122 protein-coding genes, 2 tRNA genes, 2 pseudogenes, 1 riboswitch and 1 other annotated feature (1 of these 128 only partly in view) are annotated in these 114,711 nt (G+C 41.1%); of the genes and pseudogenes, 72 read left to right on the plus strand and 54 right to left on the minus strand.

Translation table 11 applies throughout. The annotated features are described in order from the left end of the window. The first annotated feature begins 24 nt into the window (after nt 1-24). The 5 genes and pseudogenes from BKL49_RS04910 (at nt 25) to BKL49_RS04930 (ending at nt 8,391) form a co-directional block, all read left to right on the plus strand. A pseudogene (locus BKL49_RS04910) lies at nt 25-1,760 on the plus strand (class I SAM-dependent DNA methyltransferase). After that, complete coding sequence (locus BKL49_RS04915) at nt 1,750-3,150, plus strand: restriction endonuclease subunit S (protein ID WP_077423505.1); 1,401 nt, start codon at nt 1,750-1,752, stop codon at nt 3,148-3,150. Before BKL49_RS04910 ends, BKL49_RS04915 begins: the two are co-directional and overlap by 11 nt. Before the next feature lies 1 nt (nt 3,151). After that, a complete protein-coding gene (locus BKL49_RS04920) occupies nt 3,152-3,808 on the plus strand; it encodes a hypothetical protein (RefSeq protein ID WP_077423506.1) in 657 nt (218 codons plus the stop codon). Between the two features lie 295 nt (nt 3,809-4,103). Next, nucleotides 4,104-5,231, plus strand: coding sequence for a Fic family protein (locus tag BKL49_RS04925; protein WP_077423719.1), 1,128 nt, complete (start codon nt 4,104-4,106; stop codon nt 5,229-5,231). Further along, nucleotides 5,224-8,391: a type I restriction endonuclease subunit R gene (locus BKL49_RS04930; RefSeq protein WP_077423720.1), complete on the plus strand. Its 3,168-nt coding sequence runs from the start codon at nt 5,224-5,226 to the stop codon at nt 8,389-8,391. Before BKL49_RS04925 ends, BKL49_RS04930 begins: the two co-directional genes overlap by 8 nt. Before the next feature lie 79 nt (nt 8,392-8,470). Here the strand turns inward: BKL49_RS04930 and BKL49_RS04935 are convergent, their stop codons facing one another. From BKL49_RS04935 to BKL49_RS04950, 4 genes are all read right to left on the minus strand, one after another. Beyond that, the gene (locus BKL49_RS04935; protein ID WP_077423507.1) at nt 8,471-9,535 is read right to left on the minus strand and encodes an acyl-CoA dehydrogenase family protein; all 1,065 of its coding nucleotides are present in this window, start codon (nt 9,533-9,535) and stop codon (nt 8,471-8,473) included. A gap of 241 nt (nt 9,536-9,776) precedes the next feature. Continuing rightward, the gene (gene pepN, locus BKL49_RS04940; RefSeq protein WP_077423508.1) at nt 9,777-12,386 is read right to left on the minus strand and encodes an aminopeptidase N; all 2,610 of its coding nucleotides are present in this window, start codon (nt 12,384-12,386) and stop codon (nt 9,777-9,779) included. Nucleotides 12,387-12,516: 130 nt separating this feature from the next. After that, nucleotides 12,517-12,861: a type II toxin-antitoxin system HicB family antitoxin gene (locus BKL49_RS04945; protein WP_077423509.1), complete on the minus strand. Its 345-nt coding sequence runs from the start codon at nt 12,859-12,861 to the stop codon at nt 12,517-12,519. Next, nucleotides 12,858-13,112 (minus strand): type II toxin-antitoxin system HicA family toxin, encoded by a 255-nt coding sequence (locus BKL49_RS04950; RefSeq protein ID WP_244151957.1) that lies wholly within the window; start codon nt 13,110-13,112, stop codon nt 12,858-12,860. The genes BKL49_RS04945 and BKL49_RS04950 overlap by 4 nt, the downstream gene beginning before the upstream one ends. Before the next feature lie 159 nt (nt 13,113-13,271). On the opposite strand from BKL49_RS04950, the gene purE reads away from it, so the two are divergent. The 11 genes from purE to BKL49_RS05005 all read left to right on the plus strand — a co-directional run bounded on the left by purE (nt 13,272) and on the right by BKL49_RS05005 (nt 23,016). Continuing rightward, nucleotides 13,272-13,769, plus strand: coding sequence for a 5-(carboxyamino)imidazole ribonucleotide mutase (purE, locus tag BKL49_RS04955; protein WP_077423511.1), 498 nt, complete (start codon nt 13,272-13,274; stop codon nt 13,767-13,769). A gap of 68 nt (nt 13,770-13,837) precedes the next feature. Continuing rightward, nucleotides 13,838-14,926 carry a 5-(carboxyamino)imidazole ribonucleotide synthase gene (gene purK, locus BKL49_RS04960; protein ID WP_077423512.1) on the plus strand — a complete coding sequence of 363 codons (1,089 nt, stop codon included), beginning with the start codon at nt 13,838-13,840 and terminating at the stop codon, nt 14,924-14,926. A 138-nt stretch (nt 14,927-15,064) separates the two neighbouring features. After that, on the plus strand, nt 15,065-16,255 hold the full coding sequence (locus tag BKL49_RS04965) for an amino acid aminotransferase (protein ID WP_077423513.1): 1,191 nt from the start codon (nt 15,065-15,067) through the stop codon (nt 16,253-16,255). Between the two features lie 202 nt (nt 16,256-16,457). Next, entirely contained in the window at nt 16,458-17,360 is a 903-nt protein-coding gene (locus BKL49_RS04970) for an urea transporter (RefSeq protein WP_077423514.1), read from the plus strand. Nucleotides 17,361-17,386: 26 nt separating this feature from the next. Beyond that, on the plus strand, nt 17,387-17,689 hold the full coding sequence (gene ureA, locus BKL49_RS04975; protein WP_077423515.1) for an urease subunit gamma: 303 nt from the start codon (nt 17,387-17,389) through the stop codon (nt 17,687-17,689). A 150-nt stretch (nt 17,690-17,839) separates the two neighbouring features. Beyond that, nucleotides 17,840-18,145, plus strand: a complete 306-nt coding sequence (gene ureB, locus BKL49_RS04980; RefSeq protein ID WP_077423516.1) for an urease subunit beta — start codon at nt 17,840-17,842, stop codon at nt 18,143-18,145. A 9-nt stretch (nt 18,146-18,154) separates the two neighbouring features. Further along, nucleotides 18,155-19,873 (plus strand): urease subunit alpha, encoded by a 1,719-nt coding sequence (ureC, locus tag BKL49_RS04985; protein ID WP_077423517.1) that lies wholly within the window; start codon nt 18,155-18,157, stop codon nt 19,871-19,873. A 103-nt stretch (nt 19,874-19,976) separates the two neighbouring features. Further along, entirely contained in the window at nt 19,977-20,540 is a 564-nt protein-coding gene (gene ureE / locus BKL49_RS04990) for an urease accessory protein UreE (RefSeq protein ID WP_077423518.1), read from the plus strand. Continuing rightward, nucleotides 20,525-21,232 carry an urease accessory protein UreF gene (locus BKL49_RS04995; protein WP_077423519.1) on the plus strand — a complete coding sequence of 236 codons (708 nt, stop codon included), beginning with the start codon at nt 20,525-20,527 and terminating at the stop codon, nt 21,230-21,232. Before ureE ends, BKL49_RS04995 begins: the two co-directional genes overlap by 16 nt. 40 nt (nt 21,233-21,272) lie before the next feature. After that, complete coding sequence (gene ureG / locus BKL49_RS05000; RefSeq protein WP_077423520.1) at nt 21,273-21,908, plus strand: urease accessory protein UreG; 636 nt, start codon at nt 21,273-21,275, stop codon at nt 21,906-21,908. A 286-nt stretch (nt 21,909-22,194) separates the two neighbouring features. Next, nucleotides 22,195-23,016 carry an urease accessory protein UreD gene (locus tag BKL49_RS05005; protein WP_077423521.1) on the plus strand — a complete coding sequence of 274 codons (822 nt, stop codon included), beginning with the start codon at nt 22,195-22,197 and terminating at the stop codon, nt 23,014-23,016. A gap of 33 nt (nt 23,017-23,049) precedes the next feature. Here the strand turns inward: BKL49_RS05005 and cdd are convergent, their stop codons facing one another. After that, on the minus strand, nt 23,050-23,928 hold the full coding sequence (gene cdd / locus BKL49_RS05010; RefSeq protein WP_077423522.1) for a cytidine deaminase: 879 nt from the start codon (nt 23,926-23,928) through the stop codon (nt 23,050-23,052). A gap of 272 nt (nt 23,929-24,200) precedes the next feature. Between cdd and BKL49_RS05015 the strand changes: the two genes are divergently transcribed. Continuing rightward, nucleotides 24,201-24,683 (plus strand): Dps family protein, encoded by a 483-nt coding sequence (locus BKL49_RS05015; protein WP_077423523.1) that lies wholly within the window; start codon nt 24,201-24,203, stop codon nt 24,681-24,683. 46 nt (nt 24,684-24,729) lie between these two features. Here BKL49_RS05015 and grxB read toward each other — a convergent pair whose 3' ends face one another. The 3 genes from grxB to recB are packed head-to-tail and all read right to left on the minus strand — an operon-like array spanning nt 24,730 to nt 30,951. Continuing rightward, nucleotides 24,730-25,377: a glutaredoxin 2 gene (gene grxB / locus BKL49_RS05020; RefSeq protein ID WP_077423524.1), complete on the minus strand. Its 648-nt coding sequence runs from the start codon at nt 25,375-25,377 to the stop codon at nt 24,730-24,732. A 1-nt stretch (nt 25,378) separates the two neighbouring features. Further along, complete coding sequence (gene recD / locus BKL49_RS05025) at nt 25,379-27,319, minus strand: exodeoxyribonuclease V subunit alpha (RefSeq protein ID WP_077423525.1); 1,941 nt, start codon at nt 27,317-27,319, stop codon at nt 25,379-25,381. Beyond that, nucleotides 27,319-30,951 carry an exodeoxyribonuclease V subunit beta gene (gene recB / locus BKL49_RS05030; protein WP_077423526.1) on the minus strand — a complete coding sequence of 1,211 codons (3,633 nt, stop codon included), beginning with the start codon at nt 30,949-30,951 and terminating at the stop codon, nt 27,319-27,321. Before recB ends, recD begins: the two co-directional genes overlap by 1 nt. A 52-nt stretch (nt 30,952-31,003) precedes the next feature. Here recB and BKL49_RS05035 point away from each other — a divergent pair, with 52 nt between their 5' ends. Next, nucleotides 31,004-31,270 carry a hypothetical protein gene (locus tag BKL49_RS05035; protein ID WP_158074784.1) on the plus strand — a complete coding sequence of 89 codons (267 nt, stop codon included), beginning with the start codon at nt 31,004-31,006 and terminating at the stop codon, nt 31,268-31,270. A gap of 238 nt (nt 31,271-31,508) precedes the next feature. Here BKL49_RS05035 and BKL49_RS05040 read toward each other — a convergent pair whose 3' ends face one another. The 4 genes from BKL49_RS05040 to BKL49_RS05055 are packed head-to-tail and all read right to left on the minus strand — an operon-like array spanning nt 31,509 to nt 34,273. Beyond that, a complete protein-coding gene (locus tag BKL49_RS05040; protein WP_077423528.1) occupies nt 31,509-32,528 on the minus strand; it encodes a site-specific integrase in 1,020 nt (339 codons plus the stop codon). Continuing rightward, nucleotides 32,515-33,195 (minus strand): hypothetical protein, encoded by a 681-nt coding sequence (locus BKL49_RS05045; RefSeq protein ID WP_143530813.1) that lies wholly within the window; start codon nt 33,193-33,195, stop codon nt 32,515-32,517. The genes BKL49_RS05040 and BKL49_RS05045 overlap by 14 nt, the downstream gene beginning before the upstream one ends. A gap of 11 nt (nt 33,196-33,206) precedes the next feature. Continuing rightward, on the minus strand, nt 33,207-33,683 hold the full coding sequence (locus BKL49_RS05050; RefSeq protein WP_077423530.1) for a hypothetical protein: 477 nt from the start codon (nt 33,681-33,683) through the stop codon (nt 33,207-33,209). Next, nucleotides 33,683-34,273, minus strand: coding sequence for a phage repressor protein CI (locus tag BKL49_RS05055; RefSeq protein ID WP_077423531.1), 591 nt, complete (start codon nt 34,271-34,273; stop codon nt 33,683-33,685). Before BKL49_RS05055 ends, BKL49_RS05050 begins: the two co-directional genes overlap by 1 nt. A gap of 103 nt (nt 34,274-34,376) precedes the next feature. Here BKL49_RS05055 and BKL49_RS05060 point away from each other — a divergent pair, with 103 nt between their 5' ends. Beyond that, on the plus strand, nt 34,377-34,616 hold the full coding sequence (locus tag BKL49_RS05060) for a MerR family transcriptional regulator (RefSeq protein WP_077423532.1): 240 nt from the start codon (nt 34,377-34,379) through the stop codon (nt 34,614-34,616). 160 nt (nt 34,617-34,776) lie between these two features. On the opposite strand, the gene BKL49_RS05065 is transcribed toward BKL49_RS05060, so the two are convergent. After that, the gene (locus BKL49_RS05065) at nt 34,777-35,019 is read right to left on the minus strand and encodes a hypothetical protein (RefSeq protein ID WP_077423533.1); all 243 of its coding nucleotides are present in this window, start codon (nt 35,017-35,019) and stop codon (nt 34,777-34,779) included. Nucleotides 35,020-35,108: 89 nt separating this feature from the next. Here BKL49_RS05065 and BKL49_RS05070 point away from each other — a divergent pair, with 89 nt between their 5' ends. From BKL49_RS05070 to BKL49_RS05110, 9 genes are all read left to right on the plus strand, one after another. Further along, nucleotides 35,109-35,480 (plus strand): hypothetical protein, encoded by a 372-nt coding sequence (locus BKL49_RS05070; RefSeq protein ID WP_077423534.1) that lies wholly within the window; start codon nt 35,109-35,111, stop codon nt 35,478-35,480. Continuing rightward, nucleotides 35,477-35,674, plus strand: a complete 198-nt coding sequence (locus BKL49_RS05075) for a hypothetical protein (protein WP_077423535.1) — start codon at nt 35,477-35,479, stop codon at nt 35,672-35,674. The genes BKL49_RS05070 and BKL49_RS05075 overlap by 4 nt, the downstream gene beginning before the upstream one ends. 10 nt (nt 35,675-35,684) lie before the next feature. Further along, nucleotides 35,685-35,963 (plus strand): hypothetical protein, encoded by a 279-nt coding sequence (locus tag BKL49_RS05080; RefSeq protein ID WP_077423536.1) that lies wholly within the window; start codon nt 35,685-35,687, stop codon nt 35,961-35,963. Nucleotides 35,964-36,056: 93 nt separating this feature from the next. Then, a complete protein-coding gene (locus BKL49_RS05085; RefSeq protein ID WP_244151958.1) occupies nt 36,057-36,275 on the plus strand; it encodes a hypothetical protein in 219 nt (72 codons plus the stop codon). Nucleotides 36,276-36,278: 3 nt separating this feature from the next. Continuing rightward, nucleotides 36,279-38,603, plus strand: a complete 2,325-nt coding sequence (locus tag BKL49_RS05090; RefSeq protein WP_077423538.1) for a replication endonuclease — start codon at nt 36,279-36,281, stop codon at nt 38,601-38,603. 10 nt (nt 38,604-38,613) lie between these two features. Further along, nucleotides 38,614-38,937 (plus strand): hypothetical protein, encoded by a 324-nt coding sequence (locus tag BKL49_RS05095; protein WP_077423539.1) that lies wholly within the window; start codon nt 38,614-38,616, stop codon nt 38,935-38,937. 8 nt (nt 38,938-38,945) lie between these two features. Then, a complete protein-coding gene (locus BKL49_RS05100) occupies nt 38,946-39,464 on the plus strand; it encodes a phage N-6-adenine-methyltransferase (protein ID WP_077423540.1) in 519 nt (172 codons plus the stop codon). A gap of 108 nt (nt 39,465-39,572) precedes the next feature. After that, nucleotides 39,573-39,749 (plus strand): type II toxin-antitoxin system HicA family toxin, encoded by a 177-nt coding sequence (locus BKL49_RS05105; protein ID WP_077423541.1) that lies wholly within the window; start codon nt 39,573-39,575, stop codon nt 39,747-39,749. Between the two features lie 26 nt (nt 39,750-39,775). Beyond that, nucleotides 39,776-40,177: a type II toxin-antitoxin system HicB family antitoxin gene (locus tag BKL49_RS05110; protein ID WP_077423542.1), complete on the plus strand. Its 402-nt coding sequence runs from the start codon at nt 39,776-39,778 to the stop codon at nt 40,175-40,177. Nucleotides 40,178-40,193: 16 nt separating this feature from the next. Here BKL49_RS05110 and BKL49_RS05115 read toward each other — a convergent pair whose 3' ends face one another. The 3 genes from BKL49_RS05115 to BKL49_RS05125 all read right to left on the minus strand — a co-directional run bounded on the left by BKL49_RS05115 (nt 40,194) and on the right by BKL49_RS05125 (nt 43,396). Beyond that, nucleotides 40,194-40,466: an ogr/Delta-like zinc finger family protein gene (locus BKL49_RS05115; protein ID WP_077423543.1), complete on the minus strand. Its 273-nt coding sequence runs from the start codon at nt 40,464-40,466 to the stop codon at nt 40,194-40,196. Between the two features lie 79 nt (nt 40,467-40,545). Beyond that, on the minus strand, nt 40,546-41,547 hold the full coding sequence (locus BKL49_RS05120) for a phage portal protein (protein WP_425271872.1): 1,002 nt from the start codon (nt 41,545-41,547) through the stop codon (nt 40,546-40,548). A gap of 25 nt (nt 41,548-41,572) precedes the next feature. Beyond that, nucleotides 41,573-43,396: a terminase ATPase subunit family protein gene (locus BKL49_RS05125; protein ID WP_077423545.1), complete on the minus strand. Its 1,824-nt coding sequence runs from the start codon at nt 43,394-43,396 to the stop codon at nt 41,573-41,575. A gap of 227 nt (nt 43,397-43,623) precedes the next feature. Between BKL49_RS05125 and BKL49_RS05130 the strand changes: the two genes are divergently transcribed. The 25 genes from BKL49_RS05130 (at nt 43,624) to BKL49_RS05245 (ending at nt 62,271) form a co-directional block, all read left to right on the plus strand. After that, nucleotides 43,624-44,490, plus strand: coding sequence for a GPO family capsid scaffolding protein (locus BKL49_RS05130; protein ID WP_077423721.1), 867 nt, complete (start codon nt 43,624-43,626; stop codon nt 44,488-44,490). A gap of 3 nt (nt 44,491-44,493) precedes the next feature. Further along, on the plus strand, nt 44,494-45,510 hold the full coding sequence (locus BKL49_RS05135; RefSeq protein WP_077423546.1) for a phage major capsid protein, P2 family: 1,017 nt from the start codon (nt 44,494-44,496) through the stop codon (nt 45,508-45,510). Between the two features lie 12 nt (nt 45,511-45,522). Continuing rightward, a complete protein-coding gene (locus tag BKL49_RS05140) occupies nt 45,523-46,374 on the plus strand; it encodes a phage terminase small subunit (protein WP_077423547.1) in 852 nt (283 codons plus the stop codon). Further along, the gene (locus BKL49_RS05145; protein WP_077423548.1) at nt 46,367-46,819 is read left to right on the plus strand and encodes a head completion/stabilization protein; all 453 of its coding nucleotides are present in this window, start codon (nt 46,367-46,369) and stop codon (nt 46,817-46,819) included. Before BKL49_RS05140 ends, BKL49_RS05145 begins: the two co-directional genes overlap by 8 nt. Then, nucleotides 46,807-47,310, plus strand: coding sequence for a phage tail protein (locus BKL49_RS05150; protein ID WP_077423549.1), 504 nt, complete (start codon nt 46,807-46,809; stop codon nt 47,308-47,310). The genes BKL49_RS05145 and BKL49_RS05150 overlap by 13 nt, the downstream gene beginning before the upstream one ends. Continuing rightward, on the plus strand, nt 47,285-47,968 hold the full coding sequence (locus BKL49_RS05155) for a hypothetical protein (protein WP_167367117.1): 684 nt from the start codon (nt 47,285-47,287) through the stop codon (nt 47,966-47,968). Before BKL49_RS05150 ends, BKL49_RS05155 begins: the two co-directional genes overlap by 26 nt. A gap of 14 nt (nt 47,969-47,982) precedes the next feature. After that, nucleotides 47,983-49,113, plus strand: a complete 1,131-nt coding sequence (locus tag BKL49_RS05160; RefSeq protein WP_077423550.1) for a DUF2586 domain-containing protein — start codon at nt 47,983-47,985, stop codon at nt 49,111-49,113. Nucleotides 49,114-49,116: 3 nt separating this feature from the next. After that, on the plus strand, nt 49,117-49,569 hold the full coding sequence (locus tag BKL49_RS05165) for a phage protein (RefSeq protein WP_077423551.1): 453 nt from the start codon (nt 49,117-49,119) through the stop codon (nt 49,567-49,569). 89 nt (nt 49,570-49,658) lie between these two features. Beyond that, the gene (locus tag BKL49_RS05170; protein ID WP_077423552.1) at nt 49,659-49,895 is read left to right on the plus strand and encodes an HP1 family phage holin; all 237 of its coding nucleotides are present in this window, start codon (nt 49,659-49,661) and stop codon (nt 49,893-49,895) included. Further along, entirely contained in the window at nt 49,888-50,448 is a 561-nt protein-coding gene (locus tag BKL49_RS05175; RefSeq protein ID WP_077423553.1) for a lysozyme, read from the plus strand. Before BKL49_RS05170 ends, BKL49_RS05175 begins: the two co-directional genes overlap by 8 nt. Next, complete coding sequence (locus tag BKL49_RS05180; protein WP_077423554.1) at nt 50,449-50,781, plus strand: hypothetical protein; 333 nt, start codon at nt 50,449-50,451, stop codon at nt 50,779-50,781. It begins immediately after the preceding gene. Then, nucleotides 50,741-50,971, plus strand: a complete 231-nt coding sequence (gene lysC / locus BKL49_RS12885) for an Rz1-like lysis system protein LysC (RefSeq protein WP_077423555.1) — start codon at nt 50,741-50,743, stop codon at nt 50,969-50,971. Before BKL49_RS05180 ends, lysC begins: the two co-directional genes overlap by 41 nt. Before the next feature lies 1 nt (nt 50,972). Then, complete coding sequence (locus tag BKL49_RS05190; RefSeq protein ID WP_077423556.1) at nt 50,973-51,281, plus strand: putative phage tail assembly chaperone; 309 nt, start codon at nt 50,973-50,975, stop codon at nt 51,279-51,281. Nucleotides 51,282-51,289: 8 nt separating this feature from the next. Next, nucleotides 51,290-51,460: a DUF6890 family protein gene (locus BKL49_RS12310; RefSeq protein ID WP_158074785.1), complete on the plus strand. Its 171-nt coding sequence runs from the start codon at nt 51,290-51,292 to the stop codon at nt 51,458-51,460. A 10-nt stretch (nt 51,461-51,470) separates the two neighbouring features. After that, nucleotides 51,471-53,606 (plus strand): phage tail tape measure protein, encoded by a 2,136-nt coding sequence (locus tag BKL49_RS05195; RefSeq protein ID WP_077423557.1) that lies wholly within the window; start codon nt 51,471-51,473, stop codon nt 53,604-53,606. Nucleotides 53,607-53,609: 3 nt separating this feature from the next. Further along, nucleotides 53,610-53,945 carry a DUF2590 family protein gene (locus BKL49_RS05200; RefSeq protein WP_077423558.1) on the plus strand — a complete coding sequence of 112 codons (336 nt, stop codon included), beginning with the start codon at nt 53,610-53,612 and terminating at the stop codon, nt 53,943-53,945. Further along, the gene (locus BKL49_RS05205; protein ID WP_077423559.1) at nt 53,938-55,107 is read left to right on the plus strand and encodes a baseplate J/gp47 family protein; all 1,170 of its coding nucleotides are present in this window, start codon (nt 53,938-53,940) and stop codon (nt 55,105-55,107) included. The genes BKL49_RS05200 and BKL49_RS05205 overlap by 8 nt, the downstream gene beginning before the upstream one ends. Before the next feature lie 9 nt (nt 55,108-55,116). Further along, entirely contained in the window at nt 55,117-55,641 is a 525-nt protein-coding gene (locus BKL49_RS05210) for a phage tail protein (protein WP_077423560.1), read from the plus strand. Between the two features lie 28 nt (nt 55,642-55,669). After that, complete coding sequence (locus tag BKL49_RS12660; protein ID WP_244151959.1) at nt 55,670-58,012, plus strand: phage tail-collar fiber domain-containing protein; 2,343 nt, start codon at nt 55,670-55,672, stop codon at nt 58,010-58,012. Between the two features lie 12 nt (nt 58,013-58,024). Then, complete coding sequence (locus tag BKL49_RS05220) at nt 58,025-58,657, plus strand: DUF4376 domain-containing protein (RefSeq protein WP_077423561.1); 633 nt, start codon at nt 58,025-58,027, stop codon at nt 58,655-58,657. Continuing rightward, nucleotides 58,650-58,925, plus strand: a complete 276-nt coding sequence (locus BKL49_RS05225; RefSeq protein WP_077423562.1) for a DNA helicase UvrD — start codon at nt 58,650-58,652, stop codon at nt 58,923-58,925. Before BKL49_RS05220 ends, BKL49_RS05225 begins: the two co-directional genes overlap by 8 nt. 14 nt (nt 58,926-58,939) lie before the next feature. Beyond that, nucleotides 58,940-59,701 carry a hypothetical protein gene (locus BKL49_RS05230; RefSeq protein ID WP_077423563.1) on the plus strand — a complete coding sequence of 254 codons (762 nt, stop codon included), beginning with the start codon at nt 58,940-58,942 and terminating at the stop codon, nt 59,699-59,701. Then, nucleotides 59,694-60,323 (plus strand): baseplate complex protein, encoded by a 630-nt coding sequence (locus BKL49_RS05235; RefSeq protein ID WP_077423564.1) that lies wholly within the window; start codon nt 59,694-59,696, stop codon nt 60,321-60,323. The genes BKL49_RS05230 and BKL49_RS05235 overlap by 8 nt, the downstream gene beginning before the upstream one ends. Further along, on the plus strand, nt 60,323-61,921 hold the full coding sequence (locus BKL49_RS05240) for a hypothetical protein (protein ID WP_077423565.1): 1,599 nt from the start codon (nt 60,323-60,325) through the stop codon (nt 61,919-61,921). Before BKL49_RS05235 ends, BKL49_RS05240 begins: the two co-directional genes overlap by 1 nt. Nucleotides 61,922-62,010: 89 nt before the next feature. Next, the gene (locus tag BKL49_RS05245) at nt 62,011-62,271 is read left to right on the plus strand and encodes a DinI-like family protein (protein WP_077423566.1); all 261 of its coding nucleotides are present in this window, start codon (nt 62,011-62,013) and stop codon (nt 62,269-62,271) included. Between the two features lie 614 nt (nt 62,272-62,885). On the opposite strand, the gene BKL49_RS05250 is transcribed toward BKL49_RS05245, so the two are convergent. After that, nucleotides 62,886-62,961 (minus strand) — tRNA-Lys (locus tag BKL49_RS05250). Between the two features lie 118 nt (nt 62,962-63,079). Between BKL49_RS05250 and BKL49_RS12890 the strand changes: the two are divergent. Then, nucleotides 63,080-65,622 (plus strand): annotated as a pseudogene (locus BKL49_RS12890) (YdbH family protein); the annotation flags it as partial. Beyond that, entirely contained in the window at nt 65,606-65,803 is a 198-nt protein-coding gene (locus BKL49_RS05260) for a YnbE family lipoprotein (RefSeq protein ID WP_077423567.1), read from the plus strand. The pseudogene BKL49_RS12890 and the gene BKL49_RS05260, both read left to right, overlap by 17 nt. 120 nt (nt 65,804-65,923) lie before the next feature. On the opposite strand, the gene BKL49_RS05265 is transcribed toward BKL49_RS05260, so the two are convergent. From BKL49_RS05265 to BKL49_RS05295, 8 genes are all read right to left on the minus strand, one after another. Continuing rightward, a complete protein-coding gene (locus tag BKL49_RS05265; protein ID WP_077423568.1) occupies nt 65,924-66,793 on the minus strand; it encodes a hypothetical protein in 870 nt (289 codons plus the stop codon). After that, a complete protein-coding gene (locus BKL49_RS05270) occupies nt 66,793-67,032 on the minus strand; it encodes a hypothetical protein (RefSeq protein WP_077423569.1) in 240 nt (79 codons plus the stop codon). The genes BKL49_RS05265 and BKL49_RS05270 overlap by 1 nt, the downstream gene beginning before the upstream one ends. A gap of 84 nt (nt 67,033-67,116) precedes the next feature. Continuing rightward, nucleotides 67,117-67,986 (minus strand): hypothetical protein, encoded by an 870-nt coding sequence (locus BKL49_RS05275; protein WP_077423570.1) that lies wholly within the window; start codon nt 67,984-67,986, stop codon nt 67,117-67,119. Beyond that, nucleotides 67,986-70,871 carry a toxin VasX gene (locus tag BKL49_RS05280; protein WP_244151960.1) on the minus strand — a complete coding sequence of 962 codons (2,886 nt, stop codon included), beginning with the start codon at nt 70,869-70,871 and terminating at the stop codon, nt 67,986-67,988. The genes BKL49_RS05275 and BKL49_RS05280 overlap by 1 nt, the downstream gene beginning before the upstream one ends. A gap of 358 nt (nt 70,872-71,229) precedes the next feature. Next, complete coding sequence (locus BKL49_RS12810) at nt 71,230-71,364, minus strand: hypothetical protein (RefSeq protein ID WP_279625913.1); 135 nt, start codon at nt 71,362-71,364, stop codon at nt 71,230-71,232. 194 nt (nt 71,365-71,558) lie between these two features. Next, complete coding sequence (locus tag BKL49_RS05285; RefSeq protein WP_077423571.1) at nt 71,559-71,915, minus strand: DsrE/DsrF/TusD sulfur relay family protein; 357 nt, start codon at nt 71,913-71,915, stop codon at nt 71,559-71,561. A 58-nt stretch (nt 71,916-71,973) separates the two neighbouring features. Then, nucleotides 71,974-73,269: an NCS2 family permease gene (locus tag BKL49_RS05290; protein WP_077423572.1), complete on the minus strand. Its 1,296-nt coding sequence runs from the start codon at nt 73,267-73,269 to the stop codon at nt 71,974-71,976. Nucleotides 73,270-73,283: 14 nt separating this feature from the next. Next, nucleotides 73,284-74,237: an oxidoreductase gene (locus tag BKL49_RS05295; protein ID WP_077423573.1), complete on the minus strand. Its 954-nt coding sequence runs from the start codon at nt 74,235-74,237 to the stop codon at nt 73,284-73,286. A 58-nt stretch (nt 74,238-74,295) separates the two neighbouring features. Here BKL49_RS05295 and ybaK point away from each other — a divergent pair, with 58 nt between their 5' ends. Beyond that, nucleotides 74,296-74,775: a Cys-tRNA(Pro) deacylase gene (gene ybaK, locus BKL49_RS05300; protein ID WP_077423574.1), complete on the plus strand. Its 480-nt coding sequence runs from the start codon at nt 74,296-74,298 to the stop codon at nt 74,773-74,775. A 67-nt stretch (nt 74,776-74,842) separates the two neighbouring features. Here the strand turns inward: ybaK and rplY are convergent, their stop codons facing one another. Next, the gene (gene rplY / locus BKL49_RS05305) at nt 74,843-75,130 is read right to left on the minus strand and encodes a 50S ribosomal protein L25 (protein WP_077423575.1); all 288 of its coding nucleotides are present in this window, start codon (nt 75,128-75,130) and stop codon (nt 74,843-74,845) included. A gap of 210 nt (nt 75,131-75,340) precedes the next feature. Here rplY and BKL49_RS05310 point away from each other — a divergent pair, with 210 nt between their 5' ends. Next, the gene (locus BKL49_RS05310) at nt 75,341-75,943 is read left to right on the plus strand and encodes a DedA family protein (RefSeq protein WP_077423576.1); all 603 of its coding nucleotides are present in this window, start codon (nt 75,341-75,343) and stop codon (nt 75,941-75,943) included. Nucleotides 75,944-76,186: 243 nt separating this feature from the next. Here BKL49_RS05310 and fabA read toward each other — a convergent pair whose 3' ends face one another. Beyond that, nucleotides 76,187-76,720: a 3-hydroxyacyl-[acyl-carrier-protein] dehydratase FabA gene (gene fabA, locus BKL49_RS05315; RefSeq protein WP_077423577.1), complete on the minus strand. Its 534-nt coding sequence runs from the start codon at nt 76,718-76,720 to the stop codon at nt 76,187-76,189. Nucleotides 76,721-76,882: 162 nt separating this feature from the next. Beyond that, nucleotides 76,883-78,646, minus strand: a complete 1,764-nt coding sequence (locus BKL49_RS05320) for an AAA family ATPase (RefSeq protein WP_077423578.1) — start codon at nt 78,644-78,646, stop codon at nt 76,883-76,885. A 127-nt stretch (nt 78,647-78,773) separates the two neighbouring features. On the opposite strand from BKL49_RS05320, the gene matP reads away from it, so the two are divergent. Next, on the plus strand, nt 78,774-79,220 hold the full coding sequence (matP, locus tag BKL49_RS05325) for a macrodomain Ter protein MatP (RefSeq protein WP_077423579.1): 447 nt from the start codon (nt 78,774-78,776) through the stop codon (nt 79,218-79,220). Between the two features lie 74 nt (nt 79,221-79,294). On the opposite strand, the gene cspD is transcribed toward matP, so the two are convergent. The 5 genes from cspD to BKL49_RS05350 all read right to left on the minus strand — a co-directional run bounded on the left by cspD (nt 79,295) and on the right by BKL49_RS05350 (nt 81,172). Beyond that, the gene (gene cspD, locus BKL49_RS05330; RefSeq protein WP_077423580.1) at nt 79,295-79,504 is read right to left on the minus strand and encodes a cold shock domain-containing protein CspD; all 210 of its coding nucleotides are present in this window, start codon (nt 79,502-79,504) and stop codon (nt 79,295-79,297) included. Nucleotides 79,505-79,648: 144 nt separating this feature from the next. Further along, complete coding sequence (locus BKL49_RS05335) at nt 79,649-79,807, minus strand: YoaH family protein (RefSeq protein WP_077423725.1); 159 nt, start codon at nt 79,805-79,807, stop codon at nt 79,649-79,651. Between the two features lie 4 nt (nt 79,808-79,811). After that, nucleotides 79,812-80,522, minus strand: coding sequence for a tRNA pseudouridine(65) synthase TruC (gene truC / locus BKL49_RS05340; protein ID WP_208607803.1), 711 nt, complete (start codon nt 80,520-80,522; stop codon nt 79,812-79,814). After that, nucleotides 80,522-80,836 (minus strand): YqcC family protein, encoded by a 315-nt coding sequence (locus BKL49_RS05345; protein WP_077423582.1) that lies wholly within the window; start codon nt 80,834-80,836, stop codon nt 80,522-80,524. Before BKL49_RS05345 ends, truC begins: the two co-directional genes overlap by 1 nt. 66 nt (nt 80,837-80,902) lie before the next feature. Next, nucleotides 80,903-81,172 (minus strand): acylphosphatase, encoded by a 270-nt coding sequence (locus BKL49_RS05350; protein WP_077423583.1) that lies wholly within the window; start codon nt 81,170-81,172, stop codon nt 80,903-80,905. Nucleotides 81,173-81,333: 161 nt separating this feature from the next. Here BKL49_RS05350 and BKL49_RS05355 point away from each other — a divergent pair, with 161 nt between their 5' ends. Further along, on the plus strand, nt 81,334-82,008 hold the full coding sequence (locus BKL49_RS05355) for a curli polymerization inhibitor CsgI-related protein (RefSeq protein ID WP_077423584.1): 675 nt from the start codon (nt 81,334-81,336) through the stop codon (nt 82,006-82,008). A gap of 77 nt (nt 82,009-82,085) precedes the next feature. Then, nucleotides 82,086-84,227, plus strand: coding sequence for a YccS family putative transporter (gene yccS / locus BKL49_RS05360; protein WP_077423585.1), 2,142 nt, complete (start codon nt 82,086-82,088; stop codon nt 84,225-84,227). Between the two features lie 20 nt (nt 84,228-84,247). On the opposite strand, the gene BKL49_RS05365 is transcribed toward yccS, so the two are convergent. From BKL49_RS05365 to hisG, 12 genes are all read right to left on the minus strand, one after another. Beyond that, entirely contained in the window at nt 84,248-84,391 is a 144-nt protein-coding gene (locus tag BKL49_RS05365) for a hypothetical protein (RefSeq protein WP_077423586.1), read from the minus strand. 64 nt (nt 84,392-84,455) lie between these two features. Beyond that, entirely contained in the window at nt 84,456-85,097 is a 642-nt protein-coding gene (gene hisIE / locus BKL49_RS05370; protein WP_077423587.1) for a bifunctional phosphoribosyl-AMP cyclohydrolase/phosphoribosyl-ATP diphosphatase HisIE, read from the minus strand. After that, nucleotides 85,081-86,103 carry an FRG domain-containing protein gene (locus BKL49_RS05375; RefSeq protein WP_077423588.1) on the minus strand — a complete coding sequence of 341 codons (1,023 nt, stop codon included), beginning with the start codon at nt 86,101-86,103 and terminating at the stop codon, nt 85,081-85,083. Before BKL49_RS05375 ends, hisIE begins: the two co-directional genes overlap by 17 nt. Further along, nucleotides 86,100-86,879: an imidazole glycerol phosphate synthase subunit HisF gene (gene hisF / locus BKL49_RS05380; protein WP_077423589.1), complete on the minus strand. Its 780-nt coding sequence runs from the start codon at nt 86,877-86,879 to the stop codon at nt 86,100-86,102. Before hisF ends, BKL49_RS05375 begins: the two co-directional genes overlap by 4 nt. Continuing rightward, complete coding sequence (hisA, locus tag BKL49_RS05385; RefSeq protein ID WP_077423590.1) at nt 86,861-87,610, minus strand: 1-(5-phosphoribosyl)-5-[(5-phosphoribosylamino)methylideneamino]imidazole-4-carboxamide isomerase; 750 nt, start codon at nt 87,608-87,610, stop codon at nt 86,861-86,863. Before hisA ends, hisF begins: the two co-directional genes overlap by 19 nt. Nucleotides 87,611-87,643: 33 nt before the next feature. Beyond that, the gene (locus BKL49_RS05390) at nt 87,644-88,552 is read right to left on the minus strand and encodes a restriction endonuclease (protein ID WP_077423591.1); all 909 of its coding nucleotides are present in this window, start codon (nt 88,550-88,552) and stop codon (nt 87,644-87,646) included. A gap of 82 nt (nt 88,553-88,634) precedes the next feature. Next, nucleotides 88,635-89,219 (minus strand): imidazole glycerol phosphate synthase subunit HisH, encoded by a 585-nt coding sequence (gene hisH / locus BKL49_RS05395; protein ID WP_077423592.1) that lies wholly within the window; start codon nt 89,217-89,219, stop codon nt 88,635-88,637. Between the two features lie 541 nt (nt 89,220-89,760). Further along, nucleotides 89,761-90,846, minus strand: a complete 1,086-nt coding sequence (hisB, locus tag BKL49_RS05400) for a bifunctional histidinol-phosphatase/imidazoleglycerol-phosphate dehydratase HisB (protein ID WP_077423593.1) — start codon at nt 90,844-90,846, stop codon at nt 89,761-89,763. A gap of 54 nt (nt 90,847-90,900) precedes the next feature. Further along, the gene (gene hisC, locus BKL49_RS05405; protein ID WP_077423594.1) at nt 90,901-91,956 is read right to left on the minus strand and encodes a histidinol-phosphate transaminase; all 1,056 of its coding nucleotides are present in this window, start codon (nt 91,954-91,956) and stop codon (nt 90,901-90,903) included. 47 nt (nt 91,957-92,003) lie between these two features. Then, nucleotides 92,004-92,975 carry a virulence RhuM family protein/type II toxin-antitoxin system death-on-curing family toxin gene (locus BKL49_RS05410; protein ID WP_077423595.1) on the minus strand — a complete coding sequence of 324 codons (972 nt, stop codon included), beginning with the start codon at nt 92,973-92,975 and terminating at the stop codon, nt 92,004-92,006. Between the two features lie 28 nt (nt 92,976-93,003). Continuing rightward, nucleotides 93,004-94,287, minus strand: a complete 1,284-nt coding sequence (gene hisD, locus BKL49_RS05415; RefSeq protein ID WP_077423596.1) for a histidinol dehydrogenase — start codon at nt 94,285-94,287, stop codon at nt 93,004-93,006. A gap of 65 nt (nt 94,288-94,352) precedes the next feature. After that, complete coding sequence (hisG, locus tag BKL49_RS05420; RefSeq protein ID WP_077423597.1) at nt 94,353-95,273, minus strand: ATP phosphoribosyltransferase; 921 nt, start codon at nt 95,271-95,273, stop codon at nt 94,353-94,355. 25 nt (nt 95,274-95,298) lie between these two features. Beyond that, nucleotides 95,299-95,430: a sequence feature (His leader region), on the minus strand. A gap of 168 nt (nt 95,431-95,598) precedes the next feature. Then, a riboswitch (PreQ1 riboswitch) is annotated at nt 95,599-95,643 on the plus strand. 3 nt (nt 95,644-95,646) lie between these two features. On the opposite strand from hisG, the gene queC reads away from it, so the two are divergent. The 6 genes from queC (at nt 95,647) to rnb (ending at nt 101,204) form a co-directional block, all read left to right on the plus strand. Beyond that, nucleotides 95,647-96,330, plus strand: a complete 684-nt coding sequence (gene queC / locus BKL49_RS05425; protein ID WP_077423598.1) for a 7-cyano-7-deazaguanine synthase QueC — start codon at nt 95,647-95,649, stop codon at nt 96,328-96,330. Further along, nucleotides 96,323-96,748 (plus strand): 6-carboxytetrahydropterin synthase QueD, encoded by a 426-nt coding sequence (gene queD / locus BKL49_RS05430; protein WP_077423599.1) that lies wholly within the window; start codon nt 96,323-96,325, stop codon nt 96,746-96,748. Before queC ends, queD begins: the two co-directional genes overlap by 8 nt. Nucleotides 96,749-96,753: 5 nt before the next feature. Beyond that, nucleotides 96,754-97,383 (plus strand): 7-carboxy-7-deazaguanine synthase QueE, encoded by a 630-nt coding sequence (locus BKL49_RS05435; RefSeq protein ID WP_077423726.1) that lies wholly within the window; start codon nt 96,754-96,756, stop codon nt 97,381-97,383. 90 nt (nt 97,384-97,473) lie between these two features. Next, nucleotides 97,474-98,229, plus strand: coding sequence for a Nif3-like dinuclear metal center hexameric protein (locus BKL49_RS05440; RefSeq protein WP_077423600.1), 756 nt, complete (start codon nt 97,474-97,476; stop codon nt 98,227-98,229). 100 nt (nt 98,230-98,329) lie between these two features. Further along, the gene (locus tag BKL49_RS05445; protein ID WP_077423601.1) at nt 98,330-99,118 is read left to right on the plus strand and encodes an enoyl-ACP reductase FabI; all 789 of its coding nucleotides are present in this window, start codon (nt 98,330-98,332) and stop codon (nt 99,116-99,118) included. Nucleotides 99,119-99,224: 106 nt separating this feature from the next. Continuing rightward, entirely contained in the window at nt 99,225-101,204 is a 1,980-nt protein-coding gene (gene rnb, locus BKL49_RS05450) for an exoribonuclease II (protein WP_077423602.1), read from the plus strand. Between the two features lie 160 nt (nt 101,205-101,364). Here rnb and BKL49_RS05455 read toward each other — a convergent pair whose 3' ends face one another. Genes BKL49_RS05455 through BKL49_RS05475 form a run of 5 tightly spaced genes read right to left on the minus strand, consistent with a single transcriptional unit; the run spans nt 101,365 to nt 104,422 of the window. Further along, a complete protein-coding gene (locus BKL49_RS05455; RefSeq protein ID WP_077423603.1) occupies nt 101,365-101,991 on the minus strand; it encodes an energy-coupling factor ABC transporter ATP-binding protein in 627 nt (208 codons plus the stop codon). After that, nucleotides 101,978-102,625 carry an energy-coupling factor transporter transmembrane component T family protein gene (locus BKL49_RS05460; RefSeq protein ID WP_077423604.1) on the minus strand — a complete coding sequence of 216 codons (648 nt, stop codon included), beginning with the start codon at nt 102,623-102,625 and terminating at the stop codon, nt 101,978-101,980. Before BKL49_RS05460 ends, BKL49_RS05455 begins: the two co-directional genes overlap by 14 nt. Beyond that, nucleotides 102,622-103,242 carry a cobalt transporter CbiM gene (gene cbiM / locus BKL49_RS05465; RefSeq protein ID WP_077423605.1) on the minus strand — a complete coding sequence of 207 codons (621 nt, stop codon included), beginning with the start codon at nt 103,240-103,242 and terminating at the stop codon, nt 102,622-102,624. The genes BKL49_RS05460 and cbiM overlap by 4 nt, the downstream gene beginning before the upstream one ends. Beyond that, a complete protein-coding gene (locus tag BKL49_RS05470; RefSeq protein WP_077423606.1) occupies nt 103,242-103,727 on the minus strand; it encodes a hypothetical protein in 486 nt (161 codons plus the stop codon). Before BKL49_RS05470 ends, cbiM begins: the two co-directional genes overlap by 1 nt. A gap of 11 nt (nt 103,728-103,738) precedes the next feature. Beyond that, entirely contained in the window at nt 103,739-104,422 is a 684-nt protein-coding gene (locus BKL49_RS05475) for a DUF4198 domain-containing protein (protein ID WP_077423607.1), read from the minus strand. A 79-nt stretch (nt 104,423-104,501) separates the two neighbouring features. On the opposite strand from BKL49_RS05475, the gene BKL49_RS05480 reads away from it, so the two are divergent. Next, on the plus strand, nt 104,502-104,912 hold the full coding sequence (locus BKL49_RS05480; RefSeq protein WP_077423608.1) for a Cd(II)/Pb(II)-responsive transcriptional regulator: 411 nt from the start codon (nt 104,502-104,504) through the stop codon (nt 104,910-104,912). A 55-nt stretch (nt 104,913-104,967) separates the two neighbouring features. Here the strand turns inward: BKL49_RS05480 and pntB are convergent, their stop codons facing one another. The 3 genes from pntB to pyk all read right to left on the minus strand — a co-directional run bounded on the left by pntB (nt 104,968) and on the right by pyk (nt 109,679). Next, nucleotides 104,968-106,392, minus strand: a complete 1,425-nt coding sequence (gene pntB / locus BKL49_RS05485; protein ID WP_077423609.1) for a Re/Si-specific NAD(P)(+) transhydrogenase subunit beta — start codon at nt 106,390-106,392, stop codon at nt 104,968-104,970. Between the two features lie 10 nt (nt 106,393-106,402). Continuing rightward, complete coding sequence (pntA, locus tag BKL49_RS05490) at nt 106,403-107,944, minus strand: Re/Si-specific NAD(P)(+) transhydrogenase subunit alpha (RefSeq protein ID WP_077423610.1); 1,542 nt, start codon at nt 107,942-107,944, stop codon at nt 106,403-106,405. A gap of 301 nt (nt 107,945-108,245) precedes the next feature. Next, a complete protein-coding gene (pyk, locus tag BKL49_RS05495) occupies nt 108,246-109,679 on the minus strand; it encodes a pyruvate kinase (RefSeq protein WP_077423611.1) in 1,434 nt (477 codons plus the stop codon). A 223-nt stretch (nt 109,680-109,902) separates the two neighbouring features. On the opposite strand from pyk, the gene BKL49_RS05500 reads away from it, so the two are divergent. The 5 genes from BKL49_RS05500 to BKL49_RS05520 all read left to right on the plus strand — a co-directional run bounded on the left by BKL49_RS05500 (nt 109,903) and on the right by BKL49_RS05520 (nt 113,276). Next, nucleotides 109,903-109,979: transfer RNA gene (locus tag BKL49_RS05500), tRNA-Val, on the plus strand. 364 nt (nt 109,980-110,343) lie between these two features. Continuing rightward, complete coding sequence (locus BKL49_RS05505; RefSeq protein WP_077423612.1) at nt 110,344-111,003, plus strand: amino acid ABC transporter permease; 660 nt, start codon at nt 110,344-110,346, stop codon at nt 111,001-111,003. Next, on the plus strand, nt 110,993-111,661 hold the full coding sequence (locus BKL49_RS05510; protein ID WP_077423613.1) for an amino acid ABC transporter permease: 669 nt from the start codon (nt 110,993-110,995) through the stop codon (nt 111,659-111,661). Before BKL49_RS05505 ends, BKL49_RS05510 begins: the two co-directional genes overlap by 11 nt. A gap of 9 nt (nt 111,662-111,670) precedes the next feature. Further along, nucleotides 111,671-112,435 (plus strand): amino acid ABC transporter ATP-binding protein, encoded by a 765-nt coding sequence (locus BKL49_RS05515; RefSeq protein ID WP_077423614.1) that lies wholly within the window; start codon nt 111,671-111,673, stop codon nt 112,433-112,435. Next, a complete protein-coding gene (locus tag BKL49_RS05520; RefSeq protein ID WP_077423615.1) occupies nt 112,419-113,276 on the plus strand; it encodes a cysteine ABC transporter substrate-binding protein in 858 nt (285 codons plus the stop codon). Before BKL49_RS05515 ends, BKL49_RS05520 begins: the two co-directional genes overlap by 17 nt. A gap of 92 nt (nt 113,277-113,368) precedes the next feature. On the opposite strand, the gene uvrB is transcribed toward BKL49_RS05520, so the two are convergent. Beyond that, on the minus strand, nt 113,369-114,711 hold the 3' portion of the coding sequence (gene uvrB, locus BKL49_RS05525; protein ID WP_077423616.1) for an excinuclease ABC subunit UvrB. The gene runs 694 nt beyond the window's last position; only the last 1,343 of its 2,037 coding nucleotides appear in the window; its start codon lies beyond the right edge, outside the window — the gene reads right to left on this strand; its stop codon occupies nt 113,369-113,371.

Genomic DNA, 114,711 nt, shown 5'->3' on the forward strand with positions numbered 1-114,711 from the left:
CGCACTTTTTTCAAAAAAACGCTTATTTTTCACTTTACAAAGGATAAAATTTATGCAGAAGTCAGAAGTCAGAAGTCAGAAGTCAGGAGTCAGAAGTCAGAAGTCACCAAGATTGTCCCGATAATGCGTTAGCACAGCAAGCATTTCTTAAAGATTTAGATGAAAAACTTTGGTCCTCCGCCGATCTTCTCCGTCAACAACTTGATGCCGCCAATTACAAACACATCGTTCTCGGTTTAATCTTCTTAAAATACGTTTCCGATAGCTTTAGCACACAACAGGAAAAAATCCGCACCGCGCTTACCGATCCGGAAAATCCCCTTTATCTTGACCGCACTTTTTATGATTCCGATAAAGAATATCAAGAAGCCCTTAATGCCGAATTAGAAAACCGCGATTACTACACCGCCGATAATATCTTTTGGGTGCCGCCTTCTGCCCGTTGGCAGGCATTGCAAGCCGTTTCCACCTTAAACACCGGTACAGAACTGCCTTGGGGCGGTAAATTTGCCGGCGTGGCACGCTTAATTGATGACGCCTTTGAGGCAATCGAAAAAGACAATGCGAAATTAAAAGGCGTGCTACAACGCATTAGTGGCTACGCCGTGAATGAAGACACTTTACGCGAACTAATCAACCTCTTTTCCGATACCAACTTCACACAGCCCACTTACAACGGCGAGCCAATACACCTCGGCGCAAAAGATATTCTCGGACATACTTATGAATACTTCCTCGGCAAATTTGCACAAGCGGAAGGCAAACGTGCCGGACAATATTTCACGCCAAAATCCATTGTTTCCCTCATTGTCGCAATGATCGAACCCTACTCCGGACGTGTTTACGACCCGGCAATGGGCAGTGGCGGCTTTTTTGTACAAACAGAACGCTTTATCACCGCCCACCAAGGCAACATCAACCAAGTTTCCATTTACGGGCAAGAATCCAACCCCACCACCTGGAAATTGGCGGCAATGAATATGGCAATTCGAGGCATTGATTACGACTTTGGTAAACACAATGCGAACAGTTTCACTCAGCCAATGCACCTTGACAAAAAAATGGATTTTATAATGGCAAATCCTCCTTTTAATGCCGATGATTGGTGGAACGAAAGCCTTGCAGACGATCCCCGTTGGGAATATGGTACGCCCCCGAAAGGCAACGCCAATTTTGCGTGGCTGCAACATATGATCTACCACCTCTCCCCTAAAGGCAAAATAGCAATGGTACTCGCCAACGGATCAATGTCCAGCCAAACCAACAACGAAGGCGAAATCCGCAAAAATATCCTTAATGCCGACCTTGTAGAAGCAATGATCGCCTTACCGGGACAACTCTTTACCAATGTAACAATCCCTGCCTGTATTTGGATTCTCAACAAAGCCAAAACCCGCAAAAATGAAGTGCTATTTATAGACGCACGCCAAATCGGCTATATGAAAGACCGCACTTTACGCGACTTCACCGCCGAGGACATCGCCCATATCGCCGACACCTACCACCGCTGGCAACGCTCAGACGGCTACCAAGACCAAGCCGCCTACTGCAAATCTGTTAGCCTAGAAGAAATCGCCAAAAACGACTACGTCCTCACACCGGGACGTTATGTCGGCACGCCGGAACAAGAAGATGACGGCATTCCTTTTGCCGAAAAAATGGCAGAACTCACCGCTTGCTTAAATGCACAGTTTAAACAAAGTGCGGAATTGGAAGCGAAGATTAAAGCGAATTTAGGAGGGTTGGGGTATGGAATTTAATATTTCAGCTATAAATAAAAATTGGCAAAAATATTCTTTAGAAGAGATCTGTTTAAAAATAACTTCAGGAGGGACACCTAGCCGACAAAATTCTAAATTATATGAAGATGGAAATATAAATTGGGTTAAAACCAAAGAATTGAATAATTGGTATATTTTTGATACAGAAGAAAAAATAACAGAAGAAGCCATCAAAAACTCTTCAGCAAAACTGTTACCTGTAAATACAATTCTTCTTGCAATGTATGGTGCAACAGTCGGGGAGTTAGGGATACTAGGAAAAGAAATGGCTTGTAATCAAGCTTGCTGTGCCTTAATTATTGATCCTAAAAAAGCAGATTATAGATTTATTTTTTATTTACTTCGTTTGTATAAAAAAGAAATTCAAAATCTTGCTACAGGAGCTGCACAGCAAAATCTTAGTGCAAAAATAATTAAAGAATTTTTCTTTTATATTCCACATTTAGAAAAGCAAAAAGAAATTGCAAATATATTATCTGAATTGGATAAAAAAATCCAACTCAACACCCAAATCAACCAAACCCTAGAGCAAATCGCCCAAACGCTATTTAAAAGCTGGTTTATTGATTTTGACCCTGTACGAGCCAAAGCCACCGCCCTTGCCTACGGACAAACCGAACAGCAAGCCAACCTTGCGGCAATGGCGATAATTTCAGGCAAAAATCCCGACCAACTCCACCGCTTGCAACAACAAAACCCCGACCAATACCAACAGCTTTATGACCTCGCCCAAGCCTTCCCGAGTGCGTTTGAAGAAGTGGAAGGATTTGGCGAAGTGCCGAGGGGGTGGGAGTATCAAAAATCAGAAAAATTATTTGATGTAGGAATAGGAAAAACCCCACCACGAAAAGAAAGCAAATGGTTTTCTCAAATGAATAGCGATTTTCAGTGGGTTTCTATTAAAGATATGGGAAATTCAGGGGTTTTTATTCATAAGAGTAGTGAATATTTAACTAATGAAGCAATTAATAAATTTAATATCAAAAAAATCCCAGAAAATACCGTATTGCTGAGTTTTAAATTAACTATTGGACGTGTTGTAATTACAAGCTGTGAAACTTCAACAAATGAAGCTATTGCTCATTTCAAGTTAAATAAAAAATCAAAATTATCATCTGAATTTTTATATCTCTATTTAAAAAATTTTGATTTTGATAGCTTAGGTAATACGTCTTCTATTGCTACTGCGGTTAATTCAAAAACAATCAAAAACCTAGAAATATTAAAACCTGATGATAAGGTATTACTATTATTTAAAAATAAAATTCAAAATTTATTTGAACAGATTAGATATAAAGAGAATGAAAATATTTTATTAGAAGAAATTAGAAATAATTTATTACCGAAGTTATTGAGTGGAGGAATTTAAAATGGAAATATATGAATTACAAGATAGAATTAGAACATTTTGTCGTTCTAAAGAAAAATATGACGATGAGTTTAAAACAATATGTGCTGCATTAGATTTAATTTCAGATTGTAATGATGCTATACATAGCTATATTGAGCTGCCATCTAATTCAGGCAGGGGAATAAATTATGTATATATATACGGCATTATACATATACTAAATATACAGACTGATGCTGTAAAAGTAATTTATCAACACTTTTTAGGAAAGCAACTAAAGTTAAATGATAAATCCAATTTACAAGCAATTAACCTTTTAAGAAACAAGGTATTTTCTCATCAAATAAAAATATCTGATGGTAAGTTTGAAGGGTATGGAATAGCTGGAGATAAACTAAGTTCTCATTCTTTTATGCCATATAGTTTATTAGGAGATTTTTCTGATGATAAAAAAGAAATCATTGAAATGATAAATGATCTGGCGAAAAATCAAATAAATAATAATTTTTTATTTATTGAAATGAATGGCTTAATTGAAGTTCATCAAAATGAACTAAGTATTATTATGGAAGAAATATGTAAATCACTAGGAATTACAGAGTTGGATGAAGATATTCCATATATTAAATTCCCCCCTCACCTAGAGAAATTAATAAAAGAGATTGAGGTGGATTAGATATTGTGAACGGATACGATATGAGGGTTATGCAAGGATCAATGAATTGATTGATGAATCATATCAAATAGTTTGTAGGGTGGGCAAACTCGCCCACCGTTTTCCGTGATTTTATTTGAACGATAAAGTGCGGTCTTTTTTGGAGATATATTGTGGCGTCCGAAAGAAAGTCCCCACTAAATGCTGGACTTACATTGATTAACCACACAGTTAAACAAACAATCGACAAATCCGGCAAATAACCCTATTATTTGCCTTATATTTTAAGGCGAATAATAAAGGGAATTGCCGTATGATGACAGAACGATACATTTGGCAGCAGGAAAATTGGACGAATTGGGATTATGACATCGTGCGATTGCTTCCCTTGCTTAATCAAGCCCATTATCAACAAGGGCTATTATTGGGGCGGTTGTTGGATATTGGTTTTGAGGAATTAGAACAAATCAGCCTGCAATCGCTTACCCATAGCATTGTGAAAAGCAGTGAAATTGAGGGGGAATTGTTAAATCCGCAATCAGTGCGTTCCTCTTTGGCTCGCCGATTAGGGGTAGAAATTGGCGGTTTGTTGCCCGTAGATCGAGCCGTGGAAGGCGTGGTGGAAATGACCTTAGATGCTACTAATCATTTTAATCAGCCCTTAACCCTTGAGCGTTTATTTGCTTGGCACGCGGCATTGTTTCCCATCGGTTATAACGGAATGAGCAAAATTAATGTTGCCACATTACGCAATGATAAAGAAGGGGCAATGCAGGTGGTTTCAGGAAGAATTGGGAAACAAAAAATTCATTTTGAAGCCCCTCCTGCAGAAAAATTAAAGGCAGAAATCACTCAATTTTTGGATTGGCTGAATACGAATGAACAGGGCGATCCTTTTATTAAAGCGGCACTCGCCCATTTGTGGTTTTTAACCTTGCACCCTTTTGAAGATGGCAATGGGCGTATTGCTCGTGCGATTGCCGATTATTTACTGGCAAAAAGCGAAAACAATGCCCTGCGGTTTTATAGCCTTTCCGCCCAAATTCAAAAAGTGCGGTCAGATTATTATGAGATTTTGGAAAACACCCAAAAAGGGATTAATGATGTAACCACGTGGATTGCGTGGTTTGTTGAAAATATCGTCAAAGCAATGACAACGGCACAGGAAACCTTGGATTTCGTGTTAGAAAAAAATCGTTATTGGCAACGTTGGCGACAATTTGATCTTAATGAACGACAACGCAAAGTATTAAATCTTTTGCTGGGTGATTTTGAAGGCAATCTAACCAATAAAAAATATGCAGCATTAACCAAAGTTTCACGAGATACCGCCCTGCGTGATTTAACCGACCTAGTAGAAAAAAATATTCTACAAGCCAAGGGCGGTGGGCGAAGCGTGAGTTATAAGATAAATAACATAATTGGTAAAAATAATGATGATTAATGAAGAAGCAATTGAAAACCTCACCCTAACCCGTTTGGAAAAACTGGGGTGGGAACATTACTACGGAAAGGATTTGCTTGTCTCTGAGGGGGAATTTGCCCGTGGTGATTTGGGTGGTGTGTTGTTTGTGGAACAACTACGCCACGCAGTGCGAAAACTCAATCCTCAACTGCCGGAAAGTGCGGTCGATTCGGTGGTGGTTTTGGCAACAAAAAGCGAAATTGGCGATTTGGTGGGGCGAAATCAGGCGTTCTATAAAATGCTGCGTGACGGTGTGAAGGTGGAATATCAACAAGACAGCGAGCAGAAATTTGATGTGGCACGCCTTGTGGATTTTGAAGACTGGCAGAATAACCGTTTTGTAATGGTGAACCAGTTAGAAATCCGCAGTCGCAAAGGTGGCAAGCGGATTCCCGATATTATCGGCTTTGTAAATGGTTTGCCGTTGGTGATATTTGAGCTGAAAAATCCATTGCGTGAATCGGCGGATTTGTTGCAGGCGTTTAATCAGTTGCAGACTTATAAAGACGAGATTAGCGATTTATTTGTTTATAACCAAACGCTGATTATTAGTGATGGTTTGAATGCCCGTTTAGGTTCGCTTTCGGCAACCTTTCAACGTTTTACGCCGTGGAAAGTGGTGGATGAAAAGGCGAAAAGCCAACGTTTGGATTTTGGTGATGAATTGCAAAATTTGCTGAATGGTTTACTGATTCCGCCAAAATTATTGGATTATATTCGCTATTTTGTTCTGTTTGAACGTGCCTCTAACGGCGCATTAATTAAGAAAATTGCGGCATATCACCAATATTACGGCGTAAATGAAGCGGTGGAATCTACCCTCTTTGCCACGAGTGAGCGGGGCGATAAACGCATTGGCGTAATGTGGCATACGCAGGGTTCGGGGAAATCCATTTCAATGCTATTTTACGCAGGAAAATTGCTTTCGCAGCCTGAACTACGCAATCCAACCATTTTGGTTGTGACCGATCGGAATGATTTGGACGGACAACTTTTCCAAACTTTTAGTAGCGGTAAGGATTTGATTAAACAAACGCCGCAACAGGTGGAAGATCGTGAGGCACTTCGCCAACGATTGAGCGAACGGGAATCCGGCGGTGTATTTTTCACCACCATTCAAAAATTCGGTTTGGATGAGGAAGAAAACCAATTTCCTGTCTTAAATCCACGTTCTAACATTATCGTGATCAGTGATGAAGCACACCGCAGCCAATATGGTTTTACGCAAAAACTGCACAAGGGGAAATTTCAAGCCGGCTATGCCCGCCATTTGCGTGATGCGCTGCCGAATGCTTCTTTTATTGGGTTCACCGGCACGCCAATCAGCCTTGAGGACAAAGACACGCAAGAAGTGTTTGGGCATTATGTGTCGATTTATGATTTGCAAGATGCGGTGGAAGACGGTGCAACCGTGCCGATTATGTATGAAGCCCGTCAAATTCAACTTGCCGAAAAAGACGATCATCAAGCCTTATTTGCGGAAATTGATGCCCTTTTAGAGGCGGAAGATAATCCGAAATTGCGTTTGCGTGAGAAATTGCTTGGCTCGGAAGCCCGTCTACGTGATTTAGCCACCGATTTTGTTCACCACTTCGACAAACGTAACGAACAGCAGGACGGCAAGGCGATGATTGTGGTGTCCAGCCGTCAAATTTGTGTGGATTTGTATAATCAAATTCTTCAGCTTCGTCCTGAATGGCATTCGGATAACATTAATGAAGGCGTGATTAAAATTATGATGACAGGGACGGCGAGCGATTCGCCCGAAATGCAAAAACATATTTATAGCAAACCGGAAAAACAAACCTTGGAACGCCGTTTTAAAGATCCAACAGATCCGCTTAAAGTTGTGATTGTACGGGATATGTGGCTGACCGGTTTTGATGTGCCTTGTTGTAATACGATGTATCTCGACAAGCCAATGAAAGGGCATAATTTAATGCAGGCGATTGCCCGGGTAAACCGTGTTTTTGCCAATAAAAGCCGTGAAAATGGTGGGCTGATTGTGGATTATGTCGGGCTGGCAGAAGAATTGAAAGAAGCCACTTTGCAATACACCAATTCTTCCTGCAAAGGCAAACCGGCGGAAAATGTGCAGGAGGTGTTCTTCAAAATGAAAGAACAGCTTGAATTTGTTCGCACATTATTTGCCACCAAAATTGAAGGCAAGCCTTTTGATGTGCAAATGGCAATTCAAGAAACCGAACCTGTCGCCCTTTTAAAAGCCATTGCAAAAGCAGCAAACCATATTGCCACCCTTGATCAACTTCCTGATGATGGCAAGGCATATAATTATTACTGGAAAAATTCGGACGATCCCGAACCTCGCAAAAAAGCCTTTTTGAAAACTGTTGGCAGCCTGAAGAAAGGCTATGCCTTGTGTGGTGCATTAAAAGAAGCGGAGCAATACAACCAAGAAATTGCCTTTTATGATGCGGTGCGTGCTGTGCTTTCTAAGCGTGAACAAAACGGCACAGGGGCAAAAGAGCGGTTAATTCAACTGAAAGCCTTAATTAATCAAAGCATTGTTTCCGAAGGCACGATTGATCTATTTGATTTACTTGGCAAAGAACAAACGCAGATTAATTTGCTGTCGGATGAATTTTTGCAGGCAATTCAAAATTCAGAAACCAAAAGCCTTTGGGTGTTGGCGATGGAACGCTATTTGAAGCAGGAAATCAAAGCCAAAGCAGGGCGAAATTTGACCGCACAAAAGGATTTTGAACAACGTTTGCAAGAAGCATTAAATCAATATCATAACCATAATTTAAGTGTGGCGGAAATTCTGGACGCCCTTGTGCAAATGGGACGTGATTTTTCCGAACGCTTGAGGCGTGGTGAAAAATTGGGATTAAATAGTGCGGAACTCGCCTTTTACGATGCCCTCGCACAAAACGACAGCGCGCGGGAATTAATGCAAGATGAAACGCTTTCTGCCTTGGCAAAAGAAATCACCGGCATTTTGCGTAAATCCGTCAGTATTGATTGGCAACGCAAAGAGTCTGTGCGGGCAAGAATCCGCCTCCTCGTCCGCCGTGCATTAACAAAATACAAATACCCACCGGACAAAGCCGAAGAAGCAATGGATTTTGTGTTAAAACAAGCGGAAGAAATTGCCGATGAGCTATCGGCAGAATAATAAAACGGGGCGTATAATTCGCCCCGAAATTTTTGTGGAAATGACCGTACTTTTGTGCAATTTAATACAGCCCCTCATTCTAATTTTCTGCTAAAACTAAGCGTAATTGCACCGCACTTGGGGTCACAATAGGTAGAAATGCTCCTTCCCGCCAACGGCGGATAAAACTGAATCCCGTGTTATTAAGGTAAGCCCTGCCACCACCGGCTTGCAGTTCCAGCAATAAACTTTGAGCAACTAAATCCACTACATCAATGCGAATTTGAAACAATGTTTTAGGATTTTGTCGGAAAAAATCGCTTTTCATTAAACCATTAAATAAGCGTTGTTGTAGATCAGAAAGTGCTACTTTTTGCGTTTCCCATTCTGTTTTTAACACGGCACGATTTGACCCTAATGTTTTTTCCACTTCATCCAGACTACGTTTTGCCAAGCCGAATGCCATTGCACATTGTAGCCCTAAAAACGCAGGGCGAATTTGGGCAAGATAAGCACCCGCATCATCGGCAAGTATCCAATCCGGATCGAGTTCTACCTGTTCAAAACGCAACGCTGCCGTATTACTGCCCTGCAATGCCGACAAAGATAAATTTTCCGTACGCGTTAAACCTAAAGCATCAGATGGCACAGCGATTATCGCCGGTTTTTTATCGCTGTCGGCATATTCGGCAGCAAATACAACCACAAAACGATCGGGGCGTAAATTGGTTAGCCAAGGCAAATAGCCGTTTAAATAAGATTTCCCGTCTTTTTCAGTAATAGATACTTGTAATTGTTCCACGCCTGATAAAAACTTGGTGGCGTTAGACAATCCTGTACTGCCTGCAATCTTGCCTAAAATTAAATCTGACAGCCATTTTTTCTTCACAATGTTATTTTTGCTTGCCAGCAAATTTTCAATAAATGTGCGGTGTCCCCAAGCAACAAAAGCCGCTGTTAAGGAATATTCCGCCACAGCTTGAATCGCTCGAATAGCCTGCTCAATTGGTGCACCATCACCACCAAACGCTGTTGGCACACCTATCTTAAAAAGATTATCCTGTGCCAATTTATATAGCAACTCGTCCGCAAATTGTTCTGATTGATCAAGGCTGTCTGCGTGATCGTTCAGCCATTGTTTGAGAGTGAGAGAAAGTAAAGACATTGTGTTGCTCCTATTAGTGAGATGTAATGTTTATCGGTTTACTTTCTTCATCATAGTCATACTTCCCTATGATTCAAAAGATAAAAATATACTTTAATATGCTCATCAGTTATAAGAAAGCTATACAAATTAAAACTCACTTGTTGCACCTACATTCCTCAAAAACAAAAACGGGGCGTATAATTCGCCCCAAAATTTTTGTGAAAATGACCGCACTTTTGTGCAATTTTATATTGTTTCTCTACCGCAACGCCTTATCAATCTTCTCAAATAAATCTTTGGAAAGATTTTCCACTGTGCTTAAACGTTCTAACGCACGTTTCATTAGGGTTTGGCGTTGTTCGTCATAGCGGGCGAAGCGGATAAGCGGTTCGATTAAACGTGCGGCAACCTGTGGGTTGCTGTCGTTTAGGCGGATTAAAATATCCGTTAAGAAGCGATAGCCTGATCCATCAATATTGTGGAATGCTTTGAGATTTTGATTCGCAAAACTTCCCACCAATGCCCGTAAGCGGTTTGGATTGTTAAAGTTGAAACTTGGGTGATCCATTAATTGCGTAACAATGTCTAATACATTTTCATCCGGGCGTGTGGCTTGTAAGGCAAACCATTTATCCATAACCAAACCATCCTGTTGCCATTTTTGTTCAAAATCGGCGAGCAAGGTATCACGGCACGGCAAAGCAGCTTTTGTGGCGGCAGTTAATGCGGCGAGCGTATCGGTCATATTATCCGCAGCATTGTAGTGTTTTTGCACCAAGTTATTGCCAAAGGCGGTGTAAGCCAAATAGCTCAAGCAAAGGTTTCGCATTGCCCGCAATGCAATATCCTGTTGTGTAACCAGATAGCCTTCCAAATGAATTTGGTTGTAGGTTTTGAGTAAGGTTTCTTTAAGATATTCTGCAATACTACGCAACATAAAATCACGGGCGGCGACAATGCCATCGGGGTCAATGGTTTTGAAATTTTCGGCAAATTCAATATCACGCGGTAAAGTGAGGATTAAGGTTGCAAGTTCAATATCGCTTTCATAATTTTCCAACACCTGTGAAAGTGCGGTCAAAATTTGCGGTGAAATTTCAAACCCTTCGCCTTGTTGAAAATGGGTTACGTTACGGCGTAATTCGTGCGTAAACAACATTTGTGCCGCATCCCAACGGACAAAGGCATTTTCCGCAAATTTGAGCAAGGTGAGAAGTTGTTCTGTGGTGTAATCATAATCCAATTTCACCGGCGCGGAAAAATCGATTAATAATGCCGGCACCGGGCGGCCATAAATACCGTGAAATTCAAACGTTTGATCTTTTTCCGTGATATTCAATACACCGTTTAACGCTTCCCCATTACGTTGTAACATTTGCTTTGTGCCGTCTTGGGCATACAACGCCATTTTTAACGGAATGTGCAAATTCACTTTTTCCATTTGATCGGCTGTCGGCGGAGTTGATTGCGATACGGTGAGACGATAAGTGTGAGTTTGTTCATCATAAGCATCGCTAATCAGTAATTCCGGCGTGCCGGATTGGCTGTACCAACGGCGGAATTGGGTTAAATCAAGTTCATTTGCCCGTTCCATCGCTGAAACAAAATCTTCGCAGGTCGCGGCTTTGCCGTCATTTTCTGCAATATACAATGCCATTCCTTTTTGGAAACCTTGTTCGCCTAATAAGGTATGCAGCATACGAATCACTTCTGCCCCTTTTTCGTACACGGTGACAGTGTAGAAATTATTCATTTCAATCACTTTTTCCGGACGAATCGGGTGTGCCATTGGGCCGGCATCTTCGGCAAATTGTGTGGTACGCAAGAATTTCACATTATTAATACGGTTTACCGCACGAGAACCGGTATCGGAGGAAAATTCTTGATCACGGAATACGGTTAAACCTTCTTTTAAACTTAATTGAAACCAATCACGGCAAGTAACACGGTTGCCCGTCCAGTTGTGAAAATATTCGTGGGCGATCACGCTTTCAATGGCAAGGTAATCATCATCCGTTGCTGTTTGAGGATTCGCCAGTACAAATTTAGAATTGAAAATATTCAATCCTTTATTTTCCATTGCCCCCATATTGAAGAAATCTACCGCAACGATCATATAAATGTCTAAATCGTATTCAAGATTAAAGCGATCTTCATCCCACTTCATCGCCTTTTTCAGGCTTTCCATCGCCCAACCGGCACGATCTAAATTGCCACGATCCACATAAAGTTCCAGCGCAACTTCCCGCCCGCTTTTGGTGATGAATTTATCTTGCAGAAGGTCAAAATCCCCTGCCACTAAAGCGAATAGATAGCTTGGTTTCGGGAAAGGATCGTGCCATTCCACCCAATGACGGCCGTCTTCCAATTCCCCTTCAGCAATGCGATTACCATTAGAAAGCAAATAGGGATATTTTGCTTTATCGGCAGTGATTTTGGTGGTGTAACGCGCCAATACATCGGGGCGATCCAACATATAGGTAATTTGGCGAAAGCCTTCCGCTTCGCATTGCGTGCAAATGCCTTCGCCCGACTGATACAACCCTTGCAAAGAAGTGTTTTCCGCCGGCACAAGAATCGTCACTATTTCAAGCTCAAATTCGACCGCACTTTTGCCGTTTAAATCTAAGGTTAAACCTTCACTGTCTTGCTGATAAGCCGTAAAAGCCCCACCGTTAAATTTAATGGAAGAAAATTGGAAACTATGACCGTCTAAACGTAACTGTGTGGCTTCATCATTTAAACGTTTGAATTTTGTGGTTGCCGTTACAACGGTGTGGTGGGGATCTAGTTGAACGTCCAGATAAATATCCGTAACGGTAAAATCGGGTTGTTTGTAATCTTTTCTATATTTTGCCTTGGCTAACATAATCTGTCCTTTTTCTAAGGAAAAAACCGTGCGTAGGATATGATTTTATGGGGGAAGTTGCAATGGGATTATAAATTTGCAGAAATAAAAAACCGCCTATATTTTAATAAGCGGTTATACAATCTTTGAGCTATCTTAAATTTGGTCTTTCCCGAAGAATTTTTTCTTGAATGGCTTCCGTAACAAAAGCATTTAATGAACGCTTCCCCGCCATAATTACCGCTTCTCGATGTAATTCTTCCCCGATTCGTACATTAAATACACCTTTAAAGGGTTTATTTGGTTCTTTGCCAAGTTCGGCACAATCTTGCAAATACAAATCCACCGATTGGCGAAATTCTTTTTCAAGTTCAGGCAATGTTTCCGCTTCATAAGTAACCAAATCACGAATATGAGCCAGTTTTCCGAATAATATATTATTTTCTAGATCCGGCTCAATCGTCCCCACATAGCCTTTATAATTTAATAATGTCATAAAATACCTACCTGTTTTAAAGCTTCTTTTACCGATTTTAATGCCCCACCCTTAATATAATTTTCAGGATGAGGTTTATGTAACAAAATTGTATGATCAAGTTCACTATGATAAAAACGGACACGCGAGCCTGCCATTTCCCGTTTTTCATAACCTTGTTGAGCCAATAAAGAAACAAGTTCCGTCCAACTAAAGGTCGCTTTTGATTGTGCCAATTTATCCAATAATTTTTCCGCTCTACCCATCTTCATCATCATTCAATTTATTTGGTACTGAGTATAGTTACCCAAAACAAAAAATCAATCCCAATATTGCTAATGCCTTATTGCACAACAAAAGCAAACGTTTGCTTAATTTTATTGAATTATGCTATTCTACGCAGCGTTTTTTTAGTTTTATATGAGAGCAAAATGTCTATGACACAAGCACAAATAGCCATTGTTATGGGGTCAAAAAGCGATTGGGCGACAATGCAGGAAGCCACGCAAATTTTAGATGAACTCAGTGTGCCTTATCACGTTGAAATTGTTTCGGCACACCGCACACCGGATAAACTTTTTGACTTTGCCGAAAATGCACAAAAAAATGGTTATAAAGTCATTATTGCCGGTGCGGGGGGCGCGGCACATTTGCCGGGTATGATTGCGGCAAAAACCCTTGTTCCGGTATTGGGTGTACCGGTGAAAAGCGCAATGTTAAGCGGTGTCGATAGCCTTTATTCGATTGTGCAAATGCCAAAAGGGATTCCGGTCGGCACACTTGCGATTGGTTCTGCCGGTGCGGCAAATGCCGCTTTGCTTGCGGCTCAAATGCTTGCCGCTTGGGATGATAAACTGCTTTCACGCCTGCAAGCCTTCCGTGAAAAACAAACCAATATGGTATTAGATAATCCCGATCCACGCGTATAAAATGCTTTCAAAACTGACCGCACTTTTAAAAGTGCGGTTGTTTTTTTCAATAATTTATGAGAACCACTATGCAAAAATCCTCCCTCTATCCTACTGTTTATGTCCTCGGTAATGGTCAATTAGGCAGAATGCTTCGCTATGCCGGTGCGCCATTAGATATTCAGGTTGAACCTTTAGCCTTCAACGCTCCCGTATTTGATTTACCCGAAAATGCCGTGATTACGGCAGAAATCGAACGCTGGGAAACCACACCTTTAACGGCATTGCTCGGCAATCATAAAAACTTTGTCAATCAGCCTATTTTTGGTTTATTGGCAGATCGCTTTACACAAAAATCTTTATTGGATGAACTCGAGCTTTCCACTTCACCTTGGTGTTTGTTAGAAAATAAAAGCCAATGGCAACAGATATTCCAAAATGTGGGCGAAAAGGTGGTTGTAAAACGCCGTACCGGTGGTTATGACGGTCGGGGGCAGTGGATTATCACAAATGAAAACAAGACGGATATTACCGATGATTTATTCGGTGATGTGATCGCCGAAAAATTTATCCCTTTTGACGGTGAAGTCTCAATCGTTGGCGCACGTTTTCGCAATGGTGAAAAACGTTTTTATCCCGTTACCCATAATCTTCAACAAAACGGCATTTTGCGTTACAGCGTGGTCGATACCGCCTTTCCACAGCAAGCAGCACAACAAAAACAAGCGGAAATGATGTTGGGAAAAATTATGGATAGGCTCGGTTATGTGGGGGTGATGACGATGGAATGTTTTGTGGTCGGCGATCAACTACTCATTAATGAACTTGCGCCACGCGTGCATAACAGTGGGCATTGGACACAACTTGGCTGTGCGATAAGTCAATTTGAATTACATTTACGTGCATTACTTGACTTGCCGGCACCGGAATTGGAGATTTTTGCACCCTGTGTGATGGTAAATTTAATCGGCACAAATCATAACGAACAATGGCTGAATACCGCTTTCGCCCAACTTCATTGGTATGGCAAAGAGGTTCGAGCCGGGCGTAAAGTCGGGCATATTAATCTTTCCCATCCGGATAAAGCCGTGTTAATTCGGCAATTAGAAAAACTTCAAAACGAATTACCGGAAGATTACCAATCGGGGCTACACTGGGCGATAGACAAATTAAAATAAATTCATTTTTGACCGCACTTTTTGATGTAATTTCTAACACACCAAAGTGCGGTTGATTTTTATCGTGTTTTTGCTTGCTAAACCCAAAGGCTTGCAGTATAAATTAGCCCACTTACACACATCACAAAAGGAAACCTTATGTTTGAAAATATCAAAGCCGCCCCTGCCGATCCTATTCTTGGTTTAGGCGAAGCATTCAAATCTGAAACCCGTGCAAATAAAATCAACCTCGGTATTGGGGTTTATAAAGATGCACAAGGCGCAACCCCTATTATGCGTGCGGTAAAAGAAGCGGAAAAACGCTTGCTTGATAAAGAAAACACCAAAAATTATCTCACTATTGACGGTATCGCGGAATACAATAGTTTAACCCAAGAATTGTTGTTTGGCGCAGACAGTGAAATTGTTAAAAACCACCGTGCCAGAACCGTGCAAAGTCTTGGTGGAACAGGTGCATTGCGTATTGCCGCCGAATTTGTAAAACGCCAAACCAAAGCACAAAATGTATGGATTAGCACGCCGACTTGGCCAAACCATAATGCGATTTTTAACGCGGTAGGAATGACGATTCGTGAATATCGTTATTATGATGCAGAAAACAAAGCACTCGACTGGAACAATCTAATTGCCGATTTAAGCAATGCCGGCGAAGGCGATGTGGTGCTACTCCACGGCTGCTGCCATAACCCAACAGGGATTGATCCAACGCCGGAACAATGGAAACAACTTGCCGATCTTTCGGCGAAAAATGGTTGGTTGCCGTTATTTGACTTTGCTTACCAAGGTTTGGCGAACGGTTTAAATGAAGACGCAATCGGCTTACGCACTTTTGCAGCAAATCACAAAGAATTATTGGTAGCCAGTTCCTTCTCGAAAAACTTTGGTTTATATAACGAACGTGTAGGGGCGTTTACCTTAGTGGCGGCTGATTCCGACATTGCCTCAACCGCATTAACCCAAGTAAAATCCATCATTCGTACCCTCTACTCTAACCCGGCTTCACACGGTGCGGCAACGGTGGTACAAGTATTGAGCGATCCGCAACTTCGTCAATCTTGGGAAGATGAACTAACCGAAATGCGTGAACGCATCAAAAAAATGCGTCATTTATTCGTACAACTGCTTAAAGAATACGGCGCACAACAAGATTTTAGCTTTATCATTGAACAAAACGGTATGTTCTCTTTCAGTGGATTAACCGGCGATCAGGTTGATCGCTTAAAAGAAGAATTTGCTATCTATGCGGTGCGTTCCGGTCGGATTAATGTTGCCGGTATTACGGAAGATAATATTCGTTATCTCTGCGAAAGTATTGTTAAAGTTCTTTAATTCTATTTTAAAAATGAGAGCGCATCCTGTATGCGCTTTTTTGCGATCACCGATAAAAATTAGACATTATCTAATTAATCAGTATATATTTAGAAAAAATTTAACAAAAACCATTAAATATTAGAAACTCACCTTTTTATAGTTGGCATTATTTTTAAACATACCTAGACTAGAAAAGCATTATCTTTAGGGGGTATTTTTTATGCAATTTATAAAAACCGTCCTCGTTGGCATTGGGCAAATTTTTTTGCAAGAAAATGGTTTATCGGGGCTTATCATTTGTATCGCGATGTTTTTTAGCCACTGGACATTAGGCATTGGTTGTTTACTTGGTGCCGGCATTGGCACGCTTATTGCGATGATACTTCGCTATCCTCAAAATGAAATCAAACAAGGACTATACGGTTTCAACGCCAGCCTTGCCTTTATGTGTACGATGTTTACATTCGGATTAAAAGAAACCTCCCTGCTTATTTTCTGCCTTGGCGTTGTGAGTGCTGTGGTTGCCACAATCATTATGCGGGAATTTAGCAAAAGAAATTGGGTTGCCTACACTTTTCCTTTTGTGATCACCTGTTGGATTTTTTGTTGGGGCGTAGCACAGATTGGCGTATTCGGCTTATCGCAAACCACACCAAACTTGGTCGATCACACCGCAACATTAGATTCCATTAACCAACCTTTCTATGCTTGGGCAGAAGTCAACTTCGGTGCAAGTTTAATCACGGGTTTACTTTTATTTATTGCCATTGCGATCAGCTCGCCCATTGCCGCCCTTTGGGGAATGACAGCAACAATCATTAGCCCTTTTATCGCCGCCTGCCTGTTTAAGATTGAACCAAATCAACTTGCAAACGGTATTTATAGCTTTTCAGCAATTTTAGTGGCTTGTGCCTTTGCCGGTCATCGACTGCGTGATTTTGTGTATGTGATCTGCGGCATTATTCTCGCCATTTTGATTCAATTTGTTATAGCGCAAACCGGCTTAGCCCCTTATACTATCGGCTTTATAATTTCGGCTTGGCTTGTTTTGGGCATTAAAAACAAAGTTGATCACAGCAAGTTGAGTTCTAAAAAATTCACTACTCTCTTTAATCCTAAATAATTTTGATGAAATAAAAGAAGGTCAATATGCATTTAACATCCAGAGAACAAGAAAAGTTAATGCTTTTCCTCGCCGGTGAATTGGCGGCAAAACGCAAAGCCCGTGGCGTAAAATTAAATTATCCGGAAGCCATTGCCTATATCGCCAGCCACTTGCAAGAGGCGGCACGTGATGGAATGACGGTAGCAGAAGTAATGCAATACGGTGCAACGCTTTTAACCGTTGATGATGTAATGGAAGGTATTCCGGAAATGGTACACGAAGTCCAAATCGAAGCCACCTTTCCGGACGGCACAAAACTTGTTACCGTGCATAATCCCATTAGATAATTTTTAACAACAGCGGAAAGGAATACCCTTCCATTTATGAAGAAATTAAAGCAGAAAACGGTTACAACGCAGTGATAAAACTTAGCGAAAAATGACCGCACTTTCCGCTCTCTCTCAGCAAATAAAAAAATATAACAAGGAACAAAAACGATGATTCCGGGTGAATACAAATTAGCAAACGGTGATATTCACGCCAATGTAGGGCGTAAAACCGTAAAAATTGATGTCGTCAATAAGGGGGATCGCCCAATTCAAGTCGGCTCACACTACCATTTTTTTGAAACCAATAATGCCCTCGAATTTGACCGCACTTTAGCCCGCGGTATGCGTTTAAATGTGCCTTCGGGTAATGCGGTACGCTTTGAACCCGGTGAAGCCAAAACGGTGGAGCTGGTGGCATTTGGCGGAAACCAAGTAATTTACGGTTTTCATAACGAAATTGATGGCAAATTATAGGGGGCAAAAATGGCATTAATCATTCCAAGATCCCAATATGTGGCAACTTACGGCCCAACGGTGGGCGATAGCGTGCGTTTGGGCGATACCGATTTATGGGCGACTATTGAACAAGATTTACTCACCAAAGGGGATGAATGTAAATTCGGTGGCGGCAAAAGTGTGCGTGACGGTATGGCACAATCAGGCACGGCAACCCGTGATAATCCGAATGTGTTGGATTTTGTCATCACCAACGTGATGATTATTGATGCCAAACTCGGCATCATCAAAGCCGACATCGGCATTCGTGACGGGCGTATTGTGGGAATCGGTCAAGCCGGCAATCCGGATACGATGGATGGCGTGACTCCAAATATGATTATCGGGGCAAGTACCGAAGTGCATAACGGCACAAATTTAATTGCCACCGCCGGCGGAATTGACACCCACATTCATTTTATTTGCCCTCAACAAGCACAACACGCCATTGAAAACGGCACAACTACGCTGATTGGTGGCGGTACAGGCCCGGCAGACGGCACTCACGCTACCACCTGCACGCCCGGTGCGTGGAATTTACAACGTATGTTCCAAGCGGCAGAAGCCTTGCCTGTCAACGTGGGCTTCTTCGGTAAAGGCAACTGCTCTACTCTTGAACCTTTAAGAGAACAAATCCGTGCCGGTGCATTAGGTTTAAAAATTCACGAAGACTGGGGAGCAACGCCTGCCGTTATTGATGCTGCATTAAAAGTGGCGGATGAAATGGATGTGCAAGTCGCCATTCATACCGACACCCTCAATGAGGGTGGTTTCTTGGAAGACACAATGAAAGCCATTGACGGACGTGTCATCCACACCTTTCACACCGAAGGTGCTGGCGGTGGACACGCACCGGACATCATTAAAGCGGCAATGTATCCGAATGTTCTCCCTGCTTCGACCAACCCAACCCGTCCGTTCACCGTAAATACCATTGACGAACATTTAGATATGCTGATGGTTTGTCACCATTTAGATAAACGCGTACCGGAAGATGTGGCATTTGCCGATAGCCGCATTCGCCCGGAAACCATTGCAGCGGAAGATATTCTGCACGACATCGGCGTGTTTTCCATTATGAGTTCCGACTCGCAAGCAATGGGACGCGTGGGCGAAGTGGTTACCCGTACTTGGCAAACGGCGGACAAAATGAAAGCACAACGAGGTGAATTGGGAAATGAAGGCAACGACAATTTCCGTATTAAACGCTACATTGCCAAATACACCATTAATCCTGCGATTGCCCACGGTATCGCCGATCACGTTGGCTCGCTCGAAGTAGGCAAAATTGCTGACATTGTTTTGTGGAAACCAATGTTCTTTGGCGTAAAACCCGAAACCGTGATTAAAAAAGGCTTTATCAGCTACGCGAAAATGGGCGATCCAAATGCCTCCATCCCAACACCACAACCGGTGTTCTACCGCCCAATGTATGGCAATCAAGGGGCGGCAACCGCACAAACAGCCGTGGTATTCGTCTCCGAAGCCGGCAAACAAGCCGATATTCAAACCCAATACGGCTTACAAAAAGAACTCATTGCTGTCAAAGGCTGCCGTCATATCGGTAAAAAAGATCTCGTACACAACAACGCCACACCGGAAATCACAGTCGATCCGGAACGCTATGAAGTGCGTGTAAACGGTGAACTTATCACCTGCGAACCGGCAGAAAAAGTCCCACTGGCACAGCGGTATTTTATGTTCTAATTTGTTGGTATGAATTCGTTCTTAAAGAACAATTCTCTTTTGCCGCTAAATTATTTGATCCCAAAGATAACGCAATGTCTTTGGGATCATTACGGAAGACAATATGAAAATCCTTAACCCAATCCTTCCCATTATGGACACCATCTTGGGCAATTTAACCGATCTTCAAAATGAAGGAAAAATCACTACACAAACCATTGAACGTGTGGCGTTGCAGTGGTATGAAAGTAAACGCAATATTCTACGTAAAACCACCGATAAAGGGCGTGAGGTGGCGTTCCGTTTGCTCAAAGAAGGGCAACGATTAAAACACGATGATGTGGTCTTTATTAGTGATGTTCTGGTGATTGCCATTGAAATTTTGCCAAGCGAAGTCATTGTACTCTCGCCCAAAACCTTGCCGGAAATGGCGCGGGCTTGTTATGAAATCGGCAATAAACATTCGCCCCTCTTTTTAGACGGTGATGAAGTTACACTGCCTTACGACAAGCCGATGTTTGAATGGTTGCAAGCGGCAGGATTTAATCCGCAAAAAGCAGAACGCCGTTTAAGCCAAGCATTGCGGGCAAACTCCGCCCAAGGTCACGGACATTCCCATAGCCACGATCATACACATTCGCACGGTGGCTACCATCACCACGGAGACGGAAATTGGCATCAACATTAAATCGCAGTCTGGCGGATCTCGGTGCGTTATTGCATTTGGTTGATCCCACTCTGCCAATCGGTGGCTTTAATCATTCCAACGGTTTGGAAACCTTCGTTCAGCAGCGAATTGTAGAAAGCAAAGCCACGCTTGAAGAATACGTGCAAACCCAGTTATTACAAAACTGGATTTATAATGACGGTGCCTATCTTTCCCTTGCCTTTGAGGCAATGGAAAATCAAGATTTTGACCGTTTATGTGAATTAGATTGGTTGCTTTCTGCCACCAAAGTTGCCCGAGAAAGTCGAGAAGGCAGTTTTAAATTAGGCGTGCGATTGCTCAAAATTTTCATTCGTTATGAAAATCATCCTTTGCTTGCAGCCTACCAACAAGCCATTACGGAAAAACAGGTGCAAGGCTACTTCCCTATCGTCTTCGCAATGATTGCACAAGCAATGGGCTTAACCAAACCCGATACCCTCTACGCTTTTTACTACAATGCGGCAGTTGGTGCGATTACCAATGGCGTAAAACTAATCCCTTTAAGCCAAATGGACGGACAGGATATTTTGTTTGATCTACGTCAGGCATTACAACAGGCGGTAGAATTAAGTTTAAATCCCGATCCTGATTGGCTGGGGGCTGCAACCCTTGCCTGCGATATTCGCGCAATGCAACACGAACAGCTTTATACAAGGCTTTATATGTCCTAAGTGCGGTCATTTTTAAAAACATTTTTATAAAGGAAAAATAATGCGTAACTACATTAAAATTGGCGTAGCCGGCCCTGTGGGGGCAGGCAAAACCGCATTAATCGAAAAATTAACCCGTGAAATTGCAAATAGATATAGTGTCGCGGTGATCACCAATGACATTTACACGCAAGAAGATGCGGAATTTTTAACGAAAAACAGTTTACTTCCACCGGAGCGAATTATGGGGGTGGAAACCGGCGGTTGCCCGCATACGGCAATTCGTGAAGATGCCTCAATGAATTTGGAAGCCGTGGATGAAATGGTGGCACGTTTTCCTGATGTGGAAATTGTGTTTATTGAATCGGGCGGTGACAATTTATCGGCAACCTTCAGCCCTGATTTAGCCGATGTTACCATTTTCGTTATTGATGTGGCACAGGGTGAAAAAATTCCACGTAAAGGCGGCCCGGGCATTACCCGTTCCGATTTGCTTGTGATTAATAAAACCGATCTTGCCCCCTTTGTCGGGGCGGATTTAAGCGTAATGGAACGGGATGCACGCCGTATGCGTAATGGTCAACCATTTATTTTCACCAATTTAATGAAAAAAGAAAATTTAGAGGGTGTGATTGGTTGGATTGAAAAATATGCCCTATTGAAAAATGTGGAAGAACCAAAGGCTTTAGTAAGATAAAGAACGACTTCCCCACAAAAAGAAAGCAGGAAATTTGACATTAAAATAGGTTGTCAAAGGATATTTTTACAAAGCCTATAAAATCTATTTGTAGGGACGCGATGCTCGCGTCCATATCAAAATCAATGGGGTAATACGAAGGACGCCAGCGTGGCGTCCCTACGATCACGTTATTTGATTTTTGTCCGGTTATACAAAATACAGCAAAATTTCTTTTCTCTTAATATCGTCATCAAATTTCCCTGTTCTTCTTTCTAAATCGTGGTGTTTTTTACGGATTAAAACGATGAACAGCAAACTCAAACTTTCCACCAAACTTTCTTCCAATGGCACAACCCAACTTGCCGAATATTTTGCAACGCCACCATTCAAAGTGATGACGTTGCCGAATTATTCCGGTAGTTGGTTGAAGGGATTAAACGCAATGCAAATGTCTTCCTCACCGGGCGTATTGGCAGGGGATCGGTTGGATATTCAAATTTCTTTGGCAAAATCTACCGCACTTTCACTGAATACGCAGGCGTTTACCCGCGTGCAGGCAATGAATGAAGGCGACAGTGCCGAGCAAATCACCCATATTCAACTTGCGGCACAAAGTCGTTTGTTCTATTTGCCACATCCTTTGGTGTTGCATAAAGATTCGGCGTTCAAGCAAAAAACCTTAATTGAAATGCAAGAAAACAGTGAGCTGATTTACGGTGAAATTGTGGCAATTGGGCGGGTGTTGAATGAGGAACGTTTTGCCTTTCGCCATTTTTCCTCACACCTAAAAATTGATGTGTTGCAAAATGGAAAGGGGAAACGCCCCCTTGTATCCGATTGCATTCAATGGCTGCCTTCGCAAATGAATCTGACGGCGTTAAGCCAAATGGAAAATTATTCTCACCAAGGTTCGCTTACGTATTTGAATCTAAGCAAAAGTGCGGTGGAATTAAAAGGTATTTTGCAAACCATTCACGCACAGATTGCGGAAGAAAAAAGTATGTTGGTTGGCGCATCGCTTTTAAACGAATCGGGCATTATGGTGCGTGTGTTAGGACACCGTGCCGAACAAATCCAAGATCTTTTTCAAGATCTCGCAAAACATTTCCAATCAGCGGATGAATAAAATCAAAAGGGGCAGATAACACTGCCCTTTTCCTTATACTTCTATGTATTCCAACGGTGGCAATTTCATTGCCGATAAAAGCTGTTCCGCCATAGCTTTATGGCTCAAGGTTGTTGGGCGTTCAGCCATCACTACACGCAAAATATTTTCTGTTTTTTGGTTATTCAAATAAGCGAAATTTAACGCGGTTTGCAATGCCGGTAAACTCGGATTGAAAGCGGCATTTTCGGCATATCGTCCGCTAATGATTTTCCCATTGTTAAATAAAATCGCCACACCCTGTGGGCTTTTGGAATAAGGGCAATGGGATTGATTCGCCGCTAAAATGGCTTGATAAGTTAGTTCATCCGAATTTTTCATTTCTAAATGATGATCTTCTTTCGCCAATAAAGGGATCGTAATGCCTAAATCATTCGGGCCGAAAGCATCGGGCAAATAGTGATGCAAAGCATTATTCAAGCGGTGCGGAAGGTGAATTTTTAACTGTGCCGCACCGTGCAATTCATTCATAAATTGGCGGCAATGTCCGCAAGGTGTATAGTTCACCACCACATCCGATATGCGTTTTTCACCACGTAACCACGCGTGACTAATCGCACTTTGCTCGGCGTGAATGGTTTGGTGAATGGCTGTTTCGGCAAATTCTTGGTTTGCCCCAAAATAAAAATCCCCCATCTCCCCTATGGCAATCGCCCCCACGTTAAAATGAGAGATCGCCGTATGGCTATAACAGGCGGCAACCGGCAATAAATGTAACGCCAATTTTATGGGCGTTAATTCAAAATCCCGACAAAGCTCCATTACTTGTCGATGATTCAAAAAACCGGCATATTGTCCGCTTTCAAGTTCTTCCGTAATAGCCTGATTTAATGGGATATCCTGTGGCAATGCGTGTTTAATCAATTCTTGCATATCCTCTCCTTAAAAAACGATGGAAAATTTAACCGCACTTATTGTAGCTCAAAATATCGCTAAAAATGATGATTTCTTCCCCGAGGTAAAAATGAATAAAGATTGTTAATTAATTGTTAAAATCTTACTTGACGGCTATTTTGATATTTATTGCCTATCAATATTATCCGATAAAGTTGCTTTATCCCCCATTTTTATTGTGTATAATACGCCACATCTAGCATAACAAGGTTAGAGAGAAAATTGATTCACAATATAAAGAGGAAAATATTATGTCAAAAACAGCTATTGGACTAGATAAAGCACAATCTGCAGAATTAGCAGGCAAATTAAACGACTTACTCGCTACCTATCAAGTTTTCTACACCAACGTGCGTGGTTATCACTGGAACATTAAAGGTGTAAACTTCTTTGAATTGCACGCAAAATTTGAAGAAATCTATAACGATTTGATCACTAAAGTCGATGAAGTGGCAGAACGTATCCTCACTTTAGGTTACACGCCGAACAACGGTTACAGCCAATATTTAAAAGTTTCCCGTGTTCAAGAAGATATTGCCGTAAGCAATGCGCAAGATTGTTTATCCGGTATCTTATCAGGCTTAAAAACGTTACTTGAACAACAACGTGAAATTCTTGAGCTTGCCGGAGAAGCAGGCGATGAAGGTACAAGCTCACAAATGAGCGATTACATCAAAGAGCAAGAAAAATTGGTATGGATGTTCCAAGCCGCTTGCCAAACCTGCCACGCTTAATTTGAAATAAATAAAACAAAACCTGCCAATTGGCAGGTTTTTTTGTTTAGATCGCTTTATCAAAATATAGTGCCACGCCACTTTGTGCCGACATTTTTTCCAAATAAGCCATCACTTTCGGCGGAAATTGAACATCTCGCACGCAGGTTAAATTGCGTAGCATTGGGAAGATCAAAATATCTTCCAATGAAAGTGTGCCGTTTAAAGCATTATCGGATTGAATGAGTAATGCTAAACCTTCAAGATCCGGTTGCAAGCGAGCCACATATTGCGCTGTTTCCGCTAAATTTTGTTGGAAATCCCCCACAAATTCCGTTTTCTTTTTCGTGAAATAATCTACCGCACTTTGGGTTTCAAATTCAGGTAGCCCCAATTTTACAAAGCGTGGGGTTAACAAATGATTGTAATAACTCCCCACCTTTTTCATCCATGCTTCAATTTCAGGACGAACCTGATCGGAAAGGATTTTTTCACCAAAATGTTGATCTACATAATGCACAATATCCAAACTTTCCGGCATTGCCGTGCCATCCTCTTTAATCAAAATAGGCACTACTTTTTTCCCCACTAAACCAATCGGTGTGGCTTCGTCATCGTTCGCTAAAACAGACAATTCAAAAGGCAGATTTTTTAACCCAAAAATCATTCTGGCACGCACACAAAATGGGCAATGATCGTAAATGTATAATTTCATATTAATCTCCTGTTTGTAGTAAATTTTCTAATAATTTTCCTAATCCGCTTTGTCGTTTTACCGTTTGGCGTACCGCCATTTTCCAAATTTTTTCATTGGCAAAGAGGGTTAATTCTTTTTTGGCACGGGTTACGCCGGTAAACACCAATTCGCGGGAAAGTACCGGATTTGACTCTGTGGGTAACACCATTAAGGTGTGATCAAATTCCGATCCCTGCGATTTATGAATAGTCATAATAAAAGCCGGTTCGTGAGCCGGAATACGCGCCGTCAGCACTTCCCGATTGCCAAACCACACTTTACCATTTGCCAAGCATAAGCCAATATCACCATTATACAAGCGGACATTATGGTCGTTTTCGGTAATCATTATTGGCTTGCCAATATACCAATCCTGCTCGTGGCGAAACCAAAGTAAATTTTCCCGGCGTAACGCCAGTGCAATTTCCCGATTTAAATTTTCCACACCTAACGGGCTGTTACGAAGTCCGGTCAAAAATCCTGTTGCATTAAAAATTGCCTGAATACTTTCCGCATAGGTTTTGCCTTGCCCGTTCAAGGCATTGAAATCAATATGCCGTTTCCGCAATGCTTGCAATTCCGTTAAATAAACACGGTAATTTTCCACCGCACTTTTCACCACCTGTTGCACAAATTCATCTTCGCCTTGTGTCGAATCAAAAGCATTAAAATGCAATGCTTGCGGATATTCGGCAAATAGTCTAAGACTCTCTTCCCCTCTCCCCCACTGAATTTGTTCCGCCAATTTGCCAATGCCGGAATCTTTATCAAAACGGCGGCTAAACGTGAGATGGCATAAACAATCACGCATTGGATTAAAGGAAGGTGAACTCGGTACATCATAGCCTGTGGTTCGGCGTAAATAATCGGCTTGTTCATCACTATAAGGCAGCGTTGCCCATTGTGCCAATTCGCCCAGCACCGCACCGGCTTCTACAGAGGCAAGTTGTGCCTGATCGCCCAATAAAATCAAGCGGGTTTCCGGTTTTAGGGCATTCATTAATTTCGCCATCAGCGGTAAATCGATCATTGAGGTTTCGTCCACCACAAGCACATCCAACTGCAACGGATTTCGGGCATTATGACGTGTACGATCATTAAAAGCATTCACCCCAAGCAGGCTATGCAAGGTTTCGGCTTTTTGTGGAATGGATTGAATTAAGTCCGCCGCCAACCCCATAGACTGTTGCAATGATTTTAAGGCATATTGAATTGACTCCTCCAAACGTGAAGCGGCTTTTCCTGTCGGCGCAACTAATTTGATGTGTAATTTGTGTTCGTACAATTCTTGCAATACCAATAATAAGCGTGTCACCGTGGTGGTTTTGCCTGTCCCCGGTCCACCGGTAATCACGGTAAAAGGACTTTTGATTGCCGTGGCAACGGCGACTTTCTGCCAATCAATTTCCTTTGTGTTTTGTGGGAAATATGCCGTTAATTTTTGCCGAATAACCTCATCGGAAAACGCCAAAGTGCGGTTATTTTTCAAGGTGTTTTTAATGTAGTGTGCGACACGATATTCATCCTGCCAAATGCGATAAAAATACAAGGCATTAAATTGAAAAACCAAAGGGGCAGTTTGTGCAATGGGATCTTGCGTAAAAGCGATATGTCCACATAACGCCTTTTGCCATTGCGGTGGTGGTAGAAAACCTATTTTTTGCTGAATTTCTGCCGAATAATCCTTTTCGGTGGAACGATAGCCCAAGCCGAAAGGATGTTTGACGGCGCAATCATCAAGATCAACACAGGTATTTCCCTGTCCATATTGCCAACTGCAAAGGGCAGCAAGGAAAACGGCGAGATTTTTCACGCTTTCGGGCAAATCCGCCGGCTGTTTATCCGCAATTAATTTTGCAAAATAATAATCTCCGTGGCTGATAATGCCCTGTTCGTTCAATGCTTGTAGCAGGTTTAACATTAAAATGCCCCCTCTAATTCATTAATCAGTTGCACCTTCGGGCGATCAAAAAACACACCGGATTGTGCTTCACCATTCATTCCACGCAAGAAAAGGTAAAACACGCCGCCAAAATCCCGTTCGTAATCATAATTGCTATCCACACTTTTCAAATAACGGTGTAATGCCAAGGTATAAAGCAAATATTGCCAATCATAATGATGATGTAACATTGCCTTTTCTAAGGCTTTTGGGTGGTAATCCGCCAAGGTTTCACCAAGAAAATTCGATTTATAATCCAGCAAATAATATTTACCTTGGTGACGAAACACCAAATCAATTGTGCCACGTACCATTCCTCGAATCTCTTCAAATTGCAACATTTCAGCGGGGAAATGATGATGTGTCTGCAAGGCGTGGTTAAAGACATTCACATCAAAATACTCCCGAATGGATAAATAAAAGGGCATTTCTTTAATGCAATCCACTTTTGCCAGTTCGGCAAGTTTTATCGGTATTGTTGCGGATAATGGGGTTTGTGAAATTTGCTCGAACCATTGTTTTAACGGCTCAATAAAGGTTTCATCAAGCTGTAATTCTTGGCTGAGTTTTGTGATTGCCGTGTTGTTATTTAAGGCATTAAAATCGTTTTTTTCTAAATAACGGTGAAGCACCGTTCCCACTTGCGTACCACGTGGAAGGTCTAAAATCTCGGTATTTTTTTCCGTAGAAAGTGCGGTCAAGATTTCGGGCATATTTTCTTGCGTATCATAATCTTTTGCCTCATCAAAAATAACGGATTTTTTCACCGCACTTTCCTGCACATAATGCGCCCAACGATGAGCCTGTTCAATGGCTGTAAAACTGGTTACCCGCCAATTTTGTTCGATCTCACCATAAAATTTGGCGGCAGCAAGATCATCTTCTTTCGTAGCAAAAGATAAAGGCGGTAACGCATTTAATGTGTCTGCCGACTCAATCCGCACACTTCCCATTTTAGCCTGAAATTTTGCAAGTAATGGCTTGCTGTCATAGTCTTTCGATAATGCGAGGTTGTTGCCAATTTCACCTTGCGTGAGTACATAAAGCAACGGATTCCATTTATTCTCAAATTGGGTCGGCAATGCAAATGCCATCTGATATTTCGCACGGGTTAAGGCAACATACAGTAAGCGTAATTCTTCCGCCAACGTTTCTTGATTCAGCTCGTTTAAATGGCGATTTTGCATATCCCATAAAATCGCATCTTGTTCTTTGGAATAATAAAGATTAATGTCTTTTGCCGTTTTGCCTGCTTTACTTGGATCACGGCTCGGCACGCCTAAAAACGGCAACCAAACCAAATCATATTCCAGCCCCTTAGATTTATGAATGGTGACGATTTTCACCAACTGCCGTTCACTTTCTAAGCGAATTTGAGCCTCTTGTCTGCCCTCGCCTTGGATTTGTTTTTCAAACCAACTTAGTAATGCCGCCTCACTCTCATTCAAGGTTGCTGCTTGTTGAAGAATCTCTGCAAGGTGTAAAAAATCCGTTAAATCACGTTCACCACTCGGCTGGTTCAATAAACGCGCTGCAATGCCTTGTTCTAACAAAATTTGATGTAACATTGGCAACACGCCTTGCCGTTGCCACATTTGTTGGTATTCTGCAAAACTATCCGCCCAGCGTTGCCAATCCGGATCACTGTGATGAATCTGATGAATTTCTGCGGCATTTAAGCCAAAAAGTGCGGTCGCAATTGCATTTAAAATCGGGCGTTCTGCCACATTCAAGCAGGCTTTTAACACAAGCACCAATTCTTTCGCCACCGGACTGTCAAATACGCTGTTTTGATCGGAAAGATAAACGGCGGCAATGCCTAATTGTTGCAGTTCATTTTTCACTAATGCCGCTTCGTTTTTATCCCGCACTAACACGGCAATATTGGCGGCTTGTAATGGTTTGCTTTCCTGTTCCCCTTTAAAAATCGCCTGATTTTCAACCGCACTTTTCAACCAATGCTGAATGGAAACGGCACAAGTGCGTGCTAAGGCGGTTTTATCTAAATTTTTACCGTCATTTTCTGTTAAATAAAAACGATACGCCGGCTCACATTCATCGTTCAAATAAAATTGAGGATGATCGTCTCGCGCACCTACCGCTGAAAATTCGATATTGTCATAAATAAAGGGTGCGTTATCAAAATCAAATAAAGTATTCACCCCTTCCACGACCCGTTTTTCCGAACGGTAGTTTTTGATTAAGTTAAACCGTTCATCCGCCTGCGCCGCCGCTTTCAAATAGGTAAAAATATCCGCGCCACGGAAGCGATAAATCGCCTGTTTCGGATCGCCAATCATAATAAAGCCAATATTTTCCGCCTGTGGTTCCCGATAAACTTTTGAGAAAATTTGGTATTGTTGTGCATCCGTATCCTGAAACTCATCAATCATTGCAAAGGGATATTGAAAGCGGATCATTTCCGCCAGTTGATCGCCCTGCCCGTGTTGCAAGGCTTCACAAAGCAACCGCAATAAATCATCAAAGGATTTTTCTTGATGATTTTGTTTATATTCAAGCAATTTTTGTTGAATACCTTGGCGATAATGATAAAGCGTGATCTTCTTGAGTAATTCGGGATCAACCAAAGTCTTCACCCGTTCTTCCAATTCGGCAAAAATAGGAAATTCAAAAGGCGTTGCCCCTTCTTCCCCCTTTTGCGTCAATATTGATTGAAAAAAGTACTTTTCTAAGGTTTGATGAACAAGATAATCCCGAGGGGAATTCGCCCATTCGGTGATTTGCTCAAGCCAATTTTCTAAACGGGTGGTGTTATATGTTTTGCGGCTTAAGGATTTCGGCGTACCTTTTGCATATTTTTTCGTGATTTCATTGGTAATCAGTTCACGAATTTTTTCGACATTTTCCAACCAAAGGGTTTTCAATTCCTTTATCGTCTGAAAATAGCCCTCTATATTTTTCTGTAAAAATTCATCAACGGACAAAGATAAGGCTTGAGGATTCTCTATTTCTACCTGTACATTTTTGTCTAAATCCGCTTTTAAAATGCCTAACACAGCATCTGGCGAACCCAATTCCCTAGCGATAAAATTTGCGGTTTCAAAGGAAACGGGATAAAAATGCTCACGCCAAAATTCATTGGCAAATCGTTTTAATAAATCCGATTGATCTTTCAACAATTCCAAATTGAAATGAACGCCGGAATTAAAGGCATATTGCATTAACATTCGGCGGCAAAAACCGTGAATGGTGAAAATAGCGGCAAGATCCATATTTTGCTCGGCGAGTTTTAAACGCTGAATGGCAAGGGGAAGATTATCGAGGGTATTGCAAAGTGCGGTCAGAAATTCATCCTTTTTAAAGGCAGCAATGTCTTTTGTTTCGGCATAATTCGACAATTTTTGAATGGCATCGGTAATACGTTCGCGGATTTTTTGTTTTAATTCTTCCGTTGCCATTTCCGTAAATGTCACCACTAAAATTTCTTCCACATTCAAAGGGCGGAAAAAATTGTTCCCACCGGCTTGTAACAAAAGTCGAAGATATAAAGAACCGATGGTGTAAGTTTTTCCCGTACCGGCTGAAGCCTCAATAAGACTAACTTGATTTAAAGGCAATGTGACAGGGTTAAGCGGCGTTGTTTTTTTCATAATATGACCGAGGCTGAATTGAATGGCGGTATTTTAGGGATTAATCATCCCTTTGGCTATGCATAAAATTGATTTTTTCAATGCCAAGATTTCGCTACAATATGCCGCCGAAAATTCAAGAGCGTTGTTGAGGGAATATGCGAAAAGGTCGATGTTTTGCCTTGGTTGGTTTTTTGCTGGTAGGGGGATTTTTACCCTGCCTTGGTGGCTTACGCCCAAATGGGCGGAACGACTGGCAAATACTTTTTTAATGCCGGAATATTCACTACAACTCTCTCAAACTTGGACAATCAACCACAAGGGATGGCAAATACCATAACTAAACTAATAGAAACAATAACTTACCAATATTTCAAACACCTACAAAAGCAAATAATCGCAAATAAAAGTAAATATCAGACAGAACCGCCAGCCAATCGCCACTAAAAATAAGAAAAAAGCACAAGGGATTTTGCGAAAAACAATCCCTTTTTGTCCTAGCACATTTTTAGAAAGCTGTTTTCATTTTTAGAAAAAATCGGTTGTTTTTAGAAAAACTTTCTCCGTTTTGGGAAAAACTACTGCGCAGGATTAGAAAGTGGATTGAATTTGACCGCACTTTCTAAATGTGAAGGAGCAAAATGCGCATAACGCATTGTCATTTCAATCGTTGAATGTCCAAGTATTTCTTTCAAAACTAAAATATTCCCCCCGTTCATCATAAAATGGCTTGCGAATGTATGGCGTAAAACGTGGGTTAATTGCCCTTTGGGTAACTCAATTTCAGCCCGAAGTACCGCATTTTCAAAGGATTCATAGGCATCTTTAAACAACCGCCCACGTTTTCTAGGCAACATATCAAATAATTCTTTACTGATTGGCACGGTGCGATTTTTCTTTGATTTCGTATTAATAAACGTAATTTTATAAGGCATCACCTGTGATTGTGTCAGCGTTTCCGCCTCACGCCAACGCGCACCGGTCGCCAAACAAATGCGAACAATCAACCCCAAATCAGGGTTGCGGGAATTGTCGCACTCCACAAGTAAACGATAAATATCACGTTCATATAAAAACGCCAATTCCGTGTCCCGCTCTTTAAACAAGCGAACGCCTTCAAGTGGATTATCCCCCTTCCACTTCCGCAACGATTTCAACTCATTAAACACCGCCCGCAAATAGGCGTGTTCACGGTTTACTGTTGCCTCTTTGGGCGGGCGATTTTTATTGGTGGAAAACTCCCCATTAAGGCGGCGTTTGCGATAATCCGCAAATACTTCCGCATTAAATTCATTGGCAGGCGGATCGCCCAAGTGCGTACAAAGATTTTTCAGTTTCGCAAGACGTGCCTCACCGTCTGAAAGCGTTTTGCCGTGCACATCAAACCATTCTTGCACATAAAAACTTAGTGCCGGCAAATCATCGGATTCAGCGACAAAAACACCGACAGAATCAACCGCACTTTCTGTCGGTGCTTTCGCTTGATTATAAAAACGAAGAGCATCGCCTTTGGTTAAAAACCACTTGCGCGTGCGCTTGCCATTTACATAAACTTCTGCAAGCCATTTACCGCTTTTTGTATCTTTACGAACAGCCATTTAATTCTTGATATTTTTCACTAATTTTATTTGAAAGTTCTTCTGTTAATTTTAGGTATATATCAATTTCTTTATTTAACTCACATAGATGTATGGATTTAATCGAAAATCTGCTTAAAGGATTAATCTTTATATGAAACTCTTTCATAAAATGAATAGATTTAATTACTTCATTAAAATCTTTAAATTCAATAATATTAATTAAGAATAATTTATACCGATAAATACTAATATCTAGATCTTTGTTTAAAATGTTATCAAAAGTCCACAACATAGTGTCGTTATAAGTCTTAAACCGGGCGATATGATTTATTGCATCATTGCACATTGACTTTAGGCTATTTAAAAGAGGTTTAATGCTGTCCATTTCTCTTATCAATTCACCTTGCACATCATCAATTTTACTTATAATTGCATTTTTATTTTGTTCTTGAGCTTGATATGCAGCCTTTTTAGCATAACTTGCAGCTTTCCAAGTACCAATCAAAATCCCAACCGTACATCCTGCCATAACCCAATCAGTAAATTTTATCCCTTGAAAAATAGAAAACTGAAAGATATTGATTACACACGCCACCGCAAATGCGATCACAAACGGATACACAATTAACCACAATAAAAAATCTATTACAGGTGATTTTGATTCATCATTAAGAAATTTTTTCAAAGTATTTAGCACTATCGTTTTTTACACCCATCACGAATTTCACGCATTTCTTTTGCATTAAGCACAACATTTTGTGGAAGCACTTTATAAAGACTATTTGATGATGTGTCATAGAGTTGTCCATCAAAAATAAAAATAAATGTTTTATCCTTGATAAAAAACTCAAGATTTATGTAATCATCAAATTTTGACTCACTAATCATATATTGATTAGTTAATGTGTTATGATATTCAAGAGAAATATCAGGAATACGTTTACCTTTTGTTGATGTTTTATGGCTCTTTTTATCAAAAATTGAGCATTGCGCAGTAAATAAAAAGAAATCATTTTTAGATTTTCCAAAAGAAAAAGTAAACGCAGGTTTATCATTCATTGAGTAATCATCAGCAATGATATCGAACGGTTGATAATTGCCGGATTCAATCGAGCCAACAGCCAAAATAGATGAGGAAAATAAAAGACAAGTCAATCCGATTAATCTTTTCATCACACCTTCTCCATCTTCAAAATCACCTTCCCCACTACATCAATATCCGAAAGCTCACATTCAAAGCTGAATTTGCCACCGTCAACACGGATTTTTCCTGCCGGTAGCACAGTGATGTAACGGATAAGGTGGGAATTTTCCACAATGACGAAATAATCGCCATCAACCAAGTTGCCGTAATCACTTGTGGCAAAATATGTTTTGTTGTCTTCCTCAACACTAAACACTTTGTCGTAGCTTTCACGGCTATCTAAATTCGGTAAATATGGCAAAAGAAAGGGTTTATTCCCCATTATGAAAGATTTTCCATTTTCTAACTTAATAGAATGAAAATATTTCAAGTCCATAGAATTATCAAAAATTGGCTCTTCCCCAAAGGCGACATAGTCCAATCTTGCACCGGTTTCTTTCACGCAACGGATAACTAATTCAGCGGGGAAAAAACCACGAGAAGCCCAAGTGCCAAAGGTACTATGAGGCATTCCTAAATGTTCAGCAAGAAGTCTCCTATTAGCAAATCCATACGCTTTAACTATTCGGTTTATCACTTCTTTTCCACCGATCAAATCAAAATTTAACTCATTTGACACAAAATCACCTATTGACAACTCAATGAACACAGATATATTATTTGTGTGTCAAATGACACAAATATAATATATACGATTATTTACAAGACTAGGAGTGTAGTCAATGAACAATCAAAATGCAATTTGTATAAATATACAGATGGAACAGCCTTATATGACAAGAGAAGAGTTTGCTAAGAAATTAGATATCAGCCCAAGTATGGTCGATGAATTAAGAAAAGAAGGCGTGTTGAAATACTACAAAAGGAAAAATGCTCAAGGAAAAGAAACCAAAAACGGTTTAGTGCTGATTGATTTGGTTGCGATTGCCGTTCGTAACGCCAAAAACGCATTTGAACCCTAAACCGCACCAAAGTGCGATCAATTCCAAACAAGATTTTAGTTATATAAGGGGAAGAAAATGACTAAAACATCAACATTCAAATTCTTTATGCAAGAGATAATCGAAAACGACGATTTTTCACTTGAGCAAATAAAAAATATCACAGCAACAATTAGACAACCTATTCACGTTTCGTCAAACGTTCAATATACGGCAGAACCACATCAAGTAATTCGGGATTTGTTTGCTTCATTGCGTCAGCAAGCGCGTGAAACTCATTCTCCACATCATCAATCACATCAGGATGACGGGCAAGCCCACGCAACAAACAACCAAGCACGCGTTCTTGAATTCCCTGTTGTAACTGAAGTTGATAAAGCTGTGTTTGAATCTGTTCAAGCGTATTTAAGTTCTGATCGCTCATTGAATGCACTCCGTCATTTAAGTAACCGTTTATTTGTGTTGGCAAAAGCATACAACAAAAGCGGCAAATAACAAAGCGAGGCGCGGGCAATGTACGTTTCAGAAAGCAAAAGTGCGGTTGAACAATGGTATGAACAACACAAAATGCCATTATCCAACGCTAAAAATAGCGAAGAGGTCTTGCACGAAATGGCGTTAAGCAAATATGGTGTAGAACGTGCCTTTAATGGCTTAACCTACAAACAGCGCGAAACCCTCAAAGCCATTTCCGATATTGAACCGCTTGAAGACTACATCAACCCCGATTTATCCGGCGACAAACTTTGTCACTACAACAAAACAGGCATTACTAAATTGGCAGAAGGGCTAAAAACCATTGCTGCTATTCGTGCTGCGTTTCCAAAAGCCTTACGCCTTGCCGATTTCTTTTTAATCGACCCACACACAAGGGGGCAAAAATGAACAAACTCAATCCCGCAGGTTGTTTAAAGTCGGCCGGCAAATGGCGGGATAAATATCACCGCTACCGCACAAAATGGGAATATTTCAAACGCCAAAATAACGAAACCGCCGCCAATGCTATTTATCACAAAATGGTGATGGCATTAGATAACGTGAGCTATCTCACGAAAAAAGCCGAAGAACTCGCACATTAAGGAAAACACAATGCAAGAACACATTATTGAACTCTCAAATCGCTACGCCTTAAAACTAAGAAATGGGCTATATGTGCTTTATCAAATCACATTCAATGAAAACGGCACTTATGAACGCACCGGTGGGAAAGTCTGTAAAAACCTTCTTTCCGTGATTGATACCCTGATTTATTGCGAACTGGAAAAAGAAGAAGCCGCTACCCTAACGGAAATTGCCAAACAATTAGGCGCAATACAGGCGGAAGTGCAACGCATTGCCGAAATCCAACAGGAATATGCCCACGCTTAGGCAATTTTTTTAGGCAAAATCATTAATTCAATTCATATAAGAAAAGTATTTATAAAAACATTTAATTTAGAACAAGCATTACAAGGCGCACCGGTGCGCCTTAACAATGGCTTTAAAGCCTATGTCTTCGCCGATGTCAGCAATCTTGCACCTGGCGATCTCTACCCGATTATCGGTGGCTACGCTTACGAAGTACGCACGTTTAACGGTGAGCCGCGTAAATTCGTTTTTGGCGATGAACGTTGGACAAAAAAAGGCGAGGCAAGCAAAGTCAATCATCATTTTAACATTGCCGGAATGTGGGAAGACTAGGCAATGCAAACCACGTGGGAACAACAACGCGACACCAACATCGCCGCCAAACAAGCACATATGGCGGTGGTGTTGGCGGAACGTCATCAAGCGGCACAGCACGAAGCAGTAATGCCCCGTGTTATTTTGCCAAATGATGAAATAACCTACACCCCACTACAATTAGATTTATTTAACACCAATCCACAAGATTTTGATTACATTGAGCAAAAACTGGCAAAACTGCCCCGCCAAAGACAGCGCGAACATTTCCGCAAACTCTATCTCAATGCTTATCGTTCCGTTCAAGATGATGGTTCTATCGCTTTTTCACTAGGCAATAAACAACGCCGACACGCCAATAATTTCTTGCGTGAAGTGTTGGATGTGCGCCTTAAAAAAGTTCTTGAGCAATATCAAATCAATGTTCCCGACCTATTGGCATTTCACGCCGGTCGCGTGCAATGGTTGAATGAATTAAAAGCAGACATCACCGACAAGCAAGCACAGCCGGAACTGGAAAATTTTGAAAATGAGTTGGAATATCAAAAACTCAACACACAGCTTGCAATGCAAGCGAAGAAAAAACAAGGCAAAAGCGAGTTGCCCTTTTATTTAATTGGGGAAACCAAGTTAAAAGAAATTGCCGCAAAATTTGCCGATGAATTTATTAAATTACAAATTGATTGCGTGAATATTTATCACGTATTAAACCCACAATCCCTCAATCACGAAGAATTAACGGCGTGTTTTCTGGCCCTTTATAAAAAGTGCGGTCAAATTGCGTTAAGTTTTGGTTTTCGCCTGCCACATTGGGAAAAAATCGAAAAAAACAAAACCCCAAAAGGTGAACAAGTGGACGTGGTACTGGAAAAAGTCTGCTGCGAGAAATATTGGTTTAAACGTATGCGCGGCATACAAAAGCAAATGGTGGAACATATCGCCATTGCAAGCGGTGAAGTGCGCAAAGGCGTAAGTAGCTATATCTCTTTCTATGGGTTAAACCAATGGATTAATCAACAACGCAAGAATTACGACTACTTGCGTGCGATGATTTTAGAAAATGTGGAAAACCCCGAAGAACAAATTGAACTGTTCGACACCTTTATTAAATCTTCTGCCTGCCCTGCCATTCGCCGCATTGAATTAATGAACCGTTGGCGCGGTGTGGAAATTTGGGCAGATCATAACGGCTACATTGGGCTATTTCTCACCTTAACCGCGCCTTCAAAATACCACGCCGTATTAAGCAAAAGTGGGGAAAATAACCCCAAATGGAACGGTAGCAGCCCAAAACAAACCCACAACTATTTAAACCGTGTTTGGCAGCAAATGCGCGCCATTTATAACAAACACAAAATGGTGAAATTTGGCATTCGTGTGGCAGAACCGCATCAAGACGGCACACCGCACTGGCACATTTTGGTTTATGTAAAACCGGAACACAAAGACGAATTTATTGAAATTTTCCGCCGCAAAGCCCTTGAAGAAGACGGGGACGAAAAAGGCGCGGCAGAAAACCGCATTGATGTGAAAGAGTGCGATAAAGAACGGGGTTCTGCCACCGCTTACCTTGTGAAATATGTGTCAAAAAATATTGACGGTTTCGCCTTAGACAACGAAACATCAGACGAAGATCCCGACTTAAATTTAAAACTCAACGCCAAACGCGTGCGTGCTTGGGCGAGTACACATCGCATTCGCCAATTCCAATTTTTCGGTGCCGGCACAATCGGCATTTATCGTGAATTACGCCGCTTAATCAACGGACAATGCGAAGACGAAATCACCGAAAAAGCCCGTCTTGGTTGTGATTTGGGCGATTATGCTTTTTATTTTGACTTACAAGGCGGCGCGGAAACCCCACGAAGCGAACAGCCATTACAACTGGACTACGAAGAAAAAGAACCAAATCAATACGGTGAAAAACGCAAAGCCGTAATTGGGGTGAAGAATAAATTCACCGATTACGCCGTGAAAACCCGTCTTAAAAAATATGTGATTAAAAAACGCCCGAAAGATTTTACACCTCGCTCGGTTGAGCGGAGCGAAACCGAAAAAAGCGGGCTTTGCCCGCCTTGGACTTGTGTCAATAACTGTAACCGCTCAAAAATTGAGCAAAAAATAAAACAGTTATTGATCCCGATTTGTGCGCCATTAAATGAACAAAAATTAGACTATTTATTCAGGTATAAACGGCTAACGATTGATAAATACACCGCCCTTGAATTGAAAGATAACGATGTGCAGTTAGTTAAACGTAATCAACATATGATTGTGTCGCTTACCCCTACGCCAAGAAACATCCAAAAATTGAAAGCCTTACATAAAAATCAACGTACTCAATAGGAGAAACATTATGAAAAAACGTAAACAGAAACAAATGCAACGACTACTTGCGGCAAAACAGGCTGAAAAGTGCGGTCAAAAATGCAGTCAAATTGAGCTGAAAAATTTACAAGGGCAAGTTTGGGATCTTGCTATCCAATCTCAACAGACGGTAAATCAAATCAAAACCCACGGCGAAACATTAAGACTATGCAACCGCTTTTTCTCAAAAGAAATTCAGCGACTTGAAAAACGCCTCACAACCGATCGTATTGGTGACACATTACTCAATTTGCTTGGGGGAATGATTGGTGGGATTGTCGGTGTGTTTATGTGGATTTTGTGTATTCTTTGAGGGGAAATATGAACAAATCCAACACTAAAAAATCAGACAAGGATTTATGGGCGACACCTTGGTGGGTGTTCCATTATGCCGAATATTATTTCGGCATAAAATTTGATCTTGATGCCTGTGCAATGGCACACAACACAAAAGTAAAAAACTTCATCACGCCGGAACAAAACACGCTGATAGCAGATTGGAAAGGGCGTTATGTTTGGATGAATCCGCCTTATTCAAATCCACTGCCTTTTGTATTGCGTGCGGTACAACAAAGCGTGTTACACAATAAAACCGTGGTGATGTTGCTAAATGTGGATAGCTCCACAAAATGGTTTGATGTTTGCCTGCGAAATGCAAAAGAAATCGTGTATATCACCAATTCCCGCATTCCCTTCATCAATAATGAAACAGGCGAAGAAACCGACCAAAACAATAAACCGCAAATGTTGGTGTTATTTGAACCCAAAGCCCCTTACGACAGTTTGAAATCGTCTTATGTGTCGTTGCACGAGATGAAAGAAAAGGGAACATTACAATAATTTTTCAATTATCAAATAAAAAAAGTAGGTGTTATACACACAAAATAATTGACTTGATTTTTAAAGTAGGTATAATACCCACCATAGAAAGACAACACAGGAGACAAGGTGGACAGCAAAGCAGCAATAAAAATGATCGAGGCGGACGGTTGGTATTTAGACAGAGTAAAGGGCAGTCATCATCAATACAAACATCCGACAAAATCGGGAACAGTAACGATTCCCCACCCAAGAAAAGACTTGGGACATTTAGAAAAAAGTATTAAAAAACAAGCGGGGCTATAAGCCCCCTTTGAAGAATAGGAGAAAAAATGCTATATCCAATTTGTATTGAAAAAGTCAGCGATGGTTATGTGGTATCTGTGCCGGATGTGCCGGGTTGTTTTTCTGCCGGTGATACCTTATCAGAGGCAATGTTAAACGCAAAAGAAGCCATTGCTTTTCATATTGAAGGAATACTAGAAGACGGCGAAGAAATGCCAAAATCGAACCCAATAGAACAATATATTAATCACCCGGAATACAAAGATTTTATTGTGACAGTGGTTGATGTTGATTTATCTCATCTAATGGGGAAAGCCGAAAAAATTAATATTACCGTTCCGTCATTATTATTACACCGTATCGATCAATTTGTTGCAACCCATCCGGAGTATAAAAATAGAAGCAACTTTTTGGCACAATTAGCCACAAATAAATTGCTTTCTGCATAAAATAAAGCCGCTATTTCTAGCGGCTTTTCTCATCATCTAATAGCTTTCGCAAATTGGCTTTTTCCTCTTTGGAAAGTTTACCCAAAACCAATGCTAACAACTTGTCTTTTGTCAGTTTACTACTTCTTGTGGTGTGGCTAAATTCCATATTCATCACAAAACGATGACCACAAAGGGGATTTTTACAGGCACAATAATAACGGGTGAAATCACTGTGTATCCGTTCAGCTCTTTCTATCACCGATTTTGTATCGCAAACTGCGCAATAAATATCTGTTGTTCTTGCCATTTTCCCCAAAACCACAAAATAAATCAGTGTTTATCATTATATAGATCACTGTGGTTTTGTATAGTATTTGATCGGGGATTTATTTTGTAAAATTTGGCTCACGAAACTTGATTTTTAATAACGTTTTGATTTCGGGGTCATTATTTATAGACTCCGCAATAATTTCTTGTAATGGCAACACTTCATCATAGTGATACACCTCACGATATTTCAACGGATCGCCAAGCCCTGCCGTATTGGTCGGAATAATGCCGCTTAATCCGGCCGGAAAGCGATGTGCGGTTAAAACATCTTGTGCAGAAATGTTTTTAATATTGGCAAACTCATCTTTTGTGCCGGTATCTCCAATCGGAATGACTTTCAAACCGTCCGGATGACCGTTGGCAATATTCACAAACATTGATCGGAAATTCCCAACCCCTTTTGATTCACCAATCTTTTTTGCAATTTCTTCTTCCATATCTTCCGTTAAATCGGGATCAGTCGAATACAAAATAAAGCCCATATGCGCACCGTTGCTAAAATAACGACGGCGAAACACAGTGGCATCGGAATTTAACAATGCGGATTGAATACCGCCTACATAATCAGGCGATCCATAAACCTGTTGCATTGGGTCGTAAAGTTTAATAAAGATAATATCCCGTGCATCGTAGCGATAAACCTCTTGCGCTGTATCATAAAGGGATTTTTTCATCAAATAAGAATAGCCACCGTCTTTACGCACACGCAAATAGAGGCCCGATAACGGCACAAGGCGCACCACTTGTCCAAATCCATTACGTATTTTCAATAACCCAACATCACCAAACTGAATGAGATTCAAACAAAGCGCACGCATTTCTACTTTAGATAAGGCTTTACCGCCCTCATAGGTTGCACTCACCATATTCGCACGGCTATGTAAAATCCCACCGTGTTGTGCGTTTTGGTGGGGCAATTTTGCTAACGCGTGGCGGTTCACCGGAGGCAAATAACAGTTATAATTTTCATCAAACCCAATCCCCACATAATCCAATGCCGGAGAGGCGGTGATTTCATTTAATGAAAAAGTGCGGTCATTAATCGGTGCAATCACCATCGGTTTATTTTTCTTTATTTTTATATTATTTTTCACTTAATACACTCCATCCACGGCGTTTACGTGGTTTATCACTTAATGATTTTTTATTAATAGCATTGCAGATCGCAAAAAACACATCGGCGTGCTGCGTTTTTACTGTACGTTCTGCCGTAAAAGTCATTGTATTGCCCGATTTGGTTGTTTGGTGCTTAATCATCAAAAAGCTCGGTACAATATCAATTTCTTTTTCGCTCCACTCAATTTGCCCGTGTTCCACGAGATCGTGGACTTTCAGCACCATACCCGTTTTGCTTTCGGGGTTGTAAATAATGGCGGTTGCCGCGCGGCGTGCAAATTCTTTCACTAATTCATACACCCCATAACCCACACCCGTTGCATCAATGCCGATGTAGGTCATATTGTATTTTTCATAAAGTTGGCGTATTTGATTGGCTTGATAGACATAAGAAAGCCCGTTCCATTGATAACGTGCCAACACGCGATATTTCTCGCCGGCAAGGGCAGGTGGGGCAACGATTACAAAACTTGCGCCATCCCCACTATGAGCAGGGTCAAAACCGCCCCATACTTCCCGCTCACCAAATGGGCGATCCGCTTTCGGGTCAAAATCCGCCCATTTCGCCGTATCAACACCACATTTTAAAAGTTGCTTAATATTAAAAATGGAATCCGCATCATCAATCCAAACACACATATAAAGCTGATTGAAGGCGTATTTGCTATAACGTTGTTTCAGTTTTTCAATGTTAAACAATGCCCCTGCACCGCCTTTGAGTGCATCTTCAATCGTCACCACATAACGCCACTGGCCGTCAGGACAAAGTCGCCCGCCGTCACGTAATTCGGCAAAAGTGGGGAACGGCACGTTTTTACGTTTCGGATCACCATCGCGCCAGTTGTCTCCACTCCAAAATGAATAGGATTCGTGGAATTTGGAAGACGGTGTACTGAAATAGGTTTCACGCCATTTTGCGTGTGTCGCCATTGCAGAGGCAACATCATTAAACCGCTGAAAATCACGAATCCACGCATATTCATCACCGTAAACGTGGCCGCTATTCCCCTGTGAAGTATTTTTGTTGGTTGATAAAAAGTGCAATTCCGCCCCGTTACTTAAAATAATCGGATTGCCGGTCAGTTCTACCCCGAAATATTCACGCGCCATTTTTACAATGTAATTTTTGAAAATTTCTGCCTGCCGCTTACTTGCCGAAAGAAAAATTTGGTTATCACCGGTAAAAATAGCATCTTCCAACGCCTCAAAACTAAAATAATAGGTCGCACCAATTTGGCGGCTTTTCAGAATATTGCGTACATCGTGGTGTTTATTGGCACGAATATGTTTTTGATAATCAAATAGGGAATCAATAAACGGCTGACACATCTCGGGCGTGACGTGGGAAATATCATTTTTTACCCGTTTTTTCTTCTTGCGTTCGTCACCGCCTCCACTGTCGGCAAAGTCGCGTTCACTATTAGAAACTTCCGCAAAATTGACCGCACTTTTTGTCGGCACTTTGGCAAGTTGCGCTGCCCGTTGCTTTTTATACTGAATGTCTTTATCAATCAGTGCCTCAAGTTCTTTGATTTCTTGATCGCTTTTATTTTCACGTTCCGTCAACGTGATAATGCGTAATGCGATCAGTTCTTCAATACCGCTTTCACTGATTAAATTTCGCCAGTTGTATTTTTCCGCCCAATAGTAAATCGGGCGTGTGCTATTCAGTTTTAATTCCGCCGCAATCTCTTTTGGTGTGTATTTCTTCAAATAAAGAAACTTAGCGGCATAAATCACTTCATCATCATAGCGTTTTGTTTTTCTTATTCTTAGCTTTGATTCCGTCATATTCTTTGTTGCTGTTGCTGTTGCTGTTGCTGTTGTTGTTGTTGTGTTGGGCGTATTGTGGCAACAAAAACAGCAAAAATTTAATGGCAAAAATTGGATATGTTCGGATATGGTCGGTTATCCGCTTATATCCGAACATATCCGAATTTTGCAAAGTGATTTTAGAAAAAAGATCGGCAAAAATGGCGGCACTTGAAAAACATACCTTTCCCCAAAGGTTCAACAAAATGAATAAAAGCAAACTCAAAACCGATTTTATTTGCATTGCCACATCGGGCTATACCGTGGACGGCCGCCAAATTACCGCGCAAGAATTGCACGAAATGGCAGAAAGTTATGATCCGAATCATTACACCGCCAATCTTTGGTTAGAACACCGCCGTTATTTTAGTTGCGGTCAAGTATTAGAGTTAAAAGCCGAAGATCAAGAAAACGGCGAAACCAAATTATTTGCCGTGATTGCTCCAAACCAAGAATTGATCGATTTAAACCTTGCCGGTCAAAAATTATTTACCAGCGTAGAAATTATGCCGAATTTCCGTAACACCGGAAAAGCCTATTTATATGGCTTAGGTGTAACCGATTCCCCGGCATCCGTTGGCACAACAAAACTGGATTTCTTCAATGTAGAACAAAACGGCGCAGTTTTTGGCGAGTTCGTCAAAATTGACTTTGCCGTAAAAAATGAGGCAGACGAAGAAAAAATGGTACGCAGTTTTTTCAACGCCATCACAAAATTCTTTTCATCTTCCGAGCAAATCGAGGAAGAAAAAACAACTCCCAATAACAACAATAATAAAGAGGAAAAAGCAATGGATGAAAAACAATTCGCACAATTACTTGATGCGGTAAATGGTTTAAGCCAAAAAGTGGATAACCATTTTTCGGCAACACAAGAAACCAAGCCGGCACAAGAAGCGAAACAGGAAGAACAAAAACCGGAACAACCGCAAGGCGTTACGGCGGAGCAGTTCAATCAACTTTTAACCACGGTGCAAAATCTTGATAAAAAATTCAATGAATTAAATCAAGAAAAAACACCAGTGCCAAACGGTGTACCGGAAGCAACCCAAACGTTTAATATGGCGGTGTAAACAATGAAATTAGAAACTCAAAAAGTATTAAAAGAATTTTTCTCAAATGTTGCCGGTTATTACGGCGTAGATGCAGAACGCATCGAACAGGGTAAAGAATTTTCGGTTGAAGCCAACAAAGAAATTCACCTATTGGACAACATTCAGAAAAAAGCCGACTTCTTGCAAAAAATCAATTATATGCAAGTGGATGAACTGAAAGGGCAATTAATATTCGGTGCAACCGAAGGAATGATTACCGGGCGTAAGAAAACCGCACGTTTTTATGGCGAAGCTGAACCAAGCGGCTATGGCTACGAATGTGTTGAAACCGATTCAGGAATTTTAATCCCGTGGCCGCGTTTAGATCAGTGGGGCAGTCTTGCACCACAATTTGCCCAACGTTGGGCGGATTTTGTACAACGCCAAATCGCCTTAGATGAATTAAAAATCGGTTTCTATGGTGAAAGTGTTGCCGAAAATACAAAAGATGCCGAAGGTAAAGATGTCAACAAAGGTTGGATGCAATTTGCCCGTGATAACAAAGCAACTCAAGTCTTAACCGGTGGTAAAACCGACAATATCATTCGCATTTTTGGTGCAAACGCCGATTACAAAAACTTAGATGAACTTGCCTACGATCTAAAACAAGGCTTACACGAACGCCACCGCGATGCAGGTGATTTAGTGTTCCTTGTGGGGGCGGATTTAGTGGCAAAAGAAGCGAGTACCGTTTACCGCGGCAATAGTTTAATTGCCACCGAAAAAGCGGCATTAAATACCCACGATTTAATGAAAACCTTTGGTGGTATGCCTTCAATGATCGTGCCGAATATGCCGGGACGTGCGGCGATTGTAACAAGTTTGGATAACTTATCCATTTACACTCAAAAAGGTTCTATCCGCCGTAGTTTCCGTGAAGATCAAGAGGTGAAAGCCATTAAAGACACCTATTACCGCAATCAGGCTTACGCCGTGGAAGATTTAGGCAAATTCGCCGCAATCGAATTCAAAAACGTGAAATTGGAAGACGAACAATAAAGGCAAATCAAAATGGGAATGCGAGATTTTCAACGCCGAATGCAGGCATTAGCACAAATTAATCAAACCACAGAAAACCACACACAACAAAGTGCGGTTGCCACACAGGGTAAAGATTATGCCGTACTTGAAATTGCCTGTAAAAACGATGTAAACGCCGTACGTGCATTCCCAACACGAGCCGAAAAGAACGACTACAAACGCAATCGCTTTTTACCAAAGTGGTTGCCGTTTGTTGAACAATATTTTGAACAAGGAACAATCTATCAAAATGATTATTTGGTTTATTGCATTGTGTATTTGTTTGACATTGCTGATTTTGACCGAGCCTTGTCACTGGCTGAAAAAGCAATTTTACAAAATCAAGCAATGCCGGAAGGGTGGCAAACCACCTTACCAAACTTTGTCGCCGACCAAATCTACAACTGGACAGACAAAACCGCCGCAGCCGGTCAATCCGTTGAGCCATATTTTGCACAAACTTTTAAAAACGTGGCGACCCAATGGCAACTACACGAAATTGTCAAAGCAAAATGGCTAAAACTGGCAGCGGCCCTGCTCTTACGCACCCCACAGGGCAAAGTACAGGCAAGTGGGATTGATGATGCCGAAACCCTCGTACTTGCCATTCAACTGTGCAACCGCGCTTTCCAATTAAACCCAAAAGCCGGTGTAAAAAATATGATTGAACGTTGCGCAATGCGTTTAAATGCATTGGCAAAAGCGGGCGAATATGATCCCAACAGTCTTCCCCAAGTGGCGGGCTTGAGTTTGAAACAAACCCAAATTGATTTTGACAAGGTGATTGAAAAACTCACAGCCCGCCCACTCTTAAACAATGATAACGGGGGAGAGAATGTTTAACGGCAGAACACAAGATTATGACGACACCGTAATAAGCAATAGTGGCTTTTGGTGTGATGTGTCGATCGAAGAGTTTCAAAAACAACGTGCTATTCCCCTGCAAATTCCGGTGGAAATGGTGAAAACCGTCTTAGTTGCCGCAATGCAAGGCGTTAACCTTGATTTGGTTACGGTGGAAGAAAATTATCGCCAAAGTGCGGTCAATTCTGTGCGAGAAATTTCAAGCCAAAGTATTAATGGCGAAAACTACGCGGAAACCCTTTACAAAAAAGCGGTATTCGCTCGCGCTAAAGCGGAATTATTACCGGAATTTAACACCCTTTCAGGGCGGGAAATTCATCAAAATCGTGAATACGTGGCAGAACAAAAAAGCCTATTAGCGGAAGCAACCCACGCTATTCGCACCTTAAAAGGCAAAAAACGGGGATCAGTATGGCTACTGTAAAAAAGATGTTGTACCAACAATTAACAGATTTCCTGCTCACCAAGCTACCGAAACGCTATCACGGCAATTTTTATAGTTGGATTGAAGACGGCAAATTACTCAATGAAGGGCGACAAGTTACCGATAACGGAATAGAAGTGTGCCATTTGTCCTACAACGGCGTATTTCACTTTGAGGCGTTGCCATTCAACGAAATTTCACCGGCTTATTTAATGGCATTTATTCAAGTATGGGTAAACGAAAACGATCCAATGCGGGATATTTTAGGTTATGACGAAATCCCCTTTGATTTAGACATTATTGACGATAACACCGCAGATGTCATTTTTACCATTGCTTTTCGTGAACCACTCACGGCAATGAAGTTCAGCAAAGGCGAATTACAAATTGATGGTGAAAATTATCGGTTAGATAACATTGAGGTGTTTACCGCTGCTGAAATTGATCTTGTTGTAAGGATTGAAAATGAAAATTCAAATGGGGATCGATAGAAACGATTTAAAAAAGTTTCTGAAAGATCTTGAAATTATCGCACTCCCCGATAAGAAAAAACGTGAAATTCTTATTCGATCTTTGCAGATGATTAAACGCCAAGCAGTAAAAACTGCATCAAACCAACGTGATCCTATGGGAACAGGTTGGAAAAAACGCAAAAACGGTACGGCAAAAATGCTACGCCGCATTGCAAAACTGGCAAATAGTAAAGCGGAAAAAAACAAAGGGGCATTGTTCTATAAGCAAAAACGAACTGGTGAAATTGCACAAGAACATCAAGAAGGGATTCCACACTTATTCAAAAAAACGGAATTTACCGGAAAAAATAAAGGTGGCATAGGTTCCGACCCCTGCACCTTGCGCCAAGCGAAAAAATTAAAAGATTTAGGTTATACCGTAGCAAACGGTAAAACAAAAGGGGGCAAAGCAAAACGCAGAAAGCCCACATTAAGTGAAATTCGTAGCACTTTATCACGTGCAAAAGCGAGTTTAATTATTCGTAAGTTAGAAGAAAAAAACGGAATGAACCCAAGTAAACATTTAACACAATGGATTATTCCAACAGAAAAACGGGCTTTCTTAGATACACGTGATGAAGAAAACGCCAAAATTATTTTGGCAGAAATTCAAAAATATACCCAAAAACAACAATAAGAGGACAGTAAAAAATGTTCCCATCCGTACAAATTAACGCCCTTAATCAATTAAGCGGTGAATCCAAAGAAATTGAACGCCACGCGTTGTTTGTTGGCGTGGGTGAAGTCAATGCCGGCAAACTGTTGGCACTTACACCCGATTCGGATTTTGACAAAGTCTTCGGTGAAACGGAAACCGAGTTAAAAAAACAAGTGCGTGCGGCAATGTTAAATGCCGGTCAAAACTGGTTTGCCCACGTTTACATTGCGCAAGAAGAAGGTTACGACTTTATTGACTGTGTCAAAAAAGCCAATCAAACCGACTCTTTTGAATATTGTGTCAATACGCATTATTTGGGCGTAGATAAAGTAGCGATCAATAAGCTGCAAGAATGTTATGCGGAATTATTAGCGAAATTTGGTCGCCGCACATTCTTCATTCAAGCCGTGCAAGGCATTAACCGTGATGAATCGGACGGTGAAAACTGGGAGCAATATGTGCAAAAGCTCACTACATTGCAACAAACCCTCGTTGCCGATCACGTGTGCTTAACGCCGTTACTTTTTGGCAATGAGGCGGGGGTATTGGCGGGGCGTTTGGCAAATCGTGCCGTGACCGTTGCCGATAGCCCGGCACGGGTGCAAACAGGGGCATTAGTTAGTCTTGGCAATGCAGAAAAACCGTTAGATAAAGACGGCAATGAATTAACTCTTGCGCATCTTAAATCGCTAGAAAGTGCGCGTTATTCCGTGCCGATGTGGTATCCGGACTATGACGGCTATTACTGGTCGGATGGTCGCACATTGGACGTAGAAGGCGGTGATTATCAAGTCATTGAAAACGTGCGGGTGGTTGACAAAGTGGCGCGCAAAGTGCGGTTGTTAGCGATTGCCAAAATTGCCGATCGTTCCTTTAATTCCACTGTATCCAGTACGGAATATCACAAAAGCTATTTTGCCAAACCGCTGCGTGATATGAGTAAATCCGCAACCATTAACGGCAAAGATTTTCCGGGTGAATGTATGCCGCCAAAAGATGATGCCATTACGATTGTTTGGCACAGCAAAACCAAAGTTACGCTTTACATTAAAGTGCGTCCTTATGATTGCCCGAAAGACATCACGGCAAACATTTTCTTAGATTTAGAAAGTTTAGGAGATTAAAAAATGGAACGAATCAGCGGAATGAGTTTTGACTTTTATTTGTTCGGTTTCCCGATTCACGCCGAATCGATCAGCCTGTCTATCACCGATAACAGCGCAGTAGCATTAACTCGCGGTATTCCCGATGGTTGGGTAAGTGGTGATGTGGCGGCAGAAGGTGAAATTGAATTAGATGAAAAAAACTTTAACAAAATTGCCACGGCCGCCGCTGCATCCGGTAGCTATCGCAGTATTCCGGAAACGGATTTCACCTTTTTTGCTATGCGTGGCGGTGTACGTTCAAAAGTAGAAACCTTCGGCAACAAACTTATTTTGACCGATATTTTGAATATCGATCCAAAAGGCGGGGCAAAAACCACGAAAAAAATTAAATATTTTGTGACAAGCCCCGATTTTGTACGCATTAACGGCGTGCCGTATTTATCCGATGAAGACACTCGCGATCTTATCGGCTAACCCAATTTAGGCGACCGATCGTGCTGACGTATAACAACAATAAATCTAAGCAAGTGCGGTCGGTTTCCTAAATGTTTTGAGGGATTTTTATGAGTAATAAAGTAGATGGCGTAACGCCCTTTGTCGGTTCAATAATTGCGCTTATTTCAAGTTTAACCTTGGGCGAATGGTATGCATTATTCGGGATTTTGTTCGGCGCAATTTCCGTATGGATAGCTTACCGAAAATACAAAGAAGATGTTGCCGTTCGTAAAGAAGAATTGGCTTACAAAATGTTAGTGGCAAAAATTGAAGCAAAAAAATTAGGAATTCATACCGATGAGTAAAAAATTTGGTGCAATGATTGTTTGTTCGGCAATCGCCGTAGCGGCGGCATTTTACACACAGCAGGAAAATTTACCCAAACACGAACAAAACCAAGTCAGCCTTCAAGCGGTTCATATGATTGTAAATTTAGAAGGTTGTACCCGCAATCCTTACAAATGCCCTGCTGATGTATGGACGAATGGTGTGGGCAACACCCACAACGTTGATAAAAATAAAATTCTCACTATTGATGACGTGGCAACGGATTTACGGCGAAACATTAAAGAGGCGGAAAATTGTATCAATGCGGATTTTAACGGTAGAAAGATGAACCAAGGACAATATGATGCAATGGTGTCATTAGCCTTTAATGTGGGATGTGGCAACATCAAACATTATTACAACAAAAAATTAGGTAAATCAGTACAAACCACCCTTTACCGTGCCGCTAATGCAGAAAACTGGGAATTAATGTGCAATCACATTTCCGATTTCAACAAAGCCGGTGGCAAAGTGTTGAAAGGCTTGCAACGCCGCCGGGAAAAAGAAAAAGCAATGTGTTTGGGGAAGTAAATGAATTTTAAACCACTTTTAATCGGCTCATTGCTTATTGTATTTGTTGGGGCTATTGGTTCTGCCTTGCATTACAAAAAACAAGCGGAAACAACCGCACTTTTATTAATGCAAAGCGAGCAAACCCTCAAACAAAATGTGGCAATGTTACAACGGTATGAAAGCCAAAATGCCGAACTTACCGCCCAATTAAACCGAGCGAACAAACAAGCCGAATTACGCCGGCAACAACTAAAGGACGTGCTAAACAATGCAGAAAATAAAATTTGGAGTGATGGGCGTGTGCCTGCCGATGTTGCTGGCGTGTTCAACAACCGAACCAAAACCAAATAATTTACGGCTAATTTGCCCGCAAACTACCGAATGTCGCCCATTACAGGTGAACATTCAAACTAACGGCGATTTAGCCGAAGGATTAAATCAGGCGTTAGAACGTCTTGAAATTTGCACCGTGGCTTATTCCGCCATAAACAAGTGCATCACCGATTTTAATAACCAAAATAGAAACCAAAAGGAAAACTAAAATGGAAAAAACACAAGCGCAAACCTTACTTGAAAAACTCACCGGCAATCTTAAAGATTCTGTGGTGTTAAATATTGCCGGCACGGATTTCACCTTTATTCGTGATAACAGTGCTTTCGATCAAATGATCAATGATATGGGCGAACGCAACAAAGTCACCCCATTCAAAGATTACTTGTTGGCAATCGTGGCACGTGAACAAAAAGCAGAATTACTTGAAATTATCAATGTGCCGGGCTTGGCAATGAAAATTGCAGGTAAAGTTAATGAAATCTTTGTACCGGAAATTGACATTACCGTAAAAAACTAACCGCGCGTGTGGAAAGCATTGAACGCAATGGTTTATCACAAGCCATTGCGTTGCGTATGCACTACTTACCACACGCCGATAACAGCGATCACAACCTAGCACGCGCCATATGGCTGCATAAACAATATTTTGAACAACAGGCAAACGCCGTGGCAAGCGGTATCGCCAAGGTATTTTAGGATTTAATTAATGGCAATTCAGGGGCTTGAATACATCATCAGCTTAACGGATCAACTATCAGCACCGCTTAAGGGCGTGATGAAAAGTATCGATCAATTAGGCAAACGTGGTGAAGATGCAATGAAACGCATCGGGCTAGGTGCTGCCGGTGTAATTGCAACGGGAGCGGCATTAAAAAGTGCGCTTGATCCTGCCATTGATTTTAATCGTGCTTTGAATGAAATCAAAGCAACTGGGCGGGACGAAAAAGGACTTAGCAAAATCACTGATTTCGCCCTTGATTTTTCCGCAACTTATGGCGGGGCAGCAACCGATGTAGTTAACTCAACCAATGAAATTGCCCGTGCTATTGACGGTTTAACGGATAGTGAATTAATCGCCTTTTCCAAAAGCTCAAATATCTTAGCTAAAGCTACCGGTTCTGATGTTAAAGCGATGGGTTCTTATATTTCCCAGTTATACGGCATTTTTGGTGATGAAGCGGCAAAAATTGGTAAAGAAAAATGGGTTGAGCAAATTTCAGCACAAGCCACCGTAACGGCAAATAAATTCAAGTCATCGGGCGAATCGTTAATGCAGGCTTATACCAATTTAGGTTCTTCTGCTAAAGATCACGGTATTAAAACTGCAGAGCAATTCGCCATTATTGGTAACTTGCAAAACGTATTTGAAGGTGGGCTTGCCGGGACAAAATATGCCGCATTTCTGAATGGTGCGGTAAAAGCACAGAAAAAACTCGGACTTTCTTTCCTTGATTCACAAGGAAAGATGTTACCGATTATTGATATTCTGCAAAAAATCAAAAGTAAATATGGTGAGTTAAATTCAGAAAATTTATACGAACTGCAAAAAGCCTTTGGGACAAAAGAAGCGGCGCAAGTCATCAATAATCTTTTGCCGAAAATAGATTCATTAAAAGCCGATATTGCAGAAATCGACAAAATGAAAACCCTTGATGATGCCATCGCAATATCAAAAACGGTGACAGATTCGTGGATGCGTTTTCAAGCGATTTTTCAAAATATTCAAATAGCCATTGGCACACAGGTTTTAGCAAAACTTGAACCGATTATGAACAGAATTGCCGATATGGGACAGGAATTTGTCAAATGGTTACGCACCTATAAAAATATCGCTCGTTGGATTGGCTATGTCGTGGGGGCATTAATTGGTTTCACCGGGTTAACCGCCGCACTCACCTTGATGAGTGGTGTTGTCTCTGCAATTGGTGTGGCATTCGCTTTTTTAATCAGTCCTGTGATGTTAGTTACCACCGCAGTGATTGCGTTAGGTGTTGTGATCTATAAAAACTATGCTGAATTTATGGAATTTATCGGCGGCTTTATTACCGGCTTTAAATTAGCGGGTGTCTCATTCGATCCTTTATTTTCTGCTTTCTCATTAGTATGGGGCGCGTTACAAAAAATAGGTGCAACGATTTGGCGCATTATGGGATTATTTAGTGGTGCATCCGATTCCGCATACACGTTCCAACAATTTGGTGTCGATCTGGGCTACGCATTAGGTGTGGTATTTAATACTATTTTTGATGTCATTGAGTTAGTGGCACACGGATTTAATTTTGTCGCAAATGTATTTGCTATTGTGACAAATGCATTAATTGAGGGTTGGACGGCAATTACAACACTTTGGGACAGCGATAAACCAATCGAAAGTTTCTTAAATATTGCAAAAGCATTAAGCAAAATTTTCTTAAAAGCATTTCGAGGTATCGTCAATTCATTTACCGAAGTGATCAACTTTGTTATCACGAAAGCTAATACCTTACCGGGCATCAATATTCCACTTATTCCGAAGTGGGAAGATCCGGATTTACCCCAAATTCCTCAAAATGTGACCGGGTTAAGCACATCAGTTGGTACACAAGTTCTACAAATGCAAAATCAATTTGGTGCATTGAATGCTATTCCAAAACTTGAGTTAAATCCAACACAAAAATTTGAATTAGGCGAACAAACTAAACCTCAATTAACAAAAATGCCTAATGGTTCTGTAACTAAAACACTGACACAAAATCAACACACAACCAAAAATATTAATTATGGTGGCGTAACCATTCACTCAAATAATGGTGAAAAAGTATGGCAAGAAATGCGCAATCGTGAACAACTTGCAGCGGGGTGATAAATGGAAAAACTTTATTTCGATCTGCTTATCACCGGTGAAGACATTACGTTAGATAGTGGCAATCAACCCATTATTTGTAATAACCGTATATCCATTGCGCAAGATATTAAGCACGCCATTTTAGAAAGCGGGCTTGCCACACAATTAATTGCCGAGCGATCCCGCATTTTACGCCGAGATATTATTTTGCAGATGGTGCTTTTGGTTGAAGAAGATGTGCGGTTGATCCCCGGTACGGTATCCATTATTGAAGAAAAATTAGGGCAATTATTCATCACTGCCGATACTTACGAATTTGGACGATTAGACGAATTGGAGTTACGTCTCAATGAGTGAAGATTTTAAACAAATGCTAGCCGAAAGCGGCTTACCAACGGAAGAAACGGAAATTCGACAAGAATTTGAACGTTTAACGGCTCAAGAAGGCTTAATCACCAATACGTCAAGAATGTCGCCATTTTGGCGTTTGGTCACGGCGATCGCAGTTAAACCGGTGAAATGGTTAACTGATCACCTGATTACGGAAATTTTGCCAAATTTATTTGTTAAAACCGCGAAAGACAGTTGGTTACAAATTCAAGCGTGGGCGGTGGGGTTAGATTTTAAACCGGCTACCAAAGCCGAGGGAGTAATCCATTTCACCAAAGAAAGTGATGTAACGGAACTCACCGTCAAAGCAGGGACGATTGTACAAACCGAACGCATTAACGATGTTATTTTCCGCCTTGTGGTGACCCAAGACACGGTGATCCCTAAAGGGGCATTACGCGGCCCTGTCCCCGTGATTGCCGAACAAGCAGGTGCAAATTATAACCTCGCCGCCGGTTATTACCGTATTTTACCGGAATCTATCTCCGGTATAAGTGCAGTCGAAAATTTAGAAAATTGGCTGACTTCACCCGGTGCAGATCGTGAAACCAATGATGAATTGCGCGAACGCTATCGCACCCAATTTTCAAGCGTAGGACAACACCACATTGACAGCGTTTATAAAGGAATGATTGCCAAAGTTGCCGGATTGTCGATAGATAGAATTTATTTTAAACACGATGCGCCACGTGGTCCTGCAACGGCGAATGCATATTTATTACTTGACACGGGCATAACCAGTCAGCCGTTTATTGATAAAGTCAATCACTATGTGCGAGACGAAAACAATCACGGACACGGCGATGATTTACTGTGCTTTGCAATGCCGGAAACAAAACATAATTTAACTTGTTCCATTTATTTTCATCCGTCAATTTTTGTCGGTGAGGTACGAAAACAAGAAATTTTACAACAGGTTGAAAATATGATCCGTTGCGCATTTCGTGAAAATAATAATTATAAGGTGACAAAAACTTACCCGTTTACCCGTTTTAGTTGGTCGAAATTAGGGGAAGAAATCCACGACAGCATCAACGAAATAGCCTCGATCGTGTGGGGGCAAGCAGATATTCAAAGCGAATTAACGATCCCACGCATCCGACAATTAAATGTCACTATTCAACGTTAAGGGAAAACAATGAAAATAAAATTACCCTTTTGGATGGATAAAGGCGAACTAAACAAAATCGCCGTGCTATTTGGTAAATGGTGGGATTATGTTTTAAGTGCGGTCAAATTTCCTTTCAATATTTTAGATGAAGAAAAATGTAGCGAGCGCATTTTAAATTTAATTGCCTATCAACGTGATATAGAACGTTTTGAGGGTGAACCCTTAGAATTATTCCGAAAACGGGTGAAATATGCCTTTTTGAATGCAAAAGATGCGGGCAGTAAAGCGGGGTTTATTCGTATCTTTGAACGATTAGGGATCGGCTATGTAGAAATTGAAGAACGTTTTGACTTAGAAAACTGGGATGTCATCAAAATTCGCTTGAGCGATTCACAGTTGGCAAAGAAAACCGAATTACTCAATTTAATCATTCGTAAATACGGCCGCACTTGTCGCCGCTACACTTTTGAAGTAATCACAAAAGAAACCGTGGCAATTTACCACGGCGAATTTAACCAAGATTACCAAAGTTTTTACGTGAAAGTGAATTAACCAATAATAACAAGAAGAGGTTTAATTTATGGCAAGTTTAATCACGCCACAGTTTGAACATTACATTGCCGAGCAAACTATCGCAAATGGTACAGTTGTGTTTGATGAATTTATTTTTGCCAATATTCCGGGCTTAAATGCAAATAATCTTGCACAACATTTAACAATGCCAGCAGCTGCACAAATCGTTCACCGCCAAGCCATTTCACAAAAAGGCGTTATCAATGAAAATGCGGTGGTATATTCCGTCACCATTGGCACAGACGTGGGCGATTTTGATTTTAACTTTATCGGCTTAATCAATAAAAGCAAAAATCTTTTAGCTGTTGCCGTGCAAACTGCACCGGTGAAAAAAACACGAAATAAAAATGCGATACAAGGCAACAGTATTACACGCAATATTCTTTTGGAATTTAGCGGCGCAAAATCCTTAACCGGCATTAATGTGTCTGCCGAAACGTGGCAAATTGATTTCACGGTTCGACTACACGGGCTTGATGAAAAAATCCGTTTAACCAATCGTGATCTTTATGGCCGCGCCGTTTTTTTTGATGATGGATTTTTAGTTAAACGAAAAACAGGCAATCAATTCACTATTCAATCGGGGTTGGGATACGTTGAAGGTGTGCGGATGAATTTGAACGCAATTCATCATCTCACCGCAAATAATTTGCCTTGTTCGATTTATGCTGACGTAGTGCATCATTGCACCGTAACAGGGGCATATGAAACAGAAATCAAATATCTCACGCAATCAAAAGCCGACTATATAGATACAGCAAATCGCCAACATTACGTACAGATTTTGGCGGATATTGACAGCCAAGGCAATGTCACCGACCGCCGATTATTGTCGCCATTTTTAGGTATTACCCCAAAAGATCTAGACGATACAACCATAAATAAAGCGGATAAAACGGGGCATACTCATAAGCTGCCAATTGCAAGTCTCGTTAAGCGGGGGATCGCTAAACTTTATTCGGGCTATGATTCTGACAGCGAAGAAATGGCAGCAACGCCAAAAGCCATTAAAGGATTAAAAGCATTAATTGATGCCGTTACGAAAAATCTTGGGAATTACATCCCAAACAGCAAAAAATCCTCCTCTGTCGGCAGCAATTCGGCGGAGACGGTAGCGACTTCAGCGGCAGTAAAAACAGCTTTTGACAAAGGCGTAACAGCACTGAATACCGCAAATAATGCAAACAACAATGCCAATGGGCGTGTGAGTAAATCAGGCGACACAATGACCGGCACACTTACCGTCCCGCATATTATTGTCAATGATGCCGGCAATAATAACAGTGTACAAGTCGGTGATGATGCAAAATTTCTTGATGTAGATATTGGGAATACGATTGGATTACAAGGTATAGGTGCACCAACCCGGGGTTACATCGCTTACGGTACAAGCAAAAAACGTTTTGGGTTTGACGGTACACTTTTTCGAGCGGAAAGTGCGATTGGTACAAATCATTATGGACACGGTAGTTATTCATCACAATATAGTACCAATGCGCCATTTGTAGTTGAAGCAAACGGGTCTGTTTCACGTGATACTTACCATCCGTTTATTAAGGGCAAAGTACGCGCCGCAGGTCAATATGGAACAGCATTTTCCCTTGGTTATACCACTAAACAAGGTTCCGGTGATGGCTTTGGTCGAGGAATTATCCATTTAATCGAAGATAACGGCGCGGAAAAGCATTGGGATTTTGAGCATAACGGTGATTTTCGGTCATCAAATGATGTAATAACCGGATCGGGTAACTCTCTGAATACATTACAAAATAATTATACGCAATTTGTGGGCAGTAATAGCTACATAAAAAGCCTGACAAATAACAATATTCAGCTGCGCTGGAAACCAAGTGGGAACGGGTTAGAGTTAAAAATAGATAACACTGAACTCGGCGGCATCCATTACTCAAACCGCGCTTATGTTGAGGCAACAGCCGGAAATTATGGCGGATTATGGATTGATAGACCAACTAATAATGACCGAATGTTGTTCGAAAGCAATGGTAACCGTTTTGCTTTCATTCGCCGCAATAGACAGTCAGGCAGTAATCACTATGTAATTTTCACACCGGAAAAAAATGGCACGGTAGCCTTATTAGAGGATTTTACCCAAAGCCTATCCGGAAACGGCTGGTGCAAGTTACCAAGTGGTTTAATTATTCAGTGGGGACAATCAACCTCCGGAAATATTTCGTTTCCAATCGCATTTCCAACAACCTGTTTTGTTGTTTCGCATTCTAAAACAGGGGGCGGAAGGGATACTAGAGTAGCAAATATATCAAGAACCGGATTTAGTTCTTATGCTACGGGAGACGTGGGAACAACTTTTTATATGGCAATCGGACGATAATAATGAGGATTTATGTATTTTTTTGACGAAACCATTAATGCTTTTTTAGTTGAAGGCATCCACAACATCCCTGAAAGTGCAGTTGCAGTATCAGAGGCGGAATATGACGACCTTATCGCCAAACGTGATTCCGGTTGTGTGCTTTATGTTTCAGACAGCAAAGTCAAAGCGACCCCGCCGCGCCCGTCTGCTGAATATGATTGGGACGGTAAAAAGTGGATTATTTCAAAGGATAAATTGACCGCACTTTTGGATGAACAACGCGAAACAATACGAGAAAAAATCAACGCCTTACGCGATGAAAAAATCAATGGCGGTGTATGGATTGAGGCAATAAACAAATGGATTGATTCAGATGCAACCGCAGAGCGTAATTTGTTGAGCGTGAAAGCTACCTTTGACCTGATGGGCGATAGCATACCTGCAATCGAGTGGACGTGTGCCGACAATAGCCAAATAATGCTTACGAAAGACAAATTGCTTGCTATTTGGCAGGCATTACTCGAGGCGAAAACCCACAATCACGCCAACGCCCTCAAGCATAAAGCGGCAATGGAGAAAGCCAAAAATCCGTTTGAATATGATTTTTCAACCGATTGGACAAAAACATATCAAGATTTTTTACAGGAGCAACAAAATGACTAAAACAACTAAAACGAAATTAAAAAATTACGCCTACAACGTTGTGATTGCGATTGATCAACTATTTAACGCATTCACTGGCGGTGGCGCGGATGAAACGCTTTCAAGCCGCACCTATCGCCGTGCCATATTAAACCCAAAACCCAAAAAACGTTGGCGTGTGTTATATCGTGTCATTAATGGTTTATTTCGTGATTCAACACATTGTGAAACGGCATATCATAGCGAGTTAAATCGCAAACAATATCCGGCTGATTTTGAAACAAATTAAAAGGCAGTTTGACTATGTGGCAACAACAAAAACTAAAATTATCCCCACAGGTTAAAACAATATTACAGAATGCACAAAAGGGGATTATTTCCCCTTTTTCTTTATCTGTCAGTGGCACGAAATTAGGCGTGCATAACTGGTCGCACGGGATCAAAGAAAAATCAAATCACTATTTATCACCCGAAAATGCAGTGAAAGCACTAGCGGCAAAGTTAGTGGATTACGCTGATCCGAACCGCCCAAAAGGTGTGCAGGATGTTGTCGTCATTATGGTGACAAATAGCAATATCGAGCAATTTATTGCCGACTTAGAAAAGGTGCGCGAACTTTTGCCCGAACCAACATTTAAACAAGCATTGGATTACGCGAAATCAAGCAAAGATTTACAAACCACAAAAATGGTGAAAACACCCACAATGGTAAATCCTGCTTTTTCAAATGGGGCAGATATTACACCGGGGTCTGCCCGCACAATGCAAGGTATTTTACGCAATGCCACTGCCGCAGCCGTTGCCGTACAAACAAAAGACCCTATGGCAGCCATTGAAGCACTAAAAAAAGCAAAAGCAGAAAGGGACAAACAAAATAAAGAAAAAGTCGAAAAAATGCTAAACACATCGGCGAATATCTATGCGTTTTCGGTTTCGGATTATCTCGAAATTGTCGAAAGCAAAATCAAAATTAACGTGCCGTCATCGGGCAATGTCTTCACCGCTTGTGTGATGTTTATCGGCACGGATTTAACCCATATTAAAGGAATGTTACAAAATGCCTAGACTACCACTTATTGCACAACGTCAATCACAACAAACAAATCAAGGCGCATCAGTACCGAAACGTAATCCCAGTGTTCAACTTGCATTAAACGGCACGCCTATTTATTTGCACAATATCTTGATGACCGTTTCCGTAAAACGTGAAGAAAAAGATATGAGCGGTCAAAAATCCAGTACGAAAAAATCCGACAAAGGTGTAAAAGCGAAAGAATTAAGTGTGACGGGTTTTATCCCCTACAACCACAAAGAATGGCTCACCCAATTATTCAATCTTGCGGAATCGGAAGACGGCAAGGGCGAGCAAAGTAAATATCGAGTTTCTTGCACGGTTGCCGAAGCGGTAAATATGCGTGAAGTACAATTTAGTGGTGAAGTCACCGCAACGGAGCAAAACGGGCAATTAGGTTGGGTGGTTTCTTTCACATTGCGAGAGGTCAATTCCGTTGCCGAGAAAAAAGACCAACGCAAGAAAAAACCAAAAGCCAAAGTTCAAAGTGAAAAAGCCCCAACCGCACAAAACACAAATAAAAGTGCGGTTGAAAATTCGGGTAAATCTGACGAAACCAAACAAGAAAAAGATGATAGCGTTTGGGCAAAAATTAATAATGCGATTGGTGACTAATGAAAGTAATTAAAACCTTTCTTCTTGATGGTGAAGAATTAGAACTTGCCGATGAACAAATTATTTTAGAACTAAATAACACCGGACGGGGTTTTGTGACCGTACTCACTGATAAAGATTGCGTGGGTAAAAGTGCCGTATTTGAAATGGGTGAATACGATCACTATTACAAATGGTTTGATGGCATCGTTGAACGGGAGCAAAGCGCGGAAAATGGCTATAAAAAATTGTTTATTCGGGAAAAAGTGGCGGTATTTGAAAAACCATTAAATTGCTCTCATCGCCATATCACCTTGCGTGATTTATGCGACTGGATTACAAGCCAAACACAAATTCCAGTAAGAGTACCGCAAGCGGATTATGCCGATACCCCAATTCCATTATTCACTCACAATGGCAGTGGTTATCAGCTTTTAAGCAATATTGGGCGACAATATCAAATCGCTGATTATATGTGGCAACAATCGCCCGATGGTTCGCTTTTTGTGGGTTCTCATAAAGATTCACGGTGGGCAGGAAAAAATATCGAGTTTGATGAAGGGATGACATTAACAAGCGGCAGCAACGATATGACCATTCCTATTACGGCTGCTATTCGACCGGGGGCAATCATCAATGGCAATAAAATTCAAAAAGTAGAATTACACGGCGATGATTATGTACTTTCTTGGGAAACGTTAGGCAAAGACGGTAAGCCGGAACAAAAAAGCCCTGAACGCCGTCAAATTGAAAAAACCTTCCCGGAACTGGCGGGCGGGTATCACTTACCAAAATATGCAAAAGTAGTAGGTATTGCCGATCCTTCAAGCGGTGGTGATATTTCCGATCCGTTTCGTCCCAAATATGCCGTAGAATTGCAATTACTAGATGAAAATGGCAACGAAGATAAAAGCGTGCCGGTTTATCCTGCTGTGCCTTTACCAGTAACAAGTACAGGATCACAGGGCGGTGATTTTGCCTTTCCCGAAGTTGGCACAATGGTTGAAGTTGGTTTTGCCTATGGGCGTAGCGATCAACCCTTTGTGCGCACTATGTTGGCACAAGGAAAAACCGTGCCGAGCGTTGCGCCGGGTGAACAACTAAAACAACAACGCCCTGAGGTGTACGAACGCACCGATGCCGCCGGCAATAAAATTCGAGAAACAGATCAGAAAATTACTGATAAATCTTTTGAACGTCATATTGAAACCGACAGTGAAGTAAAACAAATCGGCACATCGACAAAAACAGTTGATGCCGATAGCTCACAAACTATCGGTGGCAATAAAAGTACAAGTGTTTTAGGGAGCATTGAAGATACTACCGCAAGCAACCGAACAATCGGAACGGGCGGAACATTGCAAGAAAAAATTGTAGGATTAGCACAACGGGTTTCTGATGAAAAAAATAAAATCGTTGCACCGTTAAGCTATGTGGGATCGGAAGGGCAAAATATTTTTAGATTACTGGAAGAGACGATCCAATTATTAGGTGAAGTGGCAAGTGCAGTGGCAACTCATACTCATAACGGCCCGACACCAAATCAAGCAGCTACCTTTTCAGCACAATCCACCAAAGCTCAACAAATAAAAAGTAAGCTAACCCCAATCATTGAATAATCATTAATATAAAAATTACTGTATATCTTGACAGTGATTTTTTATCCCTTAAAATACTGTTTATAAAAACAGTAACAAAAGGGAAAACTATGAAAAAACTAGACATTCGTTTTACAAAAGAACGGGACAGCAAAAAAATAGCCAGACAGCAAAAAATGATTGCAAAATTGGAAGAAGTATTGCCAAAACGTATTGGTGAAAAATTTAAGGATGTTGATGTCAGAATCAGAACATCAAGTTCACAAGGATTTGATGTTTCAGGTTTTGATAAAGACGATAAGGAAAAATTTTTAGCATATCTTGAGGAGCTTTGGAATGATGATTCACTCCTTGACGGAATAGATGAATAAAAACAACCAAGCAGATTAACCAAGAAAACGCCTTGTTGGTATATGCCGGCAGGCGTTTTTTATTTTGGCAACAGCCCCTATTTTTAGCAAATGCCAACTTGTCATAATAGTCTTGTGATATAGCCACCTGTTTTATTTCTAAAACACACCACGGAAAATTTAACTTATTGTTTCTCAAATAAATTTATTCAATGATGATAATTGACTACTAACCACGGAAATTTTTCACGTAAAACCTCACGCCACGTAAAATCCACTTCCTCCCCCACCGAATTTACGTTAAAAATTTTCATTTTTTCAGTTAAATTTCATAAGGTAAATAGTGCTAACTGTTTGAAGTAAAAGAGATCATTTAAAGAACGGAATAGGGATCTTAACTGTAAAAATTACAGGCTTTTACAGTGTCTTACACTTAAAAAGGATCATAGAAAACAGGCGAAATAATACAACTTTATGATTTATAAATATTTTTTTGATTTTACGTAGGAATTTTCAGAAAATTTTATTTCAGTTTAGGCAAACTGGCGATCACCGCCACCAAATGAATGAATTGTAGAAAATAGAGAAAGCGTTAAAAGAATTTAACCGCCACTTCATCGCCAGTCTAGGTTAAATGGTGGGTCGTGAAGGATTCGAACCTTCGACCAACGGATTAAAAGTCCGCTGCTCTACCGACTGAGCTAACGACCCAAGTATAGGATTTTAAAGGAGTTTTTTACAAAATTGAGATTTTGTAAAATGGTGCCCGAAGCCAGACTTGAACTGGCACGCCTCGAAAGGCGAGGGATTTTAAATCCCTTATGCCGCCCTAAAAAGCGGACAATGCACCTTAGCCGAATTCAAAGAGATTCATCTTGAAGGTTGGTTTAATCGCCGTTTAAGCGTTGAGGAATCAATGGTAGATTATGCCTGCATTCAATCCTTACCTACGCACGATGAAAAAACATCGCTGAAATTGACCGCACTTTTTGCGCCATTGCCACAATCCGAACTCACGCTTCATCATATAAAGTTACGCAATGCCGACACCATTGTGCCGCCTATTTTTCATAATGTGCTAAATTCATATCTTTCCGGCACGGCTAATTATCAAGATAACCAATTCAATTTAGCGTTTTCCGCCAAAGATAACGATCAACTCATCATGCAATATCATTCCACTTTGCAGCCAATGGGAGAAGGTTTTCAATGGCAGGGAGAAATGAATTATCAACCACAGGAAAAACAACAGTACCACCTTACTTTTTCGACTTTGCTTAATGATGAAATTTTGCAAACACAGCCTGAGGGAAAAGCCACGCTAACTTGGCAACTTCCTGATTTTTCCGTCAATAAAGGGGAAGCAACCCTTTCTTGGCAAGGGGAAAATGGCGTGATAAAAGCCCAAGATCTTAGTCGTCATTCCCCTTTATTGGATGTTCCCTTTGTATTTACCCAAGACGGATTGGAAATTACTTGGGGCAATTTTTATTGGACGTTTGATGGCTACCAACCAATGAAAGGGTTTTTAGGTTTATCCTTACGCACGCCAAAACAAGGCTGGTTGCCTTTCGATATTGATTTGAATGTGATTTTGCAAACCTTTGGTGAAAAAGGCAAAGGCGAGATTGTGATTTCCGGTAAAGACGGAAAAATTGGCGGCGGCGAGAATTTGGATCAAATTCATTTCGACTTAAAAACCCGTGGGGATTTACGCTATTACAATACGGTGGCACAAACCAACTTGAGTTATCAATTAGGTGGCACATTTGCCGATCCGCATCTTCTGTTTCAAGCCGGTTCAATTTTCAAAATGGATAACCAACAAGCAGATACCAATATTCGTGTTCGCCTGCCCCTTGATGAGGTACAAATCGGCAAATATGGTTTGAATGGAAGATTGCAGGCATCATTACAAGGGTTTACGCCGCAATTTTCCGACATTAATTTAAAACTTGACGGGCTTGCCAATGAATTTATTGCAGGGATAAAAACCGTTTTTCAGCTCCGTGATCCGCAACAAAAATTACGTAATGCAGAACGCAATGCACAAAACCGTTGGGACTGGACGATTGAGGGAAACGCCCGTTGGAATGCCTTAAAAACCCCTGTCCGCCTAAAAGGGATTGGCTTTTGGCAGACGGATCATATTGAACTGAATCAATTAAACGCCTCCTCGGATAACATTCAAACCGACGGTATTAGTATGGCACCGCTTTCCATTGAGTTAAAAGATCGGCTACGTTGGAACTATGAAAAATCACATATCCGTGGCTTAATACAAGCCAAAACCGATTGGATTAAATTTGCTTACGGCGGATATTTCAGCAAACCCATTTTAGGTGTAGGATTGGACGGTGAAGGCATTGAAGGCTTTAACATTGCAGGCGATCTCAAAGCCGGCACACTCGGGCCGATTGATTTGCTTGCCCGCTATGAAAATCAAGCCTTAAAAGGAAAAATAAGTTGGAAAGAACAATCGGCAAAGGTGTTCCAATCCCTCTTTCCACAACAATGGAATTGGTTGATTCATCGAGGCAAAATTAAAGGCGCAACGGATTTCACCATCAATGAAAAAGGCATTGCAATGCAAGGAAACCTTTCTTTGAACAGCGCAGATATTTTTTTTCCGGATGGTGAAATTGAAAAGTTAAGCATTGATTTTCCCCTTCATTATCAAAACAATGCATTACAAAATAAACGCACTCATCCTATTAAAGTGTCCGTTCGTAATCTGAGAAAAGGCGCATTATTGCTGAGTAATGGCGAATTCAATTTATACGGCACTTACCCAAATTCAGCCAAAAAACCGCTCACACTAAGCCACGCCAAAATTGGCTTATTTAACGGAGAATTGACTATCGACAAATTAAATTTTCCGCAACGTGAAATGGCAACACTCAAATTTAGCAATATTGATCTTGAACGCTGGCAATGGCACAGTACAATCAGGTTCATTTAAACGGCCGTATCAACGCAACGTTGCCTTTTTGGTTGAATCATAATGCCTGCTTAATTTGTCAAGGTAGCCTCACCCAAACAGGCAAAATGCGTATTAGACTGAATGATGAGGTCGCTCAAGGATTGAAAGCAGGGGGGATGACCGAACGGATTCTGATTGATCTCTTAAAAGAAATGGAACTCGAAGATTCTTCCGCCGGTCTTACCCTGCTGCCGGATGGCAAAATGCACTTACAGGCGCAGATTAAAGGCATTAATGTGGATAAACCAACCCACCACCCTATTACGCTGAACTATTCGCACCAAGAAAATATCTTTGAATTATGGGATATGATTGATTACGGTGCGCAATTTGAACAAAATTTACAATATCAACTTTATAAGCAGTTAGATTATGAAAAAACACCTTAAAAACCGACCGCACTTTTTCACCGGCTTCTTTGCTCTTAACCTGCTCACCGCCTGCACCCCCACCATTCAACTGGATACCCCCAAGGAAGGGATCACCATTAATATGAATGTAGTGGTGGATCACAATATCAAGGTGACAATGGATGAAAAAGCGAAAGCAATAAGTGGGGAAGGAAAGTAAAAAAATAATTTTAATGGGTTAATATTAAGGACGCCAAGCGTGGCGTCCCTACCGATCACGTTTTCTTGTTTTTACTATACGGTCTTTACCCCAAAGTGCGGTCAAATTTTAATGCGTTTTTTATTGCCCATCGCCATATTTTTCAAGCCACGCTTGGATTTTCGCTTCAGTTTTCTTTTCGTTGTAGCTTAGAGTCGGGAAGAGGCTGAAGCGGTAGAACCAACCAAAATAATCCTGCCAAATGGTTTTTTCTTTGTTGAAATAGTGAGCAAATTCTTTATCGGGATGAGGGCTTGTTAAATAATCCACAATGAAATCGCGTAGGCGATAACTTTGATATTCACACACGGGGCGGTAAGCGCCGAGAGCCGGGGAGGCTTTTTTATGGCAAGCGGGATTTTCATAAGGAATATCCATAATCAGGCAGCTCATGGCATCCCGATTCATCCAAGAGGAATGAAAATCGGTTTGCAGAAAGTAAATTAAACGCTGTTCGTTCTGCTTTAAACTTTCGGGGTATTGTTTAATATAAAATCTACCCCACCATTGAAAATAAATCAGACGGCGTTTAGCGTCAATACGCACCGGGCGGGCATTGGGCAGGCAAAGTAAAATAAACCAGAAAATTGGGAATAAGATATAGAACCAGCCGTAGTAGATTGCATCAGGGTGTTTATTTAGCATTCTCATTTTAAAATCTAAATAGGCTTCTGGAGTTATTGGTGTTCCTGACACTTCCATTCCTCCACTGACTAGTTGCCAAGTATCCTCTAAAGCCCAATCCACAGAAATAGCCCATTGAATATCGTTATACATACCTGTTTCTGACATAATATCATTAAGAGTTATAACGGTTACAATAATAAACCAAGGCCAGACTAATATCGCTTTAAAATAGCTTAAGTTATAACGTGTAATTTCAATCACTCCATTACCCAAGGATTTCACATTGCGTGAAACCATATCTGGCATGTAGTTTTTTACATTCATTAGTATTTGCCCTCTAAGGTAATTTCACCCTCAAAATAATCGGCACGCTGCTTTTGCCAGAAGATATCGTTTTTTTCGCCTAATTTCGGGTATTTTACCTTAACTACAAAAATATCAACACCGGGTTTAGGGGCACTTTGTATCTCCACAATCTTAATAGATTTATAACCCCGAAACAGTTTTTCCTTGGAATGATAAAGAAGCGCATCACCATTGTGTTCTTTAGAGAAAAATGCCAAGCGTGGCGTCCCTACCGATCACGTTTTCTTGTTTTTACTATACGGTCTTTACCTCAAAGTGAGGTCAAATTTTAATGCGTTTTTTTATTGCCCATCGCCATATTTTTCAAGCCACGCTTGGATTTTCGCTTCAGTTTTCTTTTCGTTGTAGCCTAGAGTCGGGAAGAAGCTGAAGCGGTAGAACCAACCAAAATAATCCTGCCAAATAGTTTTTTCTTTGTTGAAATAGTGAGCAAATTCTTTATCGGGATGAGGACTTGTTAAATAATCCACAATGAAATCGCGCAAATGATAACTTTGATATTCACACACGGGGCGGTAAGCGCCGAGAGCCGGGGAGGCTTTTTTATGGCGAGCGGGATTTTCATAAGGAATGTCTATAATCAGGCAGCTCATGGCATCCCGATTCATCCAAGAGGAATGAAAATCGGTTTGTAAAAAGTAAATTAAGCCTTGTTCGTTGTTCTTTAAACTTTCAGGATATTGCTTAATATAAAACCGTCCCCACCATTTAAAATAAATCAGGCGGCGTTTAGCATCAATGCGAACCGGACGGGCATTGGGGAGACAAAGTAAAACAAACCAAAAAATTGGGAAGAGGATATAGAACCAGCCGTAGTATATTCTGTATCCATGCATTTCTAACATTTCTGCTTTATATACTTCATATTCATTGGTTGCAATAATTTCACCTAATTTTTGGCGAATAGTTATATATGTATTCCATCCATCTTCTAGTGCCCAATCTACCGATATTGCTAATTGAATATCAGTAAACATATCCCCCTGAAAGTATATATCGTAAAGTGTCATTGACGTAACGATAATAAACCAGGGCCAGACTAAAATCGCTTTAAAATAACTTAGGTTGTAGCGTGTAATTTCAATCACACCGTTACCAAGCGGTTTGATATTGCGTGAAACCATATCCGGCGTGTAGTTTGGTGTGTTCATTAATAATTTCCTTCTAAGATGATTTCACCTTCAAAATAATCAGCACGCTGCTTTTGCCAGAAGGTATCGGTTTTCTCACTGAGTTTCGGGTATTTTACCTTAACTACAAAAATATCAACGCCTGGTCTGGGGTAGCCTTGTGTTTCCACAACCTTAATAGATCTATAACCTCGAAACAGTTTTTCTGTCGAAAGGTCAATCAACACATTCCCTCGGTGTTCAGTTCGTTTTGGCGTGATCGGGAACGCTATCCCTTGTAATGACGCCATTGCCTCATCCGCACTCCCCGCATAGCGATGTTCATATTGTGTGATAACTACCTCCAGTCGGGATAGATAATCTTTTTCTTCTGAGAATGCCGGACAGTGCACTTCTAAAACCTGCCATTGATTGTTTTTAGCGGAAACTGTTAATCCCCAAGCAAGGTTATAGTAGGCTTCCATTTCTTTATCAAAATGTTTTTTTATTTTTATAAAGCTGTTATCATTTTTATCAAAACTAAGTGCTTTTGCATCAGATAGTTGTTTTTTTAAATCAGGGCGTATTTTTCTATTCCAATAAAATGGCGAATTCCCCCAAAACCCGGTTCTTACCCAAGCTTCATAAGGATTATCTTTGAAAAAGGACACCACCACACTCAAGATAACCAATGCTGCCCCCACAATCCCCAATGCCGGTAGGAGACCGGAGACAAAACTGAACGTTGAGAGCAATGTACAAATTTCCCCCGCCGCCAAGAGCGCTGCCGCATCCCGCTGGGCTTTGTCTCCTTTGCCAGTACCTTGTTTAAAATCCTGATAGGCAATAATCACCGCCATCACACTCGCCACCCGTCCAATATTTTCAAAGGCGATAATTTTATCCCAAATCCGTGTGCCGGGTTGGGTGCCGATAGTCGGAAACGACAGTCCATAGCGTTTTGCGGCGTTATTGAGTTTCTTAAATAAACTTTCGGTCGCTTGTTGGACTAAATTATTTTCTTTACGCTCAAATGCCGCCACAACCGCCGATAAATCCGCCGTGACCTGAGCAATCGCAAGAGAATAATTGCCCTTGTCATCTTCAGCTATCCATTTTTCAATATTGGTCAAGGCGCTCATTGAGGCAAGAAAAATGCCAGCATAACGTGTTTGTTCATTCAGCCATTTATTGGCACTGGGTGGGTCTTGTACATCAATGCTTAGCCAAGCCGAAAGCAGGCGTTCACGGCGCCACTGCACCATCCCTTTTGGGAAGTCTCTCGACCTAACCTGCCCGTTTGCCAAGTCTTCCATTTGTTCTTTAATGGCTTCTAATGCCTCATTGACGCCGGTCGGTTGCATACGGGTTAAACGAAGACCGAATACCTTTAAATAGCTGTGATACATTAATGCGTTGGTTGCCGTACGTTGCCATAAGTATAACTGACCGGCAGAAAATTCACCCAGTAATACATCAAATTTAACACGATTTAGTGCTATCAATACGCTTCCTTCTTTTGTGATGGTATTACTTTTATCCGCAATAGTGAGGATATTCGCTAAATAATCGCCATAACTTTTCGGAGATAAGGTTAAGGTGTCAGGTAACCCGGTTTGAGCATTAAGGTTTGTATTGACCAGTTTTAACATCTCGGCTTGCTCACCAATGCCTTTTGCCCGTGTACTTATTCCGCTTTGTATCGCCGTGATTAAATCCATCATATAATTGGTGAGCGAATAGAGTTTATCCGGTTGATGCGTATACCCAACCATTAAACGATTGATAAGAAAGAGTTGTGAGAGCAGGGTGTGGTTTCCATCTTGTTCTGCCATCGCACGATGTGCTTTGGTGAGGTTTATCATATCGTTTTCATATTGGGTCGGACGATATTTTAAATATTGCTCCATTTGCTGCCAGGTTTCATTGTTGATAGCACCATCATGCGTTTCATCTTGGAATACCCGCATCATACCACTGAATAGCCTGTCTTTTTTATTGGCATTCCCAACCGGAAAACCGGAATAGGATTTGGCACGCAAAAATTTTTCAAAAGATTTGACCGCTTTTGCCGTCACCACAGGATAGAGTTCTTCTGCGTGTTTATTGGTATCATTAATCGTTGCCACAATATTGCAGGCCACCACATCATAAATATTGCCAAGCGGGTCGAATACGCCCACAACAATGGGTTCGCCATTTTCACAAGGTGTTATCGGCAACATAAGGTTTTGGTTTGGATTATAACCGACCAAGGTTGCCCGATATTCGGCATTTTGATTGAGACCGGAAGTGGCATTATTCGGATTAAAATCAGGGACGCGCCGTTGTAATGTTTCTTCCGTTAAGATAAAAGAAAAATCGGATTCTAACGTTTTTAATGGCAGTTTTTGCATCAGTGTTGCCCGTGCCTGCACATCCGTTTCTAATTTTTCAAATAATTCCGCCGGCCAACGAAATTCACTATAAGCAAATTCAATCACTGCCGTTTGAGGATTCACAAAGGCATGATAGTAGGTATTTTTGCCTTTAACCGGCACCCATTCTTTTCGAGGATTACCTTCCGTCCATTCATATTGGGTGAATTGATAGGGTAAACCACCGAGTTCTTCCCGCAACTCAGGGGCGTTACTGTCTCTATCACTGACCGTATATTTAAAAACAAGCCATCGTCCTTTCAAGTCAGTGGTTTTGCCTACATGTTGTTGTGAATAAAGATAAAAATAGCCTTGGCGCAAACGGCGTAGCTCATAATTAGGGTCATTAATCCCCGTTGGCATTGGCGGGACTTCGCCCGTTTTGGCGATTTTATCAAGTGCCTGTTTGGTTAAACTAAAACGTGCCGGATAAATCGGACGAATGTCTGCTTGGCAGGGAATAGGCTTGCCGATTTTATGGTCAGAGAGTGAGCTGCTATTGGTTGTCATTTATCGGTGTCCTTTTTTAAATTTATTTGGAAAATATGTTTGGCTTGTTCGTAAATGATTTTTTGTTATATCTAAAACTTAGTTCAAATCAACCACACTTTATCTAAAGTGCGCTCAATAAATGGTGATGTTTTAATAGATTTCAGGATTGTTGGCAAGCCATTGTTGGATTTTCGCTTCGGTTTTCTTTTCGTTGTAACCTAGGGTCGGGAAGAGGCTGAAACGTTATTTCATATACCCCAACAGGTAATAGTATCCCAAAATTCTTGTCGAATAGTTACTAAATCAGACCATGTTCGCTCTAATGCCCAATCAACAGAAATAGCCCATTGAATATCTGTAAACATTCCGGTTTGATTTATATATCGCAAAGTGCCATTGAAGTAACGATAATAAACCAAGGCCCGACTAATATCGCTTTAAAATAACTTAAGTTATAACGTGTGATTTCCAACATGCCATTGTCTAACTGTTTCACATTGCGCGAAAGCATATCTTCATTAATAACTTTCTTCTAAGGTGATTTCACCTTCAAAGTAATTAGCTGTCATACATGGTAGCTATAATGATAACCTATTGAAATTACCTTAATTTTAGATAAGGATGTCAATGTGACATTCCTAATTTTGTTAAATTATTCATTATGTATCTATGACATCACATCGCATCTTCCGCAAAACACGTCCATCAAAAATTCAATACCTTATCCGCTTCCATTGTCCAATCGGCTAGTTCAACCAAGGTGCCGATTTCTACCCCTTCGGCTAAAGCAGATTCTGTGATACCCCGTGCATTTGTGCAGGTTTTGCAAAGTTTTACCGTTGCCCCTTGTGCGGTAAGAATTTCTAACATTTGCTGTAGATGATACCCTTCACTCGGATTTTGTTTTGCCAAACCACCGGTGACGGCATCAGACATTAAAAATAATCTCAAATTGACCGCACTTTTATGCTGTTCTTGTAGTTGTAACGCAAGGCGTAATGCACTGAAAAAATGTTCATCACCATAAGGTGAAGAATGAATAATGAAAAGAATATTTTGCATAATCAACTCCTTATTTTACGCAATGTAAAAAGGGCGAACTTCTCGTCCGCCCGTTAAATTAACCAACCCACACAAATTTCGCAATAAACAAAATAGATACCACCCAAACAGGGGCATTCACTTCTTTAATGCGGCCGGTGCAGGCTTTCATAATGCAATAGCTGATAAAACCAAAAGCAATTCCTTCGGTGATGGAATAAGTAAACGGCATCATTGCGGCGGTGATAAATGCCGGTGTGGCTTCTGTTAAATCATCCCATTGTACGCGGATAAGGCTGGATGCCATTAAAATTCCCACATAAACCAATGCTCCTGCTGTCGCATAGGCAGGTACGACACCGGCAAGCGGTGAGAAGAAAATGGTCAATAAGAATAATACGCCAACCGTTACCGCGGTTAAACCGGTACGCCCGCCCACAGAAACGCCTGCGCCACTTTCAATGTAAGTGCTGATTGCGGATGTGCCAATGTAAGAACCACCCACGGCACTGAGGCTATCAACCAATAATGCCTGTTTCATTTTTGGGAAACGTCCTTTTTCATCGCTGATACCTGCTTTATCGGTAACGCCCAATAATGTGCCGGAAGAATCGAATAAATTTACCAATAAAAATGAAAAAATAATGCCGAGCAAGGCGGTATCCAATGCGCCTGCGATGTCCACTTTTCCGACCACAGCATCTAATGCCGGTGGCATAGAAATTACGCCGTGAAATACCACGGATTCGTCCAACCATAATGCTAAAGCAGTCACCACAGCGATAGAAATCAACACACCGGAGAAAATATTCCGTGCAGCGAGTACGACAATAATGAAAAAGCCCAACACGCCGAGTAATACTTTCGGATCGTGTAAATCTCCAAGCGCAACCAAGGTAGCAGGATTAGCGACCACGATCCCCATATTTTTAAAGCCGATAAGGGCGATGAAAAAACCGATTCCCGCACCAATACCCACACGCAATGCCAAAGGAATGGATGCCATTAGCCAATAACGAATTTGAAATAAGGTTAAAAGCAACAATCCGATCGATCCCCAGAAAATCGTTCCCATACCGATTTCCCACGAATAGCCAAGTTTGCCGACAACTACGTAAGCAAAAAATGCATTCAAGCCCATAGCCGGTGCGAGCGCGATAGGCAGGTTACTAAATAACCCCATCGCGATTGTGCCGAGTCCGGCAATTAAACAGGTCGTTACAAATACCACTTGTTTATCCATTCCCGCATCGCCAAGCACGGAAGGATTCACAAATACAATGTAAACCATCGTGAAAAAGGTGGTGATCCCCGCAATGATTTCGGTTTTCGTGGTTGAACCTTTTTCGCGCAATTTAAAAAGTCGTTCTAACATAATTGTTCCTTAAATTAATAACCTTGATGATAAATGGCTTCTAATAATTTCACCGCAAGATGCGCAAAATTAAATCGCTGTTCATCGGCGACTGTCCAAAATTCAATGCCGTTTTCCACCGCACTTAATCCGCTAATATGCAATTTCACTTGGGCTTCGCCACTTTCCGCTTCACCGTTAATCACCGGTGTAACAAGACTGTCGTGATATTGCAAAAATGCACTTTCTTGCGGTTGAAAATCTACCTCATAATCAAAAAGTGCGGTCACTTTTTGTGCCATTCCGTAAAACACCGGCACTTGTATGGCGTGAAACAGCACAGAATTTAATTGAGGAAAAATTCTTTGAAGTTGTTGCGATAAAGCTTGGGTATGTTGTGGATGCACATCAAAGGCAAAGCGGGTTTCGCCTTCTTCTAAAGGAATACCATTCAATAAACGTGCGGTTTGTCCCGCCAATTTATTGACCGTTTCAGCATTTTGATAAGATGCCGGCAACAAAGAAGTGGCGAAAATTTGGTTAATCTCCACCGTTTGCAACAAAGGATAAATCGCCAAAGCAAGTTGGCTGACTTGCGGATCGGGCAGGCTCACGATGTTACGTTGTCTTAATTCCACAAGCTCCATTTCGTTCACACTTGGCACAACAACCGGCACATCCGATAACGCCGCACAGACGCCCTTCATATCGATCACAATACAGCCGCTTTCGGCTGCAGCCGCAATATGTGTAACCTGCTCAATATTACCGGCAAAAAAGAGGTAATTCACTTCCGACCAATCCATTTCTTGCGGTGAATGTTGCGCCACGCTTTTATTATTAAAACGTATGCCCTGTTCCTCTTCAAAGGGATAAAGCTCGACAATCAACAGCTTATCAATAGCCAATTCACTTTGTTCAAGGCTTTCGACAATTTTTTCGCATAATTCAAATTCTGCCGCAATGGCGACATTTAGGCTTGCGTCCATTTTTTTCTCCGCTGTAAAATAAACGCAACATTCTACAAAAAAAAGGACAGGAAATAAAATGACACCCGCCATTGATTTACTTAAAAAACAGAAAATCCCTTTCACGCTACATTCTTACGATCACGATCCAAACAATACGCATTTTGGTGATGAAGCCGCCGAAAAACTGGGGATTGATCCTCATCGTTCTTTCAAAACCTTACTGGTTGCCGAAAATGGCGATCAAAAGAAACTCGCCTGTTTTGTGCTGCCGACGGCTAATATGTTAAGTATGAAAAAAGCGGCAAAAGCCATTGGCGTGAAAAAAGTCGAAATGGCAGAAAAAGATTTTGCGCAAAAAAGCACGGGTTATTTAGTGGGGGGAATCAGCCCAATCGGACAAAAGAAACGATTAAAAACGGTGATAAATTTGACCGCACTTGAATTTGAAAGCATTTATGTTTCCGGTGGAAAACGGGGATTAAGTGTCGAACTTGCCGCAAAAGATTTAGGTGCGTTATTAAACGCAGAATTTATTGATATTGTCGATGATGAATAATAAAAAAGCTCATTGTTTTACCAATGAGCTTTAACTCAAAATTGTTCCAAACTATTTTAGAAATCAATTATTGACGTTTGAAGTCAATGTGAACCAATTTTGGTTTGAACGGATGACGTTGCATCGCTTGCACTTTAACTGCCACTTCTTTACCTTCGATCACCAAAGTGATGACATCAGAATAAAAAGCATCGTGAGCTTGTGCGTTGTTTAATTCATCGTGGTTTAAGATGATTGAAACCGGCGCTTCGCTGCCACCATAAACGATTGCAGGAATTTGACCGTTGTGACGCAGGCGGCGGCTCGCACCCTTACCTTGCGCCGAACGAACTTCAGCGTTGAATTTAAATGCCATTTTAATGTTCTCTTTAATTGAATTAAAAACTAAAAAATTGCAGGCGACCCAGCAATTTTCCTAAATAGACTCAAAGCGTTGCTTTGAGGGCGCGGATTATAAAGGATTCATCCCCTCAACGCAAACTTTTTCTAGGAAATTCAGTATGAAGCGATTAGAATAGACGCGTTTTTTTGACAACCGATAACGAACAATAAATAGTAGGAAAAAATGGAATTTCTGATTAATTTTTTTACTGATTACGGCTATTGGGCTGTGCTTTTTGTCCTGATTATTTGCGGCTTTGGCGTGCCTATTCCGGAAGATATTACTTTGGTTTCCGGCGGTGTGATTGCGGGGCTTTATCCTGAAAGTGTAAATTCTCATTTAATGCTGGTAGTCAGTATGATTGGTGTGCTTGCCGGCGATTCCTGTATGTACTGGCTTGGACGTATTTACGGAACAAAAATCTTACGTTTCCGCCCAATGCGTAAAATCATCACCTTACAACGTTTAAAAATGGTACGTGAAAAATTTACGCAATATGGAAACCGTGTATTATTTGTCGCACGCTTTCTTCCCGGCTTACGCGCCCCGATTTATATGGTCTCAGGCATTACCCGTCGTGTAAGTTATACCCGCTTTGTTCTTATCGATTTTTGCGCAGCCATTATTTCCGTGCCGATTTGGGTTTATCTTGGCGAATTTGGGGCAAAAAATTTACATTGGTTGCACGAACAAATTCAAAAAGGGCAAATGGTTATTTATATTCTTATCGCCGTACTTGCGATTTTCCTCTTTTGGAAATGGAAAAAAGCCAAAAAATCAAATTAATAAAAAGTGCGGTCAAAAATCACGGAATATTTAACAACGCACAAAAAGAAAATGACGTGAACAATAGGGACACCACGCCGGCGTTCTTCTTAAAATTCAAGCAATTTCAATAAGTTAATCATTAAGGATAAGATAACCTCCCGACTTTTTATTCTAAAATGATGACCAAATACAATGCCATATGAAAAACCTTGATTAGAAATAATCAAGGTTTTTTTATTTTCATTAATAATACTAAAAAGTTTAGAAACTTGAGGTATCTTGAAATAATCCCACTTTCAAATCCGTTGCGGTATAGATAATGCGGCCGTCCACTTCCACTTCGCCGTCTGCCATTCCCATTACCAATTTGCGATTAATTACACGTTTCATATTAATGCGGTAAATCACTTTTTTCGCGGTTGGTAAAATTTGACCGGTAAATTTCACCTCACCTACGCCTAATGCTCTCCCCTTTCCTTTTCCGCCTACCCAGCCAAGGAAAAAGCCCACTAATTGCCACATTGCATCTAATCCTAAACAGCCCGGCATTACCGGATCGCCGATAAAATGGCAGCCAAAGAAAGGCAAATCAGGGTGAATATCCAATTCCGCTTCAATATAGCCTTTATCAAAGCTACCGCCATTTTCCGTCATTTTAACAATGCGATCCATCATCAACATTGTCGGGGCCGGGAGTTGAGGCCCTTCAGCACCAAATAATTCACCACGACCGGAGGCAAGCAAATCTTCATAGGTGTAACTTTCTTTTTTATTTGGTGTACAAGTGTTTTGCATTTTTCTTCCTTAATTGAAATCATACTCAGTAAATTACTGACAGAACACATTCTAAAAGGAATTTCAAGCACTGTAAATAGAAAACACTTGTTAGCTGAACTTATCAAACCAGTCAAAATTTTGACATAAAAAAGCACGAATTAAAATTCGTGCCTATGCTATCTACGATCTAAAAAAATCCAGTAGTCCTTTTTTAACCGGTTCAGCCTTAAAATCAAGGCGGCGTTGGATAAGACGGGAAATTGGTGTTTTATTGTCCGCATAAATTTTCTCTTCTTCCAAGAGATCCCGTTGGAAAATTAACTCGCAAGCTTGATGAATATCTTCCACCGGAAAAATAAAAAATTCGCCATTTTTGACCGCACTGACAACTTCATCGGAAAGACTTAATTGTTGAAGGGTGGTCGCAGGAATCATCACGCCTTGTTTACCGGTTAAACCTCGGCGTTGGCAAATGGTGAAAAATCCTTCAATTTTGTCATTCACTCCACCGACAGCGTGAACTAAGCCAAATTGATCGATTGAGCCTGTAATGGCAATATGTTGCGGCAAAGGCAAATCGGCTAAGGCACTGGCCAGCACGCAGAAGATCGCAAGTGAGGCACTATCTCCGTCAATTTCACCGTAAGATTGTTCAAACACAAGGGAAGCGGAAAACGGTAGCTGTGAAGGCAAATCCAAAATATTTGACAAACACGCCTGTGCAATCATCATTCCTTTACTGTGTAAATTGCCGGCAAGTTCGTTTTTGCGTTCGACATCCACCACTTCGCCATCACCAAATTGCACAATACAACTAATGCGGGAAGGCTCGCCAAATGACACCGGCGTACCGGGATATTCAATCACGGATAAACCGTTAATTTGTCCGACAATTTCGCCTTCGGTTTCAACGTAAACCTGTTCATTTAAAATATCGGCATAGGTTTGTTCTTTTAAGAATCCGTGTTGCGCGGTTTGTTGTTGAAAAATCCGCTCAAAATCCACCGCACTTAACTGTGTTTTTTGTGCCAAGGTTGAGGCATTAAGTAACATTGTTTTTAATGTGGCGGGTGAGGTATTAATCAAAAAGCGATTTTCGCTTTCTCGAACCAAAAGTTGATAAAGTTTATTGAAAGCAGAAAAATCAAGGGACAATTTTTGTTCTTCAGCCACCCGTTGCACATAGGAAACCCAATTTTTTTGTTCTTCCACCTGTGCCACCGAAACATAACTTTCAATTTCTGCATAATCGGCAAAGGCGTATAAATCCTCTTCTAATTCACCGAGTGCGGCAAGCTCTGTGCGATTGCCTAACAAAATCACTTTTACATCAATAGGATAAGCGGGAATATCGCAAGGCAAGGTTTTGAAAGGATGTGCGGAATACCAATTAAATTGTTTGGTTTGCAAAATATGTTTTAAACGCTGCCATAAATCAAACTGTGCCAATAAGGTGGAAGCACTCAAAATCAACACTCCACCATTTGCACGATGCATCAAGCCCGGTGTAAGTTGAATATCTTGCGAACTTGGATGAACCTTCACATTACCAAAAAGTTGAAATTGATCGAAATAAAGTGCGCTTAGCACCTCACCACAAGCTGCAAAGTTATCTGCTAATGATTGTGCGGGTTCAATCCCAATATGCGGAAACGAAAAAGAATCCCCTTGTTCCACAATATAATTTACGCCCCAAATTGACCGCACTTTAGGCAACATTTCCTTCACCAACGGGATTAATAAATCCGCATAATCTGCTTGATCATCGGCTTTTAGTACCATTAGCGGACGTATTGGGTTGCGTAAAAACAAAGAAAGGGCATTTTTTGCATTTGGCTGCAATGCCCAAAAATCAAGGGATTGTATTGGTTTTTCGTTGAAGGCTAATTGGGGTTGCAAAACCGCCCAATCAAGGGATTGTTCTTGTAAAAAAGATGAACTCACGGGTGATTTCTCATTAGTAAAATTGGCGGCATTATCGCATATTTGTGTACATTGTAAAAATCAACTGGAAAAATTGCCCTAAAATGCGTATATTGGTGCAGTTACCACGTCACTAAATAGCATTACTATGAAATACCAAAAACTAGAAAATCAAGAAGCCAACTGGAAATGGATTTATTTGATTCGTAAACATCGCGAAGGTGAAAATATTACGCGTTATAACGAAAAAAGCCTGCAAGAAAGCATTGTTGCCGAATTAATAGAAAGTCAAAATTATCCTGAAAAAATCGAAAATTGGATTAAACAACATCTTTCCCCTGCCTTGCCGATTAAATTAGATCAGGCGATCCGAGCGCGCCGCAAACGCTTTTTCAATGCCGAAAAGCAATCGACCAAGAAAAAATCCATTGATTTGGAATATGCGGTTTGGCAACGCCTTTCAAGATATTCACGCAAAATGAATATGACCCTCTCTGAAACCATCAGTTATATGATTGATGAACGGGAAAGCAAAGCCTTATACGAAAGCCAAATGTCGGCGATGAAAAACAGTTTGAAAAACTTATTAAAATAAAAAAGCTCGGGATAAACCGAGCCTTTTGTATTAACTAAACAGAGGAAACTTTGAGAACATTAATGTATTCTCGTTTATTCCACAATCGGAATAATTTTTGTGGCGTGAGATCCTTTATCACCGTGAATGACTTCAAACTGCACTTTTTGTCCCGCTTTTAATGAACGGTAACCGTCCATTTCAATCACAGAATAATGTGCAAAAATGTCGGCATCCACGCCTTCTGCAGAAATAAAACCAAATCCTTTTGCATTGTTGAACCATTTTACAACACCAACTTCCATAATAGACCTCTCAGGCTTCGCCTATACATTACAAATTAAATAAGACTAATGCCTTATCACCTCAAATTGGCGGCTATCTTTAAGTATTTTGCTTTTTGATGCAACAAGCAATGTTCAAAAGTGTTATAGAGATCACAAAAAATTTTATATTTTGCTACTTTTCTCTTCTTTTTCATAGGATTCACGCAATGCTTTTGCCACAATTTGAATCGCTTCCCCACTATTTACACCTTGTGCCATTAATTCTTGGATTTTTTCCACTGCCTTTTGTTGTTCTTCGTGGGTTAATTGAATATCCAACATCATTTTACCAACCAAATATTTTCATTAAATGTAGCCATTGTTCGTCTAATGGCGCGTGAATACAGATTGCTCTTTGTGAAACCGGATGTTTAAAACACAAGGTTTCGGCGTGTAAAAACAAACGTTTACAGCCCGTATTTTCTGTTAATGCCCGATTTTGATGCAAATCCCCATATTGTGTATCGCCTAAAATTGGATGAAAAATATGTTTGCAATGACGGCGTAACTGATGTTTTCGCCCCGTATGCGGAATTAAGCGTAACAATGAATACCTTGAGGTGGCATAACGCCCTGCGGAATAAGGCATTTCAACGATTTTTAATCCTTCATAATCTGTGATGGCTTGTTGCGGTGCTTTCTCTTCTTGTGAAAATTTATCGGCGATTTTATCCAACTGAATTTTCAACGGATAATCAATCTTTCCGCTTCCCTGCACATAACCACGAACAATCGCCAAATAAGATTTTTGTACTGTTTTTTGCTCAAACTGAAGACACATCAAATGCGCAATTTCACTCTTCAACGCAAATAGCAGTACGCCTGAAGTAGGACGATCCAAACGATGAATCGGAAAAACGTGTTGCCCTATTTGATCACGTAAGGTTTGCATTACAAATTGCGTTTCGTGGGTATCCAACCAACTGCGATGCACCAACATTCCTGCCGGTTTATTCACGGCAATCAACCATTCGTCTTGATATAAAATATCCAATATCATTGATTTTGTAACAATTCTTCTAATGCCAGTAAAGGCTCAAGCAACATAGCAAGATCATCAAATTCCTTTAAGGCTTCTTCAATATAAGGTGAAATCGCAATTTGATTCGGCAAGGCTGCACCGCTTTCCAACAATGCGTGCATACGGGGAATAAAAACCCATTGCAGCCATTCTTGCGGTTCCATCGTATCAAGGGAAAAAGGTTCTTGGCTTAAAAATGCTTCCGCAGCAGGTGGTACACCCTGCCAAAGATTCAAACGTTGCATTGTTTGTTGCAACCGTTCGAGGTGAAGTTTGGTTTGATTTCGCATAATCACTCCTTAAAAAACGGCACATTCTACGCAAAATCCCCCCACTTCGCAAAAGTGCGGTCAATTTTAACGATGAATGACGGAAAAACCTTCCGCCGAAATTGGCGAATGTTCATTTGTAATCAAGCGTTCCACTTTTGCCGTTCTTGGCCCTGTTTTTAACCATTGTTCAAAAGCATTCATCTGAGCGTCACTTCCTTGTGCAATCACTTCCACCGAGCCATCCGCACGATTTCGTACTGTTCCTTTAACGCCCAATTTTTCCGCTTCTTTCCAAGTGGAATAACGAAAACCAACACCCTGCACGCGTCCATAAATCAAAAATTGTTTTGTCATTTTTCCTCCGATTAGACACATCATTTTTACAAAATAGGATACCTAATAACGAAAGTGCGGTTAAAAACTTTTTTATTTTTAACCGCACTTGCCTATTTTCATTTTGTGGAAATTAGCATAGCATAAGCGACAATTTCATTTATAAATGATAAGGAGCAATGATGAAATTACGCACCCTAGCATTTGGCATCGCCACTCTTTTTGCAAGCACCGCCGCTTTCGCCGGTATGGTTTCAAGTTCATCCAATATGGATTTTTTAGCCATTGATGGTCAAAAAGCAAGTAAATCCCTTTTAAAAGAAACCCGTTCATTTAATGTGAACGACACCAATCCCCACCAAGTTGTGGTTCGTGTAAGCGAAATTGTGGGCGGTGGTTCAAGCCAATCTTTATTTGAATCCAATCCAATCATTGTAACTTTCCAAGGTACGGGCGAAGATATGGTGATCTCTGCACCAAGTATTCGTAGCAAAGGCGAAGCCGAAAAATTTAATGCTTCACCGGTTATCAATGTCAAAACCACTTCAGGCAAAGAAGTAGCGGCTAAAATTGATGTCTTAAAACAAGAAGGTTTATTCCCTTCTGCCAATGTGGTGAATGATTTAGCCGGCTATAATGCCTCCGGCGCAGCAGCAGCTGTGCCTGCATTTGCCGCGGCAACAATGCCTGCCGCCCCAATGATGGCGGTTGCACCGGCTGCTAATGGTAAAGCAACCAAAGGCAAAGTGGTAGTGCAAGGCGAAAACGTAGCGGAACAGCAATTACAATATTGGTTCCAACAAGCAGATAAAGAAACTCAAGCACGTTTCTTAAATTGGGCAAAATCTAATCAATAATTGACCGCACTTAACGATGAAAAGTGAGCTATTTGGCTCACTTTTTACATTCACTCATCAACCAAGAGGATAATCAAATGAACCATTGGCTCAATGCAAAAGTTATTGCTGCAATTCCTATTTTTATTGCCGTCAATATTGCCGCATTTGGTATTTGGTTCTTTGATATTTCCACGCAATCAATGCCCTTAGTATTGGGAATTATCGCCGGTGGATTGGTTGATTTAGATAACCGCCTGACCGGCAGGCTCAAAAACATTTTCTACACCCTTATCGCGTTCACGCTTTCTGCCGTGATTGTTCAACTCAATATTGGTAATGCCCTTTCTTACCTTATTTTAATGACGATCGGCACATTTGTTTTTACGATGATTGGGGCGATTGGCGAACGTTATAAAACCATTGCTTTTGGCACATTGGTGATCGCCGTTTACACCACGCTGACTTATTCTCCCGATATAGTACAAAGCTGGTACATTAATCCATTGATGATCATTATCGGCACTGTGCTTTACAGCGTTGTAACCCTCATTGTGTATCTTTTTTTCCCCAATCGACCGGTGCAGGAAAGTGTTGCCAAGGCTTTTGCCGCATTGGGGGAATATCTGGATGCGAAATCGGAATTTTTTGATCCTGACGAAGTGGATGATATTGAAAAAAAACACCTCAATTTTGCAATGAAAAATGCCAATGTAGTCAATGCTTTTAATCTTGCTAGAACCACCCTTTTTTATCGTATCCGTGGACAACATCGCCATCCGCGAACCAAACGAATGATTCGTTATTATTTCACCGCGCAAGATATTCACGAACGCACCAATTCCACCCATTTTGATTACAAACAAATCGCCGAGCAACTGAAAAATACGGATTTAATTTTCCGTATTCAACGTTTGTTGGAACTGCAAGCCGCCGCCTGTTATGAGGTTGCAACAAGCCTGCGTGGAAATAAACCTTATCACTATCATCCCCGTGTAGAAAAAGCATTAATCGGCACAATGCAATCTTTCGAAATTTATAGCCGCCAACACACAGAACATAGCGAACAATTATTGGTTATCCAAACCCTATTGGATAATCTGCAAAGTATCGATCGCCAGCTTCGTCAGTTAGAACAAGAAACTACCGAAAATGAACAAACCGTGCGTATTCATACGGAACAAATCACCGGTTTAAAAAATATCATTTCGGTCATTTTCAGCCATTTCACCTTTGAATCGCCCCTTTTCCGCCACGCGGTTCGGCTTTCAATCGTGGTCTTTATTTGCTGTGCCATTGTGGAATTTTTCCACTTCGATCTCGGCTATTGGATCTTACTTACTGCTGTTTTCGTCTGCCAACCCAATTATTCCGCCACCAAAACACGCTTACGCCAGCGAATTATCGGCACGATTTTAGGCGTGGTGGTTGGTTCATTACTGCCTTATTTAAACCCAACACTGGAAATGCAGTTAGGTTCAATCGTGCTAACCTGCACGCTGTTTTTCTTTTTCCGAAGTAACAATTACAGCTTTTCCACCTTTTTCATCACCTTACAAGTGTTGATTAGTTTTGATGTAATGGGATTTGGTGCCGCCACTGCACTTGTTCCCCGCTTAGCCGATACCCTAATTGGTACGGCGATTTCTTGGTTTGCCGTCTCTTATTTATGGCCGGATTGGAAATATTTACAACTGGATAAAGTTAGCCGACAAGCCATTTACAGCGATGCGCAATATCTTTTACACATCATCAGCCAGTTACAATTTGGCAAAAGTGATGATTTAAAATATCGCATTGCCCGCCGCAACGCACATCAATATGCCGCAGCGCTTAGTTCTACCCTTTCTAATATGAATAGCGAGCCACAAAAATATCAGGCTTATTTGCAGGAAGGTTTTGATCTATTAAAAATGAATTATTCCTTATTAAGTTATATTTCCGCACTGGGTTCATATCGTAATCAAATGACGAAAGTGCAACAAACCACCCAATTTTTATCCGGTTTCTACCCTACGGCGAAAAAGATTTTATATGCACTGGAAAATATTGAAAAACTCTCGCAAGATATTTTTCAAAAATTACAGGAAAATATTGAAGCGAGCTTAAAAGAAATTCAATGGGATGAAAATCAAACAAAAGAAAAATCAGGCTTAGCCATTCCACTTCAACAGCTAAACCTGATTGCACAATTATTGCCGCAACTTTATGAGTATTTTCAAAAATACCGACAAAATTGACCGCACTTTCGAGAATGAAATTATTTGTTTACGCCCCAATGACGGGTGTCTTTGTCAAATTTCATTCCGGAATGCGATCCTTCCGAACCATTGAAATAAACATCTTTATTGGCACAAGCCGAAATAATAAATGCACCGATAATAACGAGTAATAACTTCTTCATAACACTCACCTTAATAAACAAAAAGAGGGGCGGATTATAGCATAATTTCGATGATGCCAATGCTTTATTTATTCGATCCTTCCGGATGCAAGCCTATGCCTTGATGACGTTCTTGTAGTTTTGCAATCACATCACGCCATTCCAATTCCTGATTATGCAATAGCACCGTCAGATGATAAACCAAGTCCGCTGCCTCAGAAATGACTTCCGATTTATCTTGCGAAACTGCGGCAAGTGCGGTTTCAATGCCTTCTTCCCCCACTTTTTGTGCAATTTTCTTTATGCCTTTAGCGTGCAAAGTCGCCGTATAAGAACTCGCCGGATCGGCATTTTTCTTTTCTGCAAGATGTTGTTCTAATTTCGCAAACCAGCTCCAATTTTCTATCGGCTGTTTTGTAAATTGGTGAAAACAGCTTTGTTGCCCAGTGTGGCAGGTTGCTCCGATTGGATTTGCCAAAATCAACAAGGCATCGTTATCACAATCCAAACTCATATCCACCACATTTAAAAAATGCTCGGAAGTTTCGCCTTTCGTCCATAAACGTTGTTTCGTACGGGAGTAAAAAGTCACCCGTTGTTCCGCCAAAGTTTTTTCCAAGGCTTCTTGGTTCATATAGCCAAGCATTAATACTTCGTTGGTGTAAGAGTGCTGGATAATAACGGGGAGGAGGTTATTGATTTTTTGCCAGTTAATTTTTATTTGCATAATCCATCCCTCCGTAAAATAATTTTATTTCTTCTGCTTGTTTTTCTATTTCAGGAAATAAAAACTTCTTATTAATACCAAAAGTATTTAACTCTTTAAGGATTTTAATTTTATTGTCTTTTGGTATATAAAACTTTTTAGAATCACTTTCCTTTCCTAGACTTTTCCAAGTGTCTGGAATATCTGACATTACTTTTTTTGAACCCTTTATTCCAAATAGTAAAAAAACGCCTTGTTGTCTCACAATTCTTTGATTATTGAGCGTTGGCTTTACACATATAACCTTTTCCATATCCTTATAATTTATATCTGCTCTAAATGCTGGTTTTTCTCTTCTTATATCATGAATAAGTTTTAACATCTCTTTATAATTATTAAACATATCCTTAGAATCATATTCTGAATTATTAGCCACATATCTACTAATATAACCCTTCAAATCAAGAGAGCCATCTATTTTAAGAATTTTATTCCTATATTTTTTAACTTTTTCAGCTTCTTCACATGACTTGATAGCTAATTCAACTTTAATATCATTAAATTTATCTGTAGTCACTATCTGATCTAAATCAAACCCTGAGTTTCTAAGAGAAATAGCTGACAGAATAGAAACAATATCACTATCATAGTATTTTATATTTTCATTTGGTATATCTAATATTAGTAGTTCACCATCATTTTCTTTCGATGATGCTACTGCAAAATATAATGCTACTAAAGCATTCGTTGTAAAATCTAATAACCTTGTTGGATAACCGTAGTGTTGTAATTTTGATAATATTCCAAATAGTCCTTCACTATAGTGATAATATTCATCAGGATTACTAATAATAGCATCTTTAATTATATTATCTTCATTTTCTATAAATTTTTCATTTCTATATATAGTTGGTTTTAATTCGTATAATTTATTTGAATGTCCTCTAAAAAACCTAGTATGAAAAGGTTTAGGCTCACCTATATTTTCTAATATAGTTATCAAATCCTTAATACTTTCAATATTCATATACTACCTCTGATCTCAATATTATCTTTCTTAAGATATTTCTTCAACGTTTCAATTTCAATAATCCGCTTATGAAACACACTTGCCGCCAACGCCCCATCTACATTCGCTTCCACAAAAGCATCACGGAAATGCGACATTTCCCCTGCGCCACCGGAAGCAATTAAAGGCACCTTGCAAATTGACCGCACTTTTTTAAGTTGTTCAAGATCATACCCCTTACGCACGCCGTCTTGGTTCATCATATTCAGTACGATTTCGCCAGCCCCGCGCTGTTGCACTTCCTGTACCCAATCGAGCAGTTGCCAGTTAGTTTGGCGTGTACGTTTTTCATCACCGGTATATTGATTAACCCAGTATTTGCCCGTTTCCACTTCAAACCAACTATCGATTCCCACCACAACCGCTTGGACACCAAAGCGATCCGCAAGTTGGGTAATCAAATTCGGATCGGCAAGGGCGGGCGAATTAATGGAAATTTTATCTGCACCAAACGCAAATAATTGCTCGGCATCAGAAATTGTTTTAATTCCACCTGCCACGCAAAAAGGAATATCAATCACTTTTGCAACCCGTTCTACCCAACTTTTATCCACTGTTCGACCATCCGATGAGGCAGTGATGTCATAAAACACCAACTCATCCGCACCTTCTTCCGCATAACGTTTTGCAAGCGGGACAATATCGCCGATAATTTCGTGGTTACGAAATTGCACGCCTTTTACCACCTGTCCATCTTTCACGTCTAAACAAGGAATTATCCGTTTTGCCAACATTGAATTGCCTCCGCTACATTAAATTTGCCTTCTAACAACGCACGCCCCACAATCACACCTGCCACGCCGGTGCCTTTTAACGCGGCAATATCGGCAAGCGATCCAATCCCACCTGAAGATTGAAATTGAATGTCCGGATAGTTTGCACAGATTTCACGATAGAGATCCACGTTTGAGCCTGCCAACGTGCCGTCTCGTGAAATATCCGTACATAAAACGTGCTGTAATCCGACCGCTTGATAATCTTCGATCAACGCCTCAAGAGACACGCCGCTTGCCTCTTGCCAACCACTAATAGCAATGATTTTCTGATCGTTTGCATTAATATTTACATCTAACGCCAGTACAAATTTTTCCGCACCGTATTTCTCAAACCAACCTTTGGCCATTACAGGATCTTTCACCGCCGTTGAGCCAATCACCACTCGATTTGCCCCCACTGCCAGTAAATCCATTACATCTTGCTCGGTACGAATACCACCGCCCACTTGGATTTTGCAATTTGTCGCTGCAATAATCTTGCCAATCAGTGCGGTCTGTCTTTGCGTAGGATTTTTTGCACCGGTTAAATCCACCAAATGCAACTGCTCCGCCCCTTGACGAATATAGTCGGCAAATTGCTCGATCGGATTATCAGAATAGGTAGTTTGCTTAGTATAATCCCCCTGATGTAACCGCACGACTTTGCCATCAATGAGATCAAGGGCTGGGATAATAATTGATTTTTTCATTGTGTTTGTTTCCTGTATTTATAATAAAAATAATTAGTTCTCAAAAAAATCTTGATCTATTTTACAAAGTTCTATTGTCTTTTCGACATAAACACCCAATTTATATTTAATCATTAAATCACAAAGTCTATTACCATTTATAAGTACGATTGTCGTTGATTGACTTTTTTTAGCAAATTCTATGGCTTCACGACTAAAATCAGATGTTGTAATAAAAACACCCTTTTTCGTTGGTTTATCTGAAATTGCACCAACAAATTTTTGTAATTCAGGACGGGAAATATTATTTCCCCAACGTTTCGCTTGAATATAAATTTTACTGAGTCCTAGTTCATCCTCGCTAATAATACCGTCAATTCCACCATCTGCACTATTTTGCGTTAAGGATTTTTGACCATTCAACCCATAGCCCATTCTATCTAATAGGTTTAGAACGAGATCTTCAAAAAACTGAGGAGATTGGTTTTTAATTTCATCTAATATTTGTATTTTTAATGCTTCATTTAATTGATTATTTAATTGATCAATCTGTTCCTGAGGGCTTTGTGAACTTTCATTAGTTTCATCAAAAATAGAATTATAATTTTTTTCTTTTTTATTAACTTTTTTATTCCAATTTTTTCTATATTCCTTAAATAATTCATACCATTCTTTAAAACCCTCTTGGCTTTCAGCTGCTTGAATACCAATCTTTGTAATTTGACAAATCCCACGCTGAATACGAATAATGGGAGCTATATCTTTAAAATAGCAAAGATTAGTAATTGCCCAATCAACCCTTGCTTTATATGCCTGCACTCCTGAACTTGTTTTTATTGAAAGTTCATCGTTAGAAAGTTGATAATACTCTTTAATATATTGATATATTTCTTTTTTAGAACGGACCTTCTCATCAGAAAGACACTGCAATATAGGAAAATATACATCAGTATAACTAAACATTTTAGCTCCTAGTCATTCAACCGGTTTTTCATCATATTTCCCCCTTTACTATTTTCCAAATGGGGAAATATGACCTACAGCACTATATATTTTCTACAAAATTTCTCAGCAACATCGCCCCATTTCTCCCCGAGCGTTCCGGGTGGAACTGCACACCGTAGAAGTTTTTATTGGCAATTGCCGCAGAAAATGGCACACCATAATCTGCCTTGGCTATCGTATTTTCATTTGGGAACACCGCATAGCTATGCACAAAATAAAAATGGCTATCTTGATCAATGCCGTGAAATAATGGGTGATCAGGTTGATAATGCACCTTATTCCACCCCATATGTGGCAATGGCAAGCCCGTATTTGGGATTAACTCGGTTTTGCCACGCATTAGATTGAGCGTATCCACATTACCTTCGGCAGAAAATTCCGTCATTAACTGCATTCCTAAACAAATGCCTAGCATTGGTTGTGTTGCGTTTCGGATTGTTTCAATCAAATGGCGATCTTGCAAAATCTTCATCGCCGCTTGTGCCGTTCCCACACCGGGGAGCAACAATTTGTCTGCGGATTTGATTTTTTCTAAATCACAACTAATTTCCGCTTGAATATTCAGGCGATCGAATGCAAATTTTACAGATGACAGGTTTGCACAGCCGGTATCAATAATAATCATGAATCCTCCATTGAAATTTTAGATAGTGATATTTTTTGATTATCATCCTTGAAATATTAATATTAATATTAATATTAGTTCCCATATTCCATATTGTCTTATATATAGTGACTCTATATATGATATAACGTTGTTAATTATTAACCTACAAAAGAAAATTAATATGGCGAAATACAATCCTGGGGATATCGTCCCACAGTCTGGTATTTATGGGCAGTATTCATCTACTGGCATAAAAGAAAATGAAGTAACTTGCGTGAAAGGTGAGCCATTTCCTCCAACACCTCGTCCTAAAATGTATTACAAATTAGTTCGAGCTACTCGCTAAGTTTTATTTTATAAATGGCTAAGTAATTAGCCATTTATTTTTTTATATTAAAATATGGTAAATACTCCCTCAAAAACTTTGAAAAATTCCATTAAACGTTTTTCAACGTGGTTGTAGGGAAACCATTCTGGTATCCATTTAAATCACACTCCGTTTTGATAGGACGCAAGCATTGCGTCCCTACCGCTCACATTATTTACATTTTGCCGAAAATCACAACACTCCCTTACTACTCGGCAATTCATTCCCTTCCACTTTTATACATTGTCTTAACGTTCGTCCAAACACTTTGAATAAGCTCTCGATTTTATGGTGGTCGTTGTCGCCTTTGGTTTTGAGGTGTAGGGTTGCCATTAGGGTGTAGGCGAGGGATTGGAAGAAATGTTCGGTCATTTCGGTGCTGAAGTCGCCGACTTTTTCACGGTTGAATTTGGCTTTAAATTTAAAGTATGGACGGCCCGATAAATCCATTGTGCATTCGGCTTTGCATTCGTCCATTGGTAGCACGAAGCCGAAGCGTTGAATACCACGTTTATCGCCTAATGCCTGTTTTAATGCGCTGCCGAGGGCAAGAGCGGTGTCTTCTACGGTGTGATGTTCGTCAATCCAGAGGTCGCCTTTGCAGGATATATTCATTCTAAAGCCGCCGTGGGTGGCGATTTGGTCTAGCATATGGTCAAAAAAGCCCACGCCTGTGCTGATTTGGTTCACGCCTGTTTCGTCCAGCCAAACTTGCACTTTGATGTCGGTCTCTTTGGTTTTACGTTCCACTTCCGCATAACGAGGTTTACGGTCGCAAAGTGCGGTCGGTTTTGGCAATAATTTTTCCACAATCAAGTCCCAGTTTAATTTTTCGGGGTGATATTGCAGGGCTTGAATCCCCAAATTCTCCGCCAGTTGTACATCGGTCGCTCGGTCGCCAATCACAAAAGAGCGGTCAGGATCAAACAAGTTTTTGTCGATATATTTTTTCAATAATTTTGTTTTCGGTTTGCGACAACCGCAATTATCTTCCGGTTTATGTGGGCAAATTAGCACTTCGTCAAACTTAATGCCTTGCGAACGGAAAATTCCCATCATCGCATTATGTGGTTTGTCAAAATTTTCCTGAGGAAAAGAAGAAGTGCCTAAGCCGTCTTGGTTACTGACCATCACAAATCGGTAGTGATTTTTTAATTTCAGCAAGGCTGGAATGACATTCGGCTCAAGTTTGAGCTTCTCAAGGCTGTCAATTTGAAAATCAGTTTTAGGTTCATCAATTAGTGTGCCGTCTCGGTCAATAAATAGAGTTGATTGCATAATGTTGTCCTCTTTGTTTGCCTGCAAATCGTGTAGGTTGGTTAGTTTCTGCTGTTAGTTGATTGCTGCGATAGCATTAATTACTTGCTGATTTTCCACCGCAGTTCCTACTGTAATTCTAATGTTGTTTTGTAAACCCAATGCTTTATGTTGATCTCGCAAAATAATCCCTTGTTGCCAAAGTGTTTTAAACACTTTTTGTCCATCTTGGAATTTAACCAATAAATAATTGGCTTCACTCGGATAAACTTGTTCAACAAGCGGTAGGTTTTCAAGATTTTTTTGCAGCTCGGCACGGTTTGCCAGCAGCTCGGCGACACGGTTTTGCATTGCTATAATGCCTTCGGGTTGGAGGGCTTGGGCGGCAATATCGGCAACCGGCACGGGTAACGGATAAGGCGCGATAACTTTTTGTAATATAGAAATCAGTTCTGCATTGGCAAGGGTAAAACCACAACGCAATCCTGCTAAAGCAAAGGCTTTGGAAAGGGTGCGGATAATCGCCAAGTGCGGATAATTCGGCAGTTCGTTAGCAAAAGTTGCTTCAGGGCAAAATTCAATATAGGCTTCGTCCACAACCACAATGGCTCGCCCAGCGGTTATTTGCAAAAGTTTAAGCAAATCCGATCGCTTGATCAGATTACCTGTCGGATTATTCGGGCTACACACAAACACCACTTTTACGCCATCCAGTTGACCTTCAATTTCGGCAAGATTGAGCTGAAAATCGGCGGTAAGCGGCACGGTTTTACAGGCAATGCCACAGGTTTCGGCACTCACTGCATACATTCCATAAGTAGGTGGGCAATAAAGTACGCTATCATTGGGTTCGCAAAATGCACGGATAATCAATTCAATACTTTCATCCCCACCACGGCTCACCAATACATTTTCAGGTTGAAACTTCGCATAGCGGGCATAATGTTCTATTACTGCCTGCGGTTGTGGTTCAGGATAGCGGTTAAAAGTGCGGTTGATTAAATCAAAATTTGGCGAAGTGGGATATTCGTTCGCATTCAACCAGATTGTACCCTTGCCCCCCAGTTTTCGAGCGGATTGATAAGGAGTAAGGGCTTGGATGTTTTTTCTTGAGAGTTGTGAAATTGTCATCGTTTTTCCTATTTTTCTATTTAAGTAATTACTGTTTTTAATATCCTTTAATCAACCTTTTTCAACATATGCATAATGAGGCGGATCAAGGTATCTTTTTGCTTAGGATCGGATTCTGCCACCAATAGGGTTAATGCAGCCAAGCCGGTATCATTGATCACAGGTTGATTTTCAGCATTAAATAAACGGTGATTGCGGTGTAAAAAATCAACAAATAAGAATGCCCCACTCCGTTTGTTTCCATCTGAAAAAGGGTGATTTTTTACAATAAAGTAAAGCAAATGGGCGGCTTTAGCTTCAATACTCGGATAAGCCGGCTCACCAAAGATAGTTTGATCCAAATTGCCAAAAATAGCGGCAAGCCCATTATCACGTTCCCGCCCGAATAAATCCGAAGCTTCTCCGCGTGCTACAAGCTGTTTCTTAAAATTTAATAAAGCTGTATGGGCTTCATCAAGTGGCGGCAATGTACCACCCTGCTCCGTTTTCGGTTCAACTAATAATCCCTCGTCATATTGCTGTAGCCACAAGAATGTTTGCGCATAACGGCTCACAATATCCACTAATCCCCGCCCACTTTCTACGGTCAACTCTGATGAACCCGCTGTTTTTTGAATGAGTGCCAATGCCTGCTCTAATTCCACCGCATTTTGTTGCAAGCGTTTTTGATTTAACGCATAACCTTTGACAAGATAATCTTTCAAACGGGCTGTTACCCAACGACGGAATGCAACGCCTTGTGGGGACTTAATGCGATACCCTACAGAAATAATCGTTTCTAAATCATAGAATGTTACCGGACGGTCTGAAGAAGCAATATGCATTTTTTGCATATTGCTTTTTTCATTTATCTCCTCTTCCTCAAGAGCATTTGTTATATGACGTGAAATAACAGACTGATTCCGCCCAAATAGTGCCACCATCTGAGCCTGTGAAAGCCAAACCGTTTCATTTTCAAACCGCACTTCAACTTGAGTTTGCCCGTCTTGGGTTTGGTAAATTTCAATTGGATTTTGCATTTAACCTCCTTTTTAAATGTCTAACCTTTTAAACATCTAATTTCACCAACCGAATAGCCACTGCCTGTTTATGTGCCTCAAGCTGTTCTGCGGCCGCCATTTGCATTACGGTTTCAGAAAGATTTTTAAAGCCCTGAGGTGTGAGTTCTTGCACCGTCATTCGTTTGCTGAAATCTGCTAAACCAAGGCTTGAGTAGGTTTTCGTGTAGCCATAAGTCGGTAAAACGTGATTGGTGCCACTGGCATAGTCGCCCATACTTTCAGGGCTGTATGCCCCTAAGAAAATCGATCCTGCGTTATCCAACTGTGGTAATAATTCACGGGCATTCTGCGTTTGTACGATGAGATGTTCCGGTGCGTATTCATTGCTAATTTCAACGGCTTGCTCAAGATTTTCTGCGATAAAAGTACGGCTATGGCTTAATGCTTTGCGGGCAGTCTCTGCACGAGGCAACGCCGCCAATTGGCGTTCAATCGAAAGTGCGGTCGATTTTGCCAGCGTTTTGCTTGTCGTCACCAAAATCACTTGGCTATCTGCACCGTGTTCCGCTTGGGAAAGTAAATCGGTTGCGACAAAATCAGGCTCGGCAGTTTCATCGGCAATCACCAATACTTCCGAAGGCCCTGCCGGCATATCAATGGCTGTGCCGTTTTGCGTAACTTGGCGTTTGGCTTCGGTGACAAAGGCATTACCCGGGCCAAAAATTTTATCCACTTTCGCTACCGTTTCCGTTCCCTGTGCCATCGCAAAAATTGCCTGCGCTCCGCCTACGGTATAAATAGTTTCCACGCCACAAAGGTTTGCGGCATATAAAATTTCATCGGCAATCGGTGGCGGTGAACAAAGCACGATTTTCTTGCAACCTGCAATCTTTGCCGGAATGGCGAGCATTAATACCGTTGAGAATAATGGCGCAGAACCACCCGGAATATAAAGCCCTACACGAGAAATCGGGCGTATCACTACTTGGCAACGCACACCCGGTTGGGTTTCAAGATCAATTTCTTGATTTTGCTGTGCTTTGTGAAAGGTTTCGATATTAGCTTTTGCTTGTTGAATGGCTTGACGAAGTTGAGGTGAAATACGTTCACTTGCTGCTGCAATTTCTTCTGCGGATACGCTCAGTTTTTCCAATTTCACTTTGTCAAATTTTTCAGCCAATTCAAACAGGGCTTGATCACCATTTTTGGTGACATTGTCACGAATAGCCACCACTGCTTGGGTAATACGCTCCCCGATTTTTTGAGCCGGACGGGAAAGTGCCTGTGATTTTTCGGTTTCAGATAAATTATTCCAAATAAGTGTTTGCATATTTCACTCCTTATTATTCGCTAATGTTATTTTTCTTTTAGCTTCGATTGATATTCAATAGGCAATTATTCCATCATCTTTTCAATGGGTAGAACAAGAATTGAACTTGCACCAACTGCTTTCAACTGCTCCATCGTTTCCCAAAATAAATTTTCTTGGCTAACCACGTGCATTGCGACTTTTGAGCTATCTGTGGCAAGTGGCAGAATGGTTGGATTTTCCACTCCCGGTAAAAGTGCGGTTATCTCTGCCAGTTTTTCTTTTGGTGCGTGCAACATAATATATTTGCTTTCTGCAGCTTGTTGCACCCCTTGAATACGGGTGAGCAAGCGCTCTACCAATGCTTGTTTTTCCTCTGAAAGGGGTTCGGCTCGTTGAATCAGGCAGGCTTTGGAACGATAAATCACTTCCACTTCTTTTAAGCCGTTAGCCTCTAAGGTTGCACCGGAAGAAACCAAATCACAAATAGCATTGGCAATGCCGGCGCTGGGTGCGACTTCCACCGAGCCATTCAGTAAACAGCTTTTGAAGGGAATATTTTGGGCGTTCATATAACGCTTGAGCAAATTAGGATAAGAGGTGCCAATGCGGGTATTGGCAAGATCTTGTATGCTTTGATAGCACCGATCGCGATCAACGGCAAGGGAAAGACGACAACCGCCAAAATCAAGTTGTCGAAGTTTTTTATATTGGACTGTTTCACCCGTGGCTAAACGCCCCAATTCTTCCTCCTCTAGCACATTTTCACCAATAATACCAAGATCCACCACACCATCAAAAATCAGTCCCGGAATATCATCATCACGCACCCGTAAAATTTCAATCGGCATATTTTCCGAATAGGCAATTAAACGTTGTTCATTCCAGTTAATTCTTACGCCACACTGTTTGAGTAATTCACTACAATCTTTGCTTAAACGCCCTTTCTTTTGCATTGCAATACGAAGACGATTTGGAACATTCGTTGTATTAATTGTGTTTGTCATATTATTTTTCCTTATAGTTTAGATAAAAAGAAACCCCTCGAAATGAACTTCCGAGGGGGGATATTTGTTTATGATATTTTCGCACTCGGAAGACTGATATTTATCTTCCGCCACGCCAAAACGCCCGAAAGATAATCAGGTGTAATGGTGGAGGTGATGAGTGCGAATTATTGTCATAATCTTATTCCAATTTGGTGAAGATGGGCTTGAGTTTAAGCTCAAAAGATAAATTTAATCAAGCCCTTTTTTAAAATTTTCTTGATATATGTCAAGAAAATCCCCCGAAAACTTGCCAAATCCGCTTATTCCGCCTACAATTCGTCCCCCATTTGTAGTTCGCAAACCTCCTACATAAAAAAACTAGGTATCAAAAATGAATATTTCAAATCCTAATCACGATCGCAAAGCCCTTGTGATCTTCTCCGGTGGACAAGACTCCACCACCTGTTTATTTCAAGCCATTGCCGATTACGGCAAAGAAAATGTCGAAGTCATCACCTTTCAATATGGTCAACGCCACGCCATTGAACTGGAAAAAGCACGTTGGATCGCCCAAGATCTCGGCATAAAACAAACTTTCATCGATACTTCCGTCATCAAAGCCATTACCCATAATGCGTTGATGGATGAAAACGCTAAAATCGAACAAAAAAACAATGAATTGCCAAATACTTTTGTGGACGGTCGCAATGCCTTATTTCTGCTTTATGCGGCAATTTATGCCAAAGGACAAGGTATTCAAGATATTATCACCGGCGTTTGTGAAACCGATTTCAGCGGCTATCCCGATTGCCGTGATGTCTTCATTAAATCGATGAATGTAACCCTTAATCTGGCAATGGATTATCAATTCAACCTAAAAACCCCATTAATGTACCTCACCAAAGCACAAACTTGGCAACTTGCCGATGAATTGGGTGTATTGGATTACATTCGTCATCACACGCACACCTGCTATGAGGGGGGGGAAGGCGGCTGCGGCAAATGCCCAAGCTGTGTATTGCGTGATAAAGGACTGGCGGAATATTTGGTACAAAAAGGCGGTGAAAATGTTTAAGGTTTCTAAAGAATTTAGCTTTGATATGGCACATTTGTTAGATGGACACGATGGAAAATGCCAAAACTTACACGGTCACACCTATAAATTACAAGTGGAAATTGCCGGTGATTTGCACCAATACGGCGCCAAAAAAGCAATGGTAATGGATTTTTCCGATTTAAAGGCTATCGTCAAAAAAGCTATTTTAGATCCGATGGATCACGCCTTTATTTACGATCAAACCAGCGAGCGGGAAAGTAAAATCGCCCACCTTTTACAAGATCTCCGCTCCAAAACCTTTGGCGTGCCTTTCCGCACCACCGCTGAAGAAATGGCTCGTTTTATTTTTAATCGCTTGAAATATGAGGAAAAACTGCCCGTTTCGGCAATCCGTTTATGGGAAACGCCCACCTCATTTTGTGAATACGGAGAATAGGTGTGGTGCAAAATCAATATAATTTAGAACCGCACTTTAATATCGTGGAAATCTTTGAAAGCCTGCAAGGGGAAGGCTTCAACACCGGTATGCCAAGTATTTTCGTGCGTTTTGGCAAATGCAATCTCGCCTGCCCTTGGTGCGACACGCCTTATAATCAATTTGAACCTTGGTCGGCTTCACAAATTTTGGCAAAAGTGCGGTCATTTTCGGCGAAGAATATTATCATCACCGGTGGTGAACCCACCATCGTGCCAAAAATTGAATTTTTACTCGATCAATTTAAGGCTGAGGGCTATTTTTTGGCGATTGAAACCAACGGATTAAAGCCTGTTCCCTCACAAATCGACTATATCGCCACCAGCCCCAAACGTCTTTATGCACATAAATACACGCAACGTTGTATTCAATTTGCCGATGAGGTACGTATTGTCGCCGATGAAAACATACTTTCTTTTTGCGAATTAATAGAACAAAAAATTCAAGCGAAGCATTACTATCTCTCCCCTTGTGAAATCGATGGCAAAATGAACTTGTTGGAAACCATCACACAACTTGGTCAACTCAATCAACGCCCCAATAAACCCAAATGGCAACTGAGTTTGCAAACCCATAAGTTAGTCGGCATTGAATAAAATTTGGTCGGCAAATTTCTTGCTCAAATGCCTTTTCGCCGACACTTTTTTTTCGTACCATAACGCACCTTTTTCTTATTCCTTTTCATTATGAACAATCTTGAATTAGAACAGCTTCTCCACCAAAAACTCAACGCAGATAAAATCAGCGATTACGCACCAAATGGTTTGCAAGTAGAAGGCAAAGCCAATATCCAAAAAATCATTACCGGCGTCACAGCCAGTCAAGCCTTAATTGATTATGCCGTCAGCCAAAAAGCTGATGGGATTTTGGTTCATCACGGCTATTTTTGGAAAAGCGAAAATCCTTGTATTCGCGGAATGAAAGGTAAGCGAATTAAAACCTTACTTGTAAATGACATCAATTTATATGGCTACCATTTGCCTTTAGATGTACATCCCGAACTGGGCAACAACGCACAACTCGCGGCGTTATTGGGCATTGAAAATTTACAACCCTTAGAAAATAGCCCAGCGAGTATTCCGGTTTGGGGAACATTAGCCGAACCTATTTCTGCAGAAGATTTTGCAGCACGAATTGAACAGGCACTAAACCGAAAACCACTCATTTGCACCGAAAACGGCCCGCACTTAATCCGCAAAATCGGCATTTGTACCGGTGGCGGGCAAGGTTATATTGATTTAGCTGCCGCAAAAGGTTGCGATGCCTTCATTACCGGTGAAGTATCGGAGCAAACCATTCATTCGGCACGGGAACAAGGCATTCATTTCTTCGCTGCAGGACACCACGCCACCGAGCGTTACGGCATAAAAGCCTTGGGTGAATGGCTTGCAAAAGAATATGGTTTTGAGGTGGAATTTAAGGATATTGATAATCCTGCCTAAACAGGAAATAACAGGTTCAACCAAAAGCGATATCATTGCCCCAATGGGGTAAAACAAGTATAATCCGCTCAATTTTTTATTCAACAAACAGGAAAAAATTATGGGTTTCTTAACAGGTAAACGAATTTTAGTCACCGGTCTTGCCAGCAATCGTTCTATTGCTTACGGCATTGCAAAATCAATGAAAGAACAAGGTGCAGAACTGGCTTTCACTTATTTAAACGACAAATTACAACCGCGTGTAGAAGAATTTGCCAAAGAATTTGATTCAAATATCGTGCTTCCGTTAGATGTCGCAACGGACGAAAGCATTCAAAACTGCTTTGCCGAACTCAGCAAACATTGGGATAAATTTGACGGTTTTGTTCACGCCATTGCCTTTGCACCGGGCGATCAATTAGACGGCGATTATGTCAAGGCGGCTACCCGTGAAGGCTATCGTATTGCACACGATATTAGTGCATACAGCTTTGTCGCAATGGCACAGGCTGCACGCCCATATCTTAATCCAAATGCCGCCTTATTAACCCTTTCTTACTTGGGGGCAGAACGTGCTATTCCTAACTACAATGTTATGTGCTTGGCAAAAGCCTCATTAGAAGCGGCAACCCGTGTGATGGCAGCGGATTTAGGCAAAGAAGGCATTCGTGTTAATGCCATTTCTGCCGGTCCAATCCGCACATTGGCAGCATCCGGCATTAAAAACTTCAAAAAAATGCTTTCTGCCTTTGAGAAAACCGCAGCATTACGCCGTACCGTAACCATTGAAGATGTGGGTAATTCTGCCGCATTCTTATGTTCTGATTTAGCTTCCGGTATCACCGGTGAAATCGTCCACGTGGATGCCGGTTTCAGCATCACAGCAATGGGTGAATTAGGCGAAGAATAATCTCTCATCAATTAATCGGCAGGTTGTTTAAATAACCTGCCTTTTCTGTTTTGTGGGCGTGTGATACGCCTTTCTTAATCTTAATGACCAACAATAATCAATCACTATGTTTCAAGACAATCCCCTACTGGCACAACTCAAGCAACAAATTCACGACAGCAAAGAACGTGTGGAAGGTATCGTAAAAGGCACGGATAAAGCCTACGGTTTTTTAGAATGTGATAAGAAAACCTATTTTATTGCTCCACCGGCAATGAAAAAAGTAATGCACGGCGATAAAATCGCCGCCACCATTGAAAAACAAGGCGATAAAGAACAAGCCGAACCGGAATCCCTGATTGAGCCAATGCTCACCCGCTTTATTGCCAAAGTACGTTTCAATAAAGATAAAAAATTACAAGTATTGGTGGATCACCCAAGCATTAATCAACCAATCGGCGCACAACAAGCCAAATCGGTAAAAGAAGAATTGCAGGAAGGCGATTGGGTGGTGGCAAATTTGAAAACCCATCCATTACGGGATGATCGTTTTTTCTATGCCACCATTAATCAATTTATTTGCCGTGCCAATGATGAATTCGCCCCTTGGTGGGTGACGCTTGCACGCCACGAACAATCACGCTATCCGGTGCAAGGGGCGGATCGTTATGAAATGATCGATCAACAAACACGCGAAGATTTGACCGCACTTCATTTCGTCACCATCGACAGTGAAAGCACGCAAGATATGGACGATGCCCTCTATATTGAGCCGATCGAACAAAATGGCGAACAAAGCGGTTGGAAACTTGCGGTGGCGATTGCCGATCCTACAGCCTATATCGCCCTTGATTCACAAATCGAAAAAGATGCGAAACAGCGTTGTTTTACCAACTATTTACCGGGTTTTAACATTCCAATGTTGCCACGTGAGTTGTCTGATGATCTTTGTTCCTTAATGGCAAAGGAAACCCGTCCTGCGTTGGTTTGTTATATTGAAACGGATTTACAAGGTAATATCACGGCAAAACCGCATTTTGTTTCCGCTTACGTGCAATCCAAAGCCAAATTGGCTTATAACAAAGTTTCCGATTATTTGGAACAAATTCCAAATGCTTGGCAGCCCGAGACAACCGAAATTGCCGAGCAAATTCACCACTTACACCAATTCACCCTTGCCCGAATAGACTGGCGTAAAACCCATTCTTTATTGTTTAAAGAAAAACCGGACTATTCTTTTGTGCTTGCCGAAAATGGCAAGGTAGAGGAAATCAAAGCCGAATACCGCCGCATTGCGAATCAAATTGTGGAAGAGTCGATGATTATCGCCAATATCTGTGCGGCTCAATTCTTAAACGAAAATGCCCATACGGGAATTTTCAACACGCATAGCGGGTTTGACAAAAAATACTTAGAAAACGCCCACAACTTCTTAATGGCAAATTTAGCCAATGAAGAAAATCAAGCGGAACTGGCGGAACGTTATTCCGTAGAAAATTTGGCAACCTTAAAAGGCTATTGCCAAATGCGCCACGATATTGAACCGATTGAAGGCGATTATTTGGAATTCCGTTTACGCCGTTATTTAACCTTTGCCGAATTTAAAGCGGAGCTTGCTCCACACTTTGGATTAGGTTTGGAAGGCTACGCCACTTGGACTTCGCCGATTCGTAAATATTCCGATATGGTAAATCATCGTTTAATCAAAGCCGTACTGACACAACAAAACTGTGAAAAACCACAAGATGAGGTGTTAGCGCGCTTACAAGAAGCTCGCCGCCAAAATCGCTTGGTGGAACGTGATATTGCCGATTGGCTGTATTGCCGTTATCTTGCCGATAAAGTCGCCAAAAATGCCGAATTTGAAGCAGAAGTGCAAGATGTAATGCGTGGCGGTCTGCGTGTACAATTATTGGAAAATGGTGCGTCAATGTTTGTGCCTGCCTCAACCCTTCACAATAATAAGGAAGAAATGCAGGTCAATTCTGACGAACTCGCCCTTTATATTAAAGGTGAACGCACCTATAAAATCGGCGATCTGATCAAGGTAAAACTCACGGAAGTAAAAGAAGAAACAAGAAGTATCATCGGCTCGGTGGTTGTATAACATAAAAAATGGCGTTTTCATTAACGCCATTTTTACAATATAACCAAGCAAATCCACAAAGAGAAAATAACCTGAATACTAAGAATGCCACATCGGTGTTCTTTATTAAAATCTAATAATTTCAATCAGTTAAATAATGTGTGCAATATTCCGACTTCTGTCAAAAAGAAGATAAATAAATAATTTCATCCGCCAGTTGATCAATAAAACCTTGATGATGAGAAGAAATGATCATCGGCAAATTTAGTTCCTGCAAAAGTGCGGTCAATTTTTCGGTATTTTTTCCATCAAGTCCATTGGTGGGTTCATCTAATAAGAGGATTTTCGGCTGCATAGCCAATACGCCGGCAAGGGCGGTGAAATTTTTTTCGCCACCGGAAAGAGTATGTACCGTTCGATCTTTTAAATGAGCAATACCAAGCCTTTCCAGCTGTTCTTCCGCCATTATATAGGCTTGCTTGCGAGGGAGATTTTGATTTAACGGCCCGAAAGCCACATCATCCAATACGGTTGGGCCGAAAAGTTGATCCTCCGCATTTTGAAAGCAAATCCCTATCGTGCCACGAAAGGGAGAAAAATCTTTTTCTGTGCGACAGGTTTTGCCAAAGAGTTGAATCTCCCCTTTCGAGATCGGCACAAAGCCAAGCAATGCCAATAATAAGGTGGTTTTGCCCGAGCCAATTTCCCCTTGAATAAAAAGACGTTTAGGTTCATTTAAACAAAAAGTTAAGCCCTGAATAATGGTTTTGTCATTGCGTTTGATAGAAAGATCTTTAACCGCCAACATTTTCTTTTTCCTTTTTAGAACCGAATTGAAAACCACGACATTTTAAGGCAATCTGCGCCGTTTCTGCCTTCAACAGGGCGTGAATCAGCAGTAACGCCACACGTTGCGCCGTCACATAAAAAGTGCGGCGATTTAATCCGGCACGAAACCCGCGGGCGCGCATTGCCATTTCCATTTTTTGATGAAGTTCTCCAAGCAATGCGATGTAACGTATTGTCAGAACAAATAGCTGTATCAATTTTTCAGGCAGGGGCAGTTTTCCAAGGGATTGGATCAGCACGGCATCGTTAATATTCCATAAAAAAAGCCAAAGTGAAAACAGCAATAAATTCATCCGTAAGGTCAGAATTTCTGCCAATTCAATGCCTTCAGGATTCCATTTAAGCCCACCTTCCACAAACTGAAAACTTAATGTCGCCCAAATCAGGAAAATAAAAATCAATAACTTGAGCCAACGTTTAACATAGGGAAAAAATTTTTTTTGATGATGATTCAGCAGAATAAAAAAAGCAAACATCACGCCAATATTAAGCGTGAGAAGCGAAGCTAAATCCTTTAGTCCGCTAATGAGAAATCCCCAGATAAAGAGATAGATCAATCTAAAGTGCGGTTGAAATAATGGGTATTTTTTCATAAGTGAAATGTGGTGCGATCTAATGCTTGTGGGTACATTTTGTTCAGCAATGAAATAACGCCTACACTGATAACGCTATCAAGCAAAAACACAGGCAAATGAGAAATTAACAGCAACCAAGCCAGATTCGTGTAGCTTTTCCCGCCATCCAACATTAATACCAACGCTGCCAATGCACCTGCGCCCCCCACACCAATGACACCCACGCCAATGCCTGTGATAAGACGATCTTTCAATGCCATTTGAGGTGTTAAAAATGAACGGAAAAGATAATGGGCAATCACCGCCGGTATCACCATTATGCAAAGATTTACACCAAGCACCGCAAAACCGCCGAATGAGAAAAATAAAACTTGTAATAGTAACGCAATAAGAAAAGCAGGAAATACCGCCCAACCGAGAAATAGCCCCGCCATACCGTTTAAAATTAAATGCACACTACCAATTCCCACAGGAATGTGGATCGTTCCTGCCACAAAAAAAGCGGCAGAAAATAATGCCGCAAGCGGCAAACGCTCAGTCTCTAAACAGCGTAATCCCACGGCTACGCCCACCACTGCAAGGGCTGTGCCAATTAATAAAATTGGTGTGTGTAATACACCTTCGGATAAATGCATTATGACCGCCCTTGCTTAACTTTGCGTGCATTTAACCACGCTATCAATCCGGCGATACCAACAATATAGCCAATACCGCCCAAAATATCGTGCAGATAAATTTTGTCTTTGAGACGGGCAATGTCTTCACGCAATAGCATCAGATCTGATGAGTTATCGTTTGAGGCTACGGCACGATCTGCCACCACGGCGACACGGTGTCCTTCTTCCCCTTCTACCACCACTTTTAAAGTCGTATTGGTGACATCCGGCACGCTAATATTAAACGTCCCCTTAGTATCGGTTTTTGTATTTAAAATCGGCTCATTTATGCCGGAACGGAACACTTCCAAATAGGTTTCGGTAGCGGGTGTCATATCGGAATAATAGGCTTTTCCCGAAAGCTGCCGCCCGTCATATTGAGCAAAGGCATAAAGTGCGTGAGCATTGGCATTTGGCAAATATAATGCGATGAAAAGTGTGGTCAAAAATAGCAAAGTTTTCATAAATAACCCGATTATTCCGCGTCAAAAGTCAGCATATATTCAATAGAACGGCGATCATAGTCGGGATGATTTTCGACTTTCTCGTCAAATTCCGCCCACACTTTGTTGTATCCTTTTGTAGGTATAAATTTGGCAATGCCTTTTTCGCTGGTTAAGCTGAAAGGTGCGTCTTCGCCAGCACCGACTTTAATCCCTTGCATTGGTTTTCCATTATGCAATACCAAAATGGAAAGTGGTTCTCCGGCTTGTGCCTTCGTTTGTGGAATAAGTTCATACGCCACATTGTGAGCTTTAAAAGCCTGCTCTCCCCATTTTAAGATGGCTTTACCCAGCTTCATCGGATTAGTGCTAAATTCTGCCTCAGGCACTTCACGCTTTGTTTTTTCCACATACTTTCCGCTAGGCAATTTTGACCATACGCCATTATTAAACTGCATAAACACCATATCGGATTTTGGCGTTAAATAGGCTTCACCATTTTTAAATACATACTCAAGTGCGGTCAATTTTCCTTGAGAATTTAGGTTTTCAATCGATTGGATTTTATGTTGAGGGTAAGTTTCCGTTTCTAAATGCCCGAATTTCATCACATATTCACCTTGTGATGGAGTCGGCTCAAGCCAGATATTATGTGCATTTGCGATGGAAAAAGTAAAAAGTGCGGTCAATCCCAGCGTTATTTTTTTCAATTTCATTTTCTATCCTATTTGTGAAATTTTGCCTATGATAAAATATGAAGTAACTTCATAGTCAAGCAAATTCTAAGGGAAACCAATGAAAATCGGTCAACTTGCCAAAGCCTTAAACTGCACCGTAGAAACCATTCGATTCTATGAAAAACAAGGCTTGCTCCCTGCCCCACAACGTACAAGCGGTAATTTTCGGCAATACAATGCCGATCACGTGCAACGCCTCTCTTTTATTTGCCATTGCCGTAGTTTGAATTTGTCATTAAGTGAAATTAAAACCCTTATTTCACTGGAAAATCAGACTGAACAACGTTCGGAAGAAATTAATAAATTACTAGATCGTCACATTAAAGATATTGCAAAACGCATTCACGAATTGGCGCATTTGCGAATGAAATTAATTGAATTGAGAGAAAAAACCGCCACAACCGATGAAGATCCAATGAAGTTATTACTGCAACACAGTGGCGTGAAATTTGTACGATTATCCCGTTAAAATAAAAAACCGCACTTCGGTTTCCCCAAAAGTGCGGTTGTTTTTTACAGCGTTTTTAAAGTGCTTTTAAAATATCTTCAACACGATCTTTCGCATCACCAAAGAGCATTTGGGTATTCTCTTTGAAGAATAATGGATTTTGCACGCCGGCATAGCCCACTGCCATTGAACGTTTGAACACGATCACATTTTGCGCTTTCCACACTTCCAATACCGGCATTCCGGCAATTGGGCTATTTGGATCTTCCATTGCCGCCGGATTCACGGTGTCGTTTGCACCGATCACCAAAACCACATCGGTATCTGCAAAATCATCATTGATTTCATCCATTTCAAGCACCACGTCATAAGGCACTTTGGCTTCGGCTAAAAGTACATTCATATGACCCGGTAAACGGCCGGCAACAGGGTGAATACCAAAACGCACATTTACACCGCGTTCACGCAATTTTGCCGTAATATCTGCAACCGGATATTGCGCTTGCGCCACCGCCATACCGTATCCCGGCGTGATAATAACAGAACCGGCATTTTTCAATAATTCTGCCACTTCTTCTGCCGTGGTTTCACGGTGTTCGCCTTGTTCTTCTTCGGAAGAAACCTGAACATCGTTACCAAAACCACCAGCAATCACGCTGATAAACGAACGGTTCATCGCTTTACACATAATGTAAGAAAGAATTGCACCGGAAGATCCCACCAGCGCACCGGTAACGATAAGCAAGTCATTATTCAACATAAAGCCTGCCGCCGCCGCAGCCCAACCGGAATAGGAATTAAGCATTGAAACCACCACCGGCATATCCGCACCACCAATGGAAGCCACCAAATGCCAACCGAATGCCAACGCAATAGCCGTCATTAATAACACCGGGAAAATACTATCCGGATTTTTCAAGAAGGCGATCATCAACAAAGCAGAAACCACGATAGCCGCTAAATTTAATTTATGGCGATGTGGCAACATTAGGGCTTTAGAATTAATTTTGCCGCTTAACTTACCAAATGCCACCACAGAACCGGTGAAAGTTACCGCACCGATAAAGATACCAAGAAATACTTCCACATTGTGGATATTGCTCAATACGGCTTGTTCGGCAACAAATGCCGCTTGTGCTGCGGTATCTAAATTCTCAGGCACCACTGCTTCGTGATGTAAACCGTAGCTGTTAAAGCCAACCAACACGGCGGCTAAACCAACAAAGCTGTGTAAAATCGCCACAAGCTCCGGCATTTCGGTCATTTCAACTTTTAATGCGCGTTGAACGCCGATCACACCACCGATGATCATCGCAATGATAATCCAAAATGTTCCTTCGGAATGTGGTCCGAAAATGGTTGCCACTAAGGCAATTGCCATTCCGACAATACCAAACCAACAACCTGCTTTGGCGGTTTCGTGTTTAGAAAGCCCCGCTAAGCTCATAATGAAAAGTAATGCCGCTAAAATATAGGCAGCCTGTACTAAACCTTCAGACATTGCGCTCTCCTTAACCTTTTCTAAACATTGCTAACATACGTTGCGTGACACGGAAACCACCGAAAATATTGATACTCGCCACCAAAATAGCAACAAAGGCGAGTAAATCAATAAAGAGATTACCGGTCGGTTGGCGAATTTGTAATAACGCGCCCACAATGATGATGCCGGAAATCGCATTGGTTACCGCCATTAATGGTGTGTGTAATGCGTGGCTGACGTTCCAAACCACGTAATATCCCACCACACAAGCCAAGACAAAGACGGTAAAGTGAGATAAAAATGCAGCCGGTGCAACGGAGGCAAGCCACAGGAAAAGCACGCCAACCCCTGCCATTACGCCATATTTCACTTTAGGATCGACAGGTTTGGCTTCTTTTTTCTCTGCGATTGGTGCTGCCGCCTTAGCCTCTTGTTTTGGCTGTGCCGATACTTGAATTTGTGCCGGTGGAATTTCTTCCCCATCACGCACAACGGTTACACCACGTAACACCACATCATCAAAATCAATATTGATATTGCCGTCTTTCTCTTTGCACAAGAGTTTTAATAAATTGACTAAGTTTGTGCCGTAAAGTTGGGAAGATTGTGTTGGCAGACGACTTGGGAAATCCGTATAACCAATCACTTTCACTTGATTTTCAGTCGTCACCACTTTACCTGCTTGGGTATATTCGCAGTTACCACCTGTTGCAGCGGCTAAATCTACAATCACCGAACCCGGTTTCATTGAATCAACCATTTCTTTGGTGATTAAACGTGGCGCAGGTTTACCCGGAATCGCAGCCGTGGTGATAATAATATCGACTTCTTTTGCTTGTTCTGCATAAAGTGCCATTGCGCGGCGGTTAAATTCTTCCGACATTACTTTGGCATAGCCGTCACCGCTGCCCCCTTCTTCTTTGAAATCAATTTCTAAGAAGCTTGCGCCCATACTTTGGACTTGTTCTTTCACCTCCGGACGGGAGTCAAAGGCTCGCACAATCGCACCAAGGCTATTTGCTGCACCAATCGCAGCAAGACCGGCGACACCGGCACCGATAATCAATACTTTTGCCGGTGGCACTTTACCTGCAGCCGTAATTTGACCGGTGAAGAAACTGCCAAATTCGTGTGCTGCTTCAATCACCGCACGATAGCCGGAAATGTTCGCCATTGAACTTAATGCATCCAAGGCTTGCGCACGAGAAATACGTGGCACAGCATCCATCGCAAGAACATTAATTTTCTTCGCTGTAAGTTTTTGCATTAATTCCGGATTTTGCGCACGCCAAATGAAGCTCACAAGGGTTGACCCCTCTTTCATTTGTGCGATCTCTTCATCCGTAGGCGGATTCACTTTAAAAATGATGTCTGATTGCCAAATTTCAGCCGCCGTGCCAATTTTCGCACCGGCATCTAAAAATGCTTGATCCTCAAAACTTGCTTTAAAACCGGCATCGTGTTCCACGATGACGTCAAAGCCCAATTTCAGGATCTGCTGCACCGTTTTTGGCGTTGCCGCCACACGGCTTTCATTATCAAGCAGTTCTCTTGGTACACCAATTAACATACTGTTTCCCTCTGATTGATGATTGGGTTAATGATTGTGTCGAATGAATACTCATTCTCCCTGTAAATGACAAAAGTCAAACAGGTGTAAATGTATCATTGTTCCCATTAAATTTGTTAGCTTTTTTTACTGATTTGACAAGATATTGTGATAGGCATCACAAAAAGGAAAGGAAGGAAATAAAACGGATAAACAAGGTAATTATTACTTAAATTAAAATAATCACTTCATTATTAAATCACTAAAGCAGTAATAAAAAAACGGTGGAAAAATCCACCGCTCTTTTACTTAAATAAAACGATTACTCAACAATTAAAGTACGGCATACATTAGTGTGTTTAATTGACTCATCACCTTGTGTCAATAACACTAAATCACCTGAATTTAAGTAACCTTTTTCTTTTAGCATTGCGATTGCCGCTTGCGCACCGCTTGCACTGCGAGATTCTACATCGCTAAATACCGGAGTTACACCACGGTATAAAGAACAAAGATTTAAGGTTTCTTGGTTACGGGATAAAGCAAAGATTGGTAAGCCTGAACTAATTCGGGACATTAATAACGCGGTACGACCACTGTGGGTTAATGCAATAATAGCCGCTACGCCTTTCATATGGTTTGCAGAATACATAGCCGACATTGCTACAGCTTCTTCAATATCTTCAAACTCTCTATCCATACGGTGGCGGGAAACATTCACGCTAGGCATTTTTTCCGCCCCTAAACACACGCGAGCCATTGCCGCCACGGTTTCTGCCGGATATTGACCTGCTGCGGTTTCAGCCGAAAGCATTACTGCATCTGTACCATCTAATACCGCATTTGCAACGTCCATTACTTCCGCACGGGTTGGCATTGGATTGCTGATCATTGATTCCATCATTTGCGTTGCCGTGATAACCGCACGATTTAATTGACGGGAACGGCGAATGAGTTTTTTCTGCACGCCAACCAATTCAGGATCACCGATTTCAACGCCTAAGTCACCACGTGCGACCATAATCACATCCGATGCTAAAATAATGTCGTCCATTGAAGCGTCATCAACCACCGTTTCTGCACGTTCAACTTTTGCCACAATTTTCGCATTTAAACCGGCTTGTTGTGCCAATTCACGTGCATAGTTCAAGTCTGCACTTGAACGAGGGAAAGACACCGCCAAGAAATCAACACCGATACGTGCCGCAGTGATAATATCCGCTTTGTCTTTTTCGGTTAACGCATCAGCCGATAAACCACCACCTAATTTATTGATACCTTTGTTATTTGATAAAGGACCACCAACGGTAACCTCAGTGAACACTTTAGCCCCTTCGGTTGATAACACTTTTAATTGAACACGACCATCGTCCAATAGAAGAATGTCGCCAGGAACAACATCTTGAGGAAGGGTTTTATAGTCTAAACCTACTGCTTCTTGATTGCCTTCACCTTTTGGCAATTCGGCATCAAGAATAAATTTATCGCCTACGTTTAAGAAAATTTTGCCGTCTTTAAAAGTTGAAACACGAATTTTAGGTCCTTGTAAATCACCCAAAATCGCCACGGTTTTACCTAATTTTTTTGCAATAGAACGAACACGTTCGGCACGTTCAATATGATCTTCAGGCGTACCGTGAGAGAAGTTCATACGAACAACGTTTGCACCTGCTGCAATAATTTTTTCAAGATTGTTATCGCGATCCGTTGCCGGCCCCATCGTACATACAATCTTTGTTCTTCTTAGTCTAGACATTATTCTGCTCCGTTAATATTAATATTGAAAACAAACCTGCTCATCCGAAGGTATTTCGGGTGAAATGAATCGGCGCGCATTATACGCTGAAAAAGAGCCAAAATCAAAAAGAGTTCTCCCCTCCCCGACCTTGCTTTGATTATTTTTTTATCATTCATCACAATCTACAAATAAAATTGCTTGTCTTCATTCAAAAAAACATTTATTATCCATACCGCTTTACGCGACTATAGCTCAGTTGGTTAGAGCACCACCTTGACATGGTGGGGGTCACTGGTTCGAGTCCAGCTAGTCGCACCATATATCCCTTTCATAGCCCTACGCAACTTAACGCGGGGCTTTGTTTTATCCAGTGTTTACAAAACTTTCAATTATGCAATTTTTTCGCAAAATTGACCGCACTTTTAGCTATTCTATTCTTTACTGTGCTATATATATACTCCGGTTGGTTATCTTAAAACCGTCCTTTGATATTTCTATCACTTAATTTTATAGATACATCCTCTTTCATCGTGATATCCGCCAATATTGAGTTCAATAATGACACAATATCAAGTATTCATTTATTCCATTTCATTCTAACTAATTCATTTCAATTCTTTCCCGAGGCGAAAATTCTTTTCTACTATATGGCAACGAAAACGATTACGTGAAGAAAGAGCAAATGAACTGGGATTACATTATCAGCGTATTACCGCGTTTTGTTGATGCAACATTAATAACGCTTGCCCTCTCGTTTTGGGGAATTTTATTCTCGTTTACGATTGGTACGATCTGTGCCGTTATCAATACTTATAATGTTAAGCCATTGAATTGGTTAGTAAAAAGTTATATTGAACTTTCACGCAATACACCATTATTAATCCAAGTTTTTTTCCTTTATTTCGGGCTTTCAAAAGTCGGCATCAAATTAGACGGTTTTACGTGCGGCGTTATTGCTTTAGCTTTTTTGGGTGGAAGCTATATGGCAGAAGCAATTCGTAGCGGCTTAGAAGCGGTTTCCAAAGGGCAAATTGAATCTGCACTTAGTATCGGTTTAACGCCATTTCAAGCCTTTCGTTATGTCATTTTTCCACAGGCATTGGCGATTTCCATACCGGCGATTGGGGCGAACTGTCTGTTTTTAATGAAAGAAACCTCTGTTATTAGTGCCGTTGCGGTAGCAGAACTGATGTTTATGGCAAAGGAAATTATCGGAATGGATTATAAAACCAACGAAGCCTTATTTTTATTAGTGGTGTTTTATTTGGTCATTTTACTACCTATTTCACTGTTTATTCGTTATGTAGAACAGCGTACACGGAGCGCAAAATATGGGGTTTGAATTACTATTCCAAGGCAATAATTTTGCCAGACTCTTAAACGGTCTTTGGGTTACTGCGGAAATTGCCTTTGTATCCGTCTTTTTTGCCTGTCTTTTCGGTGTCATTCTAGGTATGGTAATGACAAGCAAAAATGTTGCAATTAAAACTATTTGCCAACTTTATTTAGAATTTATCCGCATTATCCCTTTGCTCGTTCTACTGTTTATCACCTACTTTGGATTAGCAAAATGGTTTGGCATACATTTAGACGCCATCACCGTCTGCATTTGGGTCTTTATTTTTTGGGGAACCGCAGAAATGGGTGATCTTGTGCGCGGCGCGTTAACCTCCATTGAAAAACATCAGGTTGAATCTGCTTATGCCTTAGGATTAACGCCCTTTCAAACTTTTATTTATATTTTGCTCCCACAAAGTCTAAAGCGAGTCACCCCAAGTGCTATCAACCTTTTCACCCGAATGGTGAAAACCAGCTCCTTGGCGATGTTAATCGGTGTAATAGAAGTGATTAAAGTGGGTCAACAAATTATTGAACATTCACTTTTTAGCAATCAATCGGCGGCACTTTGGATATACGGGGTCATTTTCTTTCTCTACTTTGTAATCTGTTATCCGCTCTCATTATTTTCCCGTTATTTAGAAACCCGTTGGGAAAGCTAAGGAATATGTATGGCATTACTAGAAATAAAAAATCTTATAAAAAACTATGGCGAGGTTGAAACATTAAAAAGCATTAATCTTTCCATAGAAAAAGGTGAAGTGGTGGTGATTTTAGGCCCGTCCGGCTGCGGCAAAAGCACATTACTTCGTACATTAAACGGCTTAGAGCCCATAAAGAGCGGTCAATTATTGCTCCAAAATGCCGGTGAGCTTGGCAAAGAGATAAGTTGGATCAATGCACGTCAACGAATTGGAATGGTATTCCAAAGCTATGAATTATTCGCTCATTTATCGGTAATCGACAATATTTTGCTTGGGCCTTTAAAGGTTCAAAAACGTGATCGGGCGGAAGCCGAAAAACAAGCAGATGAATTATTAAAACGTGTGGGATTATTTGAGCGGAAAAACGCCTACCCGCGTGAACTTTCCGGTGGGCAGAAACAGCGAATAGCTATTGTACGTGCGCTTTGTATGAATCCTGAGATTATGTTGTTTGACGAAGTCACCGCCGCGCTTGATCCCGAAATGGTACGCGAGGTACTGGATGTGATTTTAGGGCTTGCCAAAGAAGGAATGACGATGTTGATCGTAACCCATGAAATGGGCTTCGCCCGCCAAGTGGCAAATCGCATTGTTTTTATGGATAAAGGTCAAATTATCGAGCAAGCCAAACCGGAAGATTTTTTCACCAACCCTTCCACAGATCGGGCAAAAACATTTTTAAACATCTTAAACTATGAACCGAGAGGAACAAACTATGAAGAAAACATTTAAAAATTTAACCGCACTTTTTGCTACTGCAACCTTAGCCCTAGGGATTACCGCCTGCAACGACAATACGTCAAGCAAAGAGACTTCACAAACTCCCTCAACCATTGAGCAATTGAAACAAGCCGGCAAAATTCGTATTGGCGTATTCAGCGACAAACCGCCTTTCGGCTATGTAGATGCTCAAGGCAAAAGCCAAGGTTTTGATGTGGAAATCGGCAAAGCCATCACTAAAGATCTCTTAGGTGATGAAAATAAAGCGGAATTTGTGCTGGTAGATGCCGCCAATCGTGCGGAATATTTACTTTCCAAAAAAGTGGATATTATCCTCGCCAATTTCACCGTAACGGCTGCACGAAAAGAAGTGGTTGATTTTGCCAATCCTTATATGAAAGTTGCCCTTGGAGTGGTTTCAAAAAATAGTGCGGTAATTACCGATCTTGACCAATTAAAAGACAAAACACTCATTGTTGATAAAGGCACCACGGCGGATATTTTCTTCACAAAAAATTATCCGAATATCAAATTATTAAAATTTGAACAAAATACGGAAACTTTTGAAGCCTTACGAGACGGCAGAGGCGATGCGCTATCAAATGACAACACTTTCTTATTTGCTTGGGTAAAACAAAATCCGGGTTATACTGTGGGCGTGAAAAGTTTCGGCGATCAAGATGTCATTGCCCCTGCCGTTCGTAAAGATGCAGCGGATTTATTAAATTGGCTCAACACTGAAATTGAAAAACTCTCAAAAGAAGGCGTACTCAAAAAAGCCTATGAAAAAACCTTATTACCGGTTTATGGTGATAGCGTAACTGAAGGTGATATTTTGGTGGACTATAAATAATTTCATACCAAATAAGGGCAAGTTTACTTGCCCTTTTGCGTGATAAATATCTATAAAATACACTAAAAAATATCAATTCTAATCCAATTCCCCTACTCACTCATCACAAACTGTTCCCGTAGCTGGTGGAGTTGATCACGAATTGCAGCGGCTTTTTCAAATTCCAAATCTTGTGCAAATTTGTACATTTGCTGTTCCAATTTTTTGACTTGTTGCTGATATTCTTTTGCATTTTTCGGCGCATTGTAAAGTGCGGTCGGTTCGGCGATGGTTTTGCCGCGTGTTTTACCTTTTCCTTTGTTTGTTGCACCTTGTCCAATATCAAGCAATTCCCCCACTTTTTTGTTGAGGGCTTGTGGAACAATGCCGTGTTCTTCGTTGTATTTCATTTGTTTTTCACGGCGGCGATTGGTTTCGGTAATGGCTTTTTCCATTGATTTTGTAATGCTATCTGCATACAAAATCGCTTTTCCTTTCAAGTTGCGTGCCGCACGACCGATCGTTTGAATAAGCGAGCGTTCCGAACGTAAAAAACCTTCTTTATCGGCATCAAGAATTGCGACCAATGACACTTCCGGAATATCCAATCCTTCCCGCAATAAGTTGATCCCCACCAGTACATCAAATTCACCTAAACGCAAATCACGAATGATTTCGACACGCTCCACAGTATCAATATCCGAATGTAAATAACGCACACGAATACCGTGTTCATCCAAATAATCCGTCAGATCTTCCGCCATTTTTTTCGTCAATGTGGTCACCAAAACCCGTTCATTGTTATCGGCTCTTTGGCGTGCTTCAGAAAGCAAATCATCCACTTGAATCGCCACAGGGCGAATTTCAATTTCCGGATCAATCAAGCCTGTTGGACGCACAACCTGATCGATAATTTCATCACCGGATTTTTCTAATTCATAAGGGCCGGGGGTCGCAGAAACATAAATCGTCTGTGGGGCAAGGTGTTCAAATTCTTCAAAACGCAATGGGCGGTTATCCAATGCAGAAGGTAAGCGAAAACCATATTCCACCAAGGTTTCTTTGCGTGAACGGTCGCCGCGATACATTCCGCCAATTTGTGGCACCGTAACGTGCGATTCATCAATAATGAGAATGGCATCAGAGGGCATATAATCAAACAAAGTCGGCGGTGGTTCGCCTTCATTTCGACCGGAGAGATAGCGTGAGTAATTCTCAATGCCCGAACAATAGCCAAGCTCGTTCATCATTTCAATATCAAACATTGTGCGTTGGCTAATGCGTTGCTCTTCCAGCAATTTGTTTTCTTTGATGAAGTATTCACGCCGTTGCACTAATTCTGCTTTAATTTTTTCAATGGCATCTAAAATGCGTTCACGCGGGGTAACATAGTGGGTTTTCGGATACACTGTATAACGCGGTACAGTGCCTAAGCCCTGTCCAGTAAGGGGATCAA

It is taken from the genome of Rodentibacter myodis, from assembly GCF_001999305.1.
Classification (GTDB): Bacteria; Pseudomonadota; Gammaproteobacteria; order Enterobacterales; family Pasteurellaceae; genus Rodentibacter; species Rodentibacter myodis.

What these genes read in the sequence shown, in the direction of transcription:
- BKL49_RS04915 (WP_077423505.1), top strand. Translation starts at nt 1,750, where the DNA reads ATGGAATTTAATATTTCAGCTATAAATAAAAATTGGCAAAAATATTCT.
- BKL49_RS04920 (WP_077423506.1), top strand. Translation starts at nt 3,152, where the DNA reads ATGGAAATATATGAATTACAAGATAGAATTAGAACATTTTGTCGTTCT.
- BKL49_RS04925 (WP_077423719.1), top strand. Translation starts at nt 4,104, where the DNA reads ATGACAGAACGATACATTTGGCAGCAGGAAAATTGGACGAATTGGGAT.
- BKL49_RS04930 (WP_077423720.1), top strand. Translation starts at nt 5,224, where the DNA reads ATGATTAATGAAGAAGCAATTGAAAACCTCACCCTAACCCGTTTGGAA.
- BKL49_RS04935 (WP_077423507.1), bottom strand. Translation starts at nt 9,535, where the DNA reads ATGTCTTTACTTTCTCTCACTCTCAAACAATGGCTGAACGATCACGCA.
- pepN (WP_077423508.1), bottom strand. Translation starts at nt 12,386, where the DNA reads ATGTTAGCCAAGGCAAAATATAGAAAAGATTACAAACAACCCGATTTT.
- BKL49_RS04945 (WP_077423509.1), bottom strand. Translation starts at nt 12,861, where the DNA reads ATGACATTATTAAATTATAAAGGCTATGTGGGGACGATTGAGCCGGAT.
- BKL49_RS04950 (WP_244151957.1), bottom strand. Translation starts at nt 13,112, where the DNA reads ATGAAGATGGGTAGAGCGGAAAAATTATTGGATAAATTGGCACAATCA.
- purE (WP_077423511.1), top strand. Translation starts at nt 13,272, where the DNA reads ATGTCTATGACACAAGCACAAATAGCCATTGTTATGGGGTCAAAAAGC.
- purK (WP_077423512.1), top strand. Translation starts at nt 13,838, where the DNA reads ATGCAAAAATCCTCCCTCTATCCTACTGTTTATGTCCTCGGTAATGGT.
- BKL49_RS04965 (WP_077423513.1), top strand. Translation starts at nt 15,065, where the DNA reads ATGTTTGAAAATATCAAAGCCGCCCCTGCCGATCCTATTCTTGGTTTA.
- BKL49_RS04970 (WP_077423514.1), top strand. Translation starts at nt 16,458, where the DNA reads ATGCAATTTATAAAAACCGTCCTCGTTGGCATTGGGCAAATTTTTTTG.
- ureA (WP_077423515.1), top strand. Translation starts at nt 17,387, where the DNA reads ATGCATTTAACATCCAGAGAACAAGAAAAGTTAATGCTTTTCCTCGCC.
- ureB (WP_077423516.1), top strand. Translation starts at nt 17,840, where the DNA reads ATGATTCCGGGTGAATACAAATTAGCAAACGGTGATATTCACGCCAAT.
- ureC (WP_077423517.1), top strand. Translation starts at nt 18,155, where the DNA reads ATGGCATTAATCATTCCAAGATCCCAATATGTGGCAACTTACGGCCCA.
- ureE (WP_077423518.1), top strand. Translation starts at nt 19,977, where the DNA reads ATGAAAATCCTTAACCCAATCCTTCCCATTATGGACACCATCTTGGGC.
- ureG (WP_077423520.1), top strand. Translation starts at nt 21,273, where the DNA reads ATGCGTAACTACATTAAAATTGGCGTAGCCGGCCCTGTGGGGGCAGGC.
- BKL49_RS05005 (WP_077423521.1), top strand. Translation starts at nt 22,195, where the DNA reads ATGAACAGCAAACTCAAACTTTCCACCAAACTTTCTTCCAATGGCACA.
- cdd (WP_077423522.1), bottom strand. Translation starts at nt 23,928, where the DNA reads ATGCAAGAATTGATTAAACACGCATTGCCACAGGATATCCCATTAAAT.
- BKL49_RS05015 (WP_077423523.1), top strand. Translation starts at nt 24,201, where the DNA reads ATGTCAAAAACAGCTATTGGACTAGATAAAGCACAATCTGCAGAATTA.
- grxB (WP_077423524.1), bottom strand. Translation starts at nt 25,377, where the DNA reads ATGAAATTATACATTTACGATCATTGCCCATTTTGTGTGCGTGCCAGA.
- recD (WP_077423525.1), bottom strand. Translation starts at nt 27,319, where the DNA reads ATGTTAAACCTGCTACAAGCATTGAACGAACAGGGCATTATCAGCCAC.
- recB (WP_077423526.1), bottom strand. Translation starts at nt 30,951, where the DNA reads ATGAAAAAAACAACGCCGCTTAACCCTGTCACATTGCCTTTAAATCAA.
- BKL49_RS05040 (WP_077423528.1), bottom strand. Translation starts at nt 32,528, where the DNA reads ATGGCTGTTCGTAAAGATACAAAAAGCGGTAAATGGCTTGCAGAAGTT.
- BKL49_RS05050 (WP_077423530.1), bottom strand. Translation starts at nt 33,683, where the DNA reads ATGAAAAGATTAATCGGATTGACTTGTCTTTTATTTTCCTCATCTATT.
- BKL49_RS05060 (WP_077423532.1), top strand. Translation starts at nt 34,377, where the DNA reads ATGAACAATCAAAATGCAATTTGTATAAATATACAGATGGAACAGCCT.
- BKL49_RS05065 (WP_077423533.1), bottom strand. Translation starts at nt 35,019, where the DNA reads ATGAGCGATCAGAACTTAAATACGCTTGAACAGATTCAAACACAGCTT.
- BKL49_RS05070 (WP_077423534.1), top strand. Translation starts at nt 35,109, where the DNA reads ATGTACGTTTCAGAAAGCAAAAGTGCGGTTGAACAATGGTATGAACAA.
- BKL49_RS05075 (WP_077423535.1), top strand. Translation starts at nt 35,477, where the DNA reads ATGAACAAACTCAATCCCGCAGGTTGTTTAAAGTCGGCCGGCAAATGG.
- BKL49_RS05080 (WP_077423536.1), top strand. Translation starts at nt 35,685, where the DNA reads ATGCAAGAACACATTATTGAACTCTCAAATCGCTACGCCTTAAAACTA.
- BKL49_RS05090 (WP_077423538.1), top strand. Translation starts at nt 36,279, where the DNA reads ATGCAAACCACGTGGGAACAACAACGCGACACCAACATCGCCGCCAAA.
- BKL49_RS05095 (WP_077423539.1), top strand. Translation starts at nt 38,614, where the DNA reads ATGAAAAAACGTAAACAGAAACAAATGCAACGACTACTTGCGGCAAAA.
- BKL49_RS05100 (WP_077423540.1), top strand. Translation starts at nt 38,946, where the DNA reads ATGAACAAATCCAACACTAAAAAATCAGACAAGGATTTATGGGCGACA.
- BKL49_RS05110 (WP_077423542.1), top strand. Translation starts at nt 39,776, where the DNA reads ATGCTATATCCAATTTGTATTGAAAAAGTCAGCGATGGTTATGTGGTA.
- BKL49_RS05115 (WP_077423543.1), bottom strand. Translation starts at nt 40,466, where the DNA reads ATGGCAAGAACAACAGATATTTATTGCGCAGTTTGCGATACAAAATCG.
- BKL49_RS05120 (WP_425271872.1), bottom strand. Translation starts at nt 41,547, where the DNA reads ATGGTGATTGCACCGATTAATGACCGCACTTTTTCATTAAATGAAATC.
- BKL49_RS05125 (WP_077423545.1), bottom strand. Translation starts at nt 43,396, where the DNA reads ATGACGGAATCAAAGCTAAGAATAAGAAAAACAAAACGCTATGATGAT.
- BKL49_RS05130 (WP_077423721.1), top strand. Translation starts at nt 43,624, where the DNA reads ATGAATAAAAGCAAACTCAAAACCGATTTTATTTGCATTGCCACATCG.
- BKL49_RS05135 (WP_077423546.1), top strand. Translation starts at nt 44,494, where the DNA reads ATGAAATTAGAAACTCAAAAAGTATTAAAAGAATTTTTCTCAAATGTT.
- BKL49_RS05140 (WP_077423547.1), top strand. Translation starts at nt 45,523, where the DNA reads ATGGGAATGCGAGATTTTCAACGCCGAATGCAGGCATTAGCACAAATT.
- BKL49_RS05145 (WP_077423548.1), top strand. Translation starts at nt 46,367, where the DNA reads ATGTTTAACGGCAGAACACAAGATTATGACGACACCGTAATAAGCAAT.
- BKL49_RS05150 (WP_077423549.1), top strand. Translation starts at nt 46,807, where the DNA reads ATGGCTACTGTAAAAAAGATGTTGTACCAACAATTAACAGATTTCCTG.
- BKL49_RS05155 (WP_167367117.1), top strand. Translation starts at nt 47,285, where the DNA reads ATGAAAATTCAAATGGGGATCGATAGAAACGATTTAAAAAAGTTTCTG.
- BKL49_RS05160 (WP_077423550.1), top strand. Translation starts at nt 47,983, where the DNA reads ATGTTCCCATCCGTACAAATTAACGCCCTTAATCAATTAAGCGGTGAA.
- BKL49_RS05165 (WP_077423551.1), top strand. Translation starts at nt 49,117, where the DNA reads ATGGAACGAATCAGCGGAATGAGTTTTGACTTTTATTTGTTCGGTTTC.
- BKL49_RS05170 (WP_077423552.1), top strand. Translation starts at nt 49,659, where the DNA reads ATGAGTAATAAAGTAGATGGCGTAACGCCCTTTGTCGGTTCAATAATT.
- BKL49_RS05175 (WP_077423553.1), top strand. Translation starts at nt 49,888, where the DNA reads ATGAGTAAAAAATTTGGTGCAATGATTGTTTGTTCGGCAATCGCCGTA.
- BKL49_RS05180 (WP_077423554.1), top strand. Translation starts at nt 50,449, where the DNA reads ATGAATTTTAAACCACTTTTAATCGGCTCATTGCTTATTGTATTTGTT.
- lysC (WP_077423555.1), top strand. Translation starts at nt 50,741, where the DNA reads ATGTTGCTGGCGTGTTCAACAACCGAACCAAAACCAAATAATTTACGG.
- BKL49_RS05190 (WP_077423556.1), top strand. Translation starts at nt 50,973, where the DNA reads ATGGAAAAAACACAAGCGCAAACCTTACTTGAAAAACTCACCGGCAAT.
- BKL49_RS05195 (WP_077423557.1), top strand. Translation starts at nt 51,471, where the DNA reads ATGGCAATTCAGGGGCTTGAATACATCATCAGCTTAACGGATCAACTA.
- BKL49_RS05200 (WP_077423558.1), top strand. Translation starts at nt 53,610, where the DNA reads ATGGAAAAACTTTATTTCGATCTGCTTATCACCGGTGAAGACATTACG.
- BKL49_RS05205 (WP_077423559.1), top strand. Translation starts at nt 53,938, where the DNA reads ATGAGTGAAGATTTTAAACAAATGCTAGCCGAAAGCGGCTTACCAACG.
- BKL49_RS05210 (WP_077423560.1), top strand. Translation starts at nt 55,117, where the DNA reads ATGAAAATAAAATTACCCTTTTGGATGGATAAAGGCGAACTAAACAAA.
- BKL49_RS12660 (WP_244151959.1), top strand. Translation starts at nt 55,670, where the DNA reads ATGGCAAGTTTAATCACGCCACAGTTTGAACATTACATTGCCGAGCAA.
- BKL49_RS05220 (WP_077423561.1), top strand. Translation starts at nt 58,025, where the DNA reads ATGTATTTTTTTGACGAAACCATTAATGCTTTTTTAGTTGAAGGCATC.
- BKL49_RS05225 (WP_077423562.1), top strand. Translation starts at nt 58,650, where the DNA reads ATGACTAAAACAACTAAAACGAAATTAAAAAATTACGCCTACAACGTT.
- BKL49_RS05230 (WP_077423563.1), top strand. Translation starts at nt 58,940, where the DNA reads ATGTGGCAACAACAAAAACTAAAATTATCCCCACAGGTTAAAACAATA.
- BKL49_RS05235 (WP_077423564.1), top strand. Translation starts at nt 59,694, where the DNA reads ATGCCTAGACTACCACTTATTGCACAACGTCAATCACAACAAACAAAT.
- BKL49_RS05240 (WP_077423565.1), top strand. Translation starts at nt 60,323, where the DNA reads ATGAAAGTAATTAAAACCTTTCTTCTTGATGGTGAAGAATTAGAACTT.
- BKL49_RS05245 (WP_077423566.1), top strand. Translation starts at nt 62,011, where the DNA reads ATGAAAAAACTAGACATTCGTTTTACAAAAGAACGGGACAGCAAAAAA.
- BKL49_RS05260 (WP_077423567.1), top strand. Translation starts at nt 65,606, where the DNA reads ATGAAAAAACACCTTAAAAACCGACCGCACTTTTTCACCGGCTTCTTT.
- BKL49_RS05265 (WP_077423568.1), bottom strand. Translation starts at nt 66,793, where the DNA reads ATGAATGTAAAAAACTACATGCCAGATATGGTTTCACGCAATGTGAAA.
- BKL49_RS05275 (WP_077423570.1), bottom strand. Translation starts at nt 67,986, where the DNA reads ATGAACACACCAAACTACACGCCGGATATGGTTTCACGCAATATCAAA.
- BKL49_RS05280 (WP_244151960.1), bottom strand. Translation starts at nt 70,871, where the DNA reads ATGACAACCAATAGCAGCTCACTCTCTGACCATAAAATCGGCAAGCCT.
- BKL49_RS12810 (WP_279625913.1), bottom strand. Translation starts at nt 71,364, where the DNA reads ATGCTTTCGCGCAATGTGAAACAGTTAGACAATGGCATGTTGGAAATC.
- BKL49_RS05285 (WP_077423571.1), bottom strand. Translation starts at nt 71,915, where the DNA reads ATGCAAAATATTCTTTTCATTATTCATTCTTCACCTTATGGTGATGAA.
- BKL49_RS05290 (WP_077423572.1), bottom strand. Translation starts at nt 73,269, where the DNA reads ATGTTAGAACGACTTTTTAAATTGCGCGAAAAAGGTTCAACCACGAAA.
- BKL49_RS05295 (WP_077423573.1), bottom strand. Translation starts at nt 74,237, where the DNA reads ATGGACGCAAGCCTAAATGTCGCCATTGCGGCAGAATTTGAATTATGC.
- ybaK (WP_077423574.1), top strand. Translation starts at nt 74,296, where the DNA reads ATGACACCCGCCATTGATTTACTTAAAAAACAGAAAATCCCTTTCACG.
- rplY (WP_077423575.1), bottom strand. Translation starts at nt 75,130, where the DNA reads ATGGCATTTAAATTCAACGCTGAAGTTCGTTCGGCGCAAGGTAAGGGT.
- BKL49_RS05310 (WP_077423576.1), top strand. Translation starts at nt 75,341, where the DNA reads ATGGAATTTCTGATTAATTTTTTTACTGATTACGGCTATTGGGCTGTG.
- fabA (WP_077423577.1), bottom strand. Translation starts at nt 76,720, where the DNA reads ATGCAAAACACTTGTACACCAAATAAAAAAGAAAGTTACACCTATGAA.
- matP (WP_077423579.1), top strand. Translation starts at nt 78,774, where the DNA reads ATGAAATACCAAAAACTAGAAAATCAAGAAGCCAACTGGAAATGGATT.
- cspD (WP_077423580.1), bottom strand. Translation starts at nt 79,504, where the DNA reads ATGGAAGTTGGTGTTGTAAAATGGTTCAACAATGCAAAAGGATTTGGT.
- BKL49_RS05335 (WP_077423725.1), bottom strand. Translation starts at nt 79,807, where the DNA reads ATGTTGGATATTCAATTAACCCACGAAGAACAACAAAAGGCAGTGGAA.
- BKL49_RS05345 (WP_077423582.1), bottom strand. Translation starts at nt 80,836, where the DNA reads ATGCGAAATCAAACCAAACTTCACCTCGAACGGTTGCAACAAACAATG.
- BKL49_RS05350 (WP_077423583.1), bottom strand. Translation starts at nt 81,172, where the DNA reads ATGACAAAACAATTTTTGATTTATGGACGCGTGCAGGGTGTTGGTTTT.
- BKL49_RS05355 (WP_077423584.1), top strand. Translation starts at nt 81,334, where the DNA reads ATGAAATTACGCACCCTAGCATTTGGCATCGCCACTCTTTTTGCAAGC.
- yccS (WP_077423585.1), top strand. Translation starts at nt 82,086, where the DNA reads ATGAACCATTGGCTCAATGCAAAAGTTATTGCTGCAATTCCTATTTTT.
- BKL49_RS05365 (WP_077423586.1), bottom strand. Translation starts at nt 84,391, where the DNA reads ATGAAGAAGTTATTACTCGTTATTATCGGTGCATTTATTATTTCGGCT.
- hisIE (WP_077423587.1), bottom strand. Translation starts at nt 85,097, where the DNA reads ATGCAAATAAAAATTAACTGGCAAAAAATCAATAACCTCCTCCCCGTT.
- BKL49_RS05375 (WP_077423588.1), bottom strand. Translation starts at nt 86,103, where the DNA reads ATGAATATTGAAAGTATTAAGGATTTGATAACTATATTAGAAAATATA.
- hisF (WP_077423589.1), bottom strand. Translation starts at nt 86,879, where the DNA reads ATGTTGGCAAAACGGATAATTCCTTGTTTAGACGTGAAAGATGGACAG.
- hisA (WP_077423590.1), bottom strand. Translation starts at nt 87,610, where the DNA reads ATGAAAAAATCAATTATTATCCCAGCCCTTGATCTCATTGATGGCAAA.
- BKL49_RS05390 (WP_077423591.1), bottom strand. Translation starts at nt 88,552, where the DNA reads ATGTTTAGTTATACTGATGTATATTTTCCTATATTGCAGTGTCTTTCT.
- hisH (WP_077423592.1), bottom strand. Translation starts at nt 89,219, where the DNA reads ATGATTATTATTGATACCGGCTGTGCAAACCTGTCATCTGTAAAATTT.
- hisB (WP_077423593.1), bottom strand. Translation starts at nt 90,846, where the DNA reads ATGCAATCAACTCTATTTATTGACCGAGACGGCACACTAATTGATGAA.
- hisC (WP_077423594.1), bottom strand. Translation starts at nt 91,956, where the DNA reads ATGACAATTTCACAACTCTCAAGAAAAAACATCCAAGCCCTTACTCCT.
- BKL49_RS05410 (WP_077423595.1), bottom strand. Translation starts at nt 92,975, where the DNA reads ATGCAAAATCCAATTGAAATTTACCAAACCCAAGACGGGCAAACTCAA.
- hisD (WP_077423596.1), bottom strand. Translation starts at nt 94,287, where the DNA reads ATGCAAACACTTATTTGGAATAATTTATCTGAAACCGAAAAATCACAG.
- hisG (WP_077423597.1), bottom strand. Translation starts at nt 95,273, where the DNA reads ATGACAAACACAATTAATACAACGAATGTTCCAAATCGTCTTCGTATT.
- queC (WP_077423598.1), top strand. Translation starts at nt 95,647, where the DNA reads ATGAATATTTCAAATCCTAATCACGATCGCAAAGCCCTTGTGATCTTC.
- queD (WP_077423599.1), top strand. Translation starts at nt 96,323, where the DNA reads ATGTTTAAGGTTTCTAAAGAATTTAGCTTTGATATGGCACATTTGTTA.
- BKL49_RS05440 (WP_077423600.1), top strand. Translation starts at nt 97,474, where the DNA reads ATGAACAATCTTGAATTAGAACAGCTTCTCCACCAAAAACTCAACGCA.
- BKL49_RS05445 (WP_077423601.1), top strand. Translation starts at nt 98,330, where the DNA reads ATGGGTTTCTTAACAGGTAAACGAATTTTAGTCACCGGTCTTGCCAGC.
- rnb (WP_077423602.1), top strand. Translation starts at nt 99,225, where the DNA reads ATGTTTCAAGACAATCCCCTACTGGCACAACTCAAGCAACAAATTCAC.
- BKL49_RS05455 (WP_077423603.1), bottom strand. Translation starts at nt 101,991, where the DNA reads ATGTTGGCGGTTAAAGATCTTTCTATCAAACGCAATGACAAAACCATT.
- BKL49_RS05460 (WP_077423604.1), bottom strand. Translation starts at nt 102,625, where the DNA reads ATGAAAAAATACCCATTATTTCAACCGCACTTTAGATTGATCTATCTC.
- cbiM (WP_077423605.1), bottom strand. Translation starts at nt 103,242, where the DNA reads ATGCATTTATCCGAAGGTGTATTACACACACCAATTTTATTAATTGGC.
- BKL49_RS05470 (WP_077423606.1), bottom strand. Translation starts at nt 103,727, where the DNA reads ATGAAAACTTTGCTATTTTTGACCACACTTTTCATCGCATTATATTTG.
- BKL49_RS05475 (WP_077423607.1), bottom strand. Translation starts at nt 104,422, where the DNA reads ATGAAATTGAAAAAAATAACGCTGGGATTGACCGCACTTTTTACTTTT.
- BKL49_RS05480 (WP_077423608.1), top strand. Translation starts at nt 104,502, where the DNA reads ATGAAAATCGGTCAACTTGCCAAAGCCTTAAACTGCACCGTAGAAACC.
- pntB (WP_077423609.1), bottom strand. Translation starts at nt 106,392, where the DNA reads ATGTCTGAAGGTTTAGTACAGGCTGCCTATATTTTAGCGGCATTACTT.
- pntA (WP_077423610.1), bottom strand. Translation starts at nt 107,944, where the DNA reads ATGTTAATTGGTGTACCAAGAGAACTGCTTGATAATGAAAGCCGTGTG.
- pyk (WP_077423611.1), bottom strand. Translation starts at nt 109,679, where the DNA reads ATGTCTAGACTAAGAAGAACAAAGATTGTATGTACGATGGGGCCGGCA.
- BKL49_RS05505 (WP_077423612.1), top strand. Translation starts at nt 110,344, where the DNA reads ATGAACTGGGATTACATTATCAGCGTATTACCGCGTTTTGTTGATGCA.
- BKL49_RS05510 (WP_077423613.1), top strand. Translation starts at nt 110,993, where the DNA reads ATGGGGTTTGAATTACTATTCCAAGGCAATAATTTTGCCAGACTCTTA.
- BKL49_RS05515 (WP_077423614.1), top strand. Translation starts at nt 111,671, where the DNA reads ATGGCATTACTAGAAATAAAAAATCTTATAAAAAACTATGGCGAGGTT.
- BKL49_RS05520 (WP_077423615.1), top strand. Translation starts at nt 112,419, where the DNA reads ATGAAGAAAACATTTAAAAATTTAACCGCACTTTTTGCTACTGCAACC.